Source organism: uncultured Solobacterium sp., from assembly GCF_963517755.1.
Classification (GTDB): Bacteria; Bacillota_I; Bacilli_A; order Erysipelotrichales; family Erysipelotrichaceae; genus Bulleidia.
The window spans coordinates 1-111,913 of record NZ_CAUQGG010000006.1 but is presented as its reverse complement, the minus strand read 5'-3'; the positions used below and the strand labels follow the sequence as shown (position 1 = coordinate 111,913).

Sequence of the window (111,913 nt, the reverse complement as noted above, 5' to 3'; positions counted from 1 at the left end):
TCCAACAACAAGTACATTCAAGATCACTGTACAACGTGATACAGACCACGATGGAGATCCAGATATCACTGATACAGATGATGATGGAGATGGATATACAGATGTAGATGAGGTAGCTCATGGTACAGATCCAAAGGATCCAACTTCTGTTCCTACTACAACTCCACAGACAACGATAACAAATCCAAATCAGACAGTTATCGATGAACAACCAATTACAAACATTGTAATTACTCCTGGTGATCCAGCTACTGTAATTACTGTTGACACAAGTAAGTTACCTAACGGTGTAACTTATAATCCAACTACTCATACGATCAGTGGAACACCTGATGTAACAAACTGGACACCAACAGAAGAAACTCGTACATTTGAGATTCCTGTAACTGTTCAAAATCCAGATGGTACAACAGCAAATAAGAAGATTAAGATTACTGTACAACGTGATACAGATGGTGATGGTACTCCAGATGTTACAGATACAGATGATGATGGAGATGGAATTCCAGATACAGTTGAGCAGGCAGCAGGTTCAGATCCAAAGGATGCTAACTCAAGACCTGCGGCAGTTATCACACCTGTAGCACAACCAACAATCAATAATCCAATTCAGACTGTGATTGATGGTAATCCAATTACAAATATTGTAATTACTCCAGGCGATCCAGCATCTGTAGTAACTGTAGATACACCAAGTCTACCAAACGGTGTAACATACGATCCTTCTACTAATACTATTAGTGGAACACCAAATATTACTGACTGGGGTACAACAGAAGAAACTCGTAACTTCCAGGTTACAGTGACTGTTCAAAATCCAGACGGTACAACAGTTACAAGAACAATTGATATTACAGTTGAAAGAGACACAGATGGTGATGGGGATCCAGATGTTACTGATTTAGATGATGATAACGATGGATACACAGACGTGGAAGAAGTGGCTAATGGTACAGATCCAAAGGATGCTAACTCAAGACCTGCTTCTGCTCCACAACCAAGTTCACCAAGCACTCCAAGTGCAAGTGGAAGTTCTTCTACTGTTCAAAGAACAGCACAGACAAGTGATGCAACAAATCTATTTGGTTACGCAACTTCAATGACATTCTTTGCAACATTATTGTTAATTCTAGCTTTCATCAGAAAAGAACAGTCCGCTAAGTAAAATTTGTAAAATACATAAAGAGTACTCGATTTAGTGAGTACTCTTTACAATTTGTTGATAATGTATACAATTTTTATCGATTGCTTAAGAATTTCTTAAAAAGTTAGGCGTATAAATTGTTTATCCAATGTATATATTATATGATGTTAGTGAATTAGGATGTTATGCCTATTTTTTGTATATATTGATTGATTAGAAGATTGTTTCGATTCATTGGTTTGTAACAGAATTGGTTTATTACATAAGCGTCTTTGGGGAAAGGTTGGTTTTGAGAATGTTTAGAAGGAAGTCATTATTTACAGTTTTACTAGCTTTAATTGTTTCACTTTCAATACTTCCAATATTTAAGTTGGAGGCACATGCGGCGACAGTTAATGCAAGTACACTTGCTGAACTACAACAGGCAATTAATGATGCGACAGATGCAACAGAAATTGTTTTAACTGCAGATATACCATTAACTGCAACAGTTACAGTTCCTTCTGGAAAGGATATCACTTTAAGTGGTGGCTTTACTCTAACTAGAACTAATAGTGCTATTGCACTTGATATCAAAGAAGGTGCAAGTCTTACTTGGGAAGATATTATTCTTGATGGTAATGCACAGGACACCAATTATAAGAGCGCTGTAATTAACAATCAGGGTAAATTAACCATTAACGGTGGAGAAATCAAGAATGTAAGATCAAACGCCGGAATAGCAGGTATTGTAACAGCAAAGGGTCCTAATGCAGTGCTTACAATGAACGGTGGATCAATTCATGATAACTATATGAGTAACCAGTTTACGAATGTTGTTAAAATTACAGAGGGTGCTTCCTTCTTCATGAATGGTGGAGACATTTCAAACAATACTCTAGAACACGGCGGAAGTAGTGGCCTAAATGCAGCGGTTGGTGTTGAAGGTATCAAGGGAAACTCTACTATGGAGATGACAGGTGGTACGATTACAGGTAATACTGCAGAATATGGTGGTATTCTTGTTGGAACATATAGTTTAAACTATACAAGGAGTGAAACCTGGAGCAATCCAGCATATCTCTATTCTACGGGTACGCTAAAACTAAATGGTGGTACTATCTCTAATAATACGGCTGCTACACTAGGTGGTGGTATTGCGGTAAATGGTACTGGTAAGTTAATTATGGACGGCGGTACAATCAGTGGTAATAAAGCTCCTTTTGGTGGCGGTATTGGTGTTAATGACTATTTGACTTCTACTGATAGAGGTAGCAGTCCTGAAGCGATGTGGAGACGTTTCTTCCCTGCTGCTGCAACAATCAATGGTGGTCTTATCATAGGTAACGAAGCTACTATGACCGCGGTTACATCTCAAATTTCAGATCCGAATGCTGAAAATGGTGTTGGTGGAGGACTCTATGTAGCTTCTATGGAAGTTTATGTTAATGGTGGTCAATTTACTAACAACACTGCTGGCAAGCAGGGTGGTGGTATCTATGTAGCATCTATTCCATATGTATTAAAGATGGGTAAGACTCTTGTTACAGAAAATACAGCTACTAAGATTGGTGGTGGTCTGTGGTTATGTCCAACAGGTAGTGCTACAACTGCTGTTACAAACGGCGCATCATTCTTTGATAACATTGCAGGTACAGGGGCTGAAAATAACGATACAGGCTCTGCTGGTGATGATGTGGCTTCCATTAATAAGAATGACCCTAATACACAGAAATTGATTCTTTCTAATAATGGTCTTGGTAACTGGTTAGTACATTGGTATGAAGATGGAAAGATTGACAATGCATATTTAGGTAACTCAGATGGTAGCGCAAGATATCCAAGTACAGTGAGTCCAGTTGTGGATAGAGGAACTCTTGATGGAATCACAGATAAGATTGCCCTTAAAGCTATCGTTTCTAATGAAGGTAAGGCTGCAGCTAGAAATCTAGCTGAGGTTGTAGTAACAGGTAACACTGCACCACGTGGAGGCGGAATTGGTTCCAACGGTACGGTAGCATTCGGTACAGATCCAGTTGACTATGATAAGGTTGACCTAACAGTTTCCAAGAAGTGGGAAGCAACAAATACAAGTCATGTAACATCTGTTACTGTTGGTCTCTTTAGAATCACAAAAAATAACTTTGATGCGGTTGTATTAACAAATGCAGATGGAAGCTTACTTGATACAACAGGTATGAGTGAAAGCGAAATCTTCCAGGCAAAGGTAGATAAGTTAATGGCATCAGGTTCAACTACATATGCACAGATTGACCAGGTAGCATTAAGCGTAGCTAACAACTGGAGTTTTACATTTGTGGATCTTCTGAAGTACGATATGGTTAATGATGCACAGGATACATCAAATCCTAACATCTACTTTGTAAGAGAAATTGATTCAAATGGCAACTGGGTATTAAATGAAGCAAATGCTATTTTTGGAACACAGTTGATTAAAGCAAGCTACGAAGCTACTGCAAACGCTTCTGGTGTATATGACCAAGAAATCAGTAACAACGAAGTTCAATATAGAAATATTGAAGTTACTAAGAAGTGGGTTGGTGGTAGTGCAAATCAAGTAGAAGTACAGTTGTATAAGGATGGTGTAGCGGAAGGTACTCCAGTAACTTTAAATGCCGCAAACAACTGGACAACAACATTTACAAATCTTCCTGTAAGAGATGCTGGTAGAACTGTTGATAATCTTTACGAAGTACGTGAAGTTGGTGAAACTGGTAATATCATCACAATCGATGGTGCGAAGTACCAAGTTACTTATGGATTGATTGATGCGAATGGTAAGATGGAAATTACAAATAAGAAAGAACCTGAACCAACACCAAGTGTTGAAACAAGTGATTCAAGTAATTTACCACTCTTTGGAACAATCCTAATGATGTCATTATTGGTTACAGCATATGTTGCTAAGAAGAGAGCATCAATTCTAGGTTAATAAATGTGAAAGGTATACACTTTATAACGTGTATGCCTTTTGTTTAGCTTTATTCAATATGATTAAGATTATGTAAGTCGATATAAGATTCACTATATTTAAAATGAAATATGGAAGTAAAAAAATAGAGAGATGAGTATACCCATCTCTCTATTTGTCATAATATTTCAATAAATTCTTCTTCACTTTTGCGTGTGGTGTGTAAGTGTGAAGGTTTTGCGTCTTCTTCTGGATATCCAACTGGGAAGATAGCAATCAAGTGATAGGATTCCATCATTGGGAAAACTTCTTTGATTTTTTCAGGAGAGAAGTTACCAATCCAAGTCGTAGCTAGACCTTCATCTTGAATTGCAAGCATGATATGTGTTGCCACAATGCTTGCATCTACGTCCGCAAAATTCATAGAATCTTCTTCGCGTACCCATCCTTGGCTTGCGTTACTACCAACGATGAAACATGCAGGGGAAGTATGTAGAAATTTCTGTTGTGTTACTGATTTAATTTTCTCTAGTGCTTCTGGTGATTGAATTAACCAGATTTTTAGTGGTTGGAAGTTATGTGCAGTAGGTGCTGCAATCGCTGCTTGTTTGATAGCTTCTAACTTCTCGGATTCGATAGGTCTAGAAGAAATCTTACGGCAAGAATAACGTTCTTTCGCTAATGTTGTAAAGTTCATGAATCCTCCTTATCCAGAGTTTCTTAGTCCAGTTGCGATACCGTTGATGGTAACGTGGATTGTCTTTTCTAGTTCTTCTGTGTATTGTCCTTGGCGAATACGTTTAATCAGTTCAATCTGAATGTAATTTAGAATATCGAAGTAAGGAAGACGATAGTCTAAGCTTCCTCTTAATGCAGGTAAATCTTGGATGAGTTCATTATGATTTTCAATCTGTAATAAGACTTTCTTTGTGAGTTTCCATTCAGCTTCAATGCGATCAAATACCGAGCGAGTTTCTTCATCTTCACAAAGATTGCTGTATTGTCTAGCAATATCCATATTTGACTTTGATAGCACCATGTCTGCGTTCTCTAATAAGGATTTGAAGAATGGCCATGTTTGATACATCTGTTGTAACTTTGCTAGATTTTCTTGTGGGTTTTGGTCGATATATTGTTGCATGGCTGAACCGATACCATACCATCCTGGTAACATGATTCGATTCTGAGACCATGAGAATACCCATGGGATTGCACGTAAGCCATTGATATCTGTAATTGTTTTACGCGCTGCTGGACGAGAACCAATATTTAAACTAGAGATTTCTTTGATTGGACTTGCCGCAAAGAAGTATGGATAGAAGTGTGGGTTATTAAATACTAAATCACGATAGATTATATTTGAATTTTCTACAATTGGATCCATGATGGTGTAATATTCACGTAATGTTTCTTTGCTTAATACCATTGGATTAACCATACGGTTTAAAGTAGATGATATCAACATCTCTAGATTGTAGTATGCTGAGTCTCGGTTACCGTATTTATTACCGATAACTTCTCCTTGTTCGGTTAAACGTATACGGTCTTTGATAGATCCGAATGGTTGAGAAGTAATCGCATCATAGGATGGTCCACCACCACGGCCAACTGTTCCACCACGACCATGGAAGAAGGTAATCTTTACACCACACTCATCACCAATGGCAGATAGTTCTCGTTGTGCCTTGTATAAGTACCAACCAGAGGATAGGTATCCTCCATCTTTATTGGAATCAGAGTATCCAAGCATAATCTCTTGGTAGAATTTTTGGTCATTTAGCCACTTTCTAACAAGAGGGATATGTAAGTATGTACGCATGATTTCGTTTGCGTTTTGTAAGTCTTCAATTGTTTCGAAGAGTGGAACAATCTGCATACGACTATGTTCGCTATCCAGTAAGCCTACTTCTTTGAGCAAGATCGCTAATTCAAACATATCAGAGATACTTTCGGAGTGAGAAATGATATGCTGACGAATGACATTCTCGCCCATACGGTCCTTCAGTTCTCTTGCGGTTTTGAAGATTGCAAGTTCCTTAGATAATTGTTCTGATTTTGGTGCGTGTGTTGCGGATAAGATACGTGGGTCATTATTTAATAGATCCAGTAGTAGGGCACACTTCTTTTCTTCGTCAAGACTACTATAGTCTTGTTCGATATTTGCGGACTTCAACAACTCTGCAACGCATGCTTCTAAGACACTAGAGTCTTGACGCATATCAATACTTGCAAGATAGAAACCGAAGATTTCTGTAGCCTGTAATACTTCATTAAAGCTACCAGTTGTTAGAATCGCATCATCGTTGTCAATAAGGGATTTTTTAATTGTGAGTAAATCATTCTGGAACTGTTCTACTGTTTCATAACATACTTCATGAGTTGTGTTCTGTGTAAAGTTGTTATAAGTGTTTTGTAGTCTTTCTAATATATAGTGAAATGCTTTACGATATGGTTCTTTCTCACGATAGACAGAAGTATCGCTTGAAAGGGCAGCCATCTTTTCGACATCTAGAGAAACGTGAGAGATACTAGATGAAACTGCATAGTAGAAATACATTTCTTCAATCTTACGAATGTAATAACTTAAGATTACTTCTGCTTGTGTAGTAGCAGAGATTTCTAATGTTTCTGCGGTAACAAATGGATTTCCATCACGGTCACCACCAATCCACATACCCATTGTAATAGGGGTAGCGGCACTGACATCAATGCCGTGTTTTGCGGCTTCTCTGCGGTATTGTGCAGTTAAGGCTGTGATAGCTGGAATTAAAGAAGTATTGTAATAGTCAGTCACATTACGGATTTCGTTTTTTACCTTTAACTTCTTTTCACGGATCATGTCCGTTTCCATTATCAGTTCAATTAAACGGTGAAGGTTATCATTCCATTTTCGCTTATTGATTGAGCCTTCCTTGCAATCGCGGTCTTTCCGTAATAAATGATGGATTTCATTTGTTAGATCCAACATGGATTTACGTTGTACTTGTGTAGGGTGTGCGGTTAGCACTGGTACTACATTTAAGTTCTCTAAGATTTCCTTGGCATGTTCACTCTTTGCGATAATATTCATCTGAGTGGAGATTTTACCTAAATAATCTTGATCAATATTATTTTGTAGGTTGACTTGGTATGCTAGGTCTACGTCTTCTGTAATATTGATTAATAAAGGTAGAACAGAGAAATATCTAGAGATGATATCTAAATCCTCATTGGATAATGAGGTAATCAAATCTGTTAACTTATCGTATTCATGATTTGCGGATAAATTTGAAAGTTCATCAATGAGATGGAATTTATCAGAAGGAATCATATTCTGCGTTGCAGTATTCAAAAGATTTTTGAGTATTTGAATTTCTTCTTCAATAGCAGTGATATTATTACTGTTTTCTAACTTCGGTAACATGTTGATACCTCCTTTATAACGATAGAATTATAGCATTATTCCTATTGAATGGTGATATGACTTGACGAAAGCAATGAATTCCCATACCATTTGTTGTGCATGAAGCAGTATTTATGTAGCTAAATACAGGCAAAAGTAATACATTAGCGATAGTGCTAATGTATTTTGTTTCTGTAGAGATTAAGTGAAGATGTATTCAACTATGCAAAGGAATTTACAATGAAATATTTTATCAAGCGTTTATTGCGTACAATTCCTATTGTTGTAGGAGTTACGCTTATCACATTTAGTTTAATTTATCTTTCACCAAGTGATCCAGCACATATGCATTTTCATCAAGCAGGGTCCCCAGCAACGGAAGAGATGTTAGAACAGTTCCGTCATGAACATCACTTGGATGAACCATTCTTTGTTCAATATCAAAACTGGTGGGTTTCTTTCTTAAAAGGGGATTTAGGTACTTCTTATCAGGATGGTCGCCCAGTATCTGAAAAGATTATGAAATCTGCTCCATATACAATCTCAATTGCAATTAATAGTATGATACTAACTTTACTTGTTTCGATTCCGCTTGGAATCTATTGTGCATACCACGAACAATCAAGACTTTCAAAGCTGATTGATGTGATAACACAGGTAGGGATATCAATTCCTACCTTTATAATCGGATTATTATTGTTGTATTTATTTACTTCTGTGTTTCATATCTTTCGTGTATTACCAAAGGATAGCACAGGTGTTATTATGCCTAGTCTAACTATCACGCTTGGTATGTCATTTCGTTATATCAAACAGATTCAAAAGATTGCTAGTCGTGAGTTAGAGAAGGACTATATCAAAGGTTTGCGTGCTAGAGGTGTTGGTACAGTTTCAATTCTGTTTTGCACAGTGCTTCAGAGTACGATGGTTGAAGTGATTACTTTAACTGCTGTTTCTTTTGGAAGTCTTTTAAGTGGTGTGGCGTTAATTGAAACCATATTTAACTGGCCTGGTCTTGGAAAACTGTTGGTGGATGCGGTCATTAGTAAGGATATTCCGATGATTCAAGCTGTTGTAGTGTGGCTTGTGCTTGCGTATGTCTTAATTAATTTATTGGCAGATGTACTCTATGGAATCTTTGATGCACGGATACGGTTAGGTGGTGATAGTCGTGAAGCTTAATCGTAAACAGTGGATCTTGATTATCATGATTGCATGTTTATTATTGTGCAGTGTTTTGATGGAATTAATGTTACCGAAGATAATTTCGGAATCAAATCTAGCTGTTCGTTTACAAGCACCTAGTATGCAACATTTCTTTGGAACAGATGCCTTTGGAAGGGATGTGTTTGTACGTACAATCGTAGCCGCGAAACTTAGCATTCTATCTACGATAGTAATCGTAGTGGTTGCTGGAGGATTTGGCATCTTTGTCGGTATGATTAGCGGTTACATGGGTGGACTGTTAGATGAAGTACTTATGGCGATATGTGATTTATTCTTAGCATTTCCCCAAATGTTAATTGCGATTGCGATTGCAGGGATACTTGGTGGTGGCTTACATAATGCGATGATTGCCCTAGCAATTAGTGATTGGATGTTATTTGCTCGTTTGGCAAGATCTGCGACGCTAAAAGAGAAATCAGAACTATATGTAACTGCTGCTAAATTTGCAGGATTAAGTGATATCGAAATACTATTGAGACATATCTTACCGAATATTCGAAATGTAATGATAGTGACATTGACGTTAAACTTTGCGAATATGTTATTGTCACTTGCAGGGCTTAGCTTTTTAGGCATTGGAGTAAAAGTACCAACGCCAGAATGGGGCTCTATGATTAGTGAAGGAAGACAATATTTAACATCCGCACCATGGATTTCTTTATTCCCATGTTTGTTTATCTTCATTACAGTATTTTTAATCAACCAATTCGCAAAGACTTTCAATAGTCAAGAGGGGGAACGAAATGAAACGATGGATTAAAGTTTTGTGTATATCTATGACATTAGCCTTGTCTGCATGTACACCAACACCAAAAATAGATGAAACAGCTAATCATACTATCCGTATTGGTACAGAGCAGTTTACTGCATCATTGGATTCAGCTTTAGAGTGGAATGGGTGGTTCACCGTTCGATATGGTATTGGGGAAACTTTATTTAAAGTAGAGGATAACATGGAGATTACCCCATGGCTTGTATCGAACGCAGAAAACATTGACACACAGACATGGAAGTTAACGCTACGCGAGAATATTAAGTTCTCAGATGGTACAACAATGGACGCAAAAAGTGTAGTAGATAATTTGCACCATGTTGCACAGGAAAACGCAAGAGCTGCGTTCTTAAAAGATGCTGAATATGAAATAGATGGTAATTCAATCACAATAAAGACTGTAAAACCACGCGCAACATTATTATCTGATTTAAGTGATCCAATGTTTGCGATATTGAATCTAAATTCTAAGGAAGATAGGACTACGATGCCGATTGGGACTGGTCCATATACGGTGAAGACATTTACAGCTGATCAAGAAATTGTGCTTGAGCCAAATATAAATTATTGGAATGGAACACCGAAATTAGACGAGATTACAGTTACAAAGATGCTTGAGAAAGAAACGGCAATTCTTGCACTTAAGAATCATGAATTGGATGCGTATACAGAGATGAATTCGGAGGGAATTAAGCAACTAAAGGATACTGATGAATTTGATATTCATATGATTCCATCTAGCCGAGTATATTCTCTCTACATGAATACAGAAACCCTTTCAGATGTATCACTGCGGAAAGCAATTGCCAAAGCAATTGATAAAGAATCGATTGCCAGTTACTTACTGGATGGCACAATGACTGCTACGGATGGACCATTTCCAAGTGATTCTGAGTATGCATTACCAAGTTCTGATGAAGCTTCTTATAACCAAGTGGAAGCAAAGCAAATTTTAGAATCATTGGGTTATATAGATACAGATGGTGATGGGTATGTAGAAAAAGATGGTCAAAACCTCTCTCTTACAATCGCTTACTATAAACGTCTATCACAAGAAGCGATTGCGACGGAATTACAGTCCGCACTTAAGAAGATTGGAATTCACGCTGAACTTCAGCTGCATGAAGGCACAAAATATCTTGAGAATAAAGAATATGATTTAGGTTTCTACTCCATGGTGACAATGCCTACAGGAGATCCTGCATATTACTTAAATGCGTTACTATCCGAAGGAGGTTCTGTGAATTATTCTGGATATGATAACCATGCAATGCAGGTATTGTTAAAACAGTTAAATGATTCCTATGATACAAAGGAACGTATTAAGCTTGTTAAACAGATTGAGGAAATATTGTTGTCAAGTTATAGCGTTACATACATTGGGTTTAATAACTTGATTTTCGCAACAAGAAAAGGATTGAAGAACTTTACACCTCATGTTACAGACTACTACCAAATTACAGTTGATTTAGAACTTCAATCATGAGACAGCTAATTTTAGAAATAAAAAATGTCATTGCTAGATATGGCGATGCAAAAGTGTTACATGATGTTTCACTTTCTGTCTATCCATCAGAAGTGATTGGGATTGTTGGACAGAGCGGTAGTGGAAAAACAAGTCTGTTAAATTGTATTCTTCAATTAGAACCAAATCTTAAAATTGATGCAGGTGAAATTTTATATACAAATCAAAAACTTTTGGATATGAATCAAAGGGAATATCGACAGTTATTTAAAGATGAAATAGCAACGATTTTTCAAAGCAGTAATTTCTCACTAGTACCTACAAGAAAAATATCTGCTCAATTTTACGAAACAACAAATGGAAAATTAAGTAGGGAAGAAACTCGTCAAAAGGCATATGATTTATTTCGAAAGTTTGAATTAAAAGAACCAGAACGTATTTTTAACAGTTATCCTTTTGCGCTGTCAATTGGTATGGCACAACGTGTAGCGGTATCACTTGCGCTAATGAATGATCCGAATTTACTTTTGTGCGATGAACCTACGAGTGCACTCGATGTAAAGAGTGCATATGAAATGGTTCAACAGCTAAAACTGCTGAAAGAAGAAAAAGGTATGACGATGGTAGTGATTACACATAACATTGCACTGGCTGCACAATTGTGTAATCGTATTGTGGTAATGTATCAAGGTAGAATTGTCGAAGTACAAGAAACAAAGACGCTAATTCAAAATCCTATGCATGCATATACAAAAGAATTATTGGCTGCTTTACCAAAGACGGAGGATTTATGGGACGATTAATACAAGCAGAAAATATTGTTAAGTGCTTCCATGAAAAGAAACAACGAGTATTAGCAGTAGATCATGTTTCCCTTCATCTTGATGAAGGAGAAATACTTGGCATCATAGGGGAAAGTGGTAGTGGTAAAAGTACAATCTTACGACTACTATCAGGCATTATTCAACCGGATGAAGGACAAGTTACATTATTTGGTAAATCACTTGATAGAAAAGATCGTAGTCGCTTCCAAAATATACAAATGATATTTCAAGATGCAAGAGCTTCTTTTGATAAGCAATATACGATTGAGCAAAGTTTGAATGAAGTACGTAAATATTTAAATCCAAATGCGTTAGAAAATCGTTTCTTATTACAGGAAGTTGGGTTGGATGCTTCCTTTGCAAAAAAGTATCCCTACGAAATGTCTGGTGGGGAATGTCAACGTGCAGCGATTGCCCGTGCACTTGTGTGTGATCCTAAAGTATTGTTGTGTGATGAAATTACAAGTGCATTAGATGTTATCACACAAGAGAAGATTTGTAATTTAATAACGCATCTATGTCATCAACATCACATCTCAGCAATCTTTGTATCCCATGATTTACCACTCATTAGCAACCTATGTAATCGTGTGATGATTATGAAGGATGGAAAGGTTGTAGAAGAGGGTAAAACAAAAGAAGTGATGCAAAACCCACAACATCCATACACAAAAGAGTTATTACGACATATCATGAAACTTGAAACGGCAGAATAGTCACTGCTGTTTTTTATCTAAACTTTTACCGTGGAATTTTCATTTTATAGTAGAATAGAGTAAGAAATTGGAGAGACTATGAAGATTGTGCAATGTTGGTTAGAACATCCTGTACGTAGGCTGGATCAGACTTTTACATACTTATATGACGATGAAGATATTGAAGTGGGTAGCCGTGTAACGATTCCACTTTTAAATCGTAGTGTTGTTGGTTTTGTAGAAAGTATCCAAGATACGGATGAAACAAAGGAAGAGATTGAAACACGACTTGGTTTTAAATTGCGCTTTATTCAAGAAGTTAAAGACCATGAAAGTTTAATTACAGATGAATTACATAACTTAGCGATGTGGCTAAAAGAAAATACTTTATCGACAACGATATCTTGTTTTCAGACGATGTTACCATCGAAGTTGAAACCAACTACAAATGATAAAACAATTGTAAAAGAGAAATGGGTTAAACTGACAAATGAAGAAGTTAGTTTAACACCTAAGCAATTAGAAGCCTATCTTTACGCACGTGAGCATCAACCATTAACATATACAGCTTTACGTAAAATATATCCACTGCAAGCGCGTGCACTCATTGAGAAAAATGCAATTCTCTTAGAAGAAAAAGAAAGAGAAGCAGCAGATGATGTAAATATCAATATTGAATTTGCATTACAGTTAACACCATTACAACAGTCTGCAATGGATGAAATTAACAATAGTCAGGACGATGTGTATCTTCTACATGGTATCACTGGTTCTGGTAAGACAGAGGTATATTTACAACTGGCTGCACAAGCACTTTTACAACATAAACAGGTATTGATTTTAGTGCCTGAAATCAGTTTGACACCACAAATGATTAATCGTGTTTCTTCTCGCTTTGGACATGCATTAGCAATCTATCATAGTGGACTAAGCGACCAAGAGAAGTATGAGCAGTACCGCAAGGTAAAGACTGGTAAAGCATCTATTGTCGTTGGCACAAGAAGTGCGGTATTTTTGCCATTTCAGAATTTAGGTTTGATTGTCATGGATGAAGAACATGATAATTCTTATAAACAAGAAAACCAGCCAGCATATCATTGTCGTGACGTGGCTATATGGAGAGGCCATTATCATCACTGTAAAGTGATACTTGGCTCAGCAACACCAGCACTTGAAAGTTATGCACGTGCTCTAAAAAATGTATATCACTTGGTAAAGATGAATGAACGTATCAATCAAAGTCTACCAAACATTCAACTTGTATCAATCAAGGATAGTATTAAGAAGAATGGCAACTATATCATTACTGATGAATTACGTAAGAAGATACAAGAGCGCTTAGAAAAAAATGAGCAGAGTATTCTGTTATTAAATCGCCGTGGGTATGTCACTCAGCTTCGCTGCAAGTCTTGCCAAGAGGTTGTGAAATGTCCACATTGTGATATTGCGATGAGTTATCATCGTGATGTGAATCGCTTAAAATGTCATACTTGCGGTACAGAGATTGCTGTTCCAAAGGAATGTCCACATTGTCATAATCGTACGGGTTTTACCACAATGGGTTTTGGCACAGAGAAACTAGAAGCGGAAGTACATGCATTATTTCCTAATGCGAAGGTATTGCGTATGGATGCGGATACAACAGGTAGAAAGAATGCACATCAAAAGATATTACAAGCTTTCGGTAATCATGAAGCAGATATCTTATTGGGTACACAGATGATAGCCAAGGGATTAGATTATCCACACGTTACACTGGTTGGTGTCATCAATGGGGATGAAGGTTTACAACGTACGGACTTCCGTAGTTGTGAGATGACCTTTGATTTATTGATGCAGGCAGGTGGAAGAAGTGGCAGAGCTGATACAGTGGGTGAAGTTGTATATCAAGTATTTGATCCAAGTCACTATGCGGTGCAGTGTGCTGCAAGGCAAGACTACGAAGCATTCTTCCGCAACGAGATGAAGTTTCGCCATGCTGGACAATATCCGCCATATACTTACTTGATTGCCTTAACGATCCAAGGTCGCAAGGATGATGTGGTGATGAAGCAAGCAATGGCAATCAAGGATGAAATCGTGGGTAACTTTAAAACGATTGGTATTATTTCGTTGTTAAAGATACAAGATTTATATCGCTATCGAATCTTGTTAAAGGGGAAGGATTTAGATTCGATGAGACAGTCGGTTGCAAGGTTTTTATCTACGACAAAGATAGATGTAACAGGGTTACGGATTGATATCAATCCGATGTATTTAGATTAAAGGAGTTATATGAAAGATTTATTACAATATCGTAAAGAACTATTATGTGGTGAAAAAATTACACTCAGAGGTACGACGGCTGAAGATGAAGCAATTTTAGCAAAGTGGTGGAACGAAGAGACAATGTTACTTGGTAATCGTTCTAGAATCGTTCCTACATTTGCGGAAGAGAACTCTTCTCTATTTCATAGTTGGTCAGCAAACCAGGGAAGAACTGGCTTTGGATTAACAATAGAAAATAAGCAGGGTGAAGTAGTGGGACATATTACGGCATTTAATTTATCAATGCCAGAGATGATCGCAACGGTTGGCATCTTAGTAGGACCTGAATATCAAGGTAAGGGCTATGGTAGTGAAGCTATGCGAAAGGCAATACGTATCTGCTTTGAGGAATTGAATGCACACAAAGTTGAGTTAAATGTATTCTCATACAATGAAAATGCAATCAAGATGTATGAGAAAGTTGGATTTGTATTGGAGGGCAGAAGAAGAGCTGCTTCTTACCACCGTGGTCAATTTTATGATGTTTTGACCATGGGAATTCTTCGAGAAGAGTATTTTTCTCGTTAATTTTTTCATAAAAAATAAACAGAATTTGAAGAAAAATCACGCTTTGGCAAAAATGTGAAAAATGCCGATGATAAGCGAGATTTTTCTTCTTTTTTTATGTTTTTTATCTTGTATAATAATTACGAAGTGGTAGAATAGTGGTATGAAATGGAGCAAAGTGGAGGGAATATTCAGATGGTGATGTTCACAGGTGAATACAGACACAACCTAGATCCGAAAAACAGACTGATTATTCCGTCAAAATACAGAGACCAGTTGACGACAAAGATTTACGTAACTGAGTGGATGGATGGATGCTTAGCTGCGTTTGCGGAAAATGAATGGAACGAGTTGGTGTCAAAACTAAATAAGTTACCAATCACAAATAAAAAAGCCCGTGCCTTTGTACGTAGTATCTTAGGCAAGGCGGATGAGTGTGGTGTGGATAACCAAGGAAGAATCCTATTGCCACAATTCCAGATTTCTGATCGTGGATTTGAAAAGTCTTGTGTAATTGTAGGTGCTTCTGATCACTTCGAAATTTGGCCAGAGAAAGTATTTGAACAATACAACGAAGAATCTATGGGTGAATTAGAAGACTTCGCAGAAGACTTGACGGAGTTATTACAAGCATGAAGCATACATCGGTCTTATTAAAAGAAACAGTAGATTCACTCAATGTAAAAGAAGATGGCATCTATGTAGATGGAACATTGGGCCGTGGTGGACATTCTGGATATCTGATTTCCAAATTGAAGAGTGGTCATCTATATGCATTTGATAAAGATAGTCAAGCAATTGCGGAATCTACCGAGAATCTAAAAGATGTGCTGTCTTATATCACGATGATTCATAATGACTTTCGCTCCATGAAGGAAGAACTTGCAAAAAGAGGAATTCATGAAGTGGATGGAATCATGATGGATTTAGGAGTTAGCTCTCCACAGTTCGATGATCCTACTAGAGGATTTAGTTATCGATATGATGCACGTTTAGATATGCGTATGAATCAGGAACAAGAATTAGATGCATACCAAATCGTGAATACATATTCCTTCGAAGAACTCTGCCGTATCTTGCGAGAGTATGGAGAAGAGAAATTTACAAAGCCAATTGCAAGAGCAATTGAAAAACATCGAGCTATTCAACCAATTGAAACAACATTCCAATTGGTGGATGTCATCAAGTCAGCCTTACCAGACAAGGTGTTACGTCAAAAAGGACATCCAGCAAAACAAACGTTCCAAGCATTACGTATTGAAGTAAATGATGAACTTGGAGCATTACAAAAAGGATTGGAAGATGCACTGAGCTTATTAAAACCGCATGGTAGATGTGCGATTATTACGTTCCATTCCTTGGAAGATCGCATGGTCAAAAGTGTATTCAAAGAATATTCATCAGCACCTTACATTGACCCACGCATTCCAATCAAGGCATCTGATATCAAACAAGCAGATTACAACTTAATCACAAAAAAGCCAATCACAGCGACTGATGAAGAGTTAGAGGAGAATCACCGCTCTCACAGTGCAAAGCTACGTGTTATAGAGAAAAAAGGAGAATAGGGATATGGCCAAGATTGTTAAAAGAAAAAAACAGAAAAAAAATACAGCATTTTTAAATTTTTCTATATGGATGTTCATGATTTCTGCTACACTTTACTTGGCTAGTTCCATATTCTTAAGAACTTACAACAATGCCTTAAGTGCTCAAACACAACAAATGGAAGCTGATATCGTAACATTACGTACGCAGAATGATGCACTCAAGGTAGAAATCTTGAACTTAGGATCAAATAACCGCGTTGATGAAATTGCGGCAAGTAACGGTCTAAGTAAGAAACAGGAGAACATTGTCACTATCACAGGTGGATCTAGCAAGACAACTGGAGAATAGAATGGCAAAAAGAAAGAAATACCGTAACGAAGTACGTCGAATATTGATCGTGACATTAGCAGCAATGATGCTGATTGCTTCTAATGTTTTTTTCGTAACCATTGGGAAGGTGCATTTGCGCTCTGGAACAGATTTGAGTATTTACGCAGATTCTGCCAATACGGTTACAGACACTACATTAGCGTTGCGTGGATTTATATACGATAGAAATGGTCAGGTAATTGCACAGGATAATCGTACTTACGATATCGTTTGTGTTTTATCTTCTGCACGTCAATCTATCGAAGGTCAGATTGCATACGTGAAAGATAAAGAGGGGACGGCAAAGGTTCTATCTGAGATTTTAAAAATTGATTATGACAAAATCATGGGATATCTATCTCAAGATATATACCAAACAGAGTTAGGTGTTGGTGGTCGCCGCTTATCACAAGCAACCAAGGACCTTATTGAATCTTACAAATTGCCAGGGATTGAATTTACGGATTCTATCAAGCGTATCTATCCAAATGGACAATTTGCTTCGAACTTAATTGGTTATGCACAACAAGATGACCATGACATTACAACAGGACAGATGGGATTGGAACTTTACCTAAACTCTTATCTATCTGGTACTAATGGTACACGTACATACCAGACAGACAAAGATGGATATCGTTTACCTGGTATGAAGGATGAAGTGGTCAGCGCTGTAAATGGTGATGATGTTTATCTAACACTAGATACTTCCATCCAACAAACACTTGAACAATCTATGAGTATGACGCAAAGTCAATTTGGTGCAGATAATGTTTGGGGCGGTGTCATGGAGATTAAGACTGGTAAGGTCTTAGCTTGGGGTCAATCAAACTCCTTCGATCCAAATGTTCGTGAGATTACAGATTATACAAATACTGGTGCACAGGTCCCATATGAACCAGGTTCTACTTTAAAGACATTTACTTGGGCTGCTGCCATCAATGAGGGTAAATATAATGGTTCGGAATTAACAAATGGTAATTCTTATTGCTATGGAACTGATAGCCAAAATAATCCAATTCGTGCAACGGCAGATAATAGTCTAGGCTGTGTTTACAATGCAGATCGTTATCAATATGGATCAGTTGATTTTGATACAGGTCTTATTTACTCGCTAAACTCTGTAGCAGGTACAGTTCAAAATGAAGTGATTACCCCAGATATTAATCTTGAGTATTTAAGAAAGTTTGGTTTCTTCAATGATGTAGATACAGATGGCCTACCAGAAGCAACTGGTACATTAAACTTTACGTATCCTTCGGATAAACTTTCCTTATCCTTTGGTCAGGGTTCTACGGTTACAATGTTGCAGTTAATGCAGGCATATAGTGCTGTATTCTCTGATGGTACAATGGTAAAACCATATTTCGTAGATTCTATTCGTGATGGATATGACAATTCGAAATATATCTATAAAGCAAATAAGACGGTTGTAGGTCATCCGATTACAAGTGATACCGCAAAACAGTTACAGAGTATTCTCTATCGTGTAGTAAATGATGATAAGGGTACAGGTCGTGGTTATCGAATCCCTGAATGTAAAGTGATGGGTAAGACAGGTACAACTGAATTAGCGGTTGATGGTAGTTATCAATCTGGTAAGTATATCTATTCCTTTATGGGTGCTTTACCGGCAGATAACCCACAGATTCTGGTTTATTATGCAATCCAAATTGATTCAAGTGCACCAGTCAACCAACAACCGCAAGTAAACTTATTACGTCGTATTGCGATGCAATATGGGTTTGCACAGCAGACAGCTGAAACACCAGAAAATACAGCAGAAACTGTTTCGGTATATGAGATGCCATCGTTGATCAACCATAGTTTAAGCTATGTACAAAATACACTCTCTTCCTATGGAACAGAACTATATAACTTGGGTGATGGAAATACTGTTATTCGTCAATATCCACAAGTTGGACATTCTGTGACAACGGGACAAAAGGTATTCTTAGTTACCAATGCTAATACGATCTATATTCCGAATATGCTTGGATGGAGTAGACAGGATGTAGCTGGATTCTGGCAAGCGACAGGATTAGATGTTACCATCACTGGTGATGAAACATCAGTTGTGACTTCACAAGATATACCGCCAGGTTCATACGTTGAAAAGAAAACCGCTATCTCGATCCACTTTGGTGGGTAGTCAGGAGTAAATATGTCAATATTTCAAATGTGCTTATATTTCGTATTGAGTCTTAGTATTGTACTAGTGACAATGCCATTTTTGATTCAATATCTCAAAAAACTAAGCTTTAAACAAACTGTTAGTGAATATGCATTAGAGGATGATAAGAAGAAGGCGGGAACACCTATCATGGGTGGTATCTTATTTATTATCGTTCCAGTTGTATTAACTTTAATTTTCGTAAAAGGAATCTTTCAAGACCTTGATACGCTGATAGTACTATTAGCGTTTATGGGCTATGGCTTAATTGGTTTTGTGGATGATTTCTTAATTGCTGTACTTAAAAACAATGAAGGTTTAAAACCACTTCATAAGTTTTTGATGCAAGTTTTATTAGCAGTAATATTCTTCGTGCTATATCGCTCGCACGCATCTTTGGAAATTACACTTCCAATTACTCGTATCGTAATACCACTTGGTATCGCATATTTCTTCTTAGTATTATTTATGTTTACTGGCTCTAGCAACGCGGTCAATCTGACAGATGGCATGGATGGATTATCTTCTGGTGTTAGTATTATCGCTTTAATACCATATCTAGTTATTACTCTAAAACAAGAAAAGATTGGTTTGGCAATCTTTGTAGTATGTTTGATTGGTGCTTTACTTGGCTATCTTTACTACAATAAAAAACCAGCGCGTGTATTTATGGGTGATACTGGATCACTTGCTTTAGGTGGTGTATTAGCTGCCTTAGCGATGATTACGAAAACGGAATTATTATTAATTTTGATTGCAGGGGTACCAGTGATTGAAACACTTTGTGTGATGATTCAGATTGGTTCTGTAAAAATTAGACATAAGAAAGTATTCCCATATACACCGATTCATTATGCATTCCGCATTAAGGGTATGCCTGAAGTTAGTATTGTACGTATGTTTTGGCTTGTAGAGGCAATCTTAGCAGGGATTGGACTACTCATAGGAATACATTGATCCTAGATGAAAATTCTAGGATTTTTTGTTTTTGGAGATGGAAAACAGAGTATAATATTGATAAGTATTATCATTTTGAAGTATGGTTATCAAAAGATGTTTTTGGTATAATAACTAAGTTGTTAGGAGGAAGGCATGTCACAAAGTACTTTTGATGTGAATCATCGATTAGTGGAACTGACGATGGTTCTCAAATTACAAAAATTACAAAAAGAAGATTTGCCTACTCTTACATATGTAAATCTTGAGGATTATCTGAATCATTTATGGCGCAATAAATCACCGCGGACACTCAATCAAGCTGTTGATGTTGTGTGGAACGTTGCTGCAAATGATGTTGTACGCTTCTTATCAACACAAGCTGTTATTGATGGTGCGAAGAAAAACCTTGAAGATTTTGCGGATGTCATCGGAGGGAATTAACTTATGGCAAAAAATACTACAAAGAAAAGTAAATTAGCCGTTTTTGCGTTAATTGTTCTATTGTTGGGTACTTTAATCGCTACAACAATACGCTCAATTATCTCTAGTTTAAATTTAGGCTTGGACTTACGCGGCGGTTTTGAAATCTTGTATCAGGTAGAACCGTTAAATGAAGGTGCTACAGTTGATATGTCTGCGGTAATTAACAGTATTTCAAAGCGTATCAACGTATTGGGTGTTAGTGAACCACAGATTACAGTGGAAGGCAATAACCGCGTTCGTGTACAGATTGCAGGTGCGAAAGACCTTGAAACTGCACGTGAATTAATTGGTACAACAGCGAATCTTACATTCCGCGATGTAGATAATAATGAATTAGCTGATTCATCTATCTTACAAGAAGGTGGTGCATCTCTTGCGTATAAAGATGGCGAACCTATCGTATCTTTAAAGATTGCGGATAAAGAGAAGTTTGCGGCAATGACAAAGGCAATTGCACAAAAGGGTAATGGCGCAAACGTCATGATTGTATGGCTTGATTGGCAAGATGGCGATACATACGCTGCGGAAGCTGCGAAGGCAAAGAATGGTGAAGAGCCTAAGTATATCTCAGCTGCCTCTGTACAATCAGAAATTAATGGCGACTGCATTATCTCTGGAAACTTTACAGAGGATTCCGCTAGAACTTTAGCTAACCTCATCAATTCTGGTTCTTTACCAGTTAAGTTAACTGAGCTATCCAGTAACGTTGTGTCTGCTTCATATGGTGCAGATGCTCTACAGGTAACAGCACTTGCAGGTGTAATCGGCGTTGCCGTTGTTATGGCTGTTATGATCTTCGTATATCGTTTACCAGGTTTGATTTCATCTATCATGCTTGCATTCTATGTATGGGCCGTATTTGGAATCTACTCCTTAATGGGTGCTGTATTTACATTATCTGGTATCGGTGCACTTGTGTTAGGTGTTGGTATGACTGTCGATGCGAATATCATTAACTATGAACGTATTCGTCAAGAGTTATACAAAGGTAGAAGTGTCCGTGCTGCAGTTGCAGAGGGTGGTAAGTTATCCTTTGGGGCAATCTTCGATGCACAGTTTACAACACTACTAGCCGCGTTAATTATGTATATCTGGGGAACAGGTACAGTGAAAGGCTTTGCGACTATGTTAATTATCACAGTTATTATGACGTTGATTCTTAACGTAGGTTTCTCTAAGTGGTTATTGAATCTCATTGTTGACTCTGGAATTTGTGATGGTAAACCAGGTTTATTCGCTGTTAAAAAGAATCAAATTCCTGATGTATCAAAGGGTGAAAAACAATTCTATACAGGTACATTCAAGTTTGATTACATGGGTAAGGCAAAATATGCTGTAGCTGCTGGCATTTCTATTATTGTATTATCTCTAGCGTTAAGTTTCTTTAACTTAGCTAAGGGAAATGGTTTCTTAAACTTAGGTATTGACTTTGCGTCTGGTACAAAGTTGACGGTTACTTCTGAGCAAGTTGTAAATGTTTCTGATGTTGAAGCAGAAATGGAAACATTAGGTTATAAGGGCTTTAGTTACCAAAGTGCTGGTGAACATACTGTTTACGCCACAACAAAGGCTTCTTTAGATAAAGAACAGTTAACAACAATTAAGAAAGCGTTTGAACAAAAGTATGGTGTTGAACCTGGTGATAATATCGTTACTCCAGTAGTAGGATCTGAACTTGTTAGAAGCGCAGTTATCTTAACAGTTGTAGCGTGGATTGCGATGCTAGCGTATATCACATTCCGTTATGAGTTTGACTATGCGTTTGGTTGCTTTGTTGCACTTGTGCATGACGTATTAATTGTAATTGCGGTATTTGGTATCTTAAGACTAGAAGTTAATATTGAATTGATTTCTGTATTACTCACAATCATTGGTTACTCGATCAATAACTCTATTATTGTATTCGACCGTGTACGTGAAGAAGTAAATCTACGTAATCGTATTGAACCTACAGAATATCGTGCTATCGCAAATGAAGCGATTGATGAAGCTATCAAGATGTCCTTGATGTCATCATTTACTACGATTATTCCTGTCATCTTCTTACTCATCATGGGTAGTAATTCCATCTTCACATTCGTATTTGCGATGTTAGTCGGATTAATTGCTGGTACAAGTTCATCTGTATTTATTGCGGCTTACATATGGTGCTTGATTCGTGAGAAGTCTAAGCCAAAACAGAAGACTACAAAACAAAAGAAAGATAAGAAAGTTAAGAAAGAACTTCTTGATGAATATACCATTTCTGGTATTAACGCTTAATGAACAATAAGCAGCGGGTATACCGCTGCTTTGATATTTTAGGAGAGTGTATGTTAGATATAAAAGCTGTCCTATTTGATTGTGATGGTTTGATGTTTGAAACAGAGCTTATCTCGCAACAAATATGGAAAGATGAAGCTAGGAAATTAGGATTTACTTTACCAGAAGATTTCTTCATCAATATTACTGGTTCTGGTGGAGAAGAACTCAATCGTTATCTTTCTTCCATTCCGAGTGGAATGGACTTGTATAAGGTGATGAAGAAAAAGAGATTTGATATTTCATTTTGGTCATCGGTTCAGAAAGACTGTTTGAATAAGAAGGGATTAATTACCTTATTTTATTGGCTTAAACAAAATGGTTATCGTATTGGGATTTGTTCTAGCAGCCATCGCACATACGTGGAAGCGTTATTGTCGACGGTATCGACGCCATTAGAGTATGATGCCATTGTTGGAGGGGATATGGTAACACACGCAAAACCAGATCCTGAAATATTCCTGGTTGGTGCTAAAATATTAGATGTACAACCAGCAGAGTGCCTTGTTCTAGAAGATTCTAAACAAGGAATTATCGCCGCAAGAAGAGCAGGAATGCATTCTTGTTTTATCGAAGATACCATTCAACCAGATCATACTATGAAAGAGATGATTGAATATCAAACGGAAAATTTAGAAGAAGTAATACAACTTCTCCGTTAATAAACAAGGAGGTAAGCGTATGAGCCTACAAGCATGGAAAAATGAATTTGCCAATAAGAATATCGTAATATGGGGGTATGGTCGTGAAGGCCAAGCTACATATCGTTTGATTCGTCGATTACTTCCTGAGCAGGTATTAACGATTGTTGAATCAAAACCTGGGCCATCTCTAAAAAAGGCAGAGGCTGATACTGTTCATACAATTTGTGCATGTGAAGCAGATGTGAATTTGAATCACTTTGACTTAATTCTCAAATCACCGGGTATTGTGATTCCTGATTCTATTGATGTAAATAAGATAACAGGGGAAGCGGAGTTATTTATCAAACACTATCGTGATCATATTGTCGGTATAACGGGCACAAAGGGAAAATCTACCACAACATCACTTGTGGCTGCACTACTAAAAGAGAAGTATCAAGTATGCTTGGTTGGTAATATTGGTATTCCTTGTTTTGAAGCGATTGATGAGATGGAAGATGGCGCATACGCTGCGCTAGAGTTATCTTGTCATCAGTTAGAGATTTGTCGTTATTCGCCAAAATATGCAGTTTTCTTAAACTTATACGAAGAACACTTAGATCATTATGGAACGATGGAAAAGTATGGACTTGCGAAATCTCATATTTTTACAAATCAAATGCAAGGCGATACGGTCATCATGCATGAAGAGATGAAAGACTTCATTAAGTTATCACTAAATACACCATACTTAATTGGTAAAGATATTACAGCCCATGGAACGACGTTATGTATTCCAGGACATACACTAGATGCGTCTAGTGCAAAGTTAATAGGCGAACATAACTATCGTAATCTTGCGGTTGCCTACTTTATCGCAAATAAACTGGGTGTTAGTGATGAAAGTGTAAAGAAGGCGATTGCTGATTTTAGGCCGCTAGCACATCGTTTAGAAGATCTAGGAGAGTATCAAGGAGTTCGTTTTATCAATGACTCTATTTCTACAATTGGTCAATCCTGTATTCAGGCATTAGAATCAATTGATAATGTTGATACTGTACTTGTGGGTGGAATGGATCGTGGTATTGAATATGATGAAGTAGAAGACTACTTACATGCACGCAAGGATGTACAAGTCATCTTTATGTATGCGACGGGTAAGCGCATCTATTCTGAAATGGAAAAGAAAGGCCTACTTAGACCAGGACTATATCAAGTAGAAACTCTCGAAGAAGCTGTTCGTCTTGCAAAGAAACTAACACGGCCTCATCATGCATGTGTATTATCCCCAGCCGCAAGTTCTTATGATCACTTCAAGAACTTTGAACATCGTGGAGATGTATTTAGAAAGTTGGCTTTTGAAGAATGAAGTATAACGTAATCGATGTAGACGCATCTAGTCTACAAGAAAAATATAAGATTGGTCTTTTAAGTGCGAAACTATTAAAGGCTTCTCATCTAGATGATGAGAAAGTCAGTGAATTATTTGCGAATGATACAACACTAACAACTAGTAAAGCAGACTGTATTCAAAAGTGCTGCAAACGTCTATTGCAGGCAAGGGACAACAATGAAAAAGTCATGATTGCAGGTGACTATGATGCGGATGGTATCTGTTCAACAACTATCATGAAGATGACCTTGATGAAGTTAAAGATTGAACATGGTTATTACATACCAGATCGTATGAAAGAAGGATATGGATTATCTGCACATACGGTTGAACTTGCGCATCAAAAAGGGTATAGCCTTATTATCACCGTCGATAACGGTGTCAAAGCTCATGTGGCAATTCAAAAAGCCAATGAACTTGGGTTAGATATTATTATTACTGATCATCACCAAATTGACGAAGAAATCAAAACTCCATATGTAGTACATCCAAACTACATGGAAAGTGAATATTGTTATCTTTCTGGTGCAGGTGTTGCTTTGCAGATTGCACGCAATCTGATTGGTGATAATGATATCCAAGCAGCTTTTGCATGTGTTGCGGCAATTGCGGATGTAATGCCTCTATGGAAAGAAACAAGACGTATCGTTAAGCGAGGGCTAACTGTATTAAAGCAGGGTAGACCGCGTAGCTTGATCAGTCTTTTAAATCCTGGTAGCAGTATTGATATGACTTCTATTTCATTCTCTATCGTTCCAAAACTCAATAGCCTTGGACGCATGAGTGATCTTGCCAATGTCAATACGATGATTCCATTCTTACTTTCAAACAATGAAGAACAGATTGCACACTACGCTTCTCAGGTAAATCAAATCAATGAAAAGAGAAAGGAAATTAGTGCTTCCATTAGTGAGACTGCAATTAATATGATTGCGGATGAGAAGTTTCCTATCCTATATCAAGAAGATTTCCATGAAGGGGTATCTGGTTTGGTCGCAGGTCGTATCGTTTCACAATTACATCGACCAGTTCTTGTCATGGCAAAAAGCCATGATACGATTAAGGGCAGTGGAAGAAGTGTGCCTGGTTTTAATCTCTTTGATTTCTTTAAAGATTTTGAAAATCTTGTAGCCTTTGGCGGGCATGAACAGGCAGTTGGTATCTCGGTACCAATTGAAAAGTTTGAAAAGTTTTATCAACAAGCACAAGAGAAGATGGCTAAGACAGGTTATGAATATATAGAACCAGTACAAGATGCAATTCGTATTGATGTAGAGGATATTAACTTTAACAACATCATTGATATTGATTGTTTTACACCATATCCAAAAGAAATGATTGAGCCTAATTTTGCGCTTGAGGGTATGAATGTGGTAGAGCGTAAAGAGACCGCAAAGATGGTGAAATACCTAATCGCAAATAGTAGCGGAGGTTTTGAAGCTGTACTATATAAGAATAGAAATATTGTAGCTCCGATTCTACCAAAGCGTTTGATTGGAAAACTATCTATTAATCGATGGCGGAATCGCACAACCTGTCAAATGATACTCGAAGATATTGTCTGAATCTGCTATACTAAAGAATGCATATTACAAAAATTATTTTATCCGCACAGGAGGGGATTTATCATGGCATTAAAGATTGAAGATTACATTGCGTCTGTTAGAGATTTTCCAATCAAAGGAATTCTTTTTAGAGACATTACACCAATTCTAGAAAACGCAGAAGCGTTTAGAGAAGTAACGAATCGTCTATGTGATTACGCAAAGAGCGTTAACGCAGATATGATTGTTGGTCCTGAAAGTAGAGGATTTATTTTTGGCTGTCCAGTTGCAGTTCAACTAGGACTAGGTTTTGTGCCGGTTCGTAAGCCAGGAAAGCTTCCTCGCGAAACAATTAGCTGTAAGTATGAACTAGAATATGGTTCTAATGAAGTACATATGCACAAAGATGCAATTAAGCCAGGTCAGCGTGTTGTTATTATTGATGACTTATTAGCAACTGGTGGAACAGCGAAGGCTACTGCGAAGATGATTGAACAATTGGGTGGTATCGTAGCTGGTTTTGCGTTTGTGATTGAATTATACGGTGATGACATGGATGGCCGTAAAGCGCTTGAAGGCTATGACATCTATGCGATGACTCGCTTAAGCGATAAATAAGTATAATCGAAGAGCAATCTTCGATTTTTTGCAAAATAGTAGGAGGTGAAAAATATGGCTAAACGTAAAAATCCAACTGTGGCAGATGTCGTGAAAGAGGCAAGTACTTATATTCACTTGCCTGAAAATTTGGCTCTAATTGAGAAAGCGGCTAAGTATGCTTCGGAGAAACATGCAGGCATGTTCCGCAAGAGCGGTGAACCATATTTTGTACACCTTGTAAATGTAGCATATATTCTTACGACACTACGTGTCGGTCCAAAGACGATAGCGGCAGGATTCTTACACGATGTGATTGAAGACTGTAACATTACACGTGAAGAGTTGGCACATGACTTTGACGATGAAATTGCAAGTCTAGTAGAGGCTGTTACAAAGATTGGTAATCTGAACTTTAAAGGTAAAGATGATCCAGAATATCAAGCAGCTAACCATCGTAAGATCTTCATTGCGATGGCAAAGGATATTCGTGTCATTCTAATTAAGCTTGTGGATAGACTTCACAACATGCGTACGTTAGAGTTTCAGCCAGAAGCTTCACAGAAGAGAATTGCGGCAGAGACCTTGGATGTATACGCACCGATTGCGCACCGTTTAGGTATTAGTTCTATTAAGAATGAATTAGAAGATTTGTGTTTCTATTACTTGATGCCAGAAGAGTATTATCATATCGCTCATCTTGTCGAAACAAAGAAGGCAGAACGTGATGCGGCTGTTAATAAAATGATTACAGATATCTCTGCAATGTTAAAGAGTCATAAAATTAAGTTCCGTATCTTTGGTCGCTCGAAACACTTATATTCTATCTATAAAAAGATGATTCATAAACATAAACGGTTTGATGAAATCTTGGACTTACTTGCGATACGTGTCGTCTCAAAGACGGAATTGAACTGCTATGAAATTCTTGGCTACATTCATGCCAAATACAAGCCAATTCCAGGTAGATTAAAAGATTATATCGCAGTTCCAAAACCGAATATGTATCAGTCTTTACATACAACGATTCTTGGCGAAGATGCGAAGATCTTCGAAGTGCAGATTCGTACTGAAGATATGGATGCGATTGCGGAGAAAGGTATTGCGGCTCATTGGCGTTATAAAGAGGGTTCTCGTTACGATCCAAAGGCTGAACAAAAAGAGATTGAAGATAAGCTATCTTGGTTTAAAGATTTCGCTACGTATAGTGAAAGTGAAACCAATACTTCTGCGACAGATTATATGGAGTTATTGCAGAAGGATGTCTTTGAGGCCAATGTATATGTAATGACTCCGAAGGGAAGAGTCATTGATTTACCGGCTGGGGCTACACCAATTGACTTTGCATACCGTATCCATACCGATGTAGGACATACGATGGTTGGTGCAATTGTCAATGATGCAATTGTACCGCTAACGACAGAATTACATACTGGTGATGTTGTAAATATCAAGACATTAAAGGGTACTGGTCCATCTGAAGACTGGCTCAAAATTGTTAAGACAGCACAAGCTCGAAATAAGATCCGTGCATATTTCTTAAAGAAGGAATCAGAGAAGCGTGAAGAGAAGATTGAAGAAGGCGAAAAGATTTTGATAGAAGAACTTCGTAAACGCGGTGTTGATCCAAAGGAATTTATGGATCGTAAAAAGATTGATAGTATCTCAACTGGGTTCCAAGTATCTAACTACAATGATTTTATGTATGCAATTGCGGTAAAGTCGATTAACCCATCGTTAGCTGCTGAACGTTTAACAAATGTAAAACAGCGTTCAACAGAAGATGGAAATTTATCACGTGTACTCAATAAAGAGACGGTACACCGTGTTTCTAAATCAGGACTAGTCGTTCCTGGTGTTGAATCGATGAAGATGTCACTAGCACACTGTTGTTTACCAGTCTATGGTGATCAAATTATTGGGTATATAACACGAAGCGAAGGTGTTAAGGTTCACCGTATAGATTGTCCTAATATTAGGAATGAGAAAACAAAACTCATTCATGTAATGTGGGAAGATGGTGATGCGGATCGTATGTATGATTCTGATCTCAGCATCATCTGTAATGATCGACCACACTTACTTACGGATATTGTTAATACAATCTCACAATGCAAGGTACAACTTGAATCAATTAATGTTACAGTCAACCATGAAACACTAACATCTACTGTAAAAGTATCGATGCGAGTAAGAAATTTGGAACAGATGGACAATGTCTTTGCGAATATTCGTAAAGTAGAGTCTGTACTCAGTGTTGATCGTACAACACATTAATAAATTACTTGAGAAAAGTAAGCGTAAGGGCTATAATACTACTAAATTCTTAGAAAGAGAGTTCTTGTTAGAAGACGATAGAGCGACAATGGTATGGTGCAAGCATTGGCGGATTCTTACAGGATTGACACTCTGGAGAAGATATCCTGAAATTAGTAGGGATAAACGTATTCCACGTTACGGAAAGAGCGCATGAGAAATCATGAACTAAGGTGGTACCGCGCACAAAGCGTCCTTGGATAGGGACGCTTTTATATTTGTTTAAAGGAGGAAAAAACTATGAGTTATCAAACACCACGAGGAACTTACGACATTTTGCCAGATGAGATGAATCGTTGGCATCACGCAGAAGAAGTTATTCGTGAAACGACAAAACGTTATCGTTACCGTGAGATTCGTACACCATATTTTGAAGAGACAAAAGTATTTAAGCGTGAAAATGACTCCAGTGATATGGTCAACAAGGAAATGTACACATTTGATATGGGTACACATTCCTATACATTAAGACCAGAAGGAACTGCAGGTGTTATCCGTGCATTCGATCAACATAAGCTATATGGCTCGATGGAGATGCCTGGTAGATTCTATTATCTTGGTGCGATGTTCCGTCATGAAAATCCACAAAAGGGAAGACAAAGACAGTTTACACAGTTCGGCGTTGAAAACATCGGCGCAAAGTCTCCTGAATTAGATGCGGAAACAATCGCCCTAGGATATGACATTGTGAAACAAATGGGCATCTCAAGTATTAAAGTATGTATTAATACACTTGGTGATGACGCCTCAAGATCTGCGTATCGTACTGCTTTAAAGGAATATTTTCAGCCACATCTAGAAGAACTATGCGGTGATTGTCATCGTCGTTATGAGCAGAATCCTTTACGTATTTTGGATTGTAAAGTAGACCACGATAAAGAATGCATGCATACAGCACCAAAACTTGCGGATTACTTAAATGAAGAATCTAAGGAATACTTCAATCGAGTGCTTGCATGTTTGGATGCACTAGAGATTCCATATGAAGTGGACGATCATCTTGTAAGAGGACTGGATTATTATACGCATACAGTATTTGAGGTCGTATCTACAAGACCGGATAGTGGTGCTCAAGCTACAATCTTTGCGGGTGGACGTTATGACCACTTTGTAGAGTATTATGGCGGACCAGAAATGTCTGGTATTGGTTTTGCGATTGGTATGGAACGCTTGATTAACTTAGCGACTGAGGAAGGACATGACTTTGGCGATGAAAATACATGTGATGTGTATGTTATCGGTTTAGGTGATGTAGGAACATCTGTTTTAAAGACAGTACAACAGCTACGTCATGCAGGTTATAGTGCGGAAGCTAACCTTGTACAACGTTCACTAAAGGCACAGTTTAAGAGTGTTGATCGTAACAAAGCAAAATACGTAGTCATTCTTGGTGAAGATGAAGTTAAGAATGGCACAATGAATGTAAAGAATATTTCTGATAAGTCCCAGGTAACAATCAACCAGGGTGAATTATTAGAGACACTCAAACAATGGGAGAATAAGTAATGGAAAGAACACATGAAAATGGAACTTTGCGTCTAGCAAATGTAGGTGAAAAAGTTACGTTAGTTGGTTGGGTTGCCAAGCGTCGTAATCTAGGATCACTTGTATTTATTGATTTACGTGACCGTAGTGGGATCGTACAGTTAACATTTGATGAAAGTATCGCAGATGCTGTAAAGGATGTTCGTAATGAATACATCTTGCAGGTAACAGGTACAGTTGAAAAGCGAAAGGACGCAAACCCAAAGATTGCAACAGGTGAAATTGAAATTCATGTTGCGTCTGTTAACATCGTTAATAGTGCGGAAACAGCACCTATCACAATTGCGGATGATACTGATACGAGTGAAGATACACGTTTGAAATATCGATATCTCGACTTACGTCGTTCTGTATTACAACAGAATTTAATCTTACGTCATAAGGTATGTATGGTTGCTAGAAATGTTTTGGACAGACAAGGTTTCGTGGAAGTTGAAACACCAATCCTAGCAAGAAGTACACCAGAAGGGGCACGTGATTATCTTGTTCCATCTCGTATCTATAATGGTAAGTTCTGGGCTCTTCCACAATCACCACAGATTTATAAGCAGTTGTTGATGATTGGTGGAATGGAAAAGTACTTCCAGATTGCTAGATGTTTCCGTGATGAAGACTTACGTGCAGACCGCCAACCTGAATTTACACAGATCGATATTGAAATGAGCTTTGGGGATGAAGATACAATCTTTGCGGTTGTTGAAGATCTCATGCAAAATATCTTCAAAGAAACAAAGAACTACAAACTAGAAGATCATTTTGTGCGTATCCCATGGGCTGAATGTATGAGACGCTTTGGTAGTGATAAACCAGATATGCGTTTTGGTAATGAGATTCAAGATATTACATCTGTATTTGAAAATACAGAATTCCAAGTATTCAAGAATACAATTGAAAACGGTGGAGTTGTAAACTGTGTGAAGTTTGAAAATGCGGCTGATAAGTATAGCCGTAAAGGTTTAGATCAATTACAAGACTTTGTAAAACACGGCTTTAAGGCAAAAGCACTTGCATATCTCAAGATGGAAAATGATTTATTAACTGGTTCTATCGCAAAGGTATTAAGTGAGGAAGAAAAGGCGAAGTTAGTAGAGAAGTTGGGTCTTGCAAATAACGACTTGGTACTAGTCATTGCGGATAGCGCAAGAATTGCACAGACATCTTTAGGTGCATTACGTGTACGTTTAGGACATGAGTTAAACTTGATTCCTACGGAAGAGACTTATAAGTTCCTTTGGGTTACGGATTTCCCAATGTTTGAGTACAGTGAAGAAGATCAGCGTTGGGTAGCAGCACATCATCCATTTACAGCACCAAAGGAAGAAGATGTAGATAAACTATTCACTGATCCAGGACACGTTTCTTCACGTGCCTATGACTTAGTATTAAATGGATATGAACTCTTATCTGGTTCAATTCGTATTCATAGTCAAGAATTACAGGCTAAGGTATTTGAAGCAATCGGACTTTCACTAGAAGATGCGAAAGCTCGTTTTGGTTTCTTCTTAGATTCCTTCCGTTACGGAACACCTCCACATGGTGGTGTAGGTATTGGCCTAGAACGTTTAATCATGGTATTAGCTGGTACAGATAACATCCGTGATGTTGTGGCATTCCCAACAACAAATAGTTCCTTTGACCTTATGAGTGAAGCACCAAATGTTGTTGATAAGAAACAATTAGATATTTTGGGTATCGAAATCTCTAAGCAAGAAAAATAAAAGTGTCAAGACTATTCTTATTTCCCTCTAGTGCTATAATACATATGCCGGAGGGAACATATTTTTCCTACAATATGATATAAGGGAGTTCTGATTGCGTAAGATGGAGTGAAAACTCGTTACGAGCGAGGATCCAGAAGTTTTACCAAGGACACCCACCTCTACAGAAGAGGGAACTATATCTACCTTCGGTCTTAATATTTCTTTAAGTCGGTTATGATACCGACTTTTTTTGATAAAATGATAGTGTTGAAGGAGGAATTCAATGATGAAGAAGTTAATGATGATTGTTCTATGTGCATTCATGCTTGGTTGCACTCCAAAGGAACAATACAAATTAGACTATGTAACAGATGGTACAATCTCCGAGTTTACAGAGATCACAGATAAGGAACCATCCATTAAGGAGATTTCATTACCATCCGCTATTACATTCTTTGAAAATAAATATTCAGGTGTAATGGTATTTGCGAAACCTGACTCACGATATAGTCAAAAAGCATTCGCGGTATTAAATCAAGCTGCTAAGGATGCTGGGGTTACGGTCTACTATGTGGATGTAAGTAGAAAATTCTACAAGACAGATGAAGAGTTTATGAAATATCGTGAAAAGGTTGAAGAGTTTATCGATGTAACATACCTTGAAAATCCACAGGGTGGAGGAACATCTCTCTACATTCCGGATGTTATGGCAGTTAAAAATGGTAGAGTTGTAGATTTCCATGTAGGTGTCTTAGATGACTATGATATAGATGTAAATCCAAAAATGACAGATGAGCAGTATCAAAAGATTTACAATATCTACGCTGATTTAATTAAAATTACGACAGCGAAGGATTCAGCGAAATAAAACGCTGTTTTAGCCGTTGCAAGCATGTACAAAACAAGATAAAATAACAAGGTACATGAAGAATAGGTGGTGTAATTTATGGAATTTTGGAGTTCATTAGGATTCTTCATTGCTGGAGGATTAATCGGTGCAATCGTAACATTCTTTTTAACAAGAAAATATTTCGAAAAGCAACTGAAAGAAAATCCACCAATCAATGAGAAGATGGTTCGTGCAATGTTTATGCAAATGGGACGTAAGCCAAGTGAGGCACAGATTCGTTCCGTTATGAAATCCATGAATCAATAAAAGAAGTCTTGGGACTTCTTTTTTTATACATCGACAAGGAAATACACAAATTGAATCGTATTTATAAAACAATGTTAGGTAATTATTTTGGGTTGTAAAAAAATCACAGAAAAATAGTGGGGAATCGTGTATTTATTGCGCAAATGTCTATTATTTCATATCTTTTAGTTTTATAATATATGGAGGTATTATGAAGGAGGACATATGAGTACTGAAAACAAAAAAGTTTTCGAAGCTATGGATGGTAATACCGCAACTGCCCACGCCGCGTATGCTTTTACGGAAGTAGCCGGTATTTATCCAATTACACCGTCATCGCCTATGGCGGAAAATGTTGATGCATGGTCAACAGCAGGTCGTAAGAACGTGTTTGGAGATCGTGTTAAGGTTGTGGAAATGCAGTCTGAAGGTGGTGCTGCCGGAGCAATTCACGGTGCATTACAGGCTGGTTCTTTAGCTACAACATTTACAGCTTCACAGGGTCTATTATTAATGATCCCAAATATTTACAAGTTAAAGGGTGAAATGTTACCAGGAGTTATCCACGTAGCAGCTCGTACTTTAGCTACACACACATTAAGTATCTTCGGTGATCACTCTGATATTTATGCTTGTCGCCAAACAGGTATTGTTCAGATCTGTTCACACTCCGTACAGGACTGTATGGATTTAGCTGGTGTTGCACACTTGGTCGCAATTGATCAACGTGTACCAGTAATGCATTTCTTTGATGGTTTCCGTACATCACATGAAATCGATAAGATTGAAGTGATGGACTATGACTACTTAAGAAGCTTAGTTAACCAAGAGAAGCTAGAAGAGTTCCGTGCTTTAGCACTAAACCCACACACAAACCCAGTTGTTCGTGGTGGTACACAGAACGATGATATCTTCTTCCAGGCTGCCGAAGCTCAAAATAATCACTTCGCAAATATTCCAGCTGTAGTAGCTGATTATATGAAGAAGATTTCTGAGCATACAGGTCGTAACTATGCACCATTTACATATGTAGGTGCTCCTGATGCTGAACGTGTCATTATTGCTATGGGTTCTGTAACAGATACTATTACAGAAACAATCAATACACTCGTTAAGAGAGGCGAAAAAGTAGGTTTAATTAAGGTCTACTTATATCGTCCATTCTCTGTTGAGTTCTTGAAGTCTGTTCTTCCAGCAACTGTTAAGAAGATTGCTGTATTAGACCGTACTAAAGAACAGGGTGCGCGTGAGCCATTATTCTTAGATGTTGTATATGCTTTACGTGATATCAAGGATCTAACAATCGTTGGTGGACGTTATGGTCTATCTTCTAAGGATACAAACCCTTCTCATATCAATGGCTTATTTGAAGAATTGAAGAAGGATTCTCCAAAGGAAGAGTTCACAATTGGTATTGAAGATGATGTTACAAATCTTTCGATTGAACCAGTTGATATTACAGTTGATGCTGACTATACATCATGTATCTTCTATGGTTTAGGTTCTGATGGTACTGTAGGTGCTAACAAGTCAACAGTTAAGATTATTGGTAACAATACTGATTTATACTCACAGGCTTACTTTGCATATGACTCAAAGAAGTCTGGTGGTGTAACTCGTTCTCACTTAAGATTTGGTAAGAGCCCAATTCATAGCCCATATTACATTGATAAGGCTGACTTTATTTCTTGTTCATTAGATAGCTACTGCTTCCAGTTTGATATGGTTCGTGACCTTAAGGAAGGCGGAACATTCTTACTGAACACAACGATCCCAGCAGAAGAAATTGCAGATAGATTACCTAACCGCATCTTAGCTAGACTTGCTAGACGTCATGCGAAGTTCTATATCATTAACGCAACTAAGATAGCGCAAGATACAGGCATGGGACGTTTCACAAATACAATCTTACAGGCTGCATTCTTCCGTCTCAATGAACAGATTATGCCATATAGCACATCCTTAGAATTAATGAAGGATTCTGCTCGTCATACATATGCGCGTAAGGGACAGGATGTTGTAAACAAGAATATCTTAGCAATTGAAACAGGTGCTTCAGGAATCGTTGAAGTAACTGTAGATCCAGCTTGGGCTGACTTACAATTCGATAAGTCTGTTAAGGGTACAACTGGTGATGCATTCTATGATGAATATGTAACACCAATCAATCACTTACAGGGTCAGGATATGCCAGTATCTTCATTCTTAAACTTTGGCGTAACAGATGGTACATTAAATCCTAATGTTGCATTCAAGGAAAAGAGAACAATCGCAACACTCGTTCCTGAATGGGAAGCTGATAAGTGTATCCAGTGTGGTAAGTGTGGATTTGCATGTCCTCACGCTACAATTCGTTCATTCTTAATGGATGAAGAAGAAGTTGCTACAGCTCAAAAGATTGCTGCTGAAAACAACGTTGAATTAACATTGAAGGATCCTTCTCCTGCATATAAGGGAGCTAAGGAGGCTAACCTCAAGTTTAGAATTCAAGTATCAACACGCAACTGTGTAGGCTGTGGTGTATGTATTACAGTATGTCCTACTAAGGCATTATCACCAGCTGACGTTAAGTCTCAGTTAGGTCAAGAGCCAGTAGCTGATTATCTATACAAGCACACAACATATAAGAAGGAATTCGGTAACAATAATACTGAAGGTGGTATCTCCTTGATGATGCCTTACTTCGAAGTATCTGGTTGCTGCCCAGGATGTGGTGAAGCTCCTTACTACCGTTTAGCTTCTCAGTTATTCGGTAACGATATGTTAATTGCTAACGCTACAGGTTGTTCAATGATTTACTGCTCTGCTACTCCATCAAACCCATTCGTACAGGATGAAAATGGTGAAGGTGTTGCTTGGGCTAACTCATTATTCGAAGACAACGCTGAATACGGTTATGGTATGGCAATTGCTCAGTCATACAAGAGTGCTCGTATCCTTAAGATTATGGAAGACAACCTTGATAAGGTTGAAGCTGACTTGAAGGCATCATTCGAAGCTTATATCGCTGCTAATGATGACCGTAATGTTCAAAGAACAATCGTTAACAAGTTGATTGAACAGGTTAAGGCTTCTTCTAACCAAGAGGTTAAGGAACTACTCAAACTTGAAAGAGACCTTGTGTCTAAGTCTGTTTGGATCATCGGTGGTGACGGATGGGCTTATGATATTGGCTACGGTGGATTAGACCATGTAATGGCTAATAACCTAGATGTAAACGTATTAGTACTTGATACTGAAGTTTACTCCAATACAGGTGGACAATCATCTAAGTCATCTCAGGCTTCATCTATCGCGAAGTTTGCTTCCGGTGGTAAGCAGGGTGCTAAGAAGGATATCGGTCAGATCTTCATGGAATACGGTACAGCTTATGTTGCACAGGTATCTATGGGCGCTAACCAATCCCAGACAATCAAGGCATTCAAAGAAGCTGAAAGTTATAAGGGACCATCAATCATCATCGCTTATTCACCATGCTTAGAGCACGGTATTAAGGGTGGATTGACTAACATGCCTAACGTTCAGAAGAATGCGGTTGCTTGTGGTTATACAGTTCTATACCGTTTTGACCCAAGACTTGAGAAGCCATTACAGATTGACTCTCGTACACCAGACTTCTCTAAGTTCAATGACTTCTTACTCAACGAAGCTCGTTACTTCAACTTACCTAAGGTATTAGGTCAAGAAGAAGCAGATAAGTTATTTGAGAAGGCTCGTAAGGATGCTGAAAAGCGTTATAACAGACTCTTGTTCAAGAAGAGAGTTCAAGACGAAGAAACTTCTGAATAATTAAACTTAAAACATATCCTCTTCATTTAGAGGATATGTTTTTCTTGTTTGTATATTCATGATGTTATACTAAAGCAAAGTGAGGTACATATGAAACACTTTCTATTAAGAACTAGACAGGCACTCTTTAGTCCGATACAAAAAATACAGTTAATCTTACAACCTAAGATGTTAAAAGGTGAACATGCATTATTAGATTTAGTGGATGTATTAAAAGAAAAGCACCTTAATCGGTATATGGTTGTTACGACAGCTGGATTTATCAAAAGGGGGACATTACAACCATTCTTCGAAAGATTAGATCAAAGTAATATCGCTTATAGTATCTTTCATGACGTAAAGCCAGATCCAGAGATTTCGGATGTCGAAAATTTAAAGGAATATTATATAAATGAAGGTTGTCAAGGACTCATCGCAATCGGTGGAGGTTCTGTCATTGATTGCTCAAAAGCTGCACTAGCTTGTGTACAAAGTAGTCATCTTGATGTAAAGACAGTATTAGAGACAGGAAGAGTATCTAAAATATTACCATTTTTTATCGCTGTACCGACGACTGCTGGTACTGGTTCTGAAGTGACTGCTGGTGCTGTTATTACAGATCCAATAAGGAAGCGTAAGTATGCGCTAAGTCATTTATTTCTCATTCCAAAGTATGCCGTCTTGGATGCTTCACTTTTGACTACATTACCACCTAAGATGACAGCTTATACAGGTATGGATGCATTGACACATGCAGTAGAAGCGTATATCAATCATTTTAATAATCGTAAGACAAATGAGTATGCGCTAGAGGCCATTCAGTCTATTTTCCAATATTTAATTCCTAGTTTTGAAGATGGATCAAACATAACATATCGTTTAGAACTCTTAGAAGCCTCTTATAAAGCTGGCGTAGCGATTACCAATAACTATATTGGCTACGTACATGCAATAGCACATGGTATTGGGGGTATGTATCATTTACAACATGGTATGATTAATGCCATTATTTTACCGATTGTATTGGAAGAATATGGGGACACAATCACAAAGAAACTAGCTCATATTGCGGATATCGTAGGCATTGCTGGTCATACAGATCAACAGAAGGCAGAATATTTTATCAAAAAACTAAAAGAAATAAACCAAGTATTAGGCATTCCAACATCAATACCAGAGATACAGGATTCAGATATACATTATCTTGCGACTGGTGCAGAGAAGGAAGGCAATCCTACATATCCAACGCCAGTCACTTGGGATGTTGAGCGTTTTGAAAAAGTCATTCGCAAGATACAGCAGGGGTATTCAGTCTAAGAAAATAAAAGGCTATGACACATAAATGTCATAGCTTATTTTAATGATTAAGCACGTCCAGAGTACTTACCATCAGCTGTAGAGATTTCGATTACTTCTCCTTCGTTGATGAATAATGGTACACGAACATTTAAGCCAGTTTCTACAGTAGCGTTCTTTGTAGCAGATGTTGCTGTGTTACCCTTAACTGCAACTTCGCACTCTGTAACCTGTAAGTTAACCTTATCTGGTAACTGTACACCTAAGATTTCTCCGTTATAAACCTGAATGTTTACCATTGAAGATTCCTTAAGGAAGTTCTTTTCCCAGTCTAAGCGGCTTGCTGGAATTTCGATCTGTTCATATGTTTCTGTATCCATGAAGATTAAGTTTGCACCATCGTTATAGAGGTACTGCATTTCTCTTTTATCGATGAAAGCTTCTTCTACACGGTCAGAACCAATTAAGCTAAGTTCCTTAACAACACCTGTTCTTGGATTCTTAACTTTAACAGCAACCTTCATCTTAGCCATAGCTGTCTTATTACGGTCAACTGTAATTGCTTGGTATAAATCACCTTCCCAAACGAAACACTGACCTGGTTTAATTTCTGTTGATTGAATCATGGTATTAACTCCTTTCAATTTCCGTTTATAATTTTCTCTTAATATTGGCTTTTTTACAACCTTTTCAACCGAAAAAAGTAAATAAATTATCTGTTCTAGCAAGTTTATAAAAAATAATTCTAATTTTCAGGAAAATATAGGGCAGTTTATGAATGTTACAAATATTATGAAGCATTGACTATCGTGATGCATAAATGGTACAATTTGAACATAGATTTGGTGAGGGGAATGTATGAGTTTTTTTGAAAAAGTCTTTCGGTTTGGACTCATTGCAATTGGTTTAATTTTGGAAGCAATAATAGTTCGTAATCTATTTTTATTTTTTACAGCACATTTTGTATGGATAGAAATAGTACTACGATTACTTAGCATGATAGTTGTTATCAATATCATTAATAATTCACGTCATTTATCTGCAGATATGTTATGGATTTTATTAATTATATTATTCCCGATCCCTGGTACAGCATTGTTCCTATTGTTGGGAGCAAATTTAATTACATCTAAAACTTTTAGAGAACTAATTAAAAGTACAGCCGATTCCAAGAAATACTATGTTCAAGATGAAACAGTTTTAAAAGAGTTAGAAGAAATGGCACCTCAGATGAAAGGTGATTTTCATTATTTGTCTAAGACAGAAGGATATCCAATCTATCGCAATTCTGATTTTGATTATTATCCTCTAGGAGATATTGGTTATCCTGTAATGCTAGAGGAAATGAAGAAGGCAAAGAAATTTATCTTCTTAGAGTACTTTACAATTGAAAAAGGAAACCTTTGGGAAGGTATGCATACAATCCTGAAAGAAAAAGTTGCTCAAGGCTTAGATGTGCGTGTAATGTATGATGATATGGGTACAATTCACTCGCTTCCAACAAGCTATGCAAATATGCTTGAAAGTGAAGGAATCAAGTGTGTACGCTACAACAAGATTAATCCATTCTTAGGTGCAGTTATGAATCATCGTGACCATCGTAAGATAATGGTTATTGATGGCACAGTAGCATTCTCGGGTGGTATGAATTTAGCAGATGAATACATTAATCAGAAGATGGTCTTTGGCCACTGGAAGGATAATGTAATTCGAGTTAAGGGTGAAGCAGTTTGGTCCTATACTGTACTCTTCTTAACAAACTGGAATGCGATTCGTAAAACTGATGATGATTATACAGTCTTCAAGGTAGACTCTGTTACACAGCATACAGATGGCTATATTTCCCCATATGGTGAAACACCATTTGATGGAGAAAACACAGGGCAGAATATCTATATGAATATATTGAATCGTGCCAGTGAGTATGTATACATTTGTACACCATATTTAATTATTGATACTGAATTAGAAAATGCATTAATCTTAGCAGCTAAACGTGGTGTAGATGTACGTATTATTACGCCAGGGATTCCAGATAAGAAGATCGTTTGGAATATTACAAGATCGTTCTATCGCAATCTGATCGATGGTGGCGTAAAAATCTATGAGTACACACCAGGCTTTATTCATGGGAAAGTATTTGTGAGTGATGATATAGTTGCGACGGTTGGTACAATTAATCTTGATTATCGCTCTCTATATTTACATTTTGAAAATGGCACATATCTCTACGGTTCTAAGAAAGTACTAGATGTACGTGATGATATGTTAGATACCATCAGTAAATCGCACCAGGTTCAAAAGGGTGAAATTAAGGATGGATTGTTACGTAGATTATTTATTGGTGTTGTGAAGTTATTTGCACCATTATTATAAAAATAAATGAAGATGCTATAAAGCTTAAGCATCTTCATTTTTATCAATCTCATATGTTGATTCAGTAGACTGTGTAAGTGTTTCTGATTCGTCTGGTTTTATTTCTACATACTTATAGAAATAGTATAGCGCATGTGCATAATAGGCACAGAATACTCTGTATTGTGTAAGAATTAGCACAATAAGTAAAGGAATAAACATTGCGGTAATTAATGGAATCATTGATTTAGTGATTGTATATAAAGAACTAGGGTCTTCAAGAGTAACTAATGGGATTAGAACGGTACCACCAAAGATGGTTTTTATAATAGGGAATATGATAACTAGGGTAAAGAGAAAGGCTGCTAAGCATATCCAGATGTAGTGAATATCCATTTTAATCATATCTTTGAATGAATCAATAGCCTCTTTTATACTATGTCTGATTGCGTCTTGATATGCGTGTGGTGGGTAAGTATAAATCGCAAATGCAATAAAAATTGTTAAATAGTAAAGTACTAATTTTGGAATCAGTAATAAAAATGTATTGGAGATAAAGTATGCAAATAAATTATCTAAGAATGCTATAAAAGAAGAGATACATAAGATAATTAGCCATTTCTCCTTTACGGGTTCAAAGAGATCAATTAGTTTGGTATAAGAGCCTTGTGCAATTCTATAAATTTGCATGAGGATTAGAAGCGTGAAAAACTGCATTATAATTGAACTAATAAATGATAGAAGGAAACTTGATTGTACTACTTCGAAAAAGTTAAGTTGACTGATATTATCAGTTAAAATCATCTGAATGGCCTGGAAATCAGAGAGAATAGTGATTAATAATTGTAAAAATAAATACAAAAGAAAGTATCTCCAAAAACTCTTCTTCCGAATCTGATACACATGATTATAAAATTTATTATCGACAAACATATTCGTTCTCTCACTTTCTATTAATTATGTAATATGCCTAAATAAATCTACTATATGTATATTATATCACTAGAAAAATAACATATTTAAAATAATTTTATAAAATTTAATGTACATTGAATATTCAAAAAAATGAATATTCATCCTATAATAATCATAGGAGTTAAACTATGGACTATAATAATCAGTTAATGAGCAAAAATGGACTTGCAGTACTAAGTCTTGCAAAAGCCCTTATAAAATATAAAGTTGGGGATAGGACACCAACTGTTACAGAGTTAAGTGAGAAACTGAATATTTCAAGAGGTACTGCACAATCTGCGCTTAAGACCTTGCAGAATAATAATGCGATTCATATTGTAAGTAAAGGACACTTAGGATCTTATGTAATTGAAAAGAATGATAAGATTCTACTTGAACTTGCAGGCATTAATTTACTGGTAGGTGCTATGCCATTACCATATTCTAGAAAATATGAAGGACTAGCAACAGGCATTATAACAACCATGGAAAATAAACATGGTATCCCAATGACACTTTCGTATATGAGAGGTGCTAAGAATCGAATCGCAATGGTCTTAGAGAATCGTTATAATTTTGCGGTTGTGTCGAAATATGCAGCGAAAGAGTTTTTAGATACGCATAAAGGTCAAATTGATATTGTATGTGAATTTGGGGAAAGTACTTATTGTTCGTCGCATGTTATTGTATTCCATGATGCACATATAAAAGATATTCAGGATGGTATGCGAATTGGTATCGATCGTGACTCAATTGATCAAAGTGATATAACAAAGCGTGCATGTGGAATGAAAAAGGTTGAATTTATTCCTGTTGAATCAAACAATTTACTGCGACTTGTTCAAAATGGTGAGATTGATGCGGCTGTTTGGAATGAAGATGAAATCATTGATAAGATGTCAAAAATAAATTACGTGAAAGTTACAATTGATGATAATGATGATACAAATGCAGTTATTGTAACAAATGGTAAATCACCTGAAATGACTGAACTATTACGTCAGATGCTTGATGTAAAAGAAACCTTAACGATTCAAAATCTTGTTCTAGATGGAATTGTAACACCGAGTTATTAGGTAATATATTATGAGAATACAAGATGAAAAGTTTCGTCGTATCTGTAATTTTAGAGATTTAGGTGGTTATTTTACCCAAGATGGTAAAAAGGTTAGAACAGGACTGTTATATCGTAGTTGTTACCTAGGGTGGATGAATGAAGAAGAACTACATCATTTACAAGATTTAGGGATTAAAACGGTATTAGACTTGCGTACATCATATGAAGCATTTGATAATCCGGACCCAGTTATTGAAGGAATTGAAAATTATAGAGTAAGTGGAATGCGTGACCGTAATGGGGAGGGTGTAGATTTCTCACCGTATGGGATTCATAAGATGATCATTTCAGATGATAGTGATCAAGAAACATTGCATAAGCATATGGTCCAATTATATCGGGATATGATGTTTAGGAATGAAGGTTTCATGTTTATCATTGAAATGATGAAACAGAATATAGAATTTCCAATACTATTTCATTGTGCTACTGGGAAGGATAGAACAGGTGCTATCGCAGCTCTTATGTATTTATTACTAGGTGTATCTATCGAAGATATTATGGAGGACTATCTATTATCTAATCAGGCTTATTATGAACGTATTGAAAAGGCACTAGAAAAAAATCAATGCGCAATCAAGAAGGAACCGACACTTAAACGAATCATCATGATGGAAGCAGGTGTAGATGAACAGATGGGTAGGGAAATGCTTGATGGTATATTAGATAAATACTCTAGCTATGAAGAATTCTTCTTGAAAGAATATGGTATTGATGAAGGTATGCGCGAATATGTTCGTAGCATGTTCCTTATATAATTTTTGTTGACTATAAAAGTAATTGTAGGTATTATTGAAATATCAATATACAATATTCTGTATAATGGAGATAAGATGTTAAAGGATAGAATAGAAATACTTAGATCAGCAGCAGTTATCAATGATAATGTTGCACAATATGTAAATAAAGTTATAGATGCATTAGAGAAATACCAGTTTGATGAGTCAAAGATGGAGATGTTTACTACACATCTTGCAATGGCAGTACAACGTATTTTGACAAATGGAGAAGTGGAGCATCTTGATGAATCCATTTGGAGTGAAGTGAAAATTTTTGATACATTCAATGAAGCAAAACAGGTCTATGCAAGCATTATTAGTGATGCGCCTGTACAGATTCCAGAGAGTGAAGAAAAGTTCTTGTTAATGCATTTATGTAACTTACTTCAAAAAGAGAACTAAAAGGAGAATTTAATTTATGAAAATTGTTGTTGGTGGACAAATTAATAAGCAAGAAATTCATGACTATATCCAAAAATATTTTGGAGAAGGAAATGTAGAACTTGCTGTAAAAAATGATTTAGATGCTGTTATGGCTATGAAAGCAGGACAGTTTGATTATTACATTGGTGCTTGTAATACAGGTGGAGGTGGTGCATTAGCAATGGCAATGGCTCTACTTGGAGCAGGGGCATGTAAAACAATTTCTATGCCTGGAAAGATTTTATCGGATGAAGAGATTATACAAGCTGTAAATGAAGGGAAAACTGCATTTGGTTTTACTTCTCAACATATGGAACAGGTTTTACCAGTTTGGTTGAAAGCTATTCAAGAAAAGAATAGCTAAGATATACCTAATTAACGAAAGGGGATAATTATAATGAGGTATTTAGTATTAGCCGCTATTGGTGCATTAGCATCTATTCTAGCGAACAGAGGTATTGCGGTATTCAATGATGGATTCCGCCCAATCGTTCCACAATTCTATGATGGACAAATTTCAAGAAAAGAATTAGCAACAATGAGTTTCGCGATTAGTTTTGGTTTAGTAATTGGATTTGCTATTCCAACATCTATCGCTGCTTCTATTATTCTAATTCACTGTATTTTACTAACAACAGATATTATTGGTACATTCTGCCCTGATTCTCTTGTTGGTACAGTAATCGCAGGTGTAGTCGGTGCTGCATACGGCGTTGCTATTTTATTAGGTTTAGAATCTATCGTTAACTTATTTGGTTCTTTACCATTTAACTTCTTAGCAAATCTAGGATCAGTATCTTCATATATTACAGCTGCATTTGCTATTTTCCCAGCGGTTGCTGTCGGTTATCAACACGGCTTCAAGAAGGGAGCAGTTGCTGGATTAATCACATTAGTTGTTTACTTATTAACAGTTAAGTTTGGTAAATTTGCTCTTGGTGAAGCAAAGGTTGCTTTAAATGGTTTTGGTATGGCTATGCTAGCAGGTATGGTTTGTCTACTAGTATTTGCTACAGGCGTTAAAGGTACAGGCGATGCAAATAGTTCATTGGTTACTACATTTGGTGATAAGGTTAAGAGAATTCGCTCTAACTGGTGGTTATTAGCTATTATGGGTGGATTAGTTGCTATGGCTACATCTTTAGGTATTGTTGCAGGTGACCCAATCTCTCTTGGACTTGTTTCCGAAGGATCATGGGCTGAAGCAGCAATGGTTGCGTTAGCACGTGCTATTGGATTTGTTCCACTTGTATTTACAACTGCAATTGTTACAGGTGTATATGGACCAGCAGGTTCTACATTTGTATTTGTCGTAGGTCTATTATTACATGGCAATCCATTTGTGGCTGTTATTGCAGGCGCAGTTGTCATGGTAGTTGAATTAGCATTAATCAACGTATTTGCAAAGGGTATGGATAAGTTCCCTGGTATGAAGGATATGGGTGAACACATTCGTACATCTATGAATAAGGTTCTTGAAGTTGCATTAACAGTTGGCGGTGTAGTAGCGGCAGAAGCTATGGCAGCTAAATTTGTAGGTATTACAGGATTTGGTGCACTATTTGTTGTAGGTTGCTTACTGTTGAACCGTATTTCTAAGAAACCAATAGTTGAATTAGCAGTTGGACCTGTAGCGTGCATTGTATTCGGTATCTTACTAAATATCTTATTAGTACTACAATTGATTGCATTAGCACCGGTTGCATAAATTAATATGCAAAGTGCGGTACGGGTAAATTTGCCGCGTGCCGCACTTTTCACTTTATGTATAGAAAGGGCAGAATATGAAAGTAGAACATATGCATCGACTAGCAAATTTAAATCCATTTCATTCGGTAATTCGTTCAAGACCAGTTCTAGAAGGAAATGGTTTATTATTGGGTGTAAAGAATGACTTTCATATTCAACCTACATTTATCCAAGATTTAGTAGATTCAAAAAATTATCAACTTCATACGATTGATGCAATGGCAAACGGTGGAAGAGCAATAGATTTACAGTTAATAAATCCAATTACCGGTAATTACATGAGTGGTTCTTCTTCTGGAACAGCAATCAATGTTTTTCTTGGTATGAATGATATAGGAATTGGATCCGATGGTGGTGGCTCCATTTTAGCACCTGCTATGTGTTTAAATTTATTTGGATTTATTTCCTATCTCATCGATAAGGAAAATATGAATCTATATTCGAAGGTATCTACCGACAACATTAAATTTCGACCATCACTTGGTTATATTACAAAGGATTTCAATATATTAAAAGATATAATTAAGATGACAGTACCTTTAGAAAAAGGACAAAATACTAAAATTTATGTTTCAAAAATGGATACAACTACATATCCATTTGAGATTGAGAAAACCAATTTTCCTGATATCTATGGTGACAGAAAAGATAACATTTTATTCTTAGAACAAGTATTACCGAGTGTTGATTTTATCATCTCTAAAGAAGGTCCTATTGATATAGAGGGATTTGGAGATAGTGTATTTGGTCACTTTGATGAAAGAACAAAATTTATTCAAAGAAAAGCTAAGAAAGGATTATTGCGTGTAGCGAATATGGTGGGTGCTACATCAATATCGATTCCAACAGATGAACTTGGTGTTAGTTATCTTGGAATCTGTGAGTCAATTCCTTCCAAAATTTCAGTGATGTTAGAGAAGATGGAAGAACTTGTGATTCCACAGGATGAATTGATTGAACGTTATTTTAGAAATCCAGAAACATGGTTTCGGAAAGGTTATGGAGAATAAATATGAAATATCAGAATATTACATACTCACATGAGCATCCACGTATTGATTTATCTACAGGTAAAAATGATCCGGACTGCCTATTGAATGGTTATCTTGATTGTATTGATGAATTACGGGATATTCACGCAAAAGGGGTAACGCGTTGGGTAGATTGCTCAAATCATGGTATTGGTGTTGATTGGGAAAATAATAAAAGAATTTTTGAAGATGTTGGTATTGAAATTATCAACTCTACAGGATTCTACAAAACTCCATTTATGCCAGATTATGTTAGTACTGCAAGTGTAGAAGAATTGGTACAAATTATGCTAGATGATCTTGCTAAAGGTGCAAAGGTAATCGGCGAGATTGGTACAAGTAAAAATGAATGGACTAAGGATGAACATAAAGTATTTGAAGCAGCTGTTATTGCACAAAAGCAAACGAATGCAGTTATTATTACACATACTACATTAGGTACATTGATCAAGGAACAAGTTGATTTCTTCTTAGAAAAAGGTGTGAATCCAAAGAAAGTAATTATTTCTCATGTGGCGTTATCAAATGATTTGAATGCACTTCGATATGCTCTACAAAAAGGATTTAATATTGCATTTGATACAATCGGAAAGACGAAATACTTACCTGATGAAACACGTGTTGAATTTATAAAAACATTAGTGAAAGAAGGTTATACTAGACAGTTGCTAATGTCTATGGATATTACAAGACAGAGTCATCTTAAGAAAAACGGTGGAGTAGGTTATGCATATTTACTTGATACATTCATTCCTATGCTTGAAAGGGTGGGTGTATCTCAGGAAACAATTTCTACTATAACATCAGAGAATTTCACAGAGATTTTGGAGGCTTAATTATGAAAACATATCCATTAGAATCAATTTCATTAGCAGAAGCGAAGCAAAAACAGTTTCAACTAATTGATGAGATTACAAAAGAATTTCAAGGTAAAGAATTTCTCTCTGCTGGAGACTTTGGTGTAGTACCTGGTTTAAATAAACCGGTATATGCTGAAAAGGTTGAACGAGTTATTGCGAATTTCTTTCATGCTGAAAAGGCTTTATTACTAATTGGTTCTGGTACCGGTGCTATCCGTAGTGGTTTACAAGTGATGGCATCACCAAATGAAGAAATATTAGTGCATACATCACCAATTTATCCAACAACTGAGACAAGTTTTCTATCAATGGGACTTGTTCCTGTAAGGGCAAATTTTAATGACCTTGAAGAAATAAAACAAGTTCTTAATGAACATAAGAATATACGTACTGTACTTGTTCAATACACACGTCAAGCGATTGATGATTCGTATGATATGGAAGAAGTGATTCGTGCTATTAAATCTGTCAAAGATATACAAATTATTACAGATGATAACTATGCAGTAATGAAGGTTCATAAAATTGGGGTGGAACTTGGTGCAGATTTATCTGCGTTCTCCTGCTTTAAATTATTAGGGCCAGAAGGAGTTGGCGTTGTTGTTGGTAAAGCATCCTTAGTTGACGCAATCGAAAAGATGAATTATTCGGGTGGTTCAAAAGTTCAAGGATGGCAAGCGATGGAAGTATTACGTGGTTTAATATATGCTCCTGTTGCGCTAGCGATACAAGCTGAAGTAAATGAAGAACTTGTAAGACGTCTAAATAATCATGAAGTAGAAGGTATCAAAAATACATTCTTAGCGAATGCACAATCCAAAGTATTATTGGTTGAATTTGAAGATAATATTGCAAAAGCAGTGTTGGAAGAAGCAGAGAAGTTAGGTGGTCTACCTAACCCAGTTGGAGCTGAGTCCAAATATGAAGCAGTTCCTATGTTCTATCGTGTATCTGGAACATTTAGAAAAGCAGATCCAACACTAGAAGAGAGAATGATACGTATCAATCCAAATCGAAGTGGACCAGATACGATAATACGTATTCTGAAAGAGAGTATTAGAAAGGCGAAAGATGTTTCTAGATAAGTTATGTAAAACAAATCCAAATCTTATTCAAACAGCAGTACATATGCATCAACAGAAACAGATTATGCCTGATACATATGTAGTAGATGTTGATCAGTTTATAACCAATGCAAAAGCAATTCTACAAAAAGCGAACGATCAAAATATTGAACTCTATTATATGCTAAAGCAGATTGGACGTAATCCATATCTTGCAATGGAACTAGAGAAAATTGGTTATAAAGGCGCAGTTGTTGTGGACTTCAAAGAAGCTGAAGTGATGATGAAAAATCATCTTCATATTGCACATGCAGGTCATCTAGTACAGATTCCATCAATGATGGTGAATCAGTTAGTAGAGTATGGTTGTGACTATATCACAGTTTATTCTTATGAAAAATTAGTTGAAGTTAACGAAGCTGCTAAGAAAGTGGGTATCAGCCAAAAGATTTGTGTACGTGTTATTGGTGAAAATGATCGTATCTATAGTGGACAAACGGCGGGTTTCTACTTAGATCAATTAGAAGCACTTGTACAAAAAGCAAAATACTTAACACATATTGAAATTGCTGGTGTTGATAACTTTCCGTGTTTTCTTTACGATGAGACAACAAAGCAGATTGAAGCACAAGAAAATCTATATACCGTACTAAAAGCAAAAAAAATTTTGGAAGGCTTAGGCTGTTATATTCAAAATGTGAATGCTCCTTCAGCTACATGCGTGCATACACTAGAACTGATGAAGGGATATCCAGAGATTACTTCAGCTGAACCAGGGCATGGACTTTCAGGTACAACTCCATATCACGTTGATTATGATACAGAAGAGATTCCAAGTATTCTTTATCTTTCAGAAGTAAGCCATGTATTAGATGACCATGCATATATCTATGGTGGTGGATACTATCGACGTGGACATATTCAAAATGCACTGATTGGAAATTCTTATGAAGGATTAGTAAAAGATAGTGTTATCCTTCCAGATATGGATTCTATTGATTATCATTTTGGATTGGAGAATCCACATCACATTGGTGATAGTGCGATATTATGTTTCCGTTATCAGATTTTTGTGACTCGTAGTGACGTATGTCTTGTGAAAGGAATTCATTCAGGAAGTCCTGAGATTGTAGATGTATATGATAGTCTAGGAGGTAAGAAATGAAAAAGAGATTTATTATTATCGTCTTAGATGGGTTTGGAATTGGTGCAATGCATGATGCAGCGCAAGCAAGAGCTGGTGATGAAAAGTCAAATACACTAGCTTCAATTTTGGATGAATTTCCAGATTTAAAGTTACCTACACTAGAAAAACTTGGTTTGATGAATGCCTTTGGTAGAGAGAGCAATTGTATGAAGTTTCAACCAAAAGCTAACTTTGGTAGAAGTGAACTAATGCATCAGGGTGCAGATACGTTCATGGGTCACCAAGAAATCATGGGTACCAAACCAAAGAAACCACAGTTTGTTCCTTTCCAAGAGAAAGTAGATGAAGTTGCTAAACATCTGAAAGATGCGGGACATAAAGTTGAAATTATTAATCGAAATGGACTGCGTTATGTCGTTGTTGATGATTATGTAACTGTTGCGGATAACTTAGAAGCAGATCTAGGTATATGCTACAACGTAACAGCTCCACTTGATTACATTCCTTTTGAAAAAGAGTATGAAATTGCTAAGTTGGTTCGTGAAGTTTCTACAGTAGGACGTGTCATTGTATTTGGTGGTACTGGTAATACGATGCAGGATTTATATAATGCTGAGGAAATTCGCGAGGGTAAGTATATAGGTATTGCTTCCGCAAAATCAAAATCGTATGACCAAGGATATCAATGTCTGCATTTAGGATATGGTGTAGATAAAGAAGTACAAGCTCCTACAATACTAACAAAGAATGGTATTCCATGTACGCTTATTGGAAAGGTTGCAGATATTGTCGCAAATGATTTGGGTAAGTCTATCTCGTGTGTTCCAACACCAGAAGTTATGGAAATTACTCTAAATTCAATTCTTGAAATGGAGCAGGGATTTATCTGTACAAATGTTCAAGAGACAGATTTAGCAGGACATGCACAAAACGCTGCACGTTATGTTGAAGTCCTAAAACAAGCAGATAAAGGATTAGCTAAAATCCTTCCACATTTAACTGAGAACGATATTCTAATCGTTCAAGCAGACCATGGAAATGATCCACATATTGGCCACTCTAAACACACAAGAGAATATGTTCCACTTTTAATCTATCGTAAAGGATTAGAAGGAGTACAGGTAGGAACACGTAAAACTATGTCTGATATGGGTGCTAGCTGTTGTGATTACTTTGGTGTAGAAGCACCACAAAACGGCGAGTCATTTATTGAACTTATTGGTGGAAAGAACTAAGATTTTATCCAATCAAATTAAATACCTTACTATTTTATAGTCTTTATATTAGAATAGTAGGGTATTTTATTATTCATGAGGTAGAACTATGTCACTATTTACGCAGATGATACAACTACAGATGCAAATCCTATTGATGCTAGGCATCGGTTTTTTCTTGCGTAAAAAGGAAATTGTAACAGCTGAAATTCGCAAAGGACTATCTACACTATTAATTAATGTAGTTTTGCCATGTACTGTAATTCTTTCTTTTATGAATGATTCCGATGTAAATTCAGATTTATTAATGGCTTGTTTAGTGGCTGTGATTATATCTGCAATCATTCAGACTATATCTATTATCGGCAGTAAATTTCTTTTCCAGAAATACGAAAAAACGGATGCTAATGTATTAACCTATGGCATGATTGTTTCAAACTCAGCATTCATTGGTATTCCTGTGATTCAAAGTATCTATGGTAGTGAAGCAATCATGTTTGCATCTGTATTCCAAATTCCAATTATTGTAACGATGTGGACAGTTGGTTTAGCCTTATTTAAACCAATTGATCCTAAACATGCTTTAAAGTCTGTGTTTAAAAATCCATCTGTAGTTGCTGTGTTAATTGGATTTATCATTATGCTTACAGGTATTAAGTTTCCAGTATTTATTACTAAAACTATAAGTAGTATTGCGGCATGTACAACAGCAATCTCTATGTTTGTAGTAGGATCAATCTTAGCAGAGATTGAATGGAATAACCTATTAGATAAGAAAGTGTTATTCTTCTGTTCTATACGTCTAATAGCGTATCCTTTGATTGTATTTATTGCATTATCATTCTTAAATGTTCCAACTTTAATTAAGGCGATAGCAATTATTATGACAGGTATGCCTGCGGGATCAACAGCAGCAATTCTTGCAGAGCAGTATGGATGTGATGCGAAGTTTGCAGCAAAGCTAATCCTAGTTTCTACAGTATTATCTGTGATTACGATTCCAATTCTATGTTTAGGTTTATAACAATGTAGTACAATTATCTCATCAGTAACTTTTATACTGAGTCAAATCAGTTTGATTGTTACAGTGAGGATAATATGAATAGACAGAATAATCAGTATCTTGGAGCAATCATTGGGCATGCAGTTGGTGATGCGATGGGCTTTCCTACTGAATTCTCAAAGAGGGAAGAACTATTAAAGAATCCAGTGATTGAAATGATTGATAGTACAGATATAGGTCAACCTGCAGGCTCTTGGTCAGATGATACTGCAATGGAAATCGCTACAATTGATTCATTTATTCAGAAGAAATATTTTGATTACAAAGACATCATGGATAAATGGGTAAAGTGGATCAGCAAGTCAGAATACACTCCAACAGGTGTGGCTTTTGATATTGGAAGAACTTGTTTAAAGGCGATAAAGAAATATTGTAATGGTACAGCTCCCTTACAATGTGGTTCTACATCTATAAACGAAAATGGGAATGGTTCACTCATGAGAATCTTGCCGGTTGCTTTATATGCATATTCAAAGAAATTAGATGATATTTCTATTCATAAATTAACTAATGAAGTATCTTCTTTAACACATGCGCATGAAGTTAGTAGATTGGGTTGTTATATTTATGTGCAGTTTATAATATGCTTGTTAAAAGGAAATACAAAACAAGAAGCATACAAACATATTCAATATTTAGACTATAGCGCTTATGATATGCATTCTTTAAAGTTATACAAAAGAATTTTAGATGAACAAATTGAGGTTCAAAGACTGGATCAGATTAAATCCACGGGATATATCGTTGATACATTAGAGTCTGCAATGTGGATTTTCATGAATGCAGAACACTATAAGGAAGCTATCATTGCGTCAACAAATATTGGTGGAGATACTGATACGATAGGCGCAATTGTAGGGTCAATGGCTGGTATATATTATGGGTTTGATAGCATTCCATCTAATTGGTTAGAGAAACTACAAAGAAAAGATTATCTGATAGAACTTGTGGATAGATTTGAAAAGTCTGTCGCTGTATTACCTAAAAATGTTTCTAAACCAATACACAGAGCAAAGAAATCCTGATTGAAACAAACTATAAATTCTTGTTTAAGAAAGAGGAGCGATATGAAAAAATTATTTACTGCCATTAGAAAACACGACTTAGAATTGGTTAAACAAATTATTGAGAAGAAACCTGAGCTGGTCAATTGCGTTGCGAAGCAACCACCTAAAAAAGATGATGGACAATCGCCTTTACAGGTTGCTCTTAAAACGGAAAATATTGAGATTGCTAATTATCTCCTTGATATGGGAGCAGATGTCAATTTCATTGAGAGCGAGACTTGCTGTAATGAGTGGAGGGCACCAGTAATTCAGGATGCAATAACCTGTGCGGTAATGTGCTCTAGGTGGAGTAGTTATAATAAATATAACCGTTCCTCTCGAGTTTTCTCAACAAAAGAACGTGCTAATGATGCGCTAGCCTTGCTAAAAAGGATTATCGCTTTAGGCGCTGATATCAATGCAAAGGATTCATTTGGGATCGATTGTCTTGGTCACTTTGCTTCTCAGGCGGACCAGATACTACCACATCCGTTAGAGTATTATAAGGAAGATCTTGAAAGTTACTACAGGGAATTTACCGAGGAAGTTCACGAAGATCTTAGATGTGTTTTACGGACACTAAAAGATGCCGGTGTAGATGTAAACTATAGACATCATGGTTATTCTGTAAGAGAATTTTTTAGTAAAAAAACTGTTTCGATTTTGTTTGATGAAGTGTTTGGGCGTGATTTAGAAAAAGAAGTTGAAACAAAATAGATTACATCAACAAATTTATATTTATCATCTGAATGATTTTGGAGAAGTTAAATACTTCTCCTTTTTATTTGGTGAGACAAAACTTACTTTGTTTGTTATTATAAAATTGGTTATGAAAGAAATCATTCAAAAGAAGTTAGAAGAAATTGAGAAACAAGAGCATGTAAAAATTATTTTAGCAATCGAATCTGGAAGTAGAGCTTGGGGTTTTGAATCAGCTGATAGCGACTACGATGTACGATTTATTTATGTTCGTGAACCAGAAATGTATCTTAGACTAGATGCTGTTAGAGATGTAATTGAATGGCAATTAGATGAAGTATTTGATATTAGTGGATGGGATATTAAGAAAGCATTGCAACTATTATATAAATCAAATCCAACACTATTTGAATGGATTAATTCTCCAATTGTTTATAAGGAAACAATCGAAGGAAGAGAATTAAGAGAACTATCAAAACAATATTTTGATGTAAAGAAAAGCGTAATGCACTACTTAAATATGACATCAAGCACTTTTGAGAATTATTTGCAGGATGAAAGCGTTAAGTTAAAGAAATACTTTTATGCATTAAGACCTATATTAGCTGCAAAGTATGCATTAGAAAATAAAACACAACCTCCTATTAAATTTAACGATTTAAAGGATACAATGCTAGAAGATAAATTAAAGACTGAAGTTAATCATCTATTGGAATTGAAGATGAAATCTAAGGAGACAGAATATATTCCTGTTGTAAATGAATTAAATCTATATATTAAAAATAAGATGCATGAAATTAATGAACAAGCATATCAATTAAATGAGATGAGATTTGAATGGGATAATTTAAATAGATATTTTTTGAAAGAGTTACAGTGAAAAAAATAGTTTTATAAAAAATACAAGGCTATCTTATGAGATGAAAGCCTTGTTTTTGTTTCAATCGTTAGTGATGATTAGTTAAATGTAAATTTATTTAAATAATTGCATAGTATACTTGACATTATATGCAAAGTTAACTATACTTTAAATGCAAAGCAAACTTTGCGTATATATCGATATATGAGATAGGAGTATTAAGGTGAAAAATAGAATAAAGGAACTCAGAAAGGAACATAAGTTATCTCAGGGTGAACTTGCGGATTTGGTTGGTACGACGAGACAGACGATAACTTCAATTGAAGTAGGGAAGTATACTGCATCATTACCGCTAGCGTATAAGATTGCAAAGCAATTTTCATTAAGTATTGAAGAAGTATTTGATTTTTCGGAATTAGAGGAAGAGGAATAAACATGGATAAGAAATTATTGAAGGCAAAACAAGAATTACAAAAATATACAAATATTTGGATAGTGATTGCGATATGTTCAGTATTGATTCTTGTTGTAAATAGATTCGGATATCTGACGAAATCATATGCAGATAGTCACTTTGCTAACTATATGAATGGATTTTATATGGGGCTATTTATTGTAACAATCGTGGTAGCTGTGTGTCATATTGCAAAGAATTATAAAGCAATGAAGAATGAGAAAGATTTGATGCGTTTATATAACGAGATGCATGATGAAAGATGCCGTCAGATTGAATTAATGTCTAAACGTCAAGCATTTTTGATTGCGGAAGATTTATTGTTAGTAGTTGCTGTGATTGCAAGTTTCATAAATTCTTATCTATTTGCTGGTATCATCATTTCAATGATTGTATTTATCTTTACTTCTATTATCTGTAAGGAATATTACAAGAGAACTTATACAGGAGAAGAGTAAGCAAACTATGACAATAAAGATATTATTTGTTTGTCATGGAAATATCTGTCGTTCGCCAATGGCGGAGTATATCTTTCGTAAACTAGTGAGTAATGCTGGCGTAAGTGATCTGTTTGTGATAGCGTCTGCTGCAACTAGTTCGGAGGAAATATGGAATGGTAGGGGTAACCCAGTATATCCTGCTGTGAAACAGAAACTATATGAACATGGTATGAACTGCGATGAAAAACGAGCTCGTCAAATCACTGCGAAGGATTATGCATATTATGATCTGTTAATCGGTATGGATGAGATGAATATCCGTAACATGCAAAAAATGTTTCATAATGATCCAGATAGAAAGATACATCTATTGCTAGAATATACAGGGATTTTTAGAGGGATTTCTGATCCTTGGTATAGTGGTGATTTCGATACAGCGTATCGTGAAATTGAAGAGGGCTGTATTGCGCTATTTGAATATCTTACAAATAAATTGAAATGAAACTGGACATCTACTGTAGTGGATGTCTTTTTTGTAACTGCTTTCTTTTTCAAAATATAAAAAATCAGGCAGAGTTAGTATGTTTTATGTTTGAATCAACTATAATTATTTGATGAAAAGTACTATAATATAGGCGCTAATGTTTATGGGAGGTAACTATGGAAATAGAAGTGATTCAAGATCTTATTAAGATGGATGAAGAAACTCGCAATAAGATTAATAATGCCCATGAATTGAAGTACAAATTGAAGCAGGCAATTGAGCAGGAGAAAAAGAAACTGACAGATGAGGCTTGGGCTAACGTAGAGGCACAGGTTAAATCAATGCGTGAAGAAATTCGTACGACTCATGAGAAGAAACAAGCAGAAGCAAAAGCAATGTATGAGAAAGAATCAAAGCGTATCACTGACATGTTTAATGCAAATAAGGAACGCTGGATTCAAATGATTGCGGATTATACTGTTAGAAAAAGAGAACAGGAGTAACGAATGAGCAAATCAAGTAATGCGATTACCGCTAAGGCGAGAGCGATGCTTGCAGAACATTTGAAACCTGTTGATTACGCAACGATGTTACAAAGAAAGACGGTTGGTGATATTGCGATATTTTTACAAAGTCAACCTCTTTATAAAGAATCTTTGGAGGGAATTAATCCAAAGTCAATTCATCGTGGCCAGTTAGAGGTTTTACTTCGTACAGGTGTATTCAATCGATTTGCAAAGTTGATTCGCTATGCGGATGATAACGCAAAACATTTTGGACATATTGCGGTCATGGAAACAGAAATTGAATTAATTTTAATGAAATTACATTCACTATCTGACCAAGACAATGAGATATTACGCCAAAATATGATTTCTAAGTTACCGCTATATATCGGGAGCTATACTTCGTTTCCATTGGAGGAATTGGCAGATAGTACTTCCTTTCAAGATGTATTGGCGTTATTAAAAGATACTTCTTATTATGATGTATTAAAGAAGTATGAACAAAAATCCTTAGAGGATATGGATTTCATCAATTTGGAACATTCCTTACGTACTAGATATTACGCAACGTGTCTAGAAACGATTGAGAAGTATTCTAATACAACTTCAAAGGAAAAGATGAAGGAAATTATCTTATCTCGTATTGAGTTAGAAAATATCGCAATCATTTATCGTTTGAAGAAGTATTTTACTGTTTCTAAGGAATTCATTAAGCAGATGCTAGCAGACTATTGTTGTTTCTTTCGTATGAAAGATTTATACGACATGGTTGACAATGATACTGCAGAACAAGTGATTCAGCGCTTAGAGAAATCAAGATATAAAGCGTATCTATCAAATCAGAAATTTCTTTATATTGAACATTATGCACAACGTATTGCGTTCAATATGAGTGCACATTTCATTCGTACTGATACCGATCCGAATCTATCGCTACTAGCATATGTATTACTAGCAGATATTGAGATTCAGAATGTTATTGATATTATCGAAAGTGTAAGATATCAGATTCCACAAGAGCGTGTGAAAGCTCTGCTGATTTATTAAGAAAGGATTGCACATGGCTATAGAAAAAATGAAGTTCATCAGTGCATGCACAGACCCAGAGCATCGAGATGCGATGTTACTATCGGGGATGAACACAGGTCTGGTACAGCCAGTGATAGCAACCAAAATTATCAATGATGATAATAATGGAAGCGTCATTAGTACAGAAAATCCATATCAGGATTATGTACAGACATTTAAGAGTATTGCGCATGCAGTCGGATGTGATTTGAATGTAAAAGAAAAGATTACATCTAGTTATACCAATGCTGAAATTGAAGCATATATTAAAGAATTAAACGAAGAGTTTGGTTTAGATAATGTTGCGCAAAGTGAAACATTATCGCCTGATGATGAGAAGGCTTTAAAAGAATTAAGTGTATTAAACTTTGAAAAGATGCATGCATGTAATTACCTAAATTTTGGTTTTGGTAGATTACCGATGGATAGTTTTAAGAAGTTATCCTTGTATCGTGAAGAGATGTTTGTATTACATCGTTTACATTCCACAGCACAATATGTGTGGCTTGTATATGTAACAAGTGATACTTACGCTGCTAAAACTTTCAAGATTTTCCAGAGTTTATTCTTTGAGCCAATTACGATTCCGAAGTTTGATATTCAGGAAAGAGTAGAACAATGTCGTATCAAGATGGTTGATATGTATTCCTATTGCGTACGTCAAAGTTCTATCTGCAATATGTATCCATATGTTGCAGTGCTAGACCAGAAACAAATCCTTAGTGGATTTGTAAAGGCTTCTGACGTTGAAACATATAAAGCGGCCTTTAATGGTTTGCCGGTTGACTTTAGAATCAAAGAGCCAAGTGAAGTAAAAGATATTAAGTGTCCAACGCTATTAAAGAATAGTTGGTTCTTTAAACCATTTGAATTGTTTATCGAGATGTATGGACTACCTGCATATGATGATTTTGATCCAACAGTCTTTATTGGAATCACGTACTGTATCTTGTTTGGTATCATGTTTGGCGATTTTGGACAAGGGCTTGTACTGATGATTCTTGGTTTCTTATTCGAAAAGAAGGGCAAGCTATTTGGTATTGTTGGTAGAGTTGGTATTACATCATCCATCTTTGGCTTCTTGTTTGGATCTGTTTTTGGACATGAAACACTTCTAAATCCAGTACATCAATCTTTATTTGGTGTAAGAGACAAGTTATTTGAAGTTATGGCTTCATCCAGTACGATGGTGCTTCTAATCGGTGCGATTGCGATTGGTGCAGTACTTATCTTAGTTACGATGATTATGAATATGTGGAATCGCGCTCGTAAGAAAGAGTGGGCTGAATTCTTGTTCTCACAGAATGGTGTGGCAGGATTTGTATTCTATGGATTTATTATTGTGGCTGCTGTGTTACTAGCTATAGCTAAGGTGAACGTACTAAAACCATTGTTTGTTGTTCCATTTATTGTTGTTCCAATCATCTTATTTATGATGAAGGAAGCTTTTGAAAGAAAGTTTGAAGGACACTCATTTAAACCTGAAGATGGATGGGGAAATTACTTCCTGATGAGTTTCTTTGAAACATTTGAAATACTGTTGAGTTTTGTCACAAACTCCATGTCATATCTGCGTGTTGGTGGTTTCGTATTAAGCCATGCAGGCATGATGCTTGTTGTAATGACGCTAGTAAAGATGACAGGTAATGCAGGGATTATCATTGCAGTACTTGGTAATATCTTCGTTATGGCGTTAGAAGGTTTGATCGTTGGTATTCAGACATTACGTTTGGAATACTATGAAATGTTTAGCCGTTATTATAACGGTGGTGGAATTAAATATCAGGCATATACTGCCGAAGATGCAGAATAAAACACTTAGGAGGAAAAATCATGTTATTATCTACAAAAGAAATTTTATTACCATTAATTGCTGTTATTTTAGTTGTTGGACCATTATGGATTCTATTACGTAAAGGAATCAATACTACAAACGCTAAGACAAGAATTCTTGCTCAGGTTGCAATTTTTGCTGGCGTATTCTTAGTTGTATTATTATTCCAAGCTCACTCATATACTGCTTTAGCTGAAGAGGCTAGTAAGACTGCTGCTACAGGTGATTTAGCAAAAGGTTTAGGATTTATCGCTGCTGGTCTTTCTGTTGGTGGTGCTTGCTTAGGTGCTGGTTTAGCCGTTGCTTCTGCTGCTCCAGCTGCTATCGGTGCTGTTTCTGAAAATGGAGATAACTTCGGTCGTGCTATTATCTTCGTTGCCCTTGGTGAAGGTGTAGCGATTTACGGTTTGCTAATTTCTATCTTGATTATCAATGCACTCTAAGGAAGCTGCATGAAAGCATATTGTATTAGTGATAATACCGACACATTAATGGGAATGCGTCTTGCTGGATTTGAAGGCATCGTATTACATGAACGTCAAGAAATATTAGATAAACTTAATCAGTTAATTGCTGATCCAGATATTGCGATTGTCTTAATGACAACCAAAGCGATGGAACAGGTTGCTGATGTTGTCGCAAGAAAGAAATTAGTATTACAACGTCCATTAATTACTGAGATTTCTGACCGTCATGGTTCCGCTAAGATTGGCGAAACAATTGACCGTTATATCAGTGAGGCAATTGGCGTAAAACTATAGAGGTGAGCAATGGAAGAATTTGAAGAGAAGATAATCAAATCCATTAAATCCGATATGCTGAACCAATCTACTTTAGTAGAAGAAACTGTTATGAAGGAAATTCAAATGATGCACGATGAACAGTTGAATTACTTCATAGTAGGACTAAAGAAGGAAACAGAAGCCTATCTTGAAAAAGAAACAAACGATTTACGTTTAAGTGCTTCTTCACAGCTATCTCAAGAAACTTTAAAGATCAAGCACGATTTGTTAAAGCTTCGTATGGATTTTATTAATCAATTGCTAGAAGGTGCTAGTAAGAAGATTGAAGACTTTGTTAAGTCTAGCCAATATAAAGAATATCTTGTAGAGAATATTAATCTGATTAAGGTTACCCCTACAGGTATCTTTACAGTTAGAAAACAAGATGAAGAATTGTTCAATGAATTATTAAAAGAGAAAAATATTACAGCGAATGTTCAAACTGGATATTTCCGCTTTGGTGGATTTACATATTTGGATTTGGAAAATCGTTTGGAATATCGTTGCGATTTGAGTGAGAAGCTTGAAGAAGCACGTCTCTTATTCCGTGAACATTCTGGATTCATCATTACGGAAGGAAGTGACAATCATGAGTGATGTAATTTATTCGATTAATGGTTCAGTTATTTCCGTCATCAACACGAAATCTTTCTCCATGCGTGAGATGGTGTATGTTGGTGAGAAGGAACTTCTAGGTGAAGTAATCCGTGTTGATGAAGATAAAACAATGATTCAGGTATATGAATCTACAACAGGATTAAGACCAAATGAACCAGTTAAAGGAACGGGTCATTTGTTAAACGCTACATTAGGACCTGGTATCTTACGTAATATCTATGATGGTATTCAAAGACCACTAGATGAGATTGCAAAAGAACAGGGTGCCTTTATTTCAGAAGGTAAATCTGTTCCTGCACTTGATCTTGAAAAGAAGTGGAATGTGACGATGTTAGTCAAGGAAGGCGATACTGTTAAAGAAGGACAGATTTTCGCTACAACTCCAGAGACATCATTGATTGAACACCGTTCTTTGATTCCAGTTGGTTTAAATGGTACGGTTGTAAAGGCACTTCCAAGTGGAGAGTATACTGTTAATGATGTATTACTTGTTGTAAAGAACGACTTTGATGAGACAGAAGTTGAAGTGAAACTTATGCAGCAGTGGGCGATTCGTAACCCACGTCCAATTATTAATCGTGAGCCAATCTCAATTCCTTTGATTACAGGACAGCGTGTTATCGATACAATGTTTCCAATTGCTAAGGGTGGATCTTCTGCGATTCCTGGAGGCTTTGGTGCAGGTAAGACAATGCTTCAGCACCAGATTGCCAAGTGGTGTGATGCGGATATCATCATCTATGTAGGTTGTGGTGAACGTGGTAATGAAATGACACAGGTTCTAGAAGAATTCGCAGAATTAATTGACCCTAAGTCTGGCAAGCCATTGTTAGACCGTACGGTATTGATTGCGAACACCTCAAATATGCCAGTAGCTGCGCGTGAAGCGTCTATCTATACAGGTGTTACTATGGCTGAATACTATCGTGATATGGGATATCATGTAGCGCTTATGGCCGACTCTACATCCCGTTGGGCTGAAGCCTTACGTGAAATTTCTGGTCGTTTGGAAGAAATGCCTGCAGAAGAAGGCTTCCCAGCATACTTACCATCACGTATCGCACAGTTCTATGAACGTGCAGGTATGGTAGATGCGTTATCTGGTAAGAAGGGTTCTGTTACTTTAATCGGTGCAGTATCACCACAGGGTGGTGACTTCTCAGAGCCAGTTACACAGAATACAAAACGTTTCGTACGTAGTTTCTGGGCCTTAGATAAATCACTTGCATATATGCGTCACTATCCAGCTGTAAACTGGACAGATAGTTACTCTGAATATATCGATGATTTAACACGTTGGTATGATAAGAATGTAGCACATGACTTTATTGACTTACGCCAAGAGATGCAGTCTATTTTGCATGAAGAAGCACAGTTAATGGAAATCGTTAAGTTGATTGGTTCTGACGTATTACCTGAAGATCAAAAGTTAACACTAGAGATTGGACGTGTCGTACGTGTTGGATACCTCCAACAAAACTCTTTCCATCCAGAAGATACTTACGTTTCTCTTGAGAAACAATACAAGATGTTAAAGGTAATTCATTACTTAAGACAAGCATGTACACCATATGTTCAAAAGCATATTCCTGTATCTCTCATGACACAGACAGGTGTATTTGATGAAGTTATCAAGATGAAATATGATGTACCAAATAACAATCTAGCATTGCTAGATGCATACAATGAAAAGATTGATGCTGCATTAGCATCAATTCAATAAGAGAGGAGGATTTCAATGAGTTTACAGTTATTAGGTTTAGATGAAATCCAAGGCTCTCTTGTTGCATTGGATCATGTAAAGAATGTTTCAAACGAAGAAATGGTTTCAATTCTCTTAAACAATGGCTCAAGACGTAAAGGTAGAGTTGTTGAGATTGAAGGAGAACGTGCCATTATTCAGGTGTTTGAAGGAACAGATGGATTAGGTAAAACAAACACAAAGACAAAGTTATTAGGACATCCAATGGTATTAGGTGTATCCAAAGAAATTCTTGGTCGTACATTTAATGGTGTAGGTGATCCAATTGATAATCTGGGTCCTGTATACATCAACAAATATGAAGATGTAAATGGTAAGCCTTTAAACCCAGTTTCTCGTGAATATCCACGTAACTACATCAATACAGGTATCTCTGCGATTGATGGATTAAATACTTTAATTCGTGGACAAAAATTACCTATTTTCTCTGGCTCGGGTTTACCACATGATAAGCTTGCTAGCCAGATTGTTAGACAAGCATCACTTACAGGACAAGATGCGGAAAACTTCTGTATCGTGTTTGGTGCGATGGGTGTTAAGAATGACGTAGCGGATACATTTAGACGTTCTTTTGAAGAAACAGGCGTAATGGATAAGGTATGTATGTTTATCAACTTATCTGATGACCCAATCCTTGAAAGAATTATGACTCCACGTTGTGCATTAACAGCTGCTGAATATCTTGCATATGAATGTGATATGAACGTTCTTGTTATCTTGACAGATATGACAGCGTATTGTGAAGCTGTACGTGAGTTCTCATCCTCTAAAGGTGAAATTCCTTCACGTAAAGGTTTCCCTGGATACATGTATTCTGATTTGGCTTCGCTATATGAAAGAGCAGGTATCGTCAAAGGTGGTAAGGGTTCTGTTACACAGATTCCTATCTTAACGATGCCTAACGATGATATTACTCACCCAGTACCTGACTTAACTGGATATATTACTGAAGGTCAGATTGTATTGGATCGTGACTTATATCTCAATAACATCAATCCACCAATCGGAATTCTATCTTCATTATCTCGTTTGATGAAGGATGGTATTGGTGAAGGTTATACAAGAGCAGACCACCAAGATGTTGCGAACCAGTTATTTGCATGTTATGCAAAAGTGCAGGACGCAAGATCTCTAGCAAGTGTTATCGGTGAAGATGAATTATCTCCATTAGATAAACAATATATTGCGTTCGGTAAGAGATTTGAATCTATATTCCTAGGACAGGGATATCGTGTTAATCGTTCTATGAAGGAAACACTTGGACTTGGTTGGGCATTACTATCCTTACTTCCTAAGGAAGCTTTAGATCGTCTTGATCCTAAGATCATCGAAGCTAACTACGACTCTGAACACGCTGAGCATACGATTCAGTTAATTATTAAAGGAGAAGAGTAGTTATGGCAACGCAGGCAGTTGCGACAAAGGGTAATCTTATCAAAGCCCGCAAATCCCTGGGTCTTGCTCAAAACGGCTTTGAATTAATGGATCGTAAGCGTAATATCTTGATTCGTGAAATGATGTCTCAAGTTGAGAAGGTAAAGATTCTACGTGAACAGATTACCAGTGCCTATCAAACTGGATACTACTTACTACAACAGGCAAACATGTCTAGTGGTATGATTACTGCTATCACAGAACAGATTAAAGTAGATGATTCAATCAAACTTACATATCGTAGTGTTATGGGTGTTGAAGTTCCTAATATTATCTACCACCAACCTGATAGTGTAGAAGTACCATACGGTCTAGAGGGTACATCGTCACGAATCGATGAAGCGTACATCCAATTTCAGAAAGTAAAACAGATTACATTAATATTGGCAGAAGTAGATAACTCTATCTATCGTCTCGCAAATGCAATCTCCAAAACACAGAAACGTGCAAATGCTTTAAAGAATGTTGTGATACCTCGTTATCAATCATCGATTAAAGAAATGACTGAATCTTTGGAAGAAAAAGAACGTGAAGAGTTCTCACGTATGAAAGTCATTAAAGCACAGAAAGAGAATTAGGGAAGGTCATATGACCTTCCTTTTCATATAAAAATCAACTCTATGTTTCCATAGAGTTGAATGTGTATGGTTATCTAGGACCACCAAATCCACCTTGACCTGGTTGTCCACCTGGGCCTTCGCCACCTTCCATCATGGAGTTGGTAATTGATGTGACTTGTGTTCCATTTACGATAACTGTTCCACCGTTTAATGAAGCAGTTAAATCGAAGTCGAATGCAAACTGTGCTGTGATATTGATATATCCACCATTGATCGTTAATGTTCCATTCGCATCAAGAGCATCTGTATCACCCTCAGCCATTGTAATATCTAGGTTACCACCATTGATTTCTAACTGTACATCATAGTTTGTGGCTTTTTCTGATGCGTTGATACCGTCATCTGTAGCGTAGATTTTGATTGTGCCATCGTTAATCTGTACGTAAGTACCTTCAATTCCTTCAACAGCATTGATAGCAAATGTACCTCCATCAATCTCTGTGATACTTGTACCTTGGATACCATCATCTTCGGAGTTGATTGTAAAGTTACCGCCAGCAATATATACATATCCTGTTGTTAAGTCATCTTCGTTTTCGGAATGGAAGCCATCTTTCATTGCGTTGATATTGAACGTTCCGTCTGCTACACGAATACTGTTAAGAGCTTTGAATCCATGCTTTATTGTGTTGACGTTGTAAATACCACCAGTAATCTTTAAGTCACTATTAGAAGCGACACCATTTGCGGATGAATCGATATTTAGGGTACCTAAACCATTAAGAGTAATATTTGTTTTTGCAAAGATCACTGCGTTAATGTCATTTCCATCGTCTTCAGTAAACTCACCAGTAACCTTTAGGTTATTTGTGGAATTTTGTGTTGTTGTCACATATACGTTTTTCGCATTGACTGCATATACAGTTGGCTTATTTGTATTTGTGATAGATACGTTATCAAATACAAGATGTACCTCCGCATCTGCAGAAGCGTTAACGATTACCGTGGAATTCTTTGCTGTACCGGTTATAACATAAGTACCGGGTGCATCGATAGTAACATCCTTACCATCTTCTAAAGTTATTTTCTTTGCGTTAGTTGTATCGACAGTCTGTGTAAGATCTGTTTGTGTAAACATATTTGATGTATCTAAGGGAGAATTCTTTGAATAGTTAAGAGTAGTATTCTTTCCTGTAGTCGTTGTTGTAGAAGTATTTGCAGTTGTAGTAGGTGTTATTGTCCCATTATCTGCTTGTTTGTTGCAACCGGCTACTGCTAAGCCAAGTGCTACGATTGGTACAATTGCTAATTTTTGATATAGTTTTGTGCCGTTCATTTCTGTAACCTCCTTTGGTTGTTCTTAATATATCGGTGAAATGTGAATAACATATGAACAAGTCGTGATGATTTTCTAAATATAAAATCTTTGTTAAGATTGGAAACTTATCTGTTTCGTTGTGATAGAGTAGTCAAAATAGTATAATTGTTACATATTGAAGAGTATTTTTTGATAGAAGGAGTTAGTAATGAGAATTGGATTTTTAACAAATGAATATCCATTTGACAAATTAAGTCAGATTTCATCCTTTTATCAATGGTTACAAGCAAAAAAGATAGATGTTATCGTGATTGCTTGCGATAGAGATAACTTCAATTATGATAAAAAATCTAAAGTTCTATTCTTGCCATTTAAAAATCTAAATGATGTGACGGAATTAGGAGAATTTCACTTTGATCTTCTACAAGCAACGTTTGAAGACCCACTCATTAATCTCTGTAAAGCACAGTTAAAACTTCCTGTATTTGGAAAAGAAATTCTTCAATGTAACTACGATGATATATTTAAAAAATATCAGGATACTTTGGAATCGTATTATATTTGCGGTGTAGACTTGCAGAAGAAATACGTAAAATTAGTGATACAATTAAATCCAACTTTATCAAAAGAAATCAAGGTAACGCTAGATGATTATGTTCAGTATGGATTAAGAAAGGGTATTACAATTACCAAAGAGCAGTTACGTAGCTTCGAAGAGCATATTGATTCTGAACAGTTATATCAAAGATGCTTACACAAGTTATCGCTAAAGGATAGAACGGTTTATGAGATGCGTAAATGGCTAAAAGAAACAGAACTTGCGGATTATCAAGAAGTGAATGTATTGATTGATAAGTTGATACAAAAAGGATATCTGGATGATGAAAAACTATGTAAGGAACAAATACAAGCATTATCAAATAGTTTATATGGTCCAAAGCAAATTCTCTCGAAGTTAAAACAACGTGGTGTAAAAGAGAATTGTATCCTTGCATGCATGGAACAATCTAAACTCAATGAATATGAATTTGCATTAGCATATGCCACAAAGGTTTTAAGACAAAGTCAGAAGTCATCAGTCATAAAAACGAAGAATACGATTCGTAATAAACTGATGACAAGAGGGTATTCTAACAGCACAATCGAAAATATTGTCTCAGAGTTAGATTATTCTGCTAATCAAGAAAATGAAGATGTACTATTAGAGAAGCTAGTGCGTAAAGCTATGAAACGGTATGAAAGAAAATATTGTGGATATGATTTGAAGACACGCATCTTTCGATATTGCTTAACACAAGGATTTCATAGCGAAGATATTAATACGGTGATGGATAGAATGGAGTGGAGTCATGACGAAGATAAATGAATTTGAAGTAGGCAAGAGATATGTTTTGCCACTATTAATAAAAGATGTAAAGAATGGCACAACGAATAAAGGTGCTCAATATCTATCTCTTGTTGTACAGGATAGTTCGGGTACTATTGATGGGAAGTTTTGGGATGTTAAACAAGAAGATAAAGATATTGTACATGTTGGTTTAGTTCAAGAAGTTAGTTTTGAAGTATTGGACTATAATCATAACTTACAGATACGTATCAATCGTATTCAACCGCTAGATCAATCAACATTGAATATGAGTGACTTTGTAATTTCGAGTACACAAAGTGAAGAAGAACGTAGTCATAAGCTTCATGAAATTTTAGATTCCATTCAGAATGAAGTCTATCGTAAGTTAGTAAAGGGAATGTTAATCCATTCTGGAAGAAAGTTTATTGAATATCCAGCAGCTTCGCAAATTCATCATAATTATTTAGGAGGTCTCAGTGAGCATTCTATAAGTATGGTTGAAGTGTGCCAGATGCTATGTAAACACTACCCACAATTAGACTATGATTTACTTGTTTCTGGGGCATTAATACATGATATTGGTAAGACAGCAGAGATGAGTGGAGCGATTGCGACGGAATATACATTAGAAGGAAAACTAGAAGGACATATTTCCATTGCGAATGGTTGGTTAACAGAGGTTGCCGCAAAGGAACATCTAGAAGATTGTGAAGAGACAATCATGTTACATCATATGATTCTCTCACATCATGGAAAGATGGAGTTTGGATCGCCAGTATTACCTAAACTACAAGAAGCTGAAGTTTTATATTTGGTAGATAATTTAGATGCACGTTTGAATATGTTAAGTCAGGCTTTCTCATCAATCAAGCCAGGTACATGGACACCAAAACTATTTGCGTTAGAAAATCGTCAATTCTATAAACCGAAAGGAAAGGAATAAACATGGATTTACGTTTAGTAGCAGTTCAAATTGTTCGTAAAGCATTAACTGCAGTAGGACGTGGTGGTTCCTTGCCAGGACGATTAGCACTAAAAATGGATTCTCATTTCATTGAGAAATTTCATATGCCTAAACATGTGATTCTTGTGACAGGGACAAACGGTAAGACAACTACATCAAACCTTATCGCAAAATCTATCATGCAAGCAGGTTTAAAGGTGATTAACAATAGTCGTGGTGATAACTTAAATGTTGGTATCGCTACATTACTAGCAGGTAACTCTGATGCAAATTTCAATGTACAAGCTGATGTAGCTGTTATTGAAGTTGATGAGTTAACATTATATCGTCAATTTAAGGCATTAAGACCTACAGCACTTGTAGTAAATAATTTCTTTCGCGATCAGTTAGATCGTGCAGGAGAGATGGAAACAATTATCCGTAAGATTGAAGAAGTAACGGAAAACTTTGAGGGAGATCTCATTATGAATGGAGATGACCCTAATGTAGTACGTATTGCGCAAAATGCAAAGAAAGCAAAAGTACACTACTTCTCTGTTGGACAGAATGAAGTATCACAAAAGACCACGAATGAAGCGAGTGAGGGTAAGTTCTGCCCACATTGTGGAGCACGCCTTGTCTATGATTATTACCAATATTCACATATTGGAAGATTTGCTTGTCCATCCTGCGGATTCGGAAAGATTACACCATATACATATGTATCTGAAATTGATTATCAAAACCAGACTTTCACAATAGATGGTGTGAAGTACCATTCCTTTATGAATACAATTTATGCAATCTATAATTGCGCAGTTGTATTAACCGTGATGCGTTTGTTAGGCTTAGATTTACAAGCAGCAAATACTGTATTTAAAACGTTTTCTATGAAGGAAGGGCGTAATGAGGTGTTTGCGCTCAGTAAGCCATCTGTATTAAATCTTATCAAAAATCCAACTGGTGCTAATGAAGTAATGAAGTATATTGTAAACCAAGAAGGTGATAAAAATATTGCTATCTTCTTGAATGATAATGACCAAGATGGTAGGGATATTAGTTGGATCTGGGATGCACATTTTGAAAGACTTAATAAAGAGAACATTCACACCATAGTATGTTCGGGAACACGCGCGTATGACATGGCTCTACGCTTGAAGTACGAAGGATTAGAAGACCATATTCAAGTTATTGAAAACTTCGAAGAAGCAATCAAATATTTAGATAAAGCAGATAGAGATAGTTATATTCTTTCTACATATACTGCCTTACATGTTGTGCGTGGTATCTTAAAGAAGGAGGCAAGATAATCATGGAATTAAAGATTTTGTGGATGTATCATGACCTCATGGACCTTTATGGAGATAAGGGTAATATTGAAACTTTACGCTATCGCGCAAGTAAGCGTGGTATTAATGTCGTTGTTGATACTTGTACATTACAAGAAAAAAGAAATATTGAAGATTATGATATCTTCTTCTTGGGTGGTGGAGCAGATAAAGAACAGACGCTTATCTATAAAGATTTGCTAGCACGTAAAGAATCTATCTTAAAAGCAAAAGAAAGTGGTACAGCATTCTTATTAATTTGTGGTGGATATCAATTATTTGGTCAATATTACTTAGACCAGGATGGTCAAAAGATTGATGGTTTGGGTATCTATGACTACTACACAGAAAGTAGTGACCGTGATCATCGCTGTATTGGTAATATTGTTGTAGAAGCGAATATTCATGACAAAGAGGTTACTGTTGTAGGATTTGAAAATCATGGTGGTCAAACAAAAGCCGTATCGAATCCATTTGGTAAGGTATTAGTTGGACATGGAAATACATACAAAGGTGAATATGAAGGTTATATGGATGCACAAACAATCGCAACCTACATGCATGGACCACTGTTACCAAAAAACCCAGCCATCGCTGATGAAGTCATTCTTCGTGGTTTAAATCGTAGATATACTGTAGAGAAACTAGAACCACTTCAAGATACACTAGAAAATGCAGCACATGATGCAATGTTAAAACGATTGAATGTAAAGTAATAATGGTGTGATTATGGATGAGAGTGTATTAGACTATTTAGAGTCTTATAAAAGATTAGATCAACTATGTAGAGATATGTTTAGAACCAAAGATGGTGTAACAGAATACATCAATCAAATGGATAGGGTAATATCTAGAATTAATTCGAAACAAGATTGGCGAAACTTCTATTCGAGATTAAAATATCAGCGTCGATTACGAAATAATCTAGTTCATAATACGGAATGCTCAGAATGTACGGAGGAAGATATTGATGAAGTCGAATACTTCTTCGAATTAATATTAAAACAAGAAGACCCTCTAGCATGCATTCGTAAACAACAAACATTGACTAGACATGCAGCGATACAAACATCTGATAGTAGTTCTATGAGAAGAGGATATCACTCGAAGAAATCTGGTATTGTTGAGTTCATCATATATATGATGGTTTTTGTAGCTATAATGGTGCTAATTCTTAGATATATTTAAATCATTGAGCATATTGAAAAGGGGCATTAGGCCCCTTTGATTGTCTTAAGTACTTCATCTAAGTCTTGTGGTTTTGATTTGTTGAATATGAATTGACATGCATCATGTTCGCTGTAGCGTGGAATAATATGGAAGTGCAGATGGTGTACTGTTTGTCCTGCTACTTCACCACAGTTATTTAGGATATTACATCCTTCAGCTTTTGTGGCATGAACAATTTTCTTAGACAAGTTAGAGATAACTTCAGCACACTGTTTTACGGTCTTTGTATCTGCCTCTAAGATGTTTGCAATATGTTTCTTCGGCATCACAATTGTATGACCGTAGGTTACCTGTGAGATATCAAGTATTGCTAAAACATTGTCATCTTCATAGACGACTTTTGAAGGGATCTTATGATCGATAATATCGCAGAAAATACACATATTAATTTCCTCTCATTTCTATATATCTATATTGTAAAAAAAGTCGCATGATTTTGCGACTTTTATTTCATATCTTGTACTAGAATATCTGGATACTTGTCCTTAACGGAGTCGTAGATAGTCTTATCATAGATGTGGAAGTTGTGCTTCTTGAAGAAGTATGTTGATGCATCTGCAGAAACCTGATTAATCTTCTGTAGTGCTGTATCCACATCATCCTTTATCTTTGAAGCATCGTTTTCATCAACCTTGATAACATAGAATTTCGCACCATCACTAGCAGGTGACTCTGTCCAAGGATCGCTTGGTTTATTTGAGGTGATGATAGTACGTACTAATGCATCTAAGTCGGATGATTCAGTTGTGTAAATCTGTGATACAGGAGTACCTGTTCCGTTGTGTGCTGTAGATACTGCAGCAAAATCAGTGTTACCACCTTTTAAGTCAGCTAACGCTGCATCAGCATCTGCTTGGGCAGTAAAGGTTAATACTGTAGCCTTTACTGGCTTGTATGTATCTACTAGAGAGTCGAAGTTCTCATCGATATATTTCTTTGTTAGTTCCTTAGCCTGAAGAGAAGGGATAAGGTATTCCTTCAGATATGATTCTTCATCCAAGTTGTTATTTTTCATATAGGAAGCAAATGTATCACCATACATAGACTTATAGTTTGCAAGGCTTTGTTCTGCTTCTTTTTGCATCTTATCTGTAACTTCAATTTCTGCTACAGCGATTGCTTTACTTGCTTCATTGACAGCAGTAGTAGCACCGGCGTTCTGCTTCATTAATGTGAATACATCACCCTTTGTAATATTCTTCTTGCCAATGGAGAAGATTACTTCATTACTATCTTTTAATTTTGCTACTGCATCACTACATCCAGTTAATCCAGATAAGAGGATAGCAGCACAAACAACGGCAGTAAGTTTTTTAAACTTTGTCATTATTTTGTTTCCTCACTTTCTGTCTTAATTCCCATAGCTTTCTTAATTGAACTTTCAAGTTCATCATTACCCTTGAAATCAATACCTAATTCTTCAGCTTTTGACCATAGTGCCTGATTTGAAAGAGTTGTATCGTAGTTTTGAACTAATGTTAAGTAAGGATTATCTCCAGCAACTTCTTCAAGCTTAGCTTGTGTTGTAGCATTCGCAATAATCTTGAAATAACCGAAGTTAGAAGAACGTACCCACTTACTTACTTCACCTTCGTTGAGGGCGAGGGATGCTTCTAAGAATGCAGCATCCAATGTAGATGTGTTCTTATCGATAACACCTAATACACCGCCGTTAACAGATGTTGATGTATCTTCACTATGCTTGGAAGCGACTGTAGCGAAATCATCACCAGCTGCTAATTCATCATCAACAGCTTTCATTCTAGCTGCTTCATCTTCTGTAGGTTCGGCAGTAGGGTTGTTTCTATCTGTAAACTTAATCAAGATATAAGATACTTGACGAATCTTTAATTCATCGAAATGCTGCTTTGCGTATTCAGCTGTTAACTGATTTACTTTTTGTTGTTGAATTAAGTATTCTTCTAAATCTGTATAACCAGTTGATGACATATCGCTGAGTAACTTAGCTTCATAGTTATTGCCATATGAGTTCTTGTAGTTAGCGATAATGGATTCAGCTTGCTTGGCAGCTGCGTCTTTAATTTCATTTGTTGTAGAAATACTAGCGTCTGCGATTGCACGTTTGAACAATGTTAATTCAGCACTTGAACCATTTGTTCTAAATAGTGTTTCGTAGAATTCAGAAGCAGTTGTATCGTTATCATCGATAGAATAAACGACATCTTCTCCGTTTGTTTGTTTACCTTTTAATTTTCCTTTGTTTGTATCGTAAATGTAATACACACTGATAGCGAGGAAGACTGCTACCACTAACATTACAAACCAGTTCTTTTTCAAGAATTTGCTCATAATACCTCCTAAAGTTTTATACTTAAAAACGCTTTTTAATTATAGTGTAAATGTTGCTTAATTGCAATTTCTGTAAACTGAAGTTTGTGTGAAGAATCACAAAATAAAAAAATTTCACAAATGAGATAGTGTAACCCCAAGAATTTATAAGATAATGTTACAATAGGTAGCGGAATGAAGGTGATTGTGTGAAAACTTTAGAGATTAGAGATCTTCACGTATCAGTAGAAGATAAAGAAATTTTAAAGGGTGTAAACCTTACAATTGGAGAAAATGAGGTACACGCCTTAATGGGACCAAATGGTAATGGTAAATCAACATTACTTGCGGCGATTATGGGTAATCCTGTATATACCGTAACAAAAGGTTCTATTACATATGATGGAAAAAATGTATTAGCAATGCCTGTAAATGAGAGAAGTGTTGCTGGTTTATTCTTAGCGATGCAATATCCGCAAGAGATTCCAGGTGTTACTAACAGTGATTTTTTACGTGCTGCGATGAACGTTCGTCGTGAGTCTCCGGTTCCATTATTTACATTTATTAAATCTATGGAAAAGACAATCCAAGATTTACAGATGAAAGAAGATCTAGCCCACCGCTTCTTAAATGAAGGCTTCTCTGGTGGTGAAAAGAAGAGAAATGAAATTGTACAGATGGAGATGTTACGTCCATCTCTTGCGATGTTAGATGAAATCGACTCAGGTTTAGACGTAGATGCAATGCATATTGTTGCAAATGCTATTAACAATCTACGTGCTGAAACGGGTATGTCATTAATGATTGTTTCTCACTATGATCGTTTCTTCGAATTAATTGAACCTCAATATACACACGTACTTGTAGATGGAAAAGTGGTACTTGAAGGAGATGGTCAGTTAGCTCGTAAGATTGATACAGACGGCTATGATTGGATTTACGCTGAATATGGTATTGAAGCACCTCGCGAAAAGAAGGCTGCTCATCGTCCAGCTAGTACAATTGGTAGTTGTGCTGTTCGTAATGCCGCAGAAGCAGAGGCTAAAAAGTAATGGAAATGATTCATGTCGATACAGATATTCAATTACATGATTCTTTTAGTCAATTTGAAATTGATACTGAGCGTGATATTGAATTAACTTTCAGTGCAGATGCGGGCGAATATGAAGTGTTTGTACGTATCAAAAACTGCGGTAAATTACGTATTCGTACATTTGCTTACGCTAATGCACAAGTTAAATATCTGTTCTGGAATGACAATGAGCATATGATTGAGATTGATGAGACACATGAAGTGTTACGCAATGCAAATGTCGAAGTTGCTCATTGTGAAGTGAACCCATATCCAGTGAAGCGTAATACATATATGGCTCTAAGAGAACCAGGTGCGTATGGTCATCTTGTGTCTTCGTCACTAGTCGCATCTGATAAAAACTACAAGCAGAATATCGTAAATTTTGCCCAACGTACATTAGCGAATATCGATAATTTCGCAGTTGTACTAAATGGCGGTAAATTATATATCGATGCGATAGGTAAGATTGTTAAGGGTGCTTCTCGCTCAGAAAGCCATCAGAAGTCACGCGTGATGTGTTTTGATGATGGACAAAGTTCTACAGTTATTCCTGAGTTATTGATTGATGAAAATGATGTACAGGCTAGCCATGCTTTAACGATTGGTAGAATTGACCGTGAACAGCTATACTATTTACAATCGCGTGGTCTAGATCAACGCCAATGTACGTCTTTGATTAGTTCTGGTTATATGTATCCGATCACTCAATTTTTAAGTGATGAAACACTCCAGCAAGAGCTCCGCGCAGAAATGGAGGCGAAGTTAGCAAACTTATGATTGATGTAGAAAAGATTCGTCAAGATTTTCCGATGATTGTAAATCATCCTGAGTTAATTTATTTTGACAATGGTGCGACAACATACAAACCGAAAGCTGTAATCGATGCTATCTGTAATTTCTATTGCAACTTCACTTCAAATGTTGAACGTGGTGATTATGAAACAGCAATTCAAGCTGATCGTGCATATGACAATACGCGTAAGATTATTGCTAGATTTATCAACTGCGAGCCTTGCGAAGTGGCGTTTACAGCGAATATTACTGCTACATTGAATCAGATAGCGTATGGACTAGGTAAGGGCTGGCTAAAGAAGGGTGATATTGTTTTAACAACGCTCAATGAACATGCTAGCAATCTTTTACCTTGGTTTCGTTTAGAAAAAGAATTGGGTATAGAAATTCAATATATTCCAGTTGATAACCATGGTGTGGTTATCATGGATGAATATAAAAAGTTATTAAATTCTCAGGTAAAGGTTGTTACACTTGCACACGTTACCAACGTAATGGGTGCATTACAACCAATTCAGCAGATGACAACTTTAGCACATGAAGTTGGCGCATTGATGGTTGTGGATGGAGCCCAAAGTGTTCCTCATCATCCAATCGATGTTAAGGCACTTGATGTCGATTTCTTAGGTTTTTCATCGCACAAGATGTGTGGACCGGATGGAGTAGGTGTTCTTTACGGTAAGTTTGAATTACTAGATCGTATGGAACCGTTATTGCTTGGTGGTGGCATGAATGCACGCTTTACTTCAGATGCTGATGTGATTCTGAAGAATGCGCCTATCAAGTTTGAAGCAGGTACCCCAAATATTGAAGGCGTTATTGGATTAGGTGCAGCTGCGGAGTATCTTATGTCTATTGGTATGGAAAATATCAGTGCATATGAAAAGGAACTTCGTGCATACTTTGCGGAAAAATTAAAAAAATTGGATAATATTGAGTTCTATAATCCTAATAATACTTCTGGACCTATCACATTTAATGCGAAGGGTGTATTTGCACAGGATGCGGCTGGCTATCTTGGTGCTAGTCACATTGCGGTACGCTCTGGTAATCATTGTGCCAAGGTTCTACATGAAGTAATTGGCACAGACCAGACAATTCGTGCATCGTTATATTTTTACAATACAAAAGAAGAAGTGGATCGTTTTATTGAAGTTGCAAAGAACATCAGTTTAGAAAATGCAGTTGGCATCTTCTTCTAAAGGAGTACAAACAATGAGTGAAGTAGAAAATTTTATTAATGATCCGCAGATATTACGTGAATTGATTATGGATCATTATCAATATCCACATAATCATAAATTGGTAAAAGACGATCGTTACTTATCTGTACATATGGCTTCAGATAGCTGTATTGATGATATTACAGTGCAGTCTGATATCAAGGATGGTGTAATACAGGATATTCGCTTTGAAGGTGTTGCTTGTACAATTTCAACAGCGAGTACTTCGATGATGACTGACTTGTTAAAGGGAAAAACATTGGATGAGGCGCGTGTAATTATTCAGAATTATTTTGCGATGATTCACGAGCAACCATATGATCCAGAACTTTTACAAGAAGCAGTTGCGTTGAAGAATGTATATAAACAAGCCAATCGCATTAAATGTGCAACTATTGGTTGGGATGCGATTGAACAGATGATTGATGAAAGTGAGGGTAAGAAATGAGCGAACAGATTAAGTTGACCTCTGAAGATGAAGCAGTTCTTTCTTCCCAAGATGATTATAAGTATGGTTTCCATGATGATGTGAAGTCCATCATCGATACAGGTAAGGGCATTTCTGAAGAAGTTGTAAGACAAATCTCAGCATATAAGCATGAACCTGAATGGATGACACAAAAACGTGTAGATGCATATCATATCTTCATGAAGAAGCCTATGCCTAAATGGGGACCAGATTTAAGTGAAATTGACTTCCAGGATTTTACTTACTATCGTAAAGTCTCCCAAGAAACAGAAAAGAGTTGGGAAGAAGTTCCTGAAGAAGTAAAAAATACATTTGAAAAGTTAGGTATTCCGGAAGCAGAACGCAAGTTTTTAGCGGGTGTTACAACTCAATACGAATCAGAAGCTGTCTATCATAACATGTTAAAGGAAGTCGAAGAAAAAGGTGTTATTTTCTTGGATATTGACTCTGCTTTAAGAGAACAGCCAGAACTTTTTAAACAATATTTTGGTAAGATTGTAAGTGCTGGTGATAATAAACTTTCTGCACTCAATAGTGCAGTATGGTCTGGTGGCAGTTTTATCTACGTTCCTAAGGGTGTTAAATTAGAGAAACCGTTACAGTCTTACTTCCGTATTAACTCTGAATCCATGGGACAATTTGAAAGAACAATCATTATCGTTGATGATGGGGCTGAATGTTCCTATGTAGAAGGCTGTACAGCACCACAGTACTCTAAGGATTCTCTCCATGCGGCAGTTGTTGAAGTATATGTTGGTAAGAATGCGAAGTGTCGTTATTATTCTGTACAGAACTGGTCAGGTAATATCCTAAACTTGGTAACAAAGCGTGCAAGAGTTGATGCAGGTGGAACGATGGAATGGATTGATGGCAATATCGGTTCTAGAATTTCTATGAAGTATCCATCTTGCATTCTTGCGGGAGAAGGTGCAACTGGTCTTTGTATCTCAATTGGTGTAGGTTCAAAGGGGCAGTTCCAAGATACTGGTTCTAAGATGATTCATGCAGCTCCTAATACGCGCTCCTCCATTATTTCTAAGTCAGTATCACGTAATGGCGGTGTAACTAATTTCCGTGATGAAGTACACTTTACGCCAGCTGCGAGAAATTCAAAGGCACACATTGAATGTGATACCTTAATTTTAGATAATATTTCTAAGAGTGATACGATTCCTACAAACTCAAATATGAATAATTCTTCTACTATCGAACATGAAGCGAAGGTTTCCAAGATTTCTGAAGACCAATTATTCTATTTGATGTCACGTGGTTTAAGTGAAGAACAAGCAACAGAAATGATTGTCATGGGATTCCTAGAGCCGTTTACGAGAGAATTACCGATGGAATATGCTGTAGAATTGAACCAGTTAATGAAACTGGATATGAGTGGCTCCGTTGGATAAAAAGATTGCACGTGCGAAAGGATTACAAGCACGTGCTTTATTGTCTTCGCAAGAACGTAACAAGAAAAGTCATACTGTATGTCGAGAAGTGATTTCAAGGATACATGCAGGCATGTTAATAGGATGTTATGTTTCTATCAAAGATGAATTAATCACATCGGAAATTCTTAAGTATTGTTTTGCGAATAATATTACAGTATGTGTTCCAAAAGTAGTGGAGAATACTTTGCAATTTTATCAAATTAAATCTAATCATGACTTAGTACCAGCACCATTTGGCTTATTAGAACCAAATGTAACGGAAATGATTCCAGTTCAAAAGATAGAAATGATGATTGTTCCATTAAGTAGCTACGATTTAAAGAATCATCGTACAGGATACGGGAAAGGGTACTATGACTCAGTTCTAATGAATTGTAGAAATAGAATAGGTGTTGCGTTTCAGGAACAAGAAGTTGATCAAATAGATGTTGAATCACATGATATTACATTAGATGAAATCATCTCTGCTTAGAGGTGATTTTATTTTACTTGACAGTATCGATACTCGATATTATATTTTAGATAGATGAATATCGAGACTCGATATTATAGGAGGAAATATGATTCATAAGTTTGTCTATTATAATTATTTTGAATCAGATGCATTCGCTAGTTATCTTCATGAAATGTCATTACAGGGATACCATTTTAAAGGATTTGGGTTTGGTTTAAAATTCGAAAAAGGAGAACCAAGAGATATTACATATGATGCGTATGTCTTTAACGAACAACAAGAGGAAGATCAAGGATTAAATCCGAATTCGGAGGACTTTTTGGGTTATTGTAAAGAGGCTGGATGGCAATATATTGACGCCTATCAACGCTGGATTATTTTCTATAAAGTGAAAGAAGATGCTGTAGATATCGCAACAAAAGAAGAAAAACTTGAGAATGCGTTTGCGGTAAGGAAAGATGATTTAAAATTTGCTCGAATAGTATTACCTTTGTCCGCTATTTATATTATTAATTCGGTTTTACTTAATCCTAATATTTTTGAACTTCTGGAATACAGAAATCTTACAATTGAACTCGGTTGGTTTCTTTTCATATTTTCACCATTTTTTCTGTACTTTCACGATAAGAAAATATATCAATTATTACGTAGTAAATATGAAAGTACAGGTGAATTATATTTAGAGAATCCAAATAAAAAACAAATGTATTTTCAACCAAGTTCATTATTTTATTTCGTATTTACGATTGTTATTTCTACTCTATTTTTAAAATCTTATTGTGGCCTTTTGATAAGTCCATTGATTGGCGTTGTTGTGTATTGTGCGTTTTTCTGCTTACAAAAATTCTTTTGTAGGAAATATGGTTCATCTGGTTATATGGCGATTATGGGAATTACGATGTTTATATTCTATGTAATCATGCTGGTGTTGTATGGACAGAAGCAGGCTAATCTTAAGGCAGCATCAACAGATGATTTTCCATTACAACTTGTTGACATTGATGTAGATAGTAAAGGGATTACGCATGGAGCTTATACAGAACAAAAAGGTCTATTTGTGGATTGGACAAAGTACGTAATTGCACAAGGAGATGCAGCACAAGAAGTTCTATCGTATACGATTTATCATTCATCTTCTCCTTGGTTGATTCATAAGCAATATTTATACTTATCTTCAGGTATGAAGGCAACAGATATCAACGAACTTTGGAAACAAAAATCAGCGATTGTTTATAAGGAATTTGATGACTATGTGTATGTTGTTGATTGTGAAAATGAGTTGATTGAACTTAGGTATTCACAAGAGTTAACTCAACAACAGATAGATACAGTTATCAGAAAGATAGTGAAATGATATGGCACGTGCACAGTTTCAAACATTAACAGAACCGATGTTCTATATTCTCCTATGCTTGCAGAAAGAAGTATGTGGTATTGATATCATGGCTATGGTAAGTGTAATCTCAAATGGTAGAGTTTCCATTGGACCAGGTACTTTGTATGCGATGTTGCAAAAGTTTGAGGATAACGAAATTATTGAAAAGACTAGAGAAGAAAATCGTAAGAAGTGGTATCTTATCACAGATGCAGGGAAACAAATGCTTGAGGACGAATTAAAACGTCTAGAATCAATGTTAAGTGACGCAAAATCTACGATGAAAAATAACTAAATGATTTCATATAAATACAATCTACGAATATTATTTGGTATGATATAGATGATAAATAAAGGAGAACAGCTTAATGAAGGTTGTACTAGTAGCTGAATCAGGTGCGGATATTCCAAAGGAAATAGCCGAAAAAGAAGGTATCTATATCGTTCCAATGCATGTCACTTTTGATGGTGAGACAAAAGATGATGGTACTTTCCCAGCATCAAATATCATTGATTATTTTGAGAAGAACTTAAAGATTCCAAAGACGAGTGGTTCTACTATTGTGGATTTTGATTATATCTTTGATCGTATTCACGAAGAGCATCCTGAAGCACATATCTTGTATCTAGCATATTCTTCGGTAACAACTTGTGCTTACGGTTGTGCACAGATTGCAATGGAAAACCGTGATTATATTACGGCAATTGATACAAAGCTTTATTCAATTGGACAGGGTCAAGTATTAGTGCGTATGGCTGAATTATTACGCGAACACCCTGAATGGGGTATTGAGGAAGCGGTAAGTGCTGCCAATGATTTGATTGCTAGAGGTCATATGTCATTTATTCCTAAGACGTTAGCTTTCTTGGTCGCTGGTGGAAGAGTCAGTAATGCGAAGGCTTTATTAGCAGGTGTATTACTATTACATCCATGCATTGAAGCAAAGGATGGACGTCTAGTCGCTGGTAAGAATTATCGTGGCAAGATGAATCGTGTGATTTTTAAAATGATGGATGACTTCCTCGTAAATAATGCGATTGCTAATGATGAAGTGTGGTGCTGTACTACGGTTGGCTTTGATGAAGCACTGAAACCGGAAGTAGAAGAATATCTTCATACCAAAGGAATTGAAAAGGTACGTTGGTCACAATGTGGTGGTGTTATTACCACTCATGGTGGACCTGGTGCATTTGGTATTGCGGGATTTCGTACGAAGTAAGTAAGGTGCAGATATATCTGTACCTTTTTTATGAGATAGTATTATTTTAAATTTATTCGTAATAGATATATACTAATGGACGGGAGAGTAAAATTATGTATAACGTTAGAAAGATTCAAGATGATATTTATTGGTTAGGTGCCTCAGATCGACGCCTTGAAAAGTTTGAGAATACATATAGTGTTCCATCAGGAATGTCTTATAACAACTATTTGATTTTAGATGAGAAGACATGTCTTGTGGATGGTATTGATTACAATGTTGCCCAGCAGTTCTTTGAAAACTTGGAGTTTGCTTTGCAAGGCAGAACATTAGATTATATGATTGTTAATCATATGGAGCCTGATCACTGTGCAATCATTCCGCAGCTTGTACAGATGTATCCAAATATGAAATTAATTGGTTCCATGCAAGCATTCAAAATGATGAACCAGTTCTATCGTTTTGAAACAGATAGTCGTTCCATCGTTGTAAAGGAAAATGACACATTAAATCTTGGTGAGCATAATTTGAAGTTTATAACTGCACCAATGGTACATTGGCCTGAAGTCATTATGACATATGATGAAACTGCGAAGATATTATTTAGCGCAGATGTATTTGGTAGCTTTGGAGCAATGAGCGGTAATGTATTTGCGGATGAAGTTGATTGGGAACATGACTGGAAGGATGAAAGTAGACGTTATTATACTTCTATCGTTGGTAAGTATGGCATGCAGGCATCTGCAGTATTAAAGAAAGTTAGCAATCTAGAGATCAAAATGATCTGTCCTTTACATGCGCATATTTGGCGTAAGGATTTTGATAAAATTATCAGTCTTTATGAAAAGTGGACTTCTTATAGCTATGAAGTAAACTCGGTTGCGATATTCTACGGTTCTGTCTATAACAATACAGCTAACGCAGCAGATATCCTCGCGATGCAGCTGGCGGAAAAGGGTGTTAAGAATGTGAAAGTATTTGATACATCCAAGACGGATTTATCAATCATGTTATCGACAGCGTTCCAATACTCTACACTTGTATTTGCGGCAGCTTCTTATAATGCAGAAGTATTTGATACCATACAGCACTTATTATCAGAGATTAAGAATCATAGTCTTGCGAATCGTACGGTTGGGTTAATTGAAAATGGTTCATGGGTTCCAACCGCGAAACTTCTTATGGAAAAACAAATTTCTACTTGGAAGAATACGGTGATTCTAGAACCTAAGGTTACTGTGAAGTCTGCTGTAAAGGAAGATAGTTTAGCTGAAATCGAAAAATTAGCTGATGCGATTGTCGAGTCATTAAATAAGTAAATGTAAAAGAGAAGTTATGGGTGTGACTTCTCTTTTTTTGGGTTATATAGTTTTTTGTAATAGTTCAATGACTTCTTGTTTTGGCTTAGATGAGCGTGCAGTGACAATCTTAGGTGAGCCACCACCACTAGCTTCTAATGATTCTTGGATAGCTGCGTAGATATTTCTTGCTTTTCCTTCTGGGGAAATGATAGCGAAATCATTGTTATCATTAGAAGTAGTCAGCAGGATTTTTGTGGAAGATACTTCATTTAGTAGAGCTTGTGATACGGTACGTAATAGACTCGCGTCCACAACATCTACTAGTACGGTATCTTCCATTTGAAGAATCTCTTTTACTTTATAGGCTGTTAGTTCTTTTTGAAGTTCTTCAACTTGTTTTTTATAGGTTTTATTTGCATTGCGTAAAGTCTGGACATTTTCTAGAATGTCATCTTCTTTTCCATTTAGCATTTTATGCAATTCTTGAATTAGATTATAGTATTTCTTTAATTTAATGTTTGTGGCCCAACTAACGGTTGTATAGATGCGTGTACCACGTGATGTTTTTTCGCTACCTAGGATAATAAAACTACCAATTTGATTTACATTATTTACGTGGGGTGTACCACATGGTTGGGAGTCGATATCACCGAATGTAACAACGCGTACTTCATCATGATTTGCGTATTTAGGGTTTGGATATTCACTTCCTTTGTAGTATGTAAATTCTGCTGGAATATCTTGTAAGAGTGTATCATTCATAAACTCTTGTACCTCTTGTAGGTGTTTTTCATCTAGATCTTTACTGTTAACTTCATACCATTGATTTTCTGGTGAAGTAACACCAATCGCAACGATATAAAGACCCATCTTTCCATAATATCCATCTAGTAGATGATATGCACTTTGTACAGTCGTATTAATGATACGTGTTTCTTTATCGACTTCCATATGGATAGGGTTTTGTAACGTACCGCTAACTTTGTGGTAGAGGATATCATCTTCCCATTTTAAATCGATAACTTCTTGGCCATTGATGGTTCCTTTATCACCAGGCATACCACCTTTTTCGCCATAGAATACTGTTTCTTTGAATGTATAATAGCCGTCTTTTTCAGTTGTGATGGTAGTATCGCAACTGAGGTTTAATAGATTATCATAGTGGTTCATAATGTACCTCCATTTTTTATCATTATACTTGAAAAAGTGAATTCCTGCAGATTAGGTTTTCTATGCGTATTTCAAACTGGTATAATACATACATGAGTCAAACAAAACGAACAGTAATTGGTATCTTAGCGCATGTTGATGCGGGGAAGACGACATTAATAGAGAGTATTTTATATCAAACGGGTGCGATTGGTTCATTAGGAAGAGTGGACCATCGTGATTCTTTTTTTGATTTTGATGAACAAGAGAGAAATCGTGGGATTACGATCTATTCTAAAGAGGCGCATTTTGTTTATAAAGATATCGAAGTATATATCATTGATACACCAGGACATGCGGATTTTTCTTCAGAGATGGAGAGAACCTTGTCAGTTTTAGATATGGCAATTGTATTGATTAATGGACAAGATGGTGTACAGGCACATAGTGAAACGATATGGAAATGTTTAGAGTATTATCACGTACCTACTATGATGTTTGTAAATAAGATGGATATTAGCTATCTTAGTAAAGAAAAGTTACTCGAAGACATTCATACAAAGTTATCTAATAACGCAATTAATTGGTTAAATGAAGATAAGATGGAGGAGATATGCTTCTCCAGTGATGTGCTTTTAGAACAATTTGAAAACAAGGGTTTCTTAACATCTGAGGAAATTGTAGAGGGATTCTATCATCGCAGTTTCTTTCCAGTATTCTTTGGTTCTGCACTAAAGGTGCAAGGTATTGATTTATTGTTAGATGGAATTTTACAATTTTCAGTTGATAGAAGTTATCCTGAGGAATTTGGTGCTAGAGTGTATAAGATTACCATGGCTGAGAATCATACACGTTTAACTCATGTAAAGATCACGGGTGGTATTTTATGTGCCAAACAAAAACTGGATGAAGATGAAAAGGTTGATCAGATTCGTCTATATCACGGTACGAAGTTTAGTATGCTTGATGAAGCGTATCCTGGTATGGTTGTAGCGTTAAAGGGATTAGAACACGTTGAAGCAGGAGATGGTCTAGGATTTGAAGAAAAACAGATACAACCTATCTTAAGTGCATATATGGATTACCGTTTAGTTTATCCAAAGGGTACAGATTTACTTGCGCTTACGACGACGTGTCGTGAAATCAGCGAAGAAGATCCAGCACTTGAAATGGATATCCAAAGTGAGACAGGACAGATTGATATACATATCATGGGTGAGATGCAGATGGAAGTCTTACAGAAGAGAATCTTTGATCGCTGTGGGATTTCGGTAGGCTTTAGTACTGGCAGAATTCTTTATCGTGAAACGATTAGAGAAACTGTAAAGGGTGCAGGTCACTTTGAACCATTGCGCCATTATGCAGAAGTACAGGTAAGATTAGACCCTCTTGAAAGCGGGAAGGGAATTGTGATTGCCAATGAAACTGGTTCGGATCAACTTTCTTTTAACTGGCAAAATACGATTCTGAGTGCGTTACGTACCAAGAAACATCGCGGTGTTTTGACTGGGAGTGAACTAACGGATGTCAAGATTACTTTAATTGCAGGAAAGGGTCATTTAAAACATACTGAAGGTGGAGATTTTCGACAGGCTGCAACACGTGCAGTACGTCAAGCACTGATGAAGACATCTTCCATCTTACTAGAACCGTATGTGTCTTTTGAATTAACGGTTCCTAGTGATTCCTTATCAAAAGCATTATTTGATTTAGAAAGCAAGAAGACGCAGTTTGAAATACAAGATAGTAAAGATGGCCGTAGTGTAATTGTTGGTAGAGGTTGTATTCGATTACTTGCACACTATCAAAATGAAGTAAGTGCCTATAGTAAAGGTCAGGGGAGATTTTCTTTTCAGCCTGATGGTTATGATGTATGCCAAGATACAGATGAGATTGTGGCACAAATTGGCTATGATCCAGAGATGGATATGCGTAATCCTTCATCATCGGTATTCTGTGCAAATGGTAGTGGCTTCACAGTAACTTGGGATAAAGCGGATGAATACATGGATATCGCGCAAGAAACGGTTGAATCAGTTTCGACACAACATCGTACGTATCGAATTGAAGAGGATGAATTAAAGCGTATCTTTGATCGATCGACTTCAAATAATCGTAATTTTAATAAACAACATAATCCTGTCAAAAAGAAGCCGAAAGAAGAAAAACCAAAAGTAATGAAACACTTACCACCTTGTTTAATCGTAGATGGATATAACATGATATTTAGTTGGGATATTTTTAAAGAATACAAGGATGATGAACTGGAAATCTCACGCGAGAAGTTATTGGATATTTTATTCAACTATCAAGCTTTCACAAAAGAAAAGATGATCGTTGTATTTGATGGCTATAAAGTCAAAGATAATCTTGGTACAATATATTCACGTAAGGATATGGAAGTAGTATATACATCTAGTAATTTAACGGCAGATGCGTATATTGAACGCTTTGTGGCAGATCATCAGAAAGAGTATGATTTAACGGTCGTAAGTTCTGATAGTTTGATTCAAAATGCTATCTTTGCGCATGGTGCAAAGCGCATGTCCGCAAGAGAATTATTTGGACGTATCACATTTATCAATCAAGAGATTGAAGAACAATTGACACATTCATAGGAGACAAGAAGGTATGGCAAAATTATATTTTTATTACGGAGCGATGGGAAGCTCTAAGACAGCGAATGCTTTAATGGCAGATTATAACTATCGTGAACGTGGTCAGAAGACCATACTTGCGAAAACAAATATTGACACACGTGATGGGAAAAATGTCATTTGGTCTCGTATTGGTTTGGAAAGGGAATGTGTTCTATTATCGGATGTTTGCGCTATGAGCGAAGAAGAGCTTCGTACTTATGATGCAATTATCGTAGATGAGATTCAATTCGCAAAGCGTGAACAAATCGACTTCTTAGCACATATCGTAGATTATTTAAAAGTTCCAGTATTATGTTATGGTTTGCGTTCGGATTTTCAGCTAAATTTATTTGAAGGTAGTGAGCGTTTACTTGCGATTGCGGATGAACTACATGAAGTAAAGACTGTATGTTGGTGTGGTAAAAAAGCAACTTGTAATGCACGCTATAATGAACATGGTATTGTGCGTGTCGGGACACAGGTATTACTAGGTGCAAATGATGAGTATATTGCCCTTTGTCGTAAGCATTTCTTAGAAGGAAAGCTACATGGAGAAGAACCAGTAGGCTTGAAATAACTCACTATTTCTGTAGAGTGCGTTATAAATTTCAATATTTTGTGATGAATGAGATATTTGTTCATCACTTTTTCTATATTTTCTGATATACTTTTCTACATTGCGAAAGGAGAACTGAGGATGTTTAAACAAAGACAAACTGACATGTTGAATGGTGTTATTTGGAAAGAAATTTTATTGTTTTTTATTCCGATTATGTTCGGTTCTATCTTTCAACAGCTTTACAATACTGCTGATGCGATGGTCGTTGGTAATTATGTTGGTAAGGAAGCACTTGCCGCAGTAGGTGGATCAACTGGTGTTGTAATCGGATTACTTGTAAATTTAATTGTAGGTTTGTCGAGTGGTGCGACAGTCGTGATTGCGCAAGCGTATGGTAGTAATAATTATTCTTCTGTAAAGAAGGCAGTACAAACTGCGATGAGTTCTAGTGTATATATTGGTGCTATTTTTACGGTTATTGGCATTATCTTTACGCCATGGGCGATGAACATGTTGAATGTTCCTGCGGATATTATGGATTATTCGGTATTATATATGCGTATCTACATGCTAGGTATGATTCCTACGATGATTTATAATACGGGTGCTGGTATCTTACGTGCAGTTGGTGATTCAAAAAGACCACTATATTTCTTGGTGGCCGCATGTATTACAAACATTGTATTAGATGTAGTATTCGTTGTGTTCTTCCATTGGGATGTTGCAGGGGTAGCGATTGCGACAGTTTTATCGCAGGTTGTTAGTGGTGTATTAACACTATATATCTTATCGGCAGAAGATAGTGCATATTACTTTGATATTCGCAATTTACATTGCAATATGCATATTCTAAGGCAAATTTTGATGATTGGTTTACCAAATGGAATTCAAGGCGCATTATATAGTTTCGCTAATCTCTTTATTCAGGCAACTGTAAATGGTTACGGAACAAATACAGTAGCTGCGTATACTGCTTTCGGTAAGATTGATGCGCTATTTTGGAATTATTCTGGTGCACTAGGCACTGCAACATTAACGTTTATTGGGCAAAACTTTGGTGCTGGTAAAATCAAGCGTATGAAGCAAGGCGTATGGAATGCGATTGGTATCTATACGGTTGGTTCGCTTCTGATTACAGCATTGTTATATTTCCATGGGGATTATATTTGTGGCTTGTTTACGCAAGATGCAGAGGTTATTGATATTTGTGTACAAATGATACGTCAGTTATGTGTGTTCTGGCCTGTATTTGTGTTCCTAGAGATTTATGTAGCAGCTACGCGTGCTTGTGGTGATGTTATTTATCCTATGATTATTACGATGATGGGAATTGGTGTGCTTCGTATTGTATATATCTTATTTGTACCATCGTCTACAGTCTATGAATCCTTGCGTATTTTCCCAATTACATGGGTAGTTACAAGTTCAATCTTTGTGATTTATTACTTTCAGGGAAGTTGGCTTAAACGCAGTATTCAAAAAAGAAATATTACTGTCATTGATTAGGAACTTTTCGTAAAGTTCCTTTTTCTATGAAAAAAGTAGTCATATGGACTACTTGCGTTTTGTTCGTGAAGTGATAATACGTTTGATATCTTCCAAAGTATCATGATAGGAATGAGAATCAAGACTAGGGAAAGCATCAATTAAACGTTTTGTTAAATTAAATTTATCGGAAGTAAGGGTTTCTTTCAAACTATTGATTTTTTGTTGTAATTCTGCGACTTGATTATCTTTAAACTGTACTGCAGTATCTTTTACATTAACGATATTCTCTTTAAGTTCTGAACCTGCAATTCTAGCTTGTACACCTGCTTCGCTGACTTTTTGGGCAGTTTCCATAGCGCCGCCACCAATACGCTCTGTCAGTTCATCACTGACAATACGTAGTGATTTTTGCAGTTTATCAATCTGTGCAAGTTTTTCATTTAATCCAATCATTACGGATACGGAGATTATCATATCCATTGTAAGACCAAAATAGGTAATACCTAAGATCCACCAACCAATTTGCTTTGGAATCCAATTGACAAAGTCGATAATCATAGGATGAATAAAGCCAATCGCTACAACGCAACCAATACCCCATGCAAGAGAGAAAATCAAACAAACATAGCCGTTAATGTTAAATGGCATATCACGATAATCCCACCAACGTGCATGGAAGATTTGGTCTAAAATCCATCCGCCAAAGTATTCAATTAGTGTACAGACAATACTACCGACATTAAAGATAATGAGGAAGTGAATGTGTTGAATCTCTGTATGCGTTACGGTGGTCAGTAAATAGATCATCGCAATCATACCGACACCATAGATTGGACAAAATGGTCCATTTAAGAATCCACGGTTAATAACTTTTCCGACGATGGCGCCATGGAAGGCAACTTCTAATATCCAACCTAGAAAGGCATATATCGCAAAATAATATAAAAGTTGATAAACTGTCATAAATACTCCGTTCTTCAAAAATCATAACATTTTGGTAAATGAAAACAAGAGCCGAAACTCTTGTTTTGTCTGGTTTGTTATTTCTTGTGGTATAGCTTTTTATGTTGATGAACTGGATCAAATGTGACATTGATACCAAGTTTACGTAATACGTTCTTATCTTCTTCAGGTAAGATAACAGTGGAGTGAGCTTCACTGCCTTTTAGATTACCAAGTTGTTTCATCGCAAGATCAGCATCCTTGTTTGTCATTGCGGTAATCGCAAGAGCAATCAATAATTCATCTGAATGCAAGCGTGGATTGTGGTTACCTAAGTGATTGATTTTGAGGTTTTGAATTGGTTTAACGTATTCAGGCTCAATCAAGTGCGTAGGTTTTGAAATACCACTTAGTTTCTTGATAGCGTTGATGATCACTGCTGCTGATGGACCAAATAGAGATGATGTCTTACCAGTTACGATTTCACCGTTTGGTAATTCTAACGCAAGTGCAGGTGCACCTGTCTTTTCAGCTTTTTCTCTTGCGATGATAGCCACCTTACGGTCAGATGGGGAAATGGCACAATCATTCATTAATAATTCAATCTTTTTAACTGCGGAAGCAGGAATCTTTTCTTCCTTAAAATCAACAAGAGCTTGATAGTATCGACGGATAATTTCTTCTTTCGCTGCTTCGTTTGCCGCATCCATATCAGTGATACAGAAACCTACCATATTTACGCCCATATCCGTAGGGGAAGCGTATGGAGATTTCGTAAGAATACGTTCAATCGTACGATTTAATACCGGGAATACTTCAATATCACGGTTATAGTTTACAGCTGTTTGGTTATATGCCTCTAGATGGAATGGGTCAATCATATTGACGTCATTGAGGTCGGCTGTCGCAGCTTCATAAGCAAGGTTAACAGGATGGTGTAGAGGAAGATTCCATACTGGAAAAGTTTCGAACTTTGCATAACCGGATTTTACGCCATGAAGTTGATCATGATAAAGCTGAGAGATACATGTTGCTAGTTTTCCAGAACCTGGTCCTGGTGCAGTAACGACAATTAAGTTACGAGATGTCTTAACATACTCGTTTTTTCCAAGACCTTCTGGAGAAACAATATAATCGATATCTGTTGGATATCCCTTGATTGGATAGTGGATATAGGAAGTGATTCCATTCTTGCTGAGTTGATGACGGAAGTTATCAGCTGCAGGCTGGTGTTCATATTGTGTGATAACAACAGAACCAACAAAAATTTCTAAATCACGGAAAGCGTCTAAGAGACGGAAAACCTCTTGGTCATAAGAGACACCAGAGTCACCGCGTGCTTTGGAGTGTTCAATGTTATTCGCATTGATACAGATCAAGATTTCTACTTGGTCACGTAATTCTGTAAGAAGCTTTACCTTGTTATTAGGATTATAACCTGGTAAGACACGAGCAGCGTGATAATCTTCAAACATCTTACCACCGAATTCCATGTATAATTTACCGCTAAATTGACTGATACGGTTTAAGATTTTATCGCGTTGTAGATTTAAATATAATTCTGAATCAAAAGCTTGTTTTTTCATAACTGATTTTCCTCCAACGAAGAGTATACCAAATTTGTGTCCTCTTTTGCGGATAAATTATGAAATTGTTATACTATTTATGGAGAAAAAATAATGCGTTTAGAAGATGAATTATTTCGTCGTTTACGACCAAATGAACAGTACTTAATACAATATGGATTTCAGAAACAAGATGATATATATCGTTATCAAACGAAGTTAGAAGATACTGGGATGTATGCGATTATCACAGTGGAAGAAAACAGTGTCAGTGGAAGAGTACTGGATGATTTAACAAATGAAGAATATATAGCAGTGCATACCGTAGGCAAAAAGGGTGATTTTGCGACAAAAGTTAAAACTGCATATCTTTCTTGTTTGGAAGATATCGCAAAAAATTGTTTTGATAAAGTAATGTATTCTAGCATTCAAGCGAATACCATGCATGAATGGATGATAACTGAATTGCATGATATCGCAAATCATCCATTTACAAAATCACATAATGGGAATCGAACAACAGATAATGAATTTACGGCATACAAACCTAGTGATAGTGACAAGATGTATGTGCTGATGTTTTCAATTGATAAGCATAAGCTGGATAAAGGTTGCGATGAAAGTTATATCGATGCAATGAATATCAAGGTTGAACCATCTAAAGTAAGTGATTATCTACAGTTACCAGGTTTCTATCCTGCATATCATATGAATAAGAAGCACTGGGTAACTGCAATATTGGATGGCACGATTGAAGATGAAACATTGAAAGAACTTTTGTTAAAGAGTAGAAGTTTGGTGACTAAGAAATTATCGCTCAATCATCATTGGGTGATACCAGCAAATCCTTCGGTTTATGATATTGATAACGCATTTGCACAAAGTGAGTTGATGTATTGGAAACAGAAGTTAAATTATCAGATTAATGATTATGTATTTATCTACTATGGTATGCCATATGGAGAGCTTAGGTATCTTTGTAGAGTCATTGAAAAGGATATTATATTCTACGATAAATCAGGAAAACGATGTGATGAAGAAACATATATCTGTCTTCAAATGATTCATTTCTTTGATGATCATCAATTAACAAAGAAGTATGTTTCTAAATATGGTCTTACCAATATTCGTGGCGCAAGGTCAATGCCAAAAGAATTAATCAATCAAATATGCAAAATGTATCCAACATTAATGATATAATACAGAAACTGAGGTGATATTATGACTGAATTAAAAGAACGTAATCAAATTGAACAACAATACAAATGGGACCTTTCAACATTATTCGAAAATGATGAGGCTTGGAATGAAGCACTCACAAAGCTTGATGCTTTGATTTCAGAAGCTGCATCTTTTCAAGGTAAGTTAAACAATACTGAAAGTTTACTTGCGTATTTTAAGGTATCAGATGAATTAGATAAGGCGATAAAGAATGTATTTACATATGCAATGTTGCGTCATAGCGAAGATACAAGAGCGACCGATGCTCAGGGTATGTATTCCAAGGCGTATGGAAAATATGTTGAAGTGGTAAGTGCTACTTCATTTGCACAACCGGAGATTCTTGGAAATGATGAAGAAGTCTTAAAGGGATTTATTGCAGATCCATCCTTAAAGGATTTTGCATTCTTATTAGAAAATCTTGTACGTAATAAGGCACATACGTTAAGTGCTGCAGAAGAAAAACTATTATCTGCCTTTGGCGAGGTGTTCTCTGCACCAGGAAGAACGAGTGAAGCGTTAATGGATGCGGATATGGTATTTGATACAATCAAGGATGCAGAAGGTAATGATCATGCAGTAAATGGCTCTAGTTATATTCTTTTGCAAGGTAGCGATGACCGTGAGCTTCGTAAGAATTCTTTCCAATCTTTATACAAGGGTTATAAACAACATATTAATACATTCGCATCTACTTATAGTACAACAGTAAAAGCTGCTTCTATTGATGCGAAGGTAAGACATCACCAATCTTCACGTCAAGCAGCGATGTTCTCTGATAATATTCCAGTTAGCGTATATGATAACTTAGTTGAAACTGTACATAAACACTTACCAACGATGTATCGTTACGTAAAACTACGCAAGAAGATGTTAGGTCTAGATGAACTACATTATTATGATGTATACGCACCTCTTTTAAAGGGCAGCGCAAAGGATTACTCCTATGAAGAAGCTAAGGAAATGGTTCTAGAAGCTGTTAAGCCTCTTGGTACAGAATATACAGATGTTGTAAAAGCAGGTTTAGAGAACCGTTGGGTAGATGTCTATCCAAACAAAGGGAAACGTGGTGGAGCGTACTCTTCAGGTACCTATACATCCAATCCATATATCTTATGTAACTATACAGGTACACTCGATAGTGTATCTACATTAGCACATGAGATGGGACATTCTATGCATAGCTATCGTACAAACCATACACAGCCAGTACATTATGCTAACTACACAATGTTCGTAGCGGAAGTTGCCTCTACAGTAAATGAAAACTTGCTAATTGAACAGTTGTTACAGAAGGAAACAGATCCTGCACAACGTATGGCTTTACTAAACCAATACATGGAAGGTTTCAAAGGTACAATCTACCGTCAGACAATGTTTGCGGAATTTGAAAAAGAGGCACACGCCGCTTCAGAACGTGGTGAATCCTTAACACCTGAATTCTTAAATCAGTTATATCTAAGCCTTGTAAAGAAATATTTTGGTGAAGATTTAGTGATTGATGATGAAGTACAGTATGAATGGGCAAGAATTCCACATTTCTATAGACCGTTCTATGTATATGTATATGCAACAGGATATAGTACAGCAGTTGCGTTATCGGAAGGTATTTTACATGGCGGTCAAGATAGAGTTCGAAAGTATCTTGAATTCTTATCCATGGGTAGCTCAGCTTATCCAATTGATGAATTGAAGCATGCAGGTGTTGATTTAACAACACCAGAACCAATCGATATCGCTCTAGAGAAGTTTGCTAAAATACTCGATGATGCGGAAGAAACATTCGCCAAATTACAACAGAAGTAATCAAATTGGAGATATGAAAGTATCTCCAATTGACAAAATATAAATATTGTATAAAATATAATTGTAATAAATATAGGAGATTAAATATATGACATTTTACGATTATTCTTTAACAGACAGAAGTGGTAGCGAAGTATCAATGCGTAATTATGAAGGTAAGGTAGTAATTGTAGTCAATACAGCTACTGGCTGTGGATTTACACCGCAGTACAAAGACCTAGAAGATATGTATGAGAAATACCATGAACAGGGATTAGAGATTATAGATGTACCATGTAATCAGTTTGCGGACCAAACACCAGGTACTGATGAAGAGGTACATGAGTTCTGTACATTAAAGTACAATACACAGTTTGATCAATTCAAAAAGAGCGATGTCAATGGTGAACATGCATTACCTCTATTTGAATTTTTAAAGAATGAACAGGGTTTTAAAGGCTTTGGAAATAGTGTAAAGGGACTTGCCATGCGTGCAATGTGCAAACTGAAAGATGCTAACTATAAGAATAACCCTGATATTAAGTGGAACTTTACAAAGTTTGTGATTGATCGTAATGGTAATGTAGTGAAACGTTTTGAACCTACAGATGACATGCATTCAGTAGAAACATGCATACAATCTTTACTATAAGTATAAAAAATGAAAGCGTTTGTAGAGAATTGTTTCACAAATGATAAAAAAACATATATACTATCTTTTGCGGAGGTAGTGTATGAAAAAGGAAAAATCATGCGGTGCAATCGTATACCGCAAAAAAGAAGGTGTCATTCAATTTTTGTTAATACATCAAACATTGGGACATTGGACATTTCCCAAAGGACATGTAGAAGATGGTGAGAGTGAGCAACAAACAGCTTATCGTGAAATCTTAGAAGAGACTGGAGTGAAGGTTTCTTTTGAAGATGGTTTTAGAGTTATTAATACATATTCCCCAAAAGAGGATACTCTAAAGGATGTTATTTTCTTTTTAGCACAACCGATTGGTGGACATGAAGAACCGCAGTTATCTGAAGTATCAGATGTACGTTGGCTAACATGCGTTGAGGCACATGCAATCATTACATATCCTTCTGATCGTGCATTATTAAAGAAGGCGATTGATCATATTAAACTCAGAGGGGATTGGAAAGAGTATTAAAAATGATTTCATTACAAGTCTGTATCGATAATACAGATAGCGATGCATATTTTAGAGAGTATCAAGGGCAATTAGTTGGCCTTGGTGTACAACTTTCAGTTAATCATCTGTTATGCCATGATGAAAAGATTGTTGGTATTGAAAGACATTTTCATCATGATGGTGTTGTGGATTCTTCTTTTGCATTAACGGAAAAGATATCTACACAAGATGCAGTTGATTTAATCGCAACATTAATTGAATCTTATATTCGTTGTTATCATTGTGTACGTATTATATTTCATACAAATGATGAACAGCTCGTTCATGCGTATCGAGCAAACGCAGTCAGATGTGAGAAGAATGGTTTTATCTATGATGTAGAAGCGTATCGTCTACAGTTAGAAAATAGCGTGTTTGATGAACGTGGTTATATCATCAACCAAGGAAAGATGGAGAGTATTCCATTTGGCTGGTTTAATACAAGAGATAAGGGTTGTGGTTGGATTGCGGCATACAACTTATTAAAACTTAACGGAAAAACCATATTGATGAAGGATGTGCTAGCTGGCTTAAAACGTTTTACATTTATTGGTAATTTGTTGGGACAAGAGAAGATTTCTCTTTATTTCTGGCTGAAAAAGCAGGGTTTAAATGTACATATCAGTGCTGGGACTAATGCGAAGATCATCAAGAAGATGTGCGCTAGTAAGTCAGGAATCTTGTTATATATTCATCGACATAACGCACACTATGTAGCATATGAAGTATGTAAGGATGGTAGAGTTCATTTCTATAACGCTATTTATGGAAAGAAAAACCATATCATGACAGCCAGTGAGTTCTTATCAGAGAATTCCTTTATTCCATTATCTTCATTGATTTATATTGACTAGGCCCTAACGATGTTAGGGCTTTTTTTCGTATTGGTACGATTGTATATTTTCATCTAGCAGTATGATAGAATTAAGGGCGATTAGAGGGATTTATGATAAACAAGAAAGTTCATATTTCAAAGATTCATTTCATGCATATTGAATCTGAAACTTTGATTGACTCCATCGCAAAGCGTGGCGTTGCGATTGCGGTACAAGTTAACGCTCACGATGACTATTATGAGTGTGTGGATGGAAATAAGCGATTAACAGCCTGTGAGATTTTATCTTTACAGGATAAGAAATTTGAAATGGTACCTGTGATGATTATGAATGATTATTCGAAGGCAGGGAGTGCATTCTGGGGTAATACACAGAATAAACACTAATAAAGGAGATAAGATGGAACGATTACAGAAGACAATTGCGAAGGCAGGTATTGCCAGCCGTCGTAAAGCAGAAGAACTCATTGTTAATGGCAAAGTCAAAGTGAATGGCGTTGTTGTAACGGAGCTTGGAACACAAGTATCTCCTGAGGATGATATTAGTGTAAATGGTGTCGTATTAAAGAAGGAAGAAAAGGTTTATTACCTATTAAATAAGCCACGTAGAGTTATTTCTAGTGTTAGTGATGAAAAGGGTAGAGAAACAGTTCTTGCCTATCTTAGTGATGTAAAAGAACGCATCTATCCAGTTGGACGTTTGGATTATGATACTTCTGGTATTTTACTTTTAACAAATGATGGTGATTTTGCGAATGCGATGATGCATCCATCTTCACATTTACCAAAGACTTATGAAGTTGCGGTAACAGGTGTACTTACGGATGATATGTTAAATCGCTTAGCAAAGGGGATTATGTTATCGGATGGTAAGACATTACCAGCCGAAGTAGTATTATTAGAACGTTCTACGAAGAAAAATAAAACCGTACTCCACATTACAATCCAAGAAGGACGCAATCGTGAAGTACGGCGTATGATGGAATATTTCCATTGTGAAGTTACAAGACTGAATCGTATTGGCTATGGTTTCTTAGATTTAGGAAATCTAAGACAAGGCCAATATCGTAAATTACGTAGTTTTGAAGTTCGCAAGTTGCTTGCGATGGTAAAGCGTGGCAGTGAAGACTAAAGCTTGATATATTGATTGATTTGTTCTTCATCAGGATCAATATAAATCATCTTATATTTACCTAGTTCAACCATTCCGGGTTTCGCACCTGGAATTTTTTTGAGGTTTTTAATAGGGCAATACGCAACTGGAACACTAGAGGACATACGACCAGCAGAGAAGTAAGCTGCAATATTTGCCGCAAGTCGCATTGTATACTCATCTGGGTTATCATCGTGTACGACAACATGTGATCCATGATAATCTTTGGTATGGAACCAAATATTGCTCTTTTTTGTATGCCAAGTAAGCGCATCATTTTGTAAGTTGTTTTTACCAAAGGAAATAGAGATACCTTGTTCTGTCGTAATCGTAGTATATGAAGGTGATACATCTTTTTTCTTTTTCTTCTTTTTGACTTTTTCCTTCTCGAAAAGATATCCTTGTTTGACGAGTTCTTCGCGAATTTCCATTGCAGTTTCAAAATCAGCATATTTAAGCTGTTCTGATAGTCCGCTAAAATAATCGATTTCCATTTGGCAGAGTTGAATTTGTTCCTGCAAGTACACTTGACCTTTCTTTAGCTTATTGTACTTTTGGAACGCTTTGCGAGCATTGCCTTTACCATCTAATTTAGGATCTAGTGGAATATGGACAGGAGCGTCATCCACAAAACTATTTAGAGTAATCTCCTTGAGTCCTTTTGTATCAGTGATTTGATATGCGTAAAGTAAATCTCCATACTCACGCCATTTATCACAATCCTTTGCAGCTTCATATTCTTCAATCAAACGTGGTAGTTTTGTGGATTGGTGTTTGAGTTGACGGTTAATAAAGTGTTGAATATCACCGGAAAGTTGTTTGATTCTTTCTTTTTCTTCACGATGGAAGTAGAGGATATCAATTCCTTCAAAAAGAGGATATTCCTTACATAGCCCAATACTTGTTAAATCAATACAGTGGAAAACTGGTTCATTATTACTATTAGCGATAAAGATTGATTTACTGTTAGAGATCTCCTCCATGATGCTATGGAAGGTTTGTCCTTTTGACATACGATATTCAACTTCTTTCGCAAGAAATGGGGAAAAACCAGAGAATTGCTTTGTAAGGGATATATTCATATCAACATTTTGTTCTATAAATGGATTTTTCTTATCTTGTGAAGGTGTTTGAATAAATTCAGCACCTGCTTGAATGGTGCGTCTACTATTTTCAAATGGGGGAATACGCTTCATCGCATCAATGATTCGATTTTGTGCGTTTACTAAAATTACATTGGCGTATTTGCCCATTAACTCTACGTATAGTTTAAGATACTCTAGATCACCAATTTCATTATGATGACGAATATCAAAAACCATCCAACGGTCTAAATCTGCCTGTTGGATTTTTTCAACGATAGAACCTTCTAGATATTTACGTAACACCATTACGAAGTTGGAAGGCTCATTAGGAGTAGGATAACTACGATTCGTAAATAGAATTCGGTTATATACGGAATGTGTAGAAATCAATAATTGTTTCTTACCTGCAGTACCGTGCGTTTGTAGTAAAAGTTCAGTCTGAGAAGTCATATATATTTTCTGAATTCTGAATGGAAGTGTAGCTTGAATTTCAGGAATCAGTTTGGATAATAAAATACCGTCTAGTGCCATTTGAAAACCTCTTTATTTTTCTTATTATATCATGATTGACTATGTTAAAATTAATGAGTAATCTATTAGGTAAGGATGGAGGATACAATTATGGCTAAGGGATTGTTAATTGTATTAAGCGGACCTTCTGGTGTTGGTAAGGGAACGGTTCTCAAAGAGTTTATTCATGATAAGGATTTGAAACTTGCATACTCGGTTTCTATGACTACTCGTAAGCAGAGACCAGGTGAAGTTGATGGTATAAATTATCACTTTGTCACGAAGGAAGAATTCGAACAAGCAAAGAAGAATGGTGAATTATTAGAGTCAGCAGAATTTGTTGGAAACTACTATGGAACACCAATCTCTGAAGTAGAAAGATTGCGTAATGAAGGCAAGAACGTCATTTTGGAAATCGAAGTACAAGGATGTACTCAAGTTCGTGAAAAGGTGAAGGATGCCTTAACAATCTTCATTGTTCCACCAAGCATGACGGAGTTAGAGAAGAGAATTCGTGGACGTAATACAGAACCAGAAGAAATTGTTCAAGAACGTTTGGCGAAAGCTGCGCGTGAAATGGAACTCATTGGTATGTACAAATATGTTGTATGTAACGATGATGCGAAATTAGCAGCTGATATTATTCGCGTAATTATCAAACGTCATATGAAATCAAATATTTAATTTGTCTGCCAGTATGAACTGGCAGTTTTTTTCTGCACTTGCGTAAGCGCTTTCAATCCTTTATAATGGAAACCAATAAACGGAGGATAGTTTCCAATGGAAAATATACAACAAGATATTTTAGAGACAACTTTGATATTATTTAACGATAGAGGCCTAGACTTTACAATGAATGATATTGCAAAGTCAATGCATATCGCAAAGAAGACAATTTATCGTTTCTTCTCATCGAAAGAAGAGTTGTTGATTGCATTATTGGATTATGGCTTTGAGAATATTCAAAAAGAGAAACAAAAGATCTTATCTAGTAATGATAGTATCACAAAACGTTTAGAACAAGCCATGATTGCGATGCCAAAACAGTATGCCAAAATTGACTTTCGTGTGTTATCAAGTTTAAAGGATACCTATCCTCAAGTGTATATACGTCTAAATGAACATTTAGAAAATGATTGGGAACCTATTATCAAACTAATCAATGAAGGTATCCGTAAAAAGGAAATTCGTAAGATTAACACATTTATTCTTCGCCAGATTATAACCGCAACTTTTGAACAACTTTTATCTACGGATGAACTACAAGAAAGAAATTTAACGTATGCTAAAGCTTTAAAAGAAATGATGAATATCATCATGAAAGGGATGGTTATAGATAATGAATAAAATAAATAATGATTGGGAATATATCGACCAATGGAGTGATGCGTTTATTATAGATGGCAGTGCGGACAAGGTAGTTCGATTGCCACATACCGTTCAAGAATTACCTTTACATTATGCTAATTCAGAAAGCTATCAAAAGGTTGTAGGTTACCGTAAACGATTGTCGTTTGATCCATCTTTAAAAGGTAGAAGACACTTTATACGCTTTGATGGTTCAGCTCATGAATCTACAGTGTATTTCAATGGAAAACAGATGTACGTTCATGCATGCGGATATACTGCATTTACAGTAGAATTAACAGATGATATTCGCTTTGATACTGAGAATCTTTTAGTGGTAAAAGTGGATAGTCGTGAGAGTTTAAATACACCACCATTTGGCTTTGTGATTGATTATCTTACTTATGGTGGTATCTATCGTGATGTTTGGCTTTATGATAAACCTACTTATTTTATCAAAGATGTATTTGTAACAACGAATACACTAGATACAGTCTCGGTATCCATCCAAACAGATGGGCTGGTTCCTATTGATTCATATCAAGTCAAGATTCTTGACTCAAAGGGTGAAATTATCGCACAACAGGCCGTATCTATAAATACGCGGCAAATACAAATACCTGTAAAGAATATTCATGCATGGACAGCCGAATCACCAACTTTATACCGTTGTATTGTGGAACTAGGAGACGATACTTTTGTAACAAGCTTTGGATTCCGTACAATTCGTTTTGATCAGAATAATTTATATATCAATGATCAAAAGGTATTCTTGAGAGGCTTGAATCGTCACCAATGCTATCCATATATTGGTTATGCGGCTGTTGATTCTTTACAAGAGGAAGATGCACGTATTTTAAAAGAAGAGTTACATGTGAATGCAGTACGTACTTCGCATTATCCGCAAAGTCAGTCATTTATCGATGCATGTGACCGCTATGGTTTATATGTGTTTACTGAGATTCCTGGTTGGCAACATATCGGGGACGAAATTTGGAAACAACAAGCAATACAGAATACGAAGGATATGGTATTGCAGTATCGTAATCATCCTTCCATTATTCTTTGGGGTGTAAGAATCAACGAATCATTAGATGATGATGAACTCTATGCGAAAACAAATGAAGTTGCAAGAAATTTAGATCCTACTAGACCCACAGCAGGTGTGCGATATCTAACAAAGAGTCATTTGTTAGAGGATATTTATACATTTAATGATTTTTCACATCACGGTGATAATAAAGGTGCATTAAGCAAGACTGAAGTTATGGTTGATACGCATCATCCTCTTATCATCTCTGAAGCCAATGGGCACATGTTTCCAACGAAGAGTTTTGATACACAAGCAAGACGACAAGAACATGCATTACGACATGCTCGTGTGTTTAGTGATGCGATGGCTGACCATCAACATACTGGAGTTTTCCAATGGTGTATGTTTGATTATGCAACACATAAAGACTTTGGTTCTGGTGATAGGATTTGTTACCATGGAGTGATGGATAGTTTCCGTAATCCAAAACTTGCGGCTAGCGTATATGCTTCACAACAAGATGAAGAACCAATCTTAGAAATCAGTACTTCGATGGATATTGGTGATTACAATGCTGGTAATCTACCGGATTTCTACGCATTTACAAATGCGGATGAAGTACGTTTATACAAAAATGATCAGTTTGTTTCTGAGTTTTCTAGATCTGAGTATTCTGGTTTAAAGCATGGTCCTATTCGTATCGATGATACGATTGGAAAACTACTTTTAGAAAACGAGCATTTTACTTCGAAACAGGCGGATGATATACGTAAATGCTTATTAGCAAGTAAAAAGTATGGTAGCAACTTACCACTACGCTATCGTTTGTTATATGCGAAGATGATGTTTCAATACAAGATGAAGTACAGTGATGGTGTCGCTCTTTATGGGAAATATGTATCGGGTTGGGGTTCGGATTCGATTACTTGGAGATTTGATGCAATCAAAAATGGAGAGGTTGTAAAATCTATTATCAAACGACCATCTGCTAAATTGCATCTATCGTATCAAGTTTCTCAAACAACACTCATTGAAGGTGATTGTTACGACATGTCTGCGATTCGTATTCAAGTAAAGGATGAATATCATAATTTAGCTTCCTATGCACAACTACCATTAAATCTTATTACGACTGGGCCAATCGAAATTGTAGGTCCTAATACAGTTGTTACAGAAGGCGGTATGACTGGTACATATATTAGAACAACTGGTGAAGAGGGAGAGGCAATTCTAACAATCTCTACGTCAGATTGCAGTGCAATTACAATTCATTTTACAATTACAAAGGGAAATCATACATTATGAAAGAATTTGGTAAAAAACAATTCGCTGCCTATGGTTTAGGTGCGGTTGGAAAGGATATGGTATATGCCTTATCTGCTTCCTATATCATGTATTACTATCAAGATATCTTAGGCTTATCTGCGACTTTTGTTGGATTTATCTTGATGATTGCTCGTGTGTTTGATGCGGCCAACGATCCATTTATGGGTGTTGTTGTGGCAAAGACAAATTCGAGATGGGGCAAGTTTCGTCCATGGTTATTTACGGGTACGATTTTAAATGCATTTGTTTTATATGCATTGTTTGCGGCACCTGCAGTATCAGGTAAAGCATTGATGATCTATTTTGCGGTGATGTATATTCTTTGGGGTGTGACATATACCATGATGGATATTCCGTTTTGGTCAATGATACCTGCAGTTACTTCTACGGCAAAAGACCGTGAGAATTTATCGGTTGTGGGACGTACCAGCGCGGGTGTTGGTTATGCGTTAATTAATGTATTTACCGTCATGGCTGTATCCAAACTAGGCGGTGGAATTGAACGTACTGGATTTCGCTTGTTTGCGCTTATTATAGCGATCTTGTTTGTTATATTTATTTTATTTACATGTTTTACAATTCGTGAACAAAAAGAGGAAAACATGCAGACAACATCTGTTAAAGAGATGTTTAAAGCATTATTTAACAATGATCAAGCAATCGTAACGGTTGTTACAATTGTACTGATTAATTCTGCGTTATATATTACATCGAATCTTTTAATCTACTTCTTTAAATACGATATTGGGGGAACAACCTGGAAGGATGCTTATACATTATTTACTTCTGTTGGTGGGATTTCTCAGATCTTAGGTATGATGGCTGTGTATCCAATCCTTAGAAGTAAATTATCGAATACAATCATCTTTAAGTTAGGCTTGTGTCTAGCAATATTTGGATATGCATTCTTACTAGCATTATGTTTACTTGGATATTCATCTGTTCTAACAATGCTAATGGTACCTGGTGTAATGATCTTTGTGGCCAATGGTATACTAACTGTTTTAACAACTGTCTTTCTTGCGAATACTGTTGATTATGGTGAAGTAAAGACGGGTCATCGTGAAGAGTCTGTAATCTTTAGCATGCAGACATTTGTTGTAAAGGCTGCTAGTGGCTTAGCAGTATTCATCACTGGTGTTAGTTTGGATCTGATTGGTTTAACAAGCAAAGATGGACTAGGGGAAGGAATGCCAACATTTTCTTCACCATTACTAGGATTGCGTTTGCTGATGACGATTTTACCTATGATTGGATTAGTACTTGCTCTAGTGTTATTTACAAGAAAGTTTATTCTTACGGATGAAAAAGCAGAACAAATCCGAAAACAGTTAGAAGAAAAGAAGGTATGATTATGCAGGTAACGTGGTTGATGGAAAGTGCTGATCAGAAAATTAAATTACAAGGCAATGAAAATTGGCAGGACGAAGTATTACATATTCATGTCACAACTGCCCAAATGATACTAGGTAAAGTAGAGGCAAAACTTTCTGTACCTATTGCAAAGGATGAGAAGATTTTCATGAATGGATATCAAACATGGACATATTCTCCAGAACTTACAAGATATGATCATACACATGGCCTAAAGAGAGTGCCAAAAAGTTTATTACGGAAATATGGGTTTGATCGTTATGGGGATTATCATTTTGTAGACTACCCACAAAAGAAAGGTATTACCCATGGTGAATCATGGTGCTATTTCCGTGATGGAAAGAAATTTCGCTTGTTTGCATCGTTAGATGAAGATCCAGGATATACGTTATTTTGGTATGATGCAAACAAAGCTGAATTAACAATTCAAAGAGATTGTAAGGATGTACAGACAAATGGTATCTTTCATGCATTTGATTTATTCTATGCGGAAGGTAGTGAAGAGGAGGTCTTTCAAGCATGGTTTGATGCAATGGACTTGAAGCCACTTACAACCAAAAAGTTATTTGGATATTCTAGTTGGTATAATCACTATCAAGATATTAGTGAAGATAAGATACGTTATGATTTATCTGGCTGCGATAAAGTATTTCAACCAAATGACCTATTTCAGATTGATGACGGTTGGGAACCATTTGTAGGTGATTGGTTAGAAACAGATTCAGTGAAATTTCCGAACGGCTTAAAAGCACTTGTGGACCAAATACATGCAAAGGGATATAAAGCAGGTTTGTGGCTTGCGCCATTTGTGGCAGAGGAGAAGTCTTCTTTATATCAAAATCATCCAGATTGGTTCCTGCACCATCATGGAAAACCATGGTGTTTAGGCGCTAATTGGTCAGGCTTTTATTCGTTAGATATTGATCATCCGGATGTAATTGACCATATCAAGAAAGTATTTCATCAAGTTTATGATGTATGGGGCTTTGATTTAGTTAAACTAGACTTCTTATATGGCGCAGCTCCATTTGGAAATGCATCTGAAAGTCGTGCTAAGAGAATGAAACGGGCATTGCAGTTGTTACGAGATATTTCAAATGGTAAGGAAATTCTTGCTTGCGGTGTCCCATTAATGCCATCTTTTGGATTAGTAGAATACAGCCGTATTGGATGTGATGTTGGGTTGGATTGGGATGATGTCTTCTATATGCGTTTTTTACATCGCGAAAGAATCTCTACCAAGAATGCAATTGTGAATACCGTGAATCGTAGACAATTAAATAAACATGCGTTTATGAATGACCCAGATGTATTCTTTATTCGTACAGAAAATATTCATTTGTCAAATAAACAAAAGGATGATTTAGCACGGATTCAAGCTCTACTTGGCGGTGTTTTTCTAACAAGTGATTGTCCTGCAAGTTATACGGATGAAATGATTCAAAAGTATCAAGAATATCGTAAGTTAGCATCTGCATTAGTTACGGATGTAAATACCGATGAAGGAATTACAATTGAATATGTTATAGATGGTCAAACAAAAGTATTTCATTCTGACTGTACAAATCGTTAATAAAAAACCCACTAAAGTAGTAAATACTCTGGTGGGTATTTTTGTATCCTTGTTTCTTAATAAGGATTTTTTTATATTGTCTTTTGGAAGAGTATATATTTCTTTATCAAATGCTAGGTAAATGTTTTGGATATTTTAAAGATAGGAAATTATAGCAGGATAGTAAATACATATGTATTAGTAACAATAACATCTATCTAGTTCTAGCTCCTCTGTGTTATGGAAGTTGGTGAACCTGTTTAAGCGTGGGTGTTGCTTGCATGTTTGTATTAATGGGCTTACTTGTTTCAGCGTATTATCTTATTAGGAAAGTATAGGGGAGTAAAACGTAAAAACGCATCTATTACGATGCGCCTTTAGTTATGTAAAGAAAAAGCCAACTTGCGTTGACTTTTTACACTTGTTATCTGTTGTAGAATTCGACAACGAGTGATTCGTTGATTTCTTGGTTTAATTCGCTTCTTTCTGGAAGACGTACGAATGTACCTTTCTTGTTTTCCTTATCAACTTCAACGAAAGCTGGGATTGTGATAGCTGATTCTAATGATTCAGCGATTGCCTTAATGTTACGTGCATTTTCACGAACAGCAATTGTTGATCCTGGCTTAATTAAAGCTGAAGGGATGTCTAACTTCTTGCCATTTACTTCGATATGACCGTGGTTTACTAACTGACGAGCAGCTTTACGTGTTCTAGCTAAGCCCATACGGTAAACGATGTTATCTAATCTACTTTCAAGTAAGATTAAGAAGTTAACACCTGCCATACCTTCCATCTTGGAAGCCTTGTTGAATAAGTTAGAGAACTGACGTTCATTTAAACCGTACATGTGACGGATTCTTTGCTTTTCGCGTAACTGTGTACCGTAGCCACCTAACTTAATACGCTTTGTAGGTCCATGTTGACCTGGAGCATAAGTTCTTTTCTTAAGCTCTTCGCCTGTTTCTAAAATGGAGAAGCTTAAGCGTCTAGCTTTCTTCCAAACAGGTCCTGTGTAACGTGCCATGTTTTGTTTCCTCCTATATATGGCTGAGAAACAATAACAGGTGCAGATCATCAATGCGGGGTGTTATCATGAGCCTTTTCACCTTTTGCAGCAGGATACTTAGGAACAAGTTTAACTGTTGATAACGCCTTGTGCATGACTCTACATGCTGCCATTATTTAACGCACTCGATATAATACCATTAGTGTGTATAAACGTCAATTGTTTTCACAAGTTCTATAAGAAACAATCATTTGAAAATCAAAACAGAATTATGGAAAGATATGTGAAAGTGATAAGGCATGTCCCCAAATATATAGATGCTGTGGTAAAATAAAAAGAGATATTACAAGAAAGGTGGAAACATATGAATCAGATATTAACATTGTTATCAGATATCAGATTTATCATTGCTGTAGGTGCAATCTTTGTTTTACTGTTAATTATTTTAATTGTTACTACAGTACGTGCACGTCGTTATAAATCTGAGTATATAGAATTAGAGAATCGCTATCAGTCACTTAAGCAAATTCCTTTGTCATTAAAGATGAATAAAGCAATTGCCGTAAGTAGAGTGAATCAGGATACAGTTGATCGTGTTAATTCAGCACAGAATAAGTTTGATGAAGTGCAGTCATGTATTTCTGCTTTAACAAGTAAGTTGGCAGACTTAGAACGTTATATTTCTGCTGGTACTTTATCAAAGGCTGGTAATACTATCAAGGATATTGAGACATCCATGACTACAACAGAAGCGGATGCGAAGACACTTGAAAATATGTTAGATGCGATTCTTGCAAAAGAAACAGCACAGCGTGAAGAAGTGACGGCTTTAAAGAATCGTTTCCGTGCACTAAAGGCACAAGCTGCTGAAAATGCTCCAAAGCTATACTTTGCTTGGCCTTTAGTAGAACAGAAGGTTGTTGATACGGAGAAGATGTTTGCGACTTTCGAAGAATGGATGTTCTCCAGTGATTTTGATAAGGCAAACCGTGAACTTGTAAGTATCAAGGCAGTCATGGCAGAGCTAGAAGAAATGATTGAGAATATGCCTTCATTATTAGAAGATGCTAAAGGTATTATTCCTAATATGGCAGAAGTTCTTCACAAGGATTATATTCATAATCGTAATCGTGGCGTGTATTTAAAACACTTAAATGTAGAAGAAAACCTCAATCAGATGACAGAGTCCTTACGTGAATCTCTAAAGCAGTTAAAGACAGGGTCTATATTAGGTGTTCGTGAAACACTTGATACAATGAAGGCAAAACTTCGTGAGATGGATCAGGCTGTGAAACAAGAAGGTGAAAGCTTTGATGCGATTCAAGAGTTATCAAAGGAATCTACAGCGCTTGCAGATGAAGCAGATAAGAATGCGGCTTATGTAAAAGAAGCATTTGCAAAATCATCATCACGTTTTGGCTTTGCGGATTTAGATGAAAAACTTGCGGAGCAAACGGCCCACTTACAAGAACTTGAAGCTAAGATGCCTGTGGTAATGGATAGTGTACGTAACTATCAAGTACCTGCTAGTACAGTTGTTGGTTCCTTGAAGGAATTAAATGAACAGATCATTGCGTGCAATACAGAGTTTAAGAATATTCGTACACGTATTGAGGCTGCTTCTGGTGATGAAGAACGTTGCAAGAAGCAACTAGTGAAGTTACAGATTGTTATGAATCAGATGCAAGTCAAGATTCGTAAGTACAAACTTCCAAATATTTCAGAAGCTTACGAGGATGATATGCGTCGTGCAAATGACTATATCCATCGTTTAGATAACTTGATGGAAGAAGTTCCATTAAATATGCAGTTATTAAATGGAACATTACAAGAAGCATTAGACTTTATCTATAAGCTTTATAACAATGTTAATAACGTTGTTGGAACAGTTATGATGGTTGAAAATACTATCGTATTCGGTAACCGTTATCGTTCAACATACGCAGATATCGACTCTGAGTTAACACGTAGTGAATTAAGTTTCCGTAATGGTGAATATACACAAGCTCTAACAACAGCAATCGCAACGATTGAAAAGATTCACCCAGGTAACTACGAATCCATGATTAAGGAGAATGCGAAGAGTGCAGCGTAGAGTGTATTTTGATGGCGCTTCTACTACAGCGGTTCACCCAGATGTATTACAAACCTATAAATCTTTATTAGATAAGTATTACGTCAATAGTGAGTCCCTATATGATGAAGGCAGCGAAATCAGTCGAATGATGGAAAAAGCCCGGAGTGCAATAGCCGGGCTTTTGGGTGTTAACAGCGAAGACATTATCTTTACCTCAGGTTCTTCGGAAGCAAACTCTTCCGCAATCAAAGGTGTTTGTTTTGCACAACCAGGTAAGAAACATATTGTCACAACGAATGTAGAACATTCTTCTATCTTGAATGCATGTTTACAAATGGAGCGGGTATTTGGTTATCGAGTAACGTATTTACCTGTTGATGCTAGTGGTAAGGTATCCTTACAACAGGTGAAAGATGCAGTAACTGATAATACAGCAATCGTTAGTATCATGGCAGTCAATAATGAAGTAGGTTCTATTAATCCAATTGATGAGATTGCAAATTATGTTAAAAAACATACACATGCCTATATGCATGTTGATATGACACAGGCAATTGGTAAAGTTGATGTAGATTTTAAAAATATTGATTTAGCATCTATTTCTGCACATAAACTAGAAGGTTTAAAGGGTAGTGGTGTTCTAGTCAAAAAAGTTCATGTGCCTTTTGTGCCACTGATTAATGGTGGTGAACAAGAATATGGTATTCGCGGTGGTACTTCGAATGCTTGTGCAAACATGGTATTTGCTAAGACACTACGCTTCGCACTAGAAAATGGTAAGAAGTATCATGATTACATCACAACTTTACAACAAGCATTATTGAAAGGTTTATCTACAATACCTGGTGTTTTAATGAATCAACCAAGTGATGCAGTTAATAGTGTCATTAACTTCTCATACGAGAAGATTCCAAGTGAAGTAATGCAGAATGCATTAAATAAAAAAGGGTTTATGGTGAGCGCAAGAAGTACTTGTGCATCTAAATCCGATGATCCAAGTTATGTATTAAGTGCTATGGGTTATTCTTCTAAACGAGCAAGCTCTTGTATTCGTATTAGTTTAACGTATCATAATACAGAAGAAGAGATTGCTTCATTGATAGAGTCATTAAAGGAGATTATTTCGCAATATGGTTAAGTATGATACAGTCTTGATTCGCTATGGTGAATTAAGCACAAAAGGTAAGAATCGAAGAGATTTTATTACTAGACTCTTCACAAATATTAAATATATGTTGCGGGATTATCCTGCGCTAACGTATCGTAAAACATACGATCGTATTTACATTAAATTAACGGATGAAGATCCAGCAGAAATCGAAACTAAATTAAAGAAGGTGTTTGGTATTAGTTCATTCTCCTTTACAGAAAAGGTGAATAGTAATTTAGAAGATATCAAGCAAGCTTGTGTTCGAATTGCTAAGGAAAGTGATAAGAAGACATTTAAGATGATTACGAAACGTCACGATAAGAGTTTCCCGCTCAAGAGTGATGGTGTAAATCGTGAAGTTGCTGGAGAGATTCTACGTAATACGGAACTAAAAGTTGATGTACATGATCCTGGATTAGCAATACGTGTTGAAATCCACAGCAATGAAACCTACATCACATCTAGTAAGATTCCTGGTGCTGGTGGATATCCAGCTAGTATCAATGGCAAGGTGTTATTAATGTTATCGGGTGGTATAGATTCACCAGTAGCGGCATATCAGTTGATGAAGCGTGGACTACATGTGGAAGCAGTACATTTTGCATCTCCTCCATATACAAGTGAAAATGCAAAGAATAAAGTATTAGAACTTGCTTCACAAGTGAGTGAATACCAAGGTCACATGAAAGTGCATGTTGTTAACTTTACGCAATTACAGCTGGAAATCTATAAGCATGCAGGAGACCCATATGCAGTTACATTAATGCGTCGTATGATGTTTCGCTTAGCGGATATGATCTCTAAGAAGTATGGATGTCTAGCAATCGGTACAGGTGAAAGTGTAGGGCAGGTAGCTAGCCAAACACTCGAGAGTATCAACTGCATTAATACAGTTACAAATATGCCAATCCTAAGACCACTTGTATGTTATGACAAGATTGAAATTATTGATTTGGCACGTAAGATTGGAACTTATGAAACATCGATCTTACCGTTTGAGGATTGCTGTACGATTTTTGATCCAAAAAACCCAGTCACAAAACCATCTGTAGATAAGAGTGTTTACTATGAATCAAAATTTGATTATGAAACACTATTACAACAGGCGGTAGATACACTAGAAACTGTGAATGTACAAGCTGTGAAAAAAGAAGAAGATTTCTTATAGAGAGGTGAAACTATGGCAAAGCATAATCAAGATATTCGCAATGAATTCAATGAAAAGATGCAACATTGTGCGACGATGGATGAGCAAGAACTATTAGATATCGCTAACGTAACGATTGTTAAAGTTGAAAAAGATGATACATATAACACAAAAGCGAAGTTAAAGATTTTTGCATTATTCACATCACTCTTTAACTGTGCAGAAAATGAACGTATGAAATACGTAAAACGTATTTACGCAGCTCTTAAATAAATGATGATTGATAGGTATTTCTATAATGAAGTACCTATTTTCTTTTGCTATAATTTAGATACAATAAGATTTTTTTATAATGAGGGACGATATGAGAAATGTTGATATTAGTACCATCAGTAATACGATACTAATCATTTTATGGGTGATTTTGCCTAAGCTATATCGTATCTGGAAAAAGAAGAATATATTTTACGTTTATGATATCCCATTTGATTTAATGCCTATTTTCATCCTCTCAAATGGTTGGATGCGCTTTGGGATTTGGTTAATAATTTATGTAGTATTTATGTTGGTTTTAAAGTTAATCTTTTCAAAGGGAAAAGTGATATTGTTCAACGAGAAACAATCATCACAAAATAACGATACAAATAATATAAGTTAAACGTGTTAATTAGCTCAATTTTTAGTGAAAACTCCCTTCTAACGAAAGTGCCCTCTAATTGGGGTGC

Annotated in this window: 102 protein-coding genes; 89 read left to right on the top strand and 13 right to left on the bottom strand. The window is 36.3% G+C overall.

What is annotated here, in order from left to right:
• Both RWM19_RS05215 and RWM19_RS05210 read left to right on the top strand, forming a co-directional pair.
• Positions 1 to 1,165: putative Ig domain-containing protein (locus RWM19_RS05215; protein WP_313984511.1), on the top strand; the 1,165-nt coding region annotated here is incomplete at its 5' end.
• 274 nt (positions 1,166 to 1,439) lie between these two features.
• Positions 1,440 to 4,076: a Cna B-type domain-containing protein gene (locus RWM19_RS05210; protein WP_313984508.1), complete on the top strand. Its 2,637-nt coding sequence runs from the start codon at positions 1,440 to 1,442 to the stop codon at positions 4,074 to 4,076.
• 157 nt (positions 4,077 to 4,233) lie between these two features.
• Here RWM19_RS05210 and RWM19_RS05205 read toward each other — a convergent pair whose 3' ends face one another.
• Together RWM19_RS05205 and ppc are read right to left on the bottom strand one after the other, a co-directional pair.
• Positions 4,234 to 4,752 carry a nitroreductase family protein gene (locus tag RWM19_RS05205; protein WP_313984505.1) on the bottom strand — a complete coding sequence of 173 codons (519 nt, stop codon included), beginning with the start codon at positions 4,750 to 4,752 and terminating at the stop codon, positions 4,234 to 4,236.
• 9 nt (positions 4,753 to 4,761) lie between these two features.
• Positions 4,762 to 7,458: a phosphoenolpyruvate carboxylase gene (ppc, locus tag RWM19_RS05200; protein WP_313984503.1), complete on the bottom strand. Its 2,697-nt coding sequence runs from the start codon at positions 7,456 to 7,458 to the stop codon at positions 4,762 to 4,764.
• 219 nt (positions 7,459 to 7,677) lie between these two features.
• Here ppc and RWM19_RS05195 point away from each other — a divergent pair, with 219 nt between their 5' ends.
• From RWM19_RS05195 to RWM19_RS05070, 26 genes are all read left to right on the top strand, one after another.
• Positions 7,678 to 8,619, top strand: coding sequence for an ABC transporter permease (locus RWM19_RS05195; protein WP_313984501.1), 942 nt, complete (start codon positions 7,678 to 7,680; stop codon positions 8,617 to 8,619).
• A complete protein-coding gene (locus tag RWM19_RS05190; protein ID WP_313984498.1) occupies positions 8,609 to 9,424 on the top strand; it encodes an ABC transporter permease in 816 nt (271 codons plus the stop codon). Before RWM19_RS05195 ends, RWM19_RS05190 begins: the two co-directional genes overlap by 11 nt.
• Positions 9,408 to 10,922, top strand: a complete 1,515-nt coding sequence (locus RWM19_RS05185; RefSeq protein ID WP_313984496.1) for an ABC transporter substrate-binding protein — start codon at positions 9,408 to 9,410, stop codon at positions 10,920 to 10,922. The genes RWM19_RS05190 and RWM19_RS05185 overlap by 17 nt, the downstream gene beginning before the upstream one ends.
• Positions 10,919 to 11,704, top strand: coding sequence for an ABC transporter ATP-binding protein (locus tag RWM19_RS05180; protein ID WP_313984494.1), 786 nt, complete (start codon positions 10,919 to 10,921; stop codon positions 11,702 to 11,704). Before RWM19_RS05185 ends, RWM19_RS05180 begins: the two co-directional genes overlap by 4 nt.
• Positions 11,692 to 12,441, top strand: a complete 750-nt coding sequence (locus RWM19_RS05175) for an ABC transporter ATP-binding protein (RefSeq protein ID WP_313984491.1) — start codon at positions 11,692 to 11,694, stop codon at positions 12,439 to 12,441. Before RWM19_RS05180 ends, RWM19_RS05175 begins: the two co-directional genes overlap by 13 nt.
• Before the next feature lie 78 nt (positions 12,442 to 12,519).
• Positions 12,520 to 14,685: a primosomal protein N' gene (priA, locus tag RWM19_RS05170; protein ID WP_313984488.1), complete on the top strand. Its 2,166-nt coding sequence runs from the start codon at positions 12,520 to 12,522 to the stop codon at positions 14,683 to 14,685.
• Between the two features lie 9 nt (positions 14,686 to 14,694).
• Positions 14,695 to 15,255: a GNAT family N-acetyltransferase gene (locus tag RWM19_RS05165; protein WP_294023660.1), complete on the top strand. Its 561-nt coding sequence runs from the start codon at positions 14,695 to 14,697 to the stop codon at positions 15,253 to 15,255.
• A 174-nt stretch (positions 15,256 to 15,429) separates the two neighbouring features.
• A complete protein-coding gene (gene mraZ, locus RWM19_RS05160; RefSeq protein WP_294208657.1) occupies positions 15,430 to 15,870 on the top strand; it encodes a division/cell wall cluster transcriptional repressor MraZ in 441 nt (146 codons plus the stop codon).
• On the top strand, positions 15,867 to 16,802 hold the full coding sequence (gene rsmH, locus RWM19_RS05155) for a 16S rRNA (cytosine(1402)-N(4))-methyltransferase RsmH (protein ID WP_313984483.1): 936 nt from the start codon (positions 15,867 to 15,869) through the stop codon (positions 16,800 to 16,802). Before mraZ ends, rsmH begins: the two co-directional genes overlap by 4 nt.
• Positions 16,803 to 16,806: 4 nt before the next feature.
• On the top strand, positions 16,807 to 17,133 hold the full coding sequence (locus tag RWM19_RS05150) for a septum formation initiator family protein (protein ID WP_294021751.1): 327 nt from the start codon (positions 16,807 to 16,809) through the stop codon (positions 17,131 to 17,133).
• A 1-nt stretch (position 17,134) separates the two neighbouring features.
• Positions 17,135 to 19,306 (top strand): penicillin-binding protein, encoded by a 2,172-nt coding sequence (locus RWM19_RS05145; protein ID WP_313984479.1) that lies wholly within the window; start codon positions 17,135 to 17,137, stop codon positions 19,304 to 19,306.
• Positions 19,307 to 19,318: 12 nt separating this feature from the next.
• The gene (gene mraY / locus RWM19_RS05140; RefSeq protein WP_313984478.1) at positions 19,319 to 20,284 is read left to right on the top strand and encodes a phospho-N-acetylmuramoyl-pentapeptide-transferase; all 966 of its coding nucleotides are present in this window, start codon (positions 19,319 to 19,321) and stop codon (positions 20,282 to 20,284) included.
• Between the two features lie 135 nt (positions 20,285 to 20,419).
• A complete protein-coding gene (locus tag RWM19_RS05135; RefSeq protein ID WP_294021747.1) occupies positions 20,420 to 20,707 on the top strand; it encodes a hypothetical protein in 288 nt (95 codons plus the stop codon).
• Between the two features lie 3 nt (positions 20,708 to 20,710).
• Entirely contained in the window at positions 20,711 to 23,011 is a 2,301-nt protein-coding gene (secD, locus tag RWM19_RS05130) for a protein translocase subunit SecD (RefSeq protein WP_313984476.1), read from the top strand.
• 50 nt (positions 23,012 to 23,061) lie between these two features.
• A complete protein-coding gene (locus RWM19_RS05125) occupies positions 23,062 to 23,712 on the top strand; it encodes an HAD family phosphatase (protein WP_313984474.1) in 651 nt (216 codons plus the stop codon).
• Between the two features lie 19 nt (positions 23,713 to 23,731).
• A complete protein-coding gene (gene murD / locus RWM19_RS05120) occupies positions 23,732 to 25,042 on the top strand; it encodes a UDP-N-acetylmuramoyl-L-alanine--D-glutamate ligase (RefSeq protein ID WP_313984471.1) in 1,311 nt (436 codons plus the stop codon).
• Positions 25,039 to 26,631, top strand: a complete 1,593-nt coding sequence (locus RWM19_RS05115; protein WP_313984469.1) for a DHH family phosphoesterase — start codon at positions 25,039 to 25,041, stop codon at positions 26,629 to 26,631. Before murD ends, RWM19_RS05115 begins: the two co-directional genes overlap by 4 nt.
• A 63-nt stretch (positions 26,632 to 26,694) precedes the next feature.
• Complete coding sequence (locus RWM19_RS05110; protein WP_294023525.1) at positions 26,695 to 27,228, top strand: adenine phosphoribosyltransferase; 534 nt, start codon at positions 26,695 to 26,697, stop codon at positions 27,226 to 27,228.
• A 54-nt stretch (positions 27,229 to 27,282) separates the two neighbouring features.
• Complete coding sequence (locus tag RWM19_RS05105) at positions 27,283 to 29,484, top strand: bifunctional (p)ppGpp synthetase/guanosine-3',5'-bis(diphosphate) 3'-pyrophosphohydrolase (protein WP_313984465.1); 2,202 nt, start codon at positions 27,283 to 27,285, stop codon at positions 29,482 to 29,484.
• Positions 29,462 to 29,680, top strand: a complete 219-nt coding sequence (locus RWM19_RS05100) for a hypothetical protein (RefSeq protein ID WP_294023523.1) — start codon at positions 29,462 to 29,464, stop codon at positions 29,678 to 29,680. The genes RWM19_RS05105 and RWM19_RS05100 overlap by 23 nt, the downstream gene beginning before the upstream one ends.
• Before the next feature lie 83 nt (positions 29,681 to 29,763).
• Positions 29,764 to 31,029, top strand: a complete 1,266-nt coding sequence (gene hisS, locus RWM19_RS05095; protein ID WP_313984462.1) for a histidine--tRNA ligase — start codon at positions 29,764 to 29,766, stop codon at positions 31,027 to 31,029.
• Positions 31,029 to 32,786, top strand: a complete 1,758-nt coding sequence (gene aspS / locus RWM19_RS05090; protein ID WP_313984459.1) for an aspartate--tRNA ligase — start codon at positions 31,029 to 31,031, stop codon at positions 32,784 to 32,786. Before hisS ends, aspS begins: the two co-directional genes overlap by 1 nt.
• A gap of 265 nt (positions 32,787 to 33,051) precedes the next feature.
• Entirely contained in the window at positions 33,052 to 33,636 is a 585-nt protein-coding gene (locus RWM19_RS05085) for a hypothetical protein (protein WP_313984456.1), read from the top strand.
• A gap of 78 nt (positions 33,637 to 33,714) precedes the next feature.
• Entirely contained in the window at positions 33,715 to 33,924 is a 210-nt protein-coding gene (locus tag RWM19_RS05080; RefSeq protein ID WP_006526303.1) for a YneF family protein, read from the top strand.
• 204 nt (positions 33,925 to 34,128) lie between these two features.
• Positions 34,129 to 37,692: a pyruvate:ferredoxin (flavodoxin) oxidoreductase gene (gene nifJ, locus RWM19_RS05075; protein WP_313984453.1), complete on the top strand. Its 3,564-nt coding sequence runs from the start codon at positions 34,129 to 34,131 to the stop codon at positions 37,690 to 37,692.
• 90 nt (positions 37,693 to 37,782) lie between these two features.
• Entirely contained in the window at positions 37,783 to 38,988 is a 1,206-nt protein-coding gene (locus RWM19_RS05070; RefSeq protein WP_313984449.1) for an iron-containing alcohol dehydrogenase, read from the top strand.
• Between the two features lie 47 nt (positions 38,989 to 39,035).
• Here RWM19_RS05070 and efp read toward each other — a convergent pair whose 3' ends face one another.
• On the bottom strand, positions 39,036 to 39,593 hold the full coding sequence (gene efp / locus RWM19_RS05065; protein ID WP_294206919.1) for an elongation factor P: 558 nt from the start codon (positions 39,591 to 39,593) through the stop codon (positions 39,036 to 39,038).
• Between the two features lie 232 nt (positions 39,594 to 39,825).
• Between efp and cls the strand changes: the two genes are divergently transcribed.
• Positions 39,826 to 41,343, top strand: coding sequence for a cardiolipin synthase (cls, locus tag RWM19_RS05060; protein ID WP_313984445.1), 1,518 nt, complete (start codon positions 39,826 to 39,828; stop codon positions 41,341 to 41,343).
• A gap of 24 nt (positions 41,344 to 41,367) precedes the next feature.
• On the opposite strand, the gene RWM19_RS05055 is transcribed toward cls, so the two are convergent.
• Positions 41,368 to 42,012 (bottom strand): hypothetical protein, encoded by a 645-nt coding sequence (locus RWM19_RS05055; protein ID WP_313984442.1) that lies wholly within the window; start codon positions 42,010 to 42,012, stop codon positions 41,368 to 41,370.
• A 413-nt stretch (positions 42,013 to 42,425) separates the two neighbouring features.
• Here RWM19_RS05055 and yhfZ point away from each other — a divergent pair, with 413 nt between their 5' ends.
• From yhfZ to RWM19_RS04925, 26 genes are all read left to right on the top strand, one after another.
• Positions 42,426 to 43,352: a GntR family transcriptional regulator YhfZ gene (gene yhfZ / locus RWM19_RS05050; RefSeq protein WP_313984440.1), complete on the top strand. Its 927-nt coding sequence runs from the start codon at positions 42,426 to 42,428 to the stop codon at positions 43,350 to 43,352.
• Positions 43,353 to 43,362: 10 nt separating this feature from the next.
• The gene (locus RWM19_RS05045) at positions 43,363 to 44,151 is read left to right on the top strand and encodes a tyrosine-protein phosphatase (protein WP_313984437.1); all 789 of its coding nucleotides are present in this window, start codon (positions 43,363 to 43,365) and stop codon (positions 44,149 to 44,151) included.
• A gap of 75 nt (positions 44,152 to 44,226) precedes the next feature.
• Positions 44,227 to 44,574 (top strand): PRD domain-containing protein, encoded by a 348-nt coding sequence (locus RWM19_RS05040; protein ID WP_313984435.1) that lies wholly within the window; start codon positions 44,227 to 44,229, stop codon positions 44,572 to 44,574.
• 16 nt (positions 44,575 to 44,590) lie between these two features.
• A complete protein-coding gene (locus tag RWM19_RS05035; RefSeq protein ID WP_313984433.1) occupies positions 44,591 to 44,959 on the top strand; it encodes a DUF2620 domain-containing protein in 369 nt (122 codons plus the stop codon).
• Between the two features lie 33 nt (positions 44,960 to 44,992).
• Positions 44,993 to 46,303 (top strand): YhfT family protein, encoded by a 1,311-nt coding sequence (locus RWM19_RS05030; RefSeq protein ID WP_313984430.1) that lies wholly within the window; start codon positions 44,993 to 44,995, stop codon positions 46,301 to 46,303.
• A gap of 76 nt (positions 46,304 to 46,379) precedes the next feature.
• Positions 46,380 to 47,354 (top strand): amidase family protein, encoded by a 975-nt coding sequence (locus RWM19_RS05025; RefSeq protein ID WP_313984428.1) that lies wholly within the window; start codon positions 46,380 to 46,382, stop codon positions 47,352 to 47,354.
• A gap of 2 nt (positions 47,355 to 47,356) precedes the next feature.
• Positions 47,357 to 48,211, top strand: a complete 855-nt coding sequence (locus RWM19_RS05020; protein ID WP_313984426.1) for a hypothetical protein — start codon at positions 47,357 to 47,359, stop codon at positions 48,209 to 48,211.
• 2 nt (positions 48,212 to 48,213) lie between these two features.
• Entirely contained in the window at positions 48,214 to 49,320 is a 1,107-nt protein-coding gene (locus tag RWM19_RS05015) for an aminotransferase class V-fold PLP-dependent enzyme (RefSeq protein ID WP_313984422.1), read from the top strand.
• Positions 49,307 to 50,464, top strand: a complete 1,158-nt coding sequence (locus RWM19_RS05010) for an alanine racemase (RefSeq protein ID WP_313984419.1) — start codon at positions 49,307 to 49,309, stop codon at positions 50,462 to 50,464. The genes RWM19_RS05015 and RWM19_RS05010 overlap by 14 nt, the downstream gene beginning before the upstream one ends.
• Positions 50,461 to 51,681 (top strand): phosphopentomutase, encoded by a 1,221-nt coding sequence (locus tag RWM19_RS05005; RefSeq protein WP_313984417.1) that lies wholly within the window; start codon positions 50,461 to 50,463, stop codon positions 51,679 to 51,681. The genes RWM19_RS05010 and RWM19_RS05005 overlap by 4 nt, the downstream gene beginning before the upstream one ends.
• A gap of 88 nt (positions 51,682 to 51,769) precedes the next feature.
• Positions 51,770 to 52,684: an AEC family transporter gene (locus RWM19_RS05000; RefSeq protein WP_313984414.1), complete on the top strand. Its 915-nt coding sequence runs from the start codon at positions 51,770 to 51,772 to the stop codon at positions 52,682 to 52,684.
• A gap of 74 nt (positions 52,685 to 52,758) precedes the next feature.
• A complete protein-coding gene (locus RWM19_RS04995) occupies positions 52,759 to 53,748 on the top strand; it encodes an ADP-ribosylglycohydrolase family protein (RefSeq protein WP_313984411.1) in 990 nt (329 codons plus the stop codon).
• A 42-nt stretch (positions 53,749 to 53,790) separates the two neighbouring features.
• Positions 53,791 to 54,486, top strand: a complete 696-nt coding sequence (locus tag RWM19_RS04990) for an ankyrin repeat domain-containing protein (RefSeq protein ID WP_313984408.1) — start codon at positions 53,791 to 53,793, stop codon at positions 54,484 to 54,486.
• 112 nt (positions 54,487 to 54,598) lie between these two features.
• Positions 54,599 to 55,348: a nucleotidyltransferase domain-containing protein gene (locus tag RWM19_RS04985; protein WP_313984406.1), complete on the top strand. Its 750-nt coding sequence runs from the start codon at positions 54,599 to 54,601 to the stop codon at positions 55,346 to 55,348.
• Between the two features lie 202 nt (positions 55,349 to 55,550).
• Positions 55,551 to 55,760: a helix-turn-helix transcriptional regulator gene (locus RWM19_RS04980; RefSeq protein ID WP_294021073.1), complete on the top strand. Its 210-nt coding sequence runs from the start codon at positions 55,551 to 55,553 to the stop codon at positions 55,758 to 55,760.
• 2 nt (positions 55,761 to 55,762) lie between these two features.
• Positions 55,763 to 56,239, top strand: a complete 477-nt coding sequence (locus RWM19_RS04975; RefSeq protein WP_313984402.1) for a hypothetical protein — start codon at positions 55,763 to 55,765, stop codon at positions 56,237 to 56,239.
• Positions 56,240 to 56,246: 7 nt separating this feature from the next.
• A complete protein-coding gene (locus RWM19_RS04970; protein WP_313984399.1) occupies positions 56,247 to 56,723 on the top strand; it encodes a low molecular weight protein-tyrosine-phosphatase in 477 nt (158 codons plus the stop codon).
• 158 nt (positions 56,724 to 56,881) lie between these two features.
• Positions 56,882 to 57,208, top strand: coding sequence for a hypothetical protein (locus tag RWM19_RS04965; protein ID WP_313984396.1), 327 nt, complete (start codon positions 56,882 to 56,884; stop codon positions 57,206 to 57,208).
• Positions 57,209 to 57,211: 3 nt separating this feature from the next.
• On the top strand, positions 57,212 to 58,258 hold the full coding sequence (locus RWM19_RS04960) for a V-type ATPase subunit (RefSeq protein WP_313984393.1): 1,047 nt from the start codon (positions 57,212 to 57,214) through the stop codon (positions 58,256 to 58,258).
• 13 nt (positions 58,259 to 58,271) lie between these two features.
• Positions 58,272 to 60,092, top strand: coding sequence for a V-type ATPase 116kDa subunit family protein (locus RWM19_RS04955; protein WP_313984391.1), 1,821 nt, complete (start codon positions 58,272 to 58,274; stop codon positions 60,090 to 60,092).
• A 20-nt stretch (positions 60,093 to 60,112) separates the two neighbouring features.
• Positions 60,113 to 60,556, top strand: a complete 444-nt coding sequence (locus RWM19_RS04950; RefSeq protein WP_294023800.1) for an ATP synthase subunit C — start codon at positions 60,113 to 60,115, stop codon at positions 60,554 to 60,556.
• Positions 60,557 to 60,565: 9 nt separating this feature from the next.
• Entirely contained in the window at positions 60,566 to 60,874 is a 309-nt protein-coding gene (locus RWM19_RS04945) for a V-type ATP synthase subunit F (RefSeq protein ID WP_294021065.1), read from the top strand.
• 9 nt (positions 60,875 to 60,883) lie between these two features.
• The gene (locus tag RWM19_RS04940) at positions 60,884 to 61,492 is read left to right on the top strand and encodes a V-type ATP synthase subunit E family protein (protein ID WP_313984386.1); all 609 of its coding nucleotides are present in this window, start codon (positions 60,884 to 60,886) and stop codon (positions 61,490 to 61,492) included.
• Positions 61,482 to 63,236 (top strand): V-type ATP synthase subunit A, encoded by a 1,755-nt coding sequence (locus tag RWM19_RS04935; protein ID WP_313984514.1) that lies wholly within the window; start codon positions 61,482 to 61,484, stop codon positions 63,234 to 63,236. The genes RWM19_RS04940 and RWM19_RS04935 overlap by 11 nt, the downstream gene beginning before the upstream one ends.
• Before the next feature lie 15 nt (positions 63,237 to 63,251).
• Positions 63,252 to 64,670: a V-type ATP synthase subunit B gene (locus RWM19_RS04930; protein ID WP_006526330.1), complete on the top strand. Its 1,419-nt coding sequence runs from the start codon at positions 63,252 to 63,254 to the stop codon at positions 64,668 to 64,670.
• A gap of 2 nt (positions 64,671 to 64,672) precedes the next feature.
• Positions 64,673 to 65,287: a V-type ATP synthase subunit D gene (locus RWM19_RS04925; protein WP_313984383.1), complete on the top strand. Its 615-nt coding sequence runs from the start codon at positions 64,673 to 64,675 to the stop codon at positions 65,285 to 65,287.
• A 70-nt stretch (positions 65,288 to 65,357) separates the two neighbouring features.
• Here the strand turns inward: RWM19_RS04925 and RWM19_RS04920 are convergent, their stop codons facing one another.
• Complete coding sequence (locus RWM19_RS04920) at positions 65,358 to 66,605, bottom strand: carbohydrate-binding domain-containing protein (RefSeq protein WP_313984380.1); 1,248 nt, start codon at positions 66,603 to 66,605, stop codon at positions 65,358 to 65,360.
• Positions 66,606 to 66,795: 190 nt separating this feature from the next.
• Here RWM19_RS04920 and RWM19_RS04915 point away from each other — a divergent pair, with 190 nt between their 5' ends.
• The 5 genes from RWM19_RS04915 to RWM19_RS04895 are packed head-to-tail and all read left to right on the top strand — an operon-like array spanning position 66,796 to position 71,394.
• Positions 66,796 to 67,953: a RecX family transcriptional regulator gene (locus tag RWM19_RS04915; protein WP_313984377.1), complete on the top strand. Its 1,158-nt coding sequence runs from the start codon at positions 66,796 to 66,798 to the stop codon at positions 67,951 to 67,953.
• Positions 67,937 to 68,878 (top strand): 3'-5' exoribonuclease YhaM family protein, encoded by a 942-nt coding sequence (locus tag RWM19_RS04910; protein WP_294024023.1) that lies wholly within the window; start codon positions 67,937 to 67,939, stop codon positions 68,876 to 68,878. Before RWM19_RS04915 ends, RWM19_RS04910 begins: the two co-directional genes overlap by 17 nt.
• A 2-nt stretch (positions 68,879 to 68,880) precedes the next feature.
• On the top strand, positions 68,881 to 70,188 hold the full coding sequence (locus tag RWM19_RS04905; protein WP_313984373.1) for a MurT ligase domain-containing protein: 1,308 nt from the start codon (positions 68,881 to 68,883) through the stop codon (positions 70,186 to 70,188).
• A gap of 2 nt (positions 70,189 to 70,190) precedes the next feature.
• Complete coding sequence (locus RWM19_RS04900) at positions 70,191 to 70,922, top strand: glutamine amidotransferase (RefSeq protein WP_313984370.1); 732 nt, start codon at positions 70,191 to 70,193, stop codon at positions 70,920 to 70,922.
• A gap of 13 nt (positions 70,923 to 70,935) precedes the next feature.
• Positions 70,936 to 71,394: a DUF6548 family protein gene (locus tag RWM19_RS04895; protein WP_313984367.1), complete on the top strand. Its 459-nt coding sequence runs from the start codon at positions 70,936 to 70,938 to the stop codon at positions 71,392 to 71,394.
• A gap of 26 nt (positions 71,395 to 71,420) precedes the next feature.
• Here the strand turns inward: RWM19_RS04895 and RWM19_RS04890 are convergent, their stop codons facing one another.
• The 3 genes from RWM19_RS04890 to RWM19_RS04880 all read right to left on the bottom strand — a co-directional run bounded on the left by RWM19_RS04890 (position 71,421) and on the right by RWM19_RS04880 (position 73,746).
• Entirely contained in the window at positions 71,421 to 71,819 is a 399-nt protein-coding gene (locus tag RWM19_RS04890) for an HIT family protein (RefSeq protein ID WP_313984364.1), read from the bottom strand.
• Between the two features lie 62 nt (positions 71,820 to 71,881).
• Entirely contained in the window at positions 71,882 to 72,763 is an 882-nt protein-coding gene (locus tag RWM19_RS04885) for a peptidyl-prolyl cis-trans isomerase (RefSeq protein ID WP_313984362.1), read from the bottom strand.
• A complete protein-coding gene (locus RWM19_RS04880) occupies positions 72,763 to 73,746 on the bottom strand; it encodes a peptidylprolyl isomerase (protein WP_313984359.1) in 984 nt (327 codons plus the stop codon). Before RWM19_RS04880 ends, RWM19_RS04885 begins: the two co-directional genes overlap by 1 nt.
• Positions 73,747 to 73,934: 188 nt before the next feature.
• Between RWM19_RS04880 and sufC the strand changes: the two genes are divergently transcribed.
• From sufC to RWM19_RS04830, 10 genes are all read left to right on the top strand, one after another.
• A complete protein-coding gene (sufC, locus tag RWM19_RS04875; protein WP_313984356.1) occupies positions 73,935 to 74,777 on the top strand; it encodes a Fe-S cluster assembly ATPase SufC in 843 nt (280 codons plus the stop codon).
• Positions 74,777 to 75,577, top strand: coding sequence for a SufD family Fe-S cluster assembly protein (locus RWM19_RS04870; protein WP_294026599.1), 801 nt, complete (start codon positions 74,777 to 74,779; stop codon positions 75,575 to 75,577). The genes sufC and RWM19_RS04870 overlap by 1 nt, the downstream gene beginning before the upstream one ends.
• Entirely contained in the window at positions 75,574 to 76,794 is a 1,221-nt protein-coding gene (locus RWM19_RS04865; RefSeq protein ID WP_313984352.1) for a cysteine desulfurase, read from the top strand. Before RWM19_RS04870 ends, RWM19_RS04865 begins: the two co-directional genes overlap by 4 nt.
• A gap of 13 nt (positions 76,795 to 76,807) precedes the next feature.
• The gene (gene sufU / locus RWM19_RS04860; protein ID WP_294021672.1) at positions 76,808 to 77,263 is read left to right on the top strand and encodes a Fe-S cluster assembly sulfur transfer protein SufU; all 456 of its coding nucleotides are present in this window, start codon (positions 76,808 to 76,810) and stop codon (positions 77,261 to 77,263) included.
• Positions 77,260 to 78,687 (top strand): Fe-S cluster assembly protein SufB, encoded by a 1,428-nt coding sequence (gene sufB / locus RWM19_RS04855; protein WP_313984348.1) that lies wholly within the window; start codon positions 77,260 to 77,262, stop codon positions 78,685 to 78,687. Before sufU ends, sufB begins: the two co-directional genes overlap by 4 nt.
• Positions 78,680 to 79,201, top strand: a complete 522-nt coding sequence (locus tag RWM19_RS04850) for a 5-formyltetrahydrofolate cyclo-ligase (protein WP_313984345.1) — start codon at positions 78,680 to 78,682, stop codon at positions 79,199 to 79,201. The genes sufB and RWM19_RS04850 overlap by 8 nt, the downstream gene beginning before the upstream one ends.
• 88 nt (positions 79,202 to 79,289) lie before the next feature.
• Positions 79,290 to 80,537 (top strand): DUF2812 domain-containing protein, encoded by a 1,248-nt coding sequence (locus tag RWM19_RS04845; protein ID WP_313984342.1) that lies wholly within the window; start codon positions 79,290 to 79,292, stop codon positions 80,535 to 80,537.
• Between the two features lies 1 nt (position 80,538).
• Positions 80,539 to 80,853, top strand: coding sequence for a PadR family transcriptional regulator (locus RWM19_RS04840; protein ID WP_313984339.1), 315 nt, complete (start codon positions 80,539 to 80,541; stop codon positions 80,851 to 80,853).
• 73 nt (positions 80,854 to 80,926) lie between these two features.
• Positions 80,927 to 81,778: a DegV family protein gene (locus RWM19_RS04835; RefSeq protein WP_313984336.1), complete on the top strand. Its 852-nt coding sequence runs from the start codon at positions 80,927 to 80,929 to the stop codon at positions 81,776 to 81,778.
• 95 nt (positions 81,779 to 81,873) lie between these two features.
• On the top strand, positions 81,874 to 83,079 hold the full coding sequence (locus RWM19_RS04830; protein WP_313984333.1) for an FprA family A-type flavoprotein: 1,206 nt from the start codon (positions 81,874 to 81,876) through the stop codon (positions 83,077 to 83,079).
• A gap of 42 nt (positions 83,080 to 83,121) precedes the next feature.
• Here the strand turns inward: RWM19_RS04830 and RWM19_RS04825 are convergent, their stop codons facing one another.
• Positions 83,122 to 84,231, bottom strand: a complete 1,110-nt coding sequence (locus RWM19_RS04825) for a hypothetical protein (protein WP_313984330.1) — start codon at positions 84,229 to 84,231, stop codon at positions 83,122 to 83,124.
• A 62-nt stretch (positions 84,232 to 84,293) separates the two neighbouring features.
• Here RWM19_RS04825 and RWM19_RS04820 point away from each other — a divergent pair, with 62 nt between their 5' ends.
• From RWM19_RS04820 to RWM19_RS04810, 3 genes are all read left to right on the top strand, one after another.
• Positions 84,294 to 86,828 carry a TetM/TetW/TetO/TetS family tetracycline resistance ribosomal protection protein gene (locus RWM19_RS04820; RefSeq protein WP_313984327.1) on the top strand — a complete coding sequence of 845 codons (2,535 nt, stop codon included), beginning with the start codon at positions 84,294 to 84,296 and terminating at the stop codon, positions 86,826 to 86,828.
• 13 nt (positions 86,829 to 86,841) lie between these two features.
• The gene (locus RWM19_RS04815; RefSeq protein ID WP_313984324.1) at positions 86,842 to 87,426 is read left to right on the top strand and encodes a thymidine kinase; all 585 of its coding nucleotides are present in this window, start codon (positions 86,842 to 86,844) and stop codon (positions 87,424 to 87,426) included.
• A gap of 120 nt (positions 87,427 to 87,546) precedes the next feature.
• The gene (locus RWM19_RS04810) at positions 87,547 to 88,914 is read left to right on the top strand and encodes an MATE family efflux transporter (protein ID WP_313984321.1); all 1,368 of its coding nucleotides are present in this window, start codon (positions 87,547 to 87,549) and stop codon (positions 88,912 to 88,914) included.
• Between the two features lie 48 nt (positions 88,915 to 88,962).
• Here the strand turns inward: RWM19_RS04810 and RWM19_RS04805 are convergent, their stop codons facing one another.
• Together RWM19_RS04805 and RWM19_RS04800 are read right to left on the bottom strand one after the other, a co-directional pair.
• Positions 88,963 to 89,859 (bottom strand): putative ABC transporter permease, encoded by an 897-nt coding sequence (locus RWM19_RS04805; protein ID WP_313984318.1) that lies wholly within the window; start codon positions 89,857 to 89,859, stop codon positions 88,963 to 88,965.
• A 77-nt stretch (positions 89,860 to 89,936) separates the two neighbouring features.
• Positions 89,937 to 91,424, bottom strand: a complete 1,488-nt coding sequence (locus RWM19_RS04800) for a DUF1846 domain-containing protein (RefSeq protein ID WP_313984315.1) — start codon at positions 91,422 to 91,424, stop codon at positions 89,937 to 89,939.
• A gap of 93 nt (positions 91,425 to 91,517) precedes the next feature.
• Here RWM19_RS04800 and RWM19_RS04795 point away from each other — a divergent pair, with 93 nt between their 5' ends.
• From RWM19_RS04795 to RWM19_RS04765, 7 genes are all read left to right on the top strand, one after another.
• Positions 91,518 to 92,603, top strand: a complete 1,086-nt coding sequence (locus RWM19_RS04795) for an MmcQ/YjbR family DNA-binding protein (protein WP_294023181.1) — start codon at positions 91,518 to 91,520, stop codon at positions 92,601 to 92,603.
• A 21-nt stretch (positions 92,604 to 92,624) separates the two neighbouring features.
• Complete coding sequence (gene pepF, locus RWM19_RS04790; protein ID WP_313984311.1) at positions 92,625 to 94,430, top strand: oligoendopeptidase F; 1,806 nt, start codon at positions 92,625 to 92,627, stop codon at positions 94,428 to 94,430.
• Between the two features lie 88 nt (positions 94,431 to 94,518).
• The gene (locus RWM19_RS04785) at positions 94,519 to 95,061 is read left to right on the top strand and encodes a glutathione peroxidase (RefSeq protein WP_313984308.1); all 543 of its coding nucleotides are present in this window, start codon (positions 94,519 to 94,521) and stop codon (positions 95,059 to 95,061) included.
• Between the two features lie 82 nt (positions 95,062 to 95,143).
• Entirely contained in the window at positions 95,144 to 95,569 is a 426-nt protein-coding gene (locus RWM19_RS04780; RefSeq protein WP_313984305.1) for an NUDIX domain-containing protein, read from the top strand.
• A 2-nt stretch (positions 95,570 to 95,571) separates the two neighbouring features.
• Positions 95,572 to 96,444 (top strand): hypothetical protein, encoded by an 873-nt coding sequence (locus tag RWM19_RS04775; protein WP_313984302.1) that lies wholly within the window; start codon positions 95,572 to 95,574, stop codon positions 96,442 to 96,444.
• A 92-nt stretch (positions 96,445 to 96,536) separates the two neighbouring features.
• Complete coding sequence (locus RWM19_RS04770) at positions 96,537 to 96,812, top strand: ParB N-terminal domain-containing protein (protein WP_313984299.1); 276 nt, start codon at positions 96,537 to 96,539, stop codon at positions 96,810 to 96,812.
• Between the two features lie 13 nt (positions 96,813 to 96,825).
• Positions 96,826 to 97,557, top strand: coding sequence for a pseudouridine synthase (locus RWM19_RS04765; protein WP_294023187.1), 732 nt, complete (start codon positions 96,826 to 96,828; stop codon positions 97,555 to 97,557).
• On the opposite strand, the gene RWM19_RS04760 is transcribed toward RWM19_RS04765, so the two are convergent.
• The gene (locus RWM19_RS04760) at positions 97,554 to 99,194 is read right to left on the bottom strand and encodes an NFACT RNA binding domain-containing protein (RefSeq protein ID WP_313984295.1); all 1,641 of its coding nucleotides are present in this window, start codon (positions 99,192 to 99,194) and stop codon (positions 97,554 to 97,556) included. The two genes, RWM19_RS04765 and RWM19_RS04760, sit on opposite strands and share 4 nt — an antisense overlap.
• A gap of 90 nt (positions 99,195 to 99,284) precedes the next feature.
• Between RWM19_RS04760 and gmk the strand changes: the two genes are divergently transcribed.
• From gmk to RWM19_RS04735, 5 genes are all read left to right on the top strand, one after another.
• Entirely contained in the window at positions 99,285 to 99,857 is a 573-nt protein-coding gene (gene gmk, locus RWM19_RS04755; protein WP_313984292.1) for a guanylate kinase, read from the top strand.
• A gap of 96 nt (positions 99,858 to 99,953) precedes the next feature.
• The gene (locus RWM19_RS04750; protein ID WP_313984289.1) at positions 99,954 to 100,520 is read left to right on the top strand and encodes a helix-turn-helix domain-containing protein; all 567 of its coding nucleotides are present in this window, start codon (positions 99,954 to 99,956) and stop codon (positions 100,518 to 100,520) included.
• Complete coding sequence (locus tag RWM19_RS04745) at positions 100,513 to 102,858, top strand: glycoside hydrolase family 2 TIM barrel-domain containing protein (protein WP_313984286.1); 2,346 nt, start codon at positions 100,513 to 100,515, stop codon at positions 102,856 to 102,858. Before RWM19_RS04750 ends, RWM19_RS04745 begins: the two co-directional genes overlap by 8 nt.
• Positions 102,855 to 104,231, top strand: a complete 1,377-nt coding sequence (locus RWM19_RS04740) for a glycoside-pentoside-hexuronide (GPH):cation symporter (protein ID WP_313984284.1) — start codon at positions 102,855 to 102,857, stop codon at positions 104,229 to 104,231. Before RWM19_RS04745 ends, RWM19_RS04740 begins: the two co-directional genes overlap by 4 nt.
• A 2-nt stretch (positions 104,232 to 104,233) precedes the next feature.
• Positions 104,234 to 105,826 carry an alpha-galactosidase gene (locus tag RWM19_RS04735; protein ID WP_313984281.1) on the top strand — a complete coding sequence of 531 codons (1,593 nt, stop codon included), beginning with the start codon at positions 104,234 to 104,236 and terminating at the stop codon, positions 105,824 to 105,826.
• A 403-nt stretch (positions 105,827 to 106,229) separates the two neighbouring features.
• Here RWM19_RS04735 and rpsD read toward each other — a convergent pair whose 3' ends face one another.
• Entirely contained in the window at positions 106,230 to 106,832 is a 603-nt protein-coding gene (rpsD, locus tag RWM19_RS04730) for a 30S ribosomal protein S4 (RefSeq protein ID WP_028078297.1), read from the bottom strand.
• A 346-nt stretch (positions 106,833 to 107,178) separates the two neighbouring features.
• Here rpsD and RWM19_RS04725 point away from each other — a divergent pair, with 346 nt between their 5' ends.
• From RWM19_RS04725 to RWM19_RS04710, 4 genes are read left to right on the top strand one after another with little or no spacing between them, the layout of a single operon-like run.
• Positions 107,179 to 108,909, top strand: coding sequence for a septation ring formation regulator EzrA (locus RWM19_RS04725; protein WP_313984278.1), 1,731 nt, complete (start codon positions 107,179 to 107,181; stop codon positions 108,907 to 108,909).
• Positions 108,890 to 110,029, top strand: a complete 1,140-nt coding sequence (locus tag RWM19_RS04720) for a cysteine desulfurase family protein (protein WP_313984275.1) — start codon at positions 108,890 to 108,892, stop codon at positions 110,027 to 110,029. Before RWM19_RS04725 ends, RWM19_RS04720 begins: the two co-directional genes overlap by 20 nt.
• Positions 110,022 to 111,209: a tRNA uracil 4-sulfurtransferase ThiI gene (thiI, locus tag RWM19_RS04715; protein WP_313984273.1), complete on the top strand. Its 1,188-nt coding sequence runs from the start codon at positions 110,022 to 110,024 to the stop codon at positions 111,207 to 111,209. Before RWM19_RS04720 ends, thiI begins: the two co-directional genes overlap by 8 nt.
• A 12-nt stretch (positions 111,210 to 111,221) precedes the next feature.
• On the top strand, positions 111,222 to 111,461 hold the full coding sequence (locus RWM19_RS04710) for a hypothetical protein (protein WP_006526404.1): 240 nt from the start codon (positions 111,222 to 111,224) through the stop codon (positions 111,459 to 111,461).
• The last annotated feature ends 452 nt before the right edge of the window (positions 111,462 to 111,913 follow it).

Coding starts and splice junctions, on each gene's coding strand:
- RWM19_RS05210 (WP_313984508.1), top strand. CDS start 1,440: ATGTTTAGAAGGAAGTCATTATTTACAGTTTTACTAGCTTTAATTGTT.
- RWM19_RS05205 (WP_313984505.1), bottom strand. CDS start 4,752: ATGAACTTTACAACATTAGCGAAAGAACGTTATTCTTGCCGTAAGATT.
- ppc (WP_313984503.1), bottom strand. CDS start 7,458: ATGTTACCGAAGTTAGAAAACAGTAATAATATCACTGCTATTGAAGAA.
- RWM19_RS05195 (WP_313984501.1), top strand. CDS start 7,678: ATGAAATATTTTATCAAGCGTTTATTGCGTACAATTCCTATTGTTGTA.
- RWM19_RS05185 (WP_313984496.1), top strand. CDS start 9,408: ATGAAACGATGGATTAAAGTTTTGTGTATATCTATGACATTAGCCTTG.
- RWM19_RS05180 (WP_313984494.1), top strand. CDS start 10,919: ATGAGACAGCTAATTTTAGAAATAAAAAATGTCATTGCTAGATATGGC.
- RWM19_RS05175 (WP_313984491.1), top strand. CDS start 11,692: ATGGGACGATTAATACAAGCAGAAAATATTGTTAAGTGCTTCCATGAA.
- priA (WP_313984488.1), top strand. CDS start 12,520: ATGAAGATTGTGCAATGTTGGTTAGAACATCCTGTACGTAGGCTGGAT.
- RWM19_RS05165 (WP_294023660.1), top strand. CDS start 14,695: ATGAAAGATTTATTACAATATCGTAAAGAACTATTATGTGGTGAAAAA.
- mraZ (WP_294208657.1), top strand. CDS start 15,430: ATGGTGATGTTCACAGGTGAATACAGACACAACCTAGATCCGAAAAAC.
- rsmH (WP_313984483.1), top strand. CDS start 15,867: ATGAAGCATACATCGGTCTTATTAAAAGAAACAGTAGATTCACTCAAT.
- RWM19_RS05150 (WP_294021751.1), top strand. CDS start 16,807: ATGGCCAAGATTGTTAAAAGAAAAAAACAGAAAAAAAATACAGCATTT.
- RWM19_RS05145 (WP_313984479.1), top strand. CDS start 17,135: ATGGCAAAAAGAAAGAAATACCGTAACGAAGTACGTCGAATATTGATC.
- mraY (WP_313984478.1), top strand. CDS start 19,319: ATGTCAATATTTCAAATGTGCTTATATTTCGTATTGAGTCTTAGTATT.
- RWM19_RS05135 (WP_294021747.1), top strand. CDS start 20,420: ATGTCACAAAGTACTTTTGATGTGAATCATCGATTAGTGGAACTGACG.
- secD (WP_313984476.1), top strand. CDS start 20,711: ATGGCAAAAAATACTACAAAGAAAAGTAAATTAGCCGTTTTTGCGTTA.
- RWM19_RS05125 (WP_313984474.1), top strand. CDS start 23,062: ATGTTAGATATAAAAGCTGTCCTATTTGATTGTGATGGTTTGATGTTT.
- murD (WP_313984471.1), top strand. CDS start 23,732: ATGAGCCTACAAGCATGGAAAAATGAATTTGCCAATAAGAATATCGTA.
- RWM19_RS05115 (WP_313984469.1), top strand. CDS start 25,039: ATGAAGTATAACGTAATCGATGTAGACGCATCTAGTCTACAAGAAAAA.
- RWM19_RS05110 (WP_294023525.1), top strand. CDS start 26,695: ATGGCATTAAAGATTGAAGATTACATTGCGTCTGTTAGAGATTTTCCA.
- RWM19_RS05105 (WP_313984465.1), top strand. CDS start 27,283: ATGGCTAAACGTAAAAATCCAACTGTGGCAGATGTCGTGAAAGAGGCA.
- hisS (WP_313984462.1), top strand. CDS start 29,764: ATGAGTTATCAAACACCACGAGGAACTTACGACATTTTGCCAGATGAG.
- aspS (WP_313984459.1), top strand. CDS start 31,029: ATGGAAAGAACACATGAAAATGGAACTTTGCGTCTAGCAAATGTAGGT.
- RWM19_RS05085 (WP_313984456.1), top strand. CDS start 33,052: ATGATGAAGAAGTTAATGATGATTGTTCTATGTGCATTCATGCTTGGT.
- RWM19_RS05080 (WP_006526303.1), top strand. CDS start 33,715: ATGGAATTTTGGAGTTCATTAGGATTCTTCATTGCTGGAGGATTAATC.
- nifJ (WP_313984453.1), top strand. CDS start 34,129: ATGAGTACTGAAAACAAAAAAGTTTTCGAAGCTATGGATGGTAATACC.
- RWM19_RS05070 (WP_313984449.1), top strand. CDS start 37,783: ATGAAACACTTTCTATTAAGAACTAGACAGGCACTCTTTAGTCCGATA.
- efp (WP_294206919.1), bottom strand. CDS start 39,593: ATGATTCAATCAACAGAAATTAAACCAGGTCAGTGTTTCGTTTGGGAA.
- cls (WP_313984445.1), top strand. CDS start 39,826: ATGAGTTTTTTTGAAAAAGTCTTTCGGTTTGGACTCATTGCAATTGGT.
- RWM19_RS05055 (WP_313984442.1), bottom strand. CDS start 42,012: ATGCAAATTTATAGAATTGCACAAGGCTCTTATACCAAACTAATTGAT.
- yhfZ (WP_313984440.1), top strand. CDS start 42,426: ATGGACTATAATAATCAGTTAATGAGCAAAAATGGACTTGCAGTACTA.
- RWM19_RS05045 (WP_313984437.1), top strand. CDS start 43,363: ATGAGAATACAAGATGAAAAGTTTCGTCGTATCTGTAATTTTAGAGAT.
- RWM19_RS05040 (WP_313984435.1), top strand. CDS start 44,227: ATGTTAAAGGATAGAATAGAAATACTTAGATCAGCAGCAGTTATCAAT.
- RWM19_RS05035 (WP_313984433.1), top strand. CDS start 44,591: ATGAAAATTGTTGTTGGTGGACAAATTAATAAGCAAGAAATTCATGAC.
- RWM19_RS05030 (WP_313984430.1), top strand. CDS start 44,993: ATGAGGTATTTAGTATTAGCCGCTATTGGTGCATTAGCATCTATTCTA.
- RWM19_RS05025 (WP_313984428.1), top strand. CDS start 46,380: ATGAAAGTAGAACATATGCATCGACTAGCAAATTTAAATCCATTTCAT.
- RWM19_RS05020 (WP_313984426.1), top strand. CDS start 47,357: ATGAAATATCAGAATATTACATACTCACATGAGCATCCACGTATTGAT.
- RWM19_RS05015 (WP_313984422.1), top strand. CDS start 48,214: ATGAAAACATATCCATTAGAATCAATTTCATTAGCAGAAGCGAAGCAA.
- RWM19_RS05010 (WP_313984419.1), top strand. CDS start 49,307: ATGTTTCTAGATAAGTTATGTAAAACAAATCCAAATCTTATTCAAACA.
- RWM19_RS05005 (WP_313984417.1), top strand. CDS start 50,461: ATGAAAAAGAGATTTATTATTATCGTCTTAGATGGGTTTGGAATTGGT.
- RWM19_RS05000 (WP_313984414.1), top strand. CDS start 51,770: ATGTCACTATTTACGCAGATGATACAACTACAGATGCAAATCCTATTG.
- RWM19_RS04995 (WP_313984411.1), top strand. CDS start 52,759: ATGAATAGACAGAATAATCAGTATCTTGGAGCAATCATTGGGCATGCA.
- RWM19_RS04990 (WP_313984408.1), top strand. CDS start 53,791: ATGAAAAAATTATTTACTGCCATTAGAAAACACGACTTAGAATTGGTT.
- RWM19_RS04985 (WP_313984406.1), top strand. CDS start 54,599: ATGAAAGAAATCATTCAAAAGAAGTTAGAAGAAATTGAGAAACAAGAG.
- RWM19_RS04975 (WP_313984402.1), top strand. CDS start 55,763: ATGGATAAGAAATTATTGAAGGCAAAACAAGAATTACAAAAATATACA.
- RWM19_RS04970 (WP_313984399.1), top strand. CDS start 56,247: ATGACAATAAAGATATTATTTGTTTGTCATGGAAATATCTGTCGTTCG.
- RWM19_RS04965 (WP_313984396.1), top strand. CDS start 56,882: ATGGAAATAGAAGTGATTCAAGATCTTATTAAGATGGATGAAGAAACT.
- RWM19_RS04960 (WP_313984393.1), top strand. CDS start 57,212: ATGAGCAAATCAAGTAATGCGATTACCGCTAAGGCGAGAGCGATGCTT.
- RWM19_RS04955 (WP_313984391.1), top strand. CDS start 58,272: ATGGCTATAGAAAAAATGAAGTTCATCAGTGCATGCACAGACCCAGAG.
- RWM19_RS04950 (WP_294023800.1), top strand. CDS start 60,113: ATGTTATTATCTACAAAAGAAATTTTATTACCATTAATTGCTGTTATT.
- RWM19_RS04945 (WP_294021065.1), top strand. CDS start 60,566: ATGAAAGCATATTGTATTAGTGATAATACCGACACATTAATGGGAATG.
- RWM19_RS04940 (WP_313984386.1), top strand. CDS start 60,884: ATGGAAGAATTTGAAGAGAAGATAATCAAATCCATTAAATCCGATATG.
- RWM19_RS04930 (WP_006526330.1), top strand. CDS start 63,252: ATGAGTTTACAGTTATTAGGTTTAGATGAAATCCAAGGCTCTCTTGTT.
- RWM19_RS04925 (WP_313984383.1), top strand. CDS start 64,673: ATGGCAACGCAGGCAGTTGCGACAAAGGGTAATCTTATCAAAGCCCGC.
- RWM19_RS04920 (WP_313984380.1), bottom strand. CDS start 66,605: ATGAACGGCACAAAACTATATCAAAAATTAGCAATTGTACCAATCGTA.
- RWM19_RS04915 (WP_313984377.1), top strand. CDS start 66,796: ATGAGAATTGGATTTTTAACAAATGAATATCCATTTGACAAATTAAGT.
- RWM19_RS04910 (WP_294024023.1), top strand. CDS start 67,937: ATGACGAAGATAAATGAATTTGAAGTAGGCAAGAGATATGTTTTGCCA.
- RWM19_RS04905 (WP_313984373.1), top strand. CDS start 68,881: ATGGATTTACGTTTAGTAGCAGTTCAAATTGTTCGTAAAGCATTAACT.
- RWM19_RS04900 (WP_313984370.1), top strand. CDS start 70,191: ATGGAATTAAAGATTTTGTGGATGTATCATGACCTCATGGACCTTTAT.
- RWM19_RS04895 (WP_313984367.1), top strand. CDS start 70,936: ATGGATGAGAGTGTATTAGACTATTTAGAGTCTTATAAAAGATTAGAT.
- RWM19_RS04890 (WP_313984364.1), bottom strand. CDS start 71,819: ATGTGTATTTTCTGCGATATTATCGATCATAAGATCCCTTCAAAAGTC.
- RWM19_RS04885 (WP_313984362.1), bottom strand. CDS start 72,763: ATGACAAAGTTTAAAAAACTTACTGCCGTTGTTTGTGCTGCTATCCTC.
- RWM19_RS04880 (WP_313984359.1), bottom strand. CDS start 73,746: ATGAGCAAATTCTTGAAAAAGAACTGGTTTGTAATGTTAGTGGTAGCA.
- RWM19_RS04870 (WP_294026599.1), top strand. CDS start 74,777: ATGGAAATGATTCATGTCGATACAGATATTCAATTACATGATTCTTTT.
- RWM19_RS04865 (WP_313984352.1), top strand. CDS start 75,574: ATGATTGATGTAGAAAAGATTCGTCAAGATTTTCCGATGATTGTAAAT.
- sufU (WP_294021672.1), top strand. CDS start 76,808: ATGAGTGAAGTAGAAAATTTTATTAATGATCCGCAGATATTACGTGAA.
- sufB (WP_313984348.1), top strand. CDS start 77,260: ATGAGCGAACAGATTAAGTTGACCTCTGAAGATGAAGCAGTTCTTTCT.
- RWM19_RS04845 (WP_313984342.1), top strand. CDS start 79,290: ATGATTCATAAGTTTGTCTATTATAATTATTTTGAATCAGATGCATTC.
- RWM19_RS04840 (WP_313984339.1), top strand. CDS start 80,539: ATGGCACGTGCACAGTTTCAAACATTAACAGAACCGATGTTCTATATT.
- RWM19_RS04835 (WP_313984336.1), top strand. CDS start 80,927: ATGAAGGTTGTACTAGTAGCTGAATCAGGTGCGGATATTCCAAAGGAA.
- RWM19_RS04830 (WP_313984333.1), top strand. CDS start 81,874: ATGTATAACGTTAGAAAGATTCAAGATGATATTTATTGGTTAGGTGCC.
- RWM19_RS04825 (WP_313984330.1), bottom strand. CDS start 84,231: ATGAACCACTATGATAATCTATTAAACCTCAGTTGCGATACTACCATC.
- RWM19_RS04820 (WP_313984327.1), top strand. CDS start 84,294: ATGCGTATTTCAAACTGGTATAATACATACATGAGTCAAACAAAACGA.
- RWM19_RS04815 (WP_313984324.1), top strand. CDS start 86,842: ATGGCAAAATTATATTTTTATTACGGAGCGATGGGAAGCTCTAAGACA.
- RWM19_RS04810 (WP_313984321.1), top strand. CDS start 87,547: ATGTTTAAACAAAGACAAACTGACATGTTGAATGGTGTTATTTGGAAA.
- RWM19_RS04805 (WP_313984318.1), bottom strand. CDS start 89,859: ATGACAGTTTATCAACTTTTATATTATTTTGCGATATATGCCTTTCTA.
- RWM19_RS04800 (WP_313984315.1), bottom strand. CDS start 91,424: ATGAAAAAACAAGCTTTTGATTCAGAATTATATTTAAATCTACAACGC.
- RWM19_RS04795 (WP_294023181.1), top strand. CDS start 91,518: ATGCGTTTAGAAGATGAATTATTTCGTCGTTTACGACCAAATGAACAG.
- pepF (WP_313984311.1), top strand. CDS start 92,625: ATGACTGAATTAAAAGAACGTAATCAAATTGAACAACAATACAAATGG.
- RWM19_RS04785 (WP_313984308.1), top strand. CDS start 94,519: ATGACATTTTACGATTATTCTTTAACAGACAGAAGTGGTAGCGAAGTA.
- RWM19_RS04780 (WP_313984305.1), top strand. CDS start 95,144: ATGAAAAAGGAAAAATCATGCGGTGCAATCGTATACCGCAAAAAAGAA.
- RWM19_RS04775 (WP_313984302.1), top strand. CDS start 95,572: ATGATTTCATTACAAGTCTGTATCGATAATACAGATAGCGATGCATAT.
- RWM19_RS04770 (WP_313984299.1), top strand. CDS start 96,537: ATGATAAACAAGAAAGTTCATATTTCAAAGATTCATTTCATGCATATT.
- RWM19_RS04765 (WP_294023187.1), top strand. CDS start 96,826: ATGGAACGATTACAGAAGACAATTGCGAAGGCAGGTATTGCCAGCCGT.
- RWM19_RS04760 (WP_313984295.1), bottom strand. CDS start 99,194: ATGGCACTAGACGGTATTTTATTATCCAAACTGATTCCTGAAATTCAA.
- gmk (WP_313984292.1), top strand. CDS start 99,285: ATGGCTAAGGGATTGTTAATTGTATTAAGCGGACCTTCTGGTGTTGGT.
- RWM19_RS04750 (WP_313984289.1), top strand. CDS start 99,954: ATGGAAAATATACAACAAGATATTTTAGAGACAACTTTGATATTATTT.
- RWM19_RS04745 (WP_313984286.1), top strand. CDS start 100,513: ATGAATAAAATAAATAATGATTGGGAATATATCGACCAATGGAGTGAT.
- RWM19_RS04740 (WP_313984284.1), top strand. CDS start 102,855: ATGAAAGAATTTGGTAAAAAACAATTCGCTGCCTATGGTTTAGGTGCG.
- RWM19_RS04735 (WP_313984281.1), top strand. CDS start 104,234: ATGCAGGTAACGTGGTTGATGGAAAGTGCTGATCAGAAAATTAAATTA.
- rpsD (WP_028078297.1), bottom strand. CDS start 106,832: ATGGCACGTTACACAGGACCTGTTTGGAAGAAAGCTAGACGCTTAAGC.
- RWM19_RS04725 (WP_313984278.1), top strand. CDS start 107,179: ATGAATCAGATATTAACATTGTTATCAGATATCAGATTTATCATTGCT.
- RWM19_RS04720 (WP_313984275.1), top strand. CDS start 108,890: ATGCGAAGAGTGCAGCGTAGAGTGTATTTTGATGGCGCTTCTACTACA.
- thiI (WP_313984273.1), top strand. CDS start 110,022: ATGGTTAAGTATGATACAGTCTTGATTCGCTATGGTGAATTAAGCACA.
- RWM19_RS04710 (WP_006526404.1), top strand. CDS start 111,222: ATGGCAAAGCATAATCAAGATATTCGCAATGAATTCAATGAAAAGATG.